The following is a 115343-nucleotide window of genomic DNA, read 5'->3' on the forward strand; positions in this document are numbered from 1 at the left end:
CGCAGGATCTGGCGCGGCGCGTACTTGTCTTTATTCGGGAAAAGGTTAATCTATGCCCGGAGCCAGAAACGCAAGTGCTTGCCAAGTATTATCGGTCTTATCAATACGCGCTGAAAACGATCGGTCAGAAGGCGCTATTCTGGGTGCGCAAAATGGCACCGGATGATTGGGATATGCAAACATTGCCGCTGCCCAAAATGCTGTATTTTATGTATTATCCGTTGCATCCGTTTCTGCTGCTATATCGTCGTACTCAACGACGTGACGCGGTGCAAAGAGAGGTGGAGCAGCAATGAATGTGATTCGCAATTATGTGAATGAACTGCGTCAGTATGCGGGCAAACGACTATATCTGTATATCGCTTTAATGCTGCTGATCAGCGTGCTGGATATGGTGACACTGTACATGCTGGTGCCATTGCTCAGTCTGATTGGCGTATTCGGTGGTAGTACTGGTTCGTTGCCGATGGCAGGGCTGTTCGATCCGCTCAAGCAGATGCCACTTGTAACTTCACTGGCGATCGTGCTGGGCGTGTATAGCCTGCTGACGGTCATACAAGGATTCATGCAGCGCAAACAGTCGATGATGGGCGCGGAGATTCAGCAGGGCTTTATCAAAACACTGCGGCTGCGCGTCTATCGTCATATTATGCGCTCGAATTGGTCATTTTTCCTGCGTAAGCGCAAGTCCGATCTGAGCCATATGCTGACGACAGAGCTGGCGCGTGTCAGTCAAGGCACCAATCTGGTGCTGATGCTGGCGACGTCGATTTTGTTTACCGTGCTGCAAATTGGATTTGCGATGGTACTGTCGGTAAAAATGACGCTGCTCGTGCTGATCGGCGGCGGACTGCTGGCACTGTATGCCCGCCGGTTTGTGCGTCGCTCCAAAGCGTACGGCGACAAAATGACACAGTTATCTCAAGATTATTTTTCCGGTATTCAGGAAAATCTGAACGGGATCAAAGATATTAAAAGCAATATGCTGGAAGCATCGCATTTTGACTGGTTCCGCAATATGGCGAACAAACTGGAATATAATCTGATCCAGCAAGTACGATTGAATTCGGCGACTCAACTTATGTACAAGCTAGTTTCGGTTGTATTCATTATCGGATTCATCCTATTGTCGGCACAGGTGTTCCAGTTACAACCGGAACGTTCGGTGCTGATCATCCTGATCTTCGCCCGCCTGTGGCCTCGCTTTAGCGGCATTCAGTCGTATCTGGAATACATCAGCGCGCTCGTACCTGCCTTCCATGCTCTGTCCAAGTTACAGGAGGAATGCAAACAGTCCGAAGAAAGCTATAGCCCGGTTGCGCATGGCGAAGGGCCTGTGCAAAGTATGCAGGACGGTATCCGCTGTGAAGAGGTATCGTTCCGTTATACGACCGAGCATGAAGATGCCCTCAAGCAGGTCAATCTGTATATCCCAGCAGGCAAGATGACGGCGATTGCCGGACGGTCTGGTGCCGGGAAAAGTACGTTGATCGATCTGTTGATGGGTCTGATGGAGCCGCAGCAGGGCACAGTGAAGATGGATGGTGCTTCGCTAACTGGTGAACGCCTGCTATCATGGCGCAATTCGATCGGATACGTCTCGCAGGAGCCGTTTCTATTCCATACGAGCATCCGTGACAATCTGCTGCTGGTGAAGCCGGAAGCGACTGAGGATGAATTGTGGGAAGCATTGGCATTTGCCGCGTGTGACGAATTTATCCGCAAGCTGCCGCAAGGACTCGATACGATTATCGGTGACCGCGGGGTGCGACTGTCTGGTGGAGAGCGTCAGCGTGTCGTGCTGGCACGAGCTATTTTGCGTAAACCGGAAGTGCTTATTCTGGATGAAGCAACCAGCTCACTGGACACGGAGAATGAAGCCAAAGTGCAGGCTGCGCTGGAGAAGCTGAAAGGCAAAATTACACTCATCGTCATCGCTCACCGCTTGTCCACGATCCGCAATGCCGATCAGGTGGTCGTGGTAGACGAGGGTCGTATCGTGCAGCAGGGAGAATTCAGCCAGTTGTCACGCGAAACAAAAGGCACATTCCATCAACTGCTCGGCTATCAGAACGCCGCGCAGTGAAGAAGCTGCAATCATGGATGTTGCAAGCCGATTGGTTACTTATTGAGCATATATGATGCGGTATCAAGATCGAAGCTTGCTGCGAATCAACGCCAAGCTTCGGTTTTTTATTATGATAAATGAGATGATTGTTGTGTCTAGAAAGCTGGATTTGCTTTCACTTACTTATGTATCGCTGGAACCGTCTTGTAGCTCTTGTTGCTGCTCAAGGGCTTTCAGGGCTATTAATGTTTCTACTGCCTCGTACAGATTCAGAGTTTGAATTAGCTGCAAATCGACTTGCAACATTGTATCTGGATCCATTTCTCCTTTATACGAATCAAGCCATTCACGATTAAGAGTTACAACTTGCCCAGTACTCACATAGGAATCATGATCCAAAAATGGATGCTTCTCTTGTGTAATTCTTACTAGCGAACCCATAACACTACGATTTTCTTTCTGCGCTCGATTGGCTTCTGCTTTTGCCGTTGTAATCGGTACGACCAATACTGATCTGGAATCAACATCTTCAAAATCATGATCGTGCAGTACAATTGCAAAATGCAATCCCTTCATAATAAAGCTTGGCTTTGGTGTATCGATAGACTCTTTTGTTTCTGGAAAATGAGCTTTTATTACCCAGCCCCGTTGAAAATTGTTTGCCCCTTCTAGTGGCACGTATGTTCCCCCTAATGAACAAAATAAAATCCACCGTGTAACAGTGGATTTATTAATTATGTTTTGATGCGTAAAACAGCGTCTCTTTTTGCAGCGCACGATCAATTTTCTTTTGAACTTCAGGTGTACGATTGTGGCTGTAATACTCAGCCGCACTTACACCAAAGCGTTCTTTGGTCATTGCATCGATGCGTTTGGCACGCTCAATAGCAGATGGTTCTTTGTGTGTAGATGAAAATGGAATGATATCCATTACAATTACCTCCTAATTTGAGGTTGGTATTGAGGAAAAGTAACGTTACTTTTCTTCAATTGTATCACCAACAGAAGCTCTTCACAAACACTTCCTTAGCTTGTAAATAGAGAGCACCCGGATCATCTTTCCTTGCTCATCCGGGTGCTTGTTACGTTTTCTTCGACTAATAAAATATATAGGTTCTTCGTTTGGCTCATTCGGGCGCCTAAACTTTGAGCAGACACAACACGACTTAATCCTGACGCAAATCGAGCCATTCCACTTCGTCACGGGTCAATACAATGCCAGCACCTTCATCACAAGACAGCAATTCCTCACGATTTTGTGCACCAATCAATGCGCATGTCGGAAACGGTTGATTCAGCACATATGCCAGCGCGATCTGAATCGTGGTGGTGTCTTTTTGTTGCGCCAATTCTCCAGCGCGGCGCAGGCGTTCCCAGTTGCCATCACTATAAAATACGCGTACCAGATCAGCGTTGTCGCGCACTTCGGGTGTAAAGCGTCCGGTGAAAAAGCCGCGTGCTTGCGACGACCATGACAGCAGCGGTAGCCGGGTTTGTTCATGCCAATCCAGCGTCTGCTGATCGGCGGATACACAGCCTGCCCAGAACGGCTCGTTTGCTTTGGCAAGACTGAGGTTGGGGCTACTAAACGTAAAGCCGACCAGTCCATGAGCAGCTGCATAATCATTCGCTTCTTGCAGACGTTGCCATGTCCAGTTGGACGCTCCAAGCGCACCGATCTGACCTGCTTCCCGATGTTCGTTAAGCGCTTCCAGAATGACGCCGACAGGTACGGATTCATCATCCCGATGCAGAGCATACAATTCGACAAAATCGGTTTGCAACCGTTCCAGACTAGTCAGCAGATCGCTGCGAATATCCTGTGCATTCACACGCGGACCGTTCTGGTCATGATGCGCACCTTTGGTCAGAATAACGATGGAGTCGCGATTGTTATGCTCCTGCATATATTGACCGAGCACCACTTCACTTTCGCCACCACAGTAAATGTGAGCAGTATCGACGGTAGTACCACCGATTTCGAGAAATGCGTTCAGATTAGCAGATGCCTTCTCATATGTGTCATGTTTAAAATAATCTGTGCCTTTGATCAGTCGTGAAACGGGTTTACCTGCACCTTCAATATGGATATAGTCCATTTCGATTCAATCCTTTCCTATGGGTAATCGACTTCGGTAATTGATGTTCAAAACTAATTTTCATAAATGATTTCGATAGCTCATTTCGGTAGCTGATTTCTGATTTCCGTAAAGGCATATCGTATTACAATCCAATGCGCTGTTGTTCATCTGCCGAGCGCAGACAGGCTTCCAGCACTCTCATATTTTGCACAGCATCCTCTGCTCCGTAGCGTGGCGCTATACCATCCAGCACCGTACGGGCAAAGTCATCTGCTTGCGCCGCATACTGATTGATCACAGGCACTTCCACTTCGCGCCGCTCATCACCGACAGTGACGAAGAAGTTGGAGCGATTGTCCTCGTGACTCACAAAGGCGGACGGCACTTCGATGATACCTTTTGTCCCTAGCACTTCCAACGTATTGCGAAACGCCGCCCACATGCCGCTGTCGAACGTGACGCCGATCCGGTCACCAAATTCCAACAAACCACTTGCCATCATATCCACGTTATCATGCTCTGGTGAAAAGAAGCCTTTGACTGTCGCCGCAGATGGTTCCGCACGCAGCAACATACGCGCCGCACTGATCGAATAACAGCCGATATCGTACAATGCACCGCCACCCCAATCACGCCGAAAGCGTACATTGCCGTCGGCACTGCTGTTGTTAAATGTAAACGTACTATGAATGCCGCGAATGTCACCAATCTCACCGCTGTCGATTATGTTGGCAATCTGCTCATAGCGTGGATGATGACGATACATAAATGCTTCTGCCAGATGCACCCCGGCAGTCTGTGCTGCATCTGCCATTTGCTGTGCTTGATCGGCGTTCAGCGCAAGCGGCTTTTCACATAAAATATGCTTGCCCGCCTGTGCTGCACGGATCGCCCATTCGCAGTGCAAATGGTTAGGTAGCGGAATGTACACCGCGTCGATCTGCTCGTCTGCCAGCAGTTCCTCATAGCTGCCATACGCGGTAGGGATGCCGAGCTGCTGCGCTGTTTCGCTCGCCTTGTCGAGATTGCGACTGGCGATGGCGGTCACTTCATTTCGCTGTGATTGTTGAATACCGGGGATTACAGAGCGAATAGCAATACTGGCGCTACCGAGAATACCCCAGCGCAATTTGATGTTGGTGGTCATCTTGTATTTCCTCCTATGGACAGGTTAACTTTGTTCTATGTTGTGATTATAATGAATAATAAAGACCTTGAAAATGATAATATATTGAATTGAATTAACACAAAATTGTGGTTAGGAGAATGGATTATGATCAGGCAGAGTATGTTGCTGACATTGCAGGAACAGCCTTATTTTTGCCTGCCGGAATCGGTAGGATTGTACAGTGAGCATCCGAATCATTCGGTGCTGCGAGAAGAAGGAGCGCTGAACAATTTTAATATTCACTATGTCGCTTCTGGGAAAGGATATGTGGAGGTGGACGGGACGGTGCATGAAGTGCGCGGCGGGCAGGCGGTGTTATATTTTCCATTGCAGCGACAGCGGTATTACAGTAGTCAGGATGATCCATGGGATATTCGGTGGGTACACTTTTATGGAGAGCGGCTGCACGATTATATGATTGAGCGCGGATTTCATCGGCATCCGCTATGGACGCTGCGACAACGGGAATCGTGGGAGCAGGCGCATCTGCATCTGCTGGAAGAGGCAGAGCATAATCGCATGCTGCATCCGTCCCGATTGTCGACGCTGACGTATGCAGTACTGGCGGAATTTGTACATCAGGCGGTGCCACTCAAGAAGACGCGGGCAGGCAAGGCGGAGAATCGCATTTTGGCACTACTGCCACAGATGCAGCAGGAAGCATGCGAGCCATTTCTGTTGCAGGATTGGGCGGAACGGGCAGGCGTGAGTGAGTATTATTTTTGCAAGCTGTTCAAAACGCTGACCGAGATGACACCACTGGAATTTATCACCCGCTCGCGCTTGCAAATGGCAAAGCAATGGCTATTGGAGCGCCCGGATCGCAATATCGGTCAGATTGCAGCAGATGCCGGGTATCCGAGTGTGAGTTATTTTAATCGTCAATTTATGGCGCGCGAGAGCATGACGCCGAGTGAGTATCGTAAATTGTACTGGTGAGGGATGGATCGTAACCAGATAGCTGCTGCTAGCATTCCATCCGGTTACAACATAATCGGGATGTTACAAAAATGGAAAAAGAAACCGATTCTCTATATAGATCGTATGAGGTACAAGAATAAGCGATAATTGTATAGAGAAAAAGGGGATATGAATGTCATGAACAAATGGATCACAATAGGTACACTGACTGTAATGATGCTTGTAGCTACAGGCTGCAACTCGTCCGGCAATACGCAGATTGCTTCGGACACAAACACTTCTACCGCAAGTGCGGAAGCGAACAATCAAACTACACATAGCGACACTAGCATTGCCAAGGATCATGTCACTGCATCAGACTCAAAAGAGCTGTCGGATCATGATTACAATCTTATGGGCGAATATATGGATAAAACCGATAAGCTGATGCAACGATGGGATACGGAATTGTTTGCTATGCAGGCGACCATTGATGCACTGACGAACTATGAACTAGGAGAAGTAGAGGCGGAAGCCAAATTTAGACAGCATCAACAAGCATTTCACGGGTTGAACAGCGAACTAAAACTGATTTCCGCTCCTGATATGGAATCGGGATATTGGGGAAGTGTATTCAATAACTTTCATACTAATTTTATTGGGGCGCCTGCCGCTGCTGAGGATGCTGCGCAGTACTTTGTCGAAGCATTCGAATATCAGGACGAGTCCAAAGTAAAGCGGGGGAGTGAGTCGTGGGAACGGGCATGGGCGTATTATGATCAAACGAATGATAGTTTGGATGAGATGACAAAGCAAATGCGTCTACTCAAAGCCCAACAATAACAGATCGCAAAAGAATCGCCCTGCCGCATTGTCCAGTCATGACGAACAATGCAGCAGGGCGAGCACAATGAATAGTTATAGTGCATTTGATGTTGTACATATAAACGTCTAAAAGTAGGAAAGTCTAAAAGTATCCAACCGAGCGCGCCCAATCATCATTCTGATGGCAATCATTCATCGCAAATACGCAATCAAAGCAACGTTGCCTCTTCTGGTGCAGCACCTAATTCTAACGTTTCAACCATAAGCATCACAGCTTCCTGCACAGATAAAATCTCTGTATTGATTACTAGCTCTGGCGATTGTGGCTGTTCATACGGTGCATCTACACCTGTAAAGTGTGCAATTTCACCAGCACGTGCGCGTGCGTACATGCCTTTTGGATCGCGCAGCTCACACACTTCCAGTGGACACGCTACATGAATCTCGGCAAAATCTTCCGCTGCGAACAGCTCGCGTACACGATCTCGATCCTGCGCATACGGCGATACAAACGCGGCAATCACGATATGCCCGGCATCCAGAAACAGTTTGCAGACTTCGCCAATTCGCCGCAAATTCTCGCGTCGATCCTGCTGGGAAAAGCCCAGATCGGCATTCAAGCCATGCCGAATATTATCGCCATCTAGCACATAACACATCCGTCCCTGACGGAACAATTCCTGCTCCAGAGCAAACGCCAGCGTTGTCTTACCCGCAGCAGGCAGACCGGTCAGCCATAATACGCGCCCTCGCTGTGCATACCGTTGTTCTCGCTGCTGACGGCTTACCGTCGAAGTCTGCCATACGACCTCATTGGTCGATTTCATCATTCACTCGCTCCTTTGACAATATGTATGTGCTTATCATATCAGGTTGGGAACGCGTGATGCCAATCCTGGCGTGAAATTTGCACAAAAGCGAAAGCAAAACATACTACGTCGAAGAAGGATACAACAGACATACACAAGAGAAGGGCGGAATATACTATGGCAAAATGGTTCAAAGCGGTTTGGATCATGGTGGTGATTGCTCATGTGTTATGTATCATCAACTGGTTTGTGATGACAACCCATGTTTTCCAGCAGCGATTACATCCGTTGGACATCGTATATTTCATACTTGCAGGCTTTTTCTCTTTTCCATTATTAGCGATGTCCATTGCGGCAATCTGGTTTCCGCGCACGAGAGCAAACCCGATATTGAATTATGTAATCGGTACACTGATTATGATCTGTTTGGTCTACGTTATGCGTTGGTACTTGGAATACAATGGATATTCTCATCCTAAGTCGTAAAGTAGGATGTCAGCACAGTGATTAGTATGATCAAAAAAAACCGGGTATGCAGCGGAATTGTGCATACCCGGTTTCTATCAATAGCTGCTATTTCAGCCTACTTGAATGCTAGCTCATTTTCAAAATGGGATTCGTTATTCCATACGTCATTCGTTGCTTCATTCTCACCGTAGATCATCGTTCCAGTGCTTGTCCCTATTCTCCGACCGAGATTAGATTCAAAGATGACCAACCTCAGGTGAAATGACAACTGTCTGGCGCTTGCGAGTGCGTGCCTTTCTGTTGCCCAGTGCGATCCCGATCAGAATGATCAGCACACCTGTCCATTGCAGCACGCTCACCTGCTCGTGCAGGGCAAAGTAGGACATCGTTACCGCCATCGGCAATTCCGAAGCGGTCATGATCGTCCCCAGACCAGCCCCCAGATGTGGCAATCCGATCGAGAACAGCAGCGGCGGCAATACTACACCGAAGATACCAAGCACCAATCCGTATGGCAGAATGCCCATCAACATATCGCTGTGGAAAATAAACGTAGGCGGATAAATGAACAATACGAGCAAAAATGCGCCGGTAGACATCAGCGAGCTTTTTAGCATCGGTTGTGTACCTTTGCCGACAAAGCTACCGAGGAAAATGAACAGCGCGAACGACACGGCTGCCAGCAGCCCCCAGAAGATGCCGACCCATGAGAGCGAAGCGCTTTGCTGGGACAATACATTTGCCGCCAAAAATGAGCCAATCAGCAAGATGACGATTGCGAATAGTTTCTCGCGTGTCGGTTTCCTTTTCTGGAACAGCCATTCATACAGCGTGCCGATCCAGACGAATTGGAACAATAAAATAATCGCAAATGAAGCGTTCAGTGATTGCAGCGACTGGTAGTAGAACAATCCCGCCAATCCGAATGGCAAGCCAGCCAACACAATTTTGAGCGCGGTTGTGGTTTGTATTTTCTGTTTTTTGGTACATAGATACACAATCCATGTAAAGATCACACCGAAAAAGTATTGCGCTGCGGTTACTTGTCCGCTAGTGAATCCGGCTACATATGCCGTTTTCACAAACGTGGACAGAATACCATAGCTGCATCCTCCCAAAAATACAATCAGTGCGTACTGCCATAACTTCATAATTCCATTCTCCTTTATGCGTAACTAAGATGAAATAATGTTCAAATCTCCAAAACAACCAAATAAAAAAGCCACACACGATGTCGGAATGACATCGTGTGTGGCGAAAATAGAGTATGCCTCTACAAAAATCCACAATCATGAACAGAATGCACATTGGTTCATGGTATTTGAACATTATTTCAAATTAGTATAAAATGAAAATCTTTTTCTGTCAACGATGTGACATGATTCTCTTGTGTATCTACAGCATATACGTTCGATATTAACGTTCGTCGTTCCAGAAGTTCACTGGTTTGATCGACTTATCAAGCGTTTTGAACGTGTAGCCTTCTGCCTTCAGTTCCTTCATTAGGATCGGTAGTACTTTTAGCGTTCCCGGTTGATCATGCATCAGCACGACTGGAGTTTGACCACGGCGCTCTACGGAATGAATCTGACTCATGATGTTGTTGTAGACGCGCTGATGATCTTTTTTGTACTTCCAATCTAGTGAATCGACATTCCAATCCCACAGATGGAACCCGCCGACTGGCAGCAGCACATCGCGGAAGTTCTTTTTCAGATATGGTTTGCTGCCATAAGGCGTACGTACAAGGCTGGTGTATTTGCCAGTTACTTTGTACAGACTCTTGTTGGCGCCAACCATCTCGTTGTAGGCACTATACGGTGAAGCGTAGAATTTGCCCGGTACATGGGTCACGCCATGCAGTCCGAGTCCGTTGCCTTCTGCCACGATGCGTTTGGTCGCTGACGCGTAACGCTCCATATGTGGACCGAGCATGAAGAAGGTCGCTTTGGCATCATATTGCTTCAGAATGTCCAGCAGCTGCATCGTATGTGCAGTTGGACCGTCATCGAAGGTGAGGTAGATGGTTTTGCCAGCGGTCGCCTGATTCTGTTTGTCTGTCGTTCCGGACGATTTGGCGGCGGCAAAGACGGATTGCGGAATAAGTAATGCCATGATGAGTGTAACGATTATCCATTTTTTCTTGTGCAGCATACGATTGAACGCTCCTTACTTGATTGATTTCGTTTTCCATGATTCCCGTCATTCATCATAACAGGATTGGAGAAACGTAATCTTGCGTCAAACAATACTATTGCATAACATTTTTGTCATTTAACGGCGTCGAAATAAACAAAAAGTTTAAATTGTGAAGATTGAAATTTTCATATGTAGGCACATAGTCATCAACCAGGAAAAAGGAAACCATTTTGGAGCGAGTGCTCCAATGCTCTGTTAGCAGGAATAGGATGTGACATAACAGAAGCGCATACCGGTGTCGCTCTGGTATGCGCTTGCTGATCGTACCTGTAACCAAGTTATACATGGCTTGCCCAAATCAATCCGTACCTTGTTGCACCTTCGCCGACCAGCCAGCATAATCGTGTACAGCAATGCCAGCAAACGAAGAATAGACCGAAGCGGTCACAGTGACTTGAGCCAATTGCTGGTTCATGTAAGCTGCGCTCTCTTCGTAAAAGCTAATGTTGTTGCCTTCTTCACTTTGATTCGTTTCTACACCGATATACACACGGGCGCCGTTGTCGGAGCCTTCCGTCAATTCAGCGTAGGAAACATCCAAAATGGAATCCGCATGATCGCGATACGCCATAATCGTTACGGAATCATACTGTTTCATCATCCAGCTACTGAGTGTGGAACCGTCCGCAGTATTCAGTGTGTACAGCCAGAACGGAATATCGGCGGACGCTTCCACTCCGAGTTGACGTGCAGTTTGAGCTACGTCCAATACGCTTTGCTGCCATCCAGCGATGACGGAGGCTTGGTCGGTGTTCCATTCCGGCAACAGATACGGTTCAATGTCGATATGAATACCGCTGAAGCGTTGTTCTGCCGAGGCGCCGGTCTGATACGAGGAGATCCAATCGAGGGAGGATTGAAGTTGTGGACGCTGGGAATCCAGCGCCCAGGAAGGCGCACCATCCAATGCTTCCACGGCAATGCCTTGTGCGGAAGCGGCGGCGATAAAGCTGTGGTATACGCTGGCATCTAGGTCGGCGTTGATCTGCAGGTAGATCAGATTGACCTGTTGCGATGCAGCGAATTGCAAGACTTCGTCAGGCGAGCTGGCGATCAGCTGCGTGTTCCACAGCCAGGTGGCTTTCTGAGCCGATTGTGCATGAGCGGGTTTCATCGGGAAACCTCCCAGCAGGATCAGGATTGCAAGAAAAGTGATACCTGTCGTTTTGACTATCTGTTGTTTCATACTCATGTTGAATCGGACTCCTTCGATTCATACCGCATCAGGTATTCCTCGGCAACCGGCTGTCATAGCGAAACCCTGCATGTTCCACGTTAGACCCTTGGCTTTGCGTCTTCATCTTTCGATGAATTTGCCCTGACTAAATATGATATGCTATTTAGTTCGGCAGAGTATGCTCCGCCGAGTACAATCTAAGGAAAGATTGTACACAATATATATCGTCTTAGTTGCTAAGTTTATAAAGGGCTTTTCGCCAAATTTCGTCAAAATTTTATACTTGGTTGTGAAATGTGTAGTGATAAGGAAGATAACAAGCGGCAGACAACGAAATTTCTCCAAAATAAAAATACACCAATCCATAACAACAGCCCCGATCCTATTGATGATTAACTATCAATAGGATCGGGGCTGATTCAATAAGGTGAATACAATCCTCGTTCGGTATGAAAAACAGTATCACGATACGAACTGAACTGTACGAGAAGTTGATATACGGACGATATGTGTGATTTACATAGCGACTGTATGAACGCTATAAGAGATCAGTTGCTTTTTTCCGGTTCGGGATACGTTACGCCTTTGGTATCGACGGTGACTTTTTTCATAACTGGTGGTGTGTTTGGTTTATCCTGATCACCGCGTGGCAGATTAACGATAGTATCGACTTCGTCCATGCCGCTGATGACTTTACCAAATGGTGCATATTCGCCATCTAATTGAGCTGCGTCTGCGACCATGATGAAAAATTGGGAGCCGCCGCTGTTCGGATCGGTAGCGCGTGCCATCGAGATAATGCCGCGAGTATGCTTGAGGTCATTTTGCACATTGTTGGACTGGAATTCGCCCTTAATGCTATAGCCCGGTCCGCCGCTGCCGTTACCGTTCGGGTCGCCACCTTGAATCATAAAGCCAGGGATAACGCGATGGAAGGTTAGACCGTCATAGAAGCCTTTGTTCACGAGTGAGATAAAGTTGTTGACGGTGTTGGGTGCTGCTTTTGGATACAGCTCGATTTCGATGGTTTTGCCATTGTCCATTTCAATTGTGACGATTGGATCGTTGTCTTGCTTGAAACTGGCGGAATTATCGGACGCCGATGGTGTATCGGTCGTTTCGCCTGTTGTACCGCTCTGGCTGCCGGAATCACTGCCGGTGGAACCGGAATTGGTACTTTCCGAGCTGGAATTGCTGCCGGTCTGTCCGGTGGTGGGTGCGCTGTTGCCGCAACCTGCCAGAATCAGAAAAACGGCGGTGAATAGAAGAATGAGTACAGCATGTTTACGCGGTTGGCGTAGCATAGGAATGTTCACTCCTTTGGATGATGGAATCCGTCCGGCAATGGACGAATGGCACGACAGACTCCCCGCATGCTGTCATGCACGGACTGTCAGAGCATCTTTCAGTATAAAATGTCGGGCGACTGAACACAAGTTTATGGATATTTGCATCGCTTCTCGGATCAGGCAACATAGCTGGACAATGCAATCACAATCGTAATTGTAAACACATTGACCGTAGTCGATAATAGCACAGTCTGAGCGGCAAAATCCGGTTCATTGCGGTATTCTTCCGCCAGAATCGAGGTGTTCACACCGGTTGGCATCGCCGAAGCAATCAGCAGTGCCTGTGCGGGAATGCCGTGCAAGCCGAGCAACTCGATCAGCAGCAGCCCGATCAGCGGACCACCGAACAACCGTAGCACCATACTGAGATAAATGTCTGAGCGGTACAACCGCAGCGGGTACTTCACAATCTGTGCGCCAAGGGTGATGAGCGCGATAGCGACCATAGACTGCTGCGCATATGTCAGCGGCTGCGACAATACCGCAGGCAGCGGTACAGCCATCACATGCAGCACCAGACCGAGCACGAGCGCATAGGGCACTGGCATTTTCAAAAAGCCGATAATGACGCTGCGATAATTCCCTTGCAGACGCGAGCCTTGAATCGAAATGACGCCGTACGTGAACGTCAGCAGACTTTGCAGCGACATGATCAGCGCCTGCATGGAGGCTGCCAGCGGTTCCCCGCTGAATACGAGCTGATTGACTGGCAGACCGTAGTTGCCGGAGTTGTCGAGCATGATGCTGTTGTTGAACGCAGCCTTCTTCCCGCCTTTGTAGCCCATGACTAGAGAAGTCAGTGAACCGGCGATATAGAGCAGGAGGACGTACAGGCTGTAAAATAGCACCACATTGCCGAGTAGCTCCGGGTTCATATTGGAATGGTACATACTCATAAACACCGTTGCTGGCGTAATGCAGTAAAAGTTAATTTTGGACAGTGTATACAGATCAAGCTGAAACACCCGTTCCAGAACGGAACCGGCGATAATCAGTACAATGATCGGCAACACGACACTGAATAAAATGACAAAAAACAAATGCTCCACTTCTTTCTATAGTCTGAATAAGTATCCCAGCTGTGCATAGGTGGAAGATGAAGATGCGGCATTCTAACATGCCTGCATCATAGGTCGTACTAGAGAGAATCCGTTAAAAGTATACCATAGTCTCTCTCGGCAAAAGACCTCTGCGTGCAGGTATGGGCAAATCCGGTTATATAACTGTATATATATCAATAGATAGATACGAAATGGAAAGTGTCTATTCGCCAACACTGCACAACAGTCCGACTTCGGTAGTGATTCATTGTGTTCATTTTCGCCAGACGGTAAAATACAGGAAAGACGTACAGTTTGCGGTCGGTGCATCCTACTGCATCGTTTGGTACGTCGATCTGTATACTATGTGTCGCTATGGTCATGAATACAATCCTGTGTTGCTGATCAATCACAGGATATTTTCCGATAAGGATGTGTAGCTTTGAATAAATGGCTCAAATTGATTCTGCTGCTAGTCGGTTCAGCAGTGCTGACAAGGCTGATTCCGTTCTCGTCATTATTTCGCAATCTGGATACGATGATCCATGAATTCAGCCATGCGATGATCACACTGTTGACATCGGGCAGGGTCAACCGGATTGAATTGAATGCGGATCACAGCGGTGTCACCTATTCGATGATTACGTCAGCCTGGAGTGGTCTGCCAATCGGGCTGGCTGGATATATGGGTTCATCGCTCTTTGTTGTGTGGATGTTCTATCTGTATCACAAACGGCAGCAGCGCGTCGGTATTATCGTTACTGCCATCATTGCGCTAATTATGCTGGTATTGTATGTGCATCAGGGCTTTGGTGTAGTGTGGCTGATCGGGTTTGTCATTGTCAGCATTCTGATGCTAATTAGCCCGGAATGGCTGCGCAATGGGTATTTTCTGTTGATTATGTTTTTGACGTTGGAGGAGTCGGTTGTATCGGCGCTGACGATTTTGTTATTGTCGGTCACAAGCCCGTCGTCGGCAGGCGATGCGGCAGGGCTGGCACAGCAATTCTGGCTGCCTGCTGTCGTGTGGGGCGTCTGGTTCACTGTCTTCTCGCTGTGGTGTGCCAAATTGTCCGCCCAGCTGTTTGTTCGTAAACGCAAACCGCCGGTATCTACCGGTTCATCTTATGCACGGGGAGGACGTTCCCGATGAATTCATCGCCGCATCCCGGCCGCCCGTGGGCGCTGCGCGGAGCCAGTATTCAGATTGATCCTTTATTTCCGTATTATGCGGATCGTTCGCCAGACAGCATTGCCGATGAATTGGTGCTTGCTGGTTATCGGAATGTGCACTATTTTATCGTCAATGAGCAGCGGGTGGATGCTCGTCTGGTCGAAGCATTGCAAAAGCGTGAAATCGCCGTCTGGGCACTTGTGCTCGGTAATGGCACATTCAGTGTAGAACATGCGCCACCGGAATGGGCGTCGTGGCGAATGGAGCTATTGCGTCCGATCAATGATGGATTTGAACGGTTTTCCCATTTTTCAAAAGATTATATTGCTTGGAAAAAAGAAGTGCTGTCTGTCGTGTTGGACCATGTGCCGTTTGACGGGATTGAGATAGCAGAGCCATATTTTCCAGAATGGAACGGCTTGGAGCGCGGTGTGTATGGCGATATTGGTCCGCTGGCGGCGCAGTCGTTTCGCGAGCGATATGGCGAAGACATGCCAGAGTTCAGAGATGCTGATTCGGCGCGTTATTATACCAAAGTACCGAAGCTATACGAGGCGTGGGTTGATCTGCGCGTAGATGCAGTCAATCATCTGGTGCATGAACTGATCAACGGCGAGCAGGGTGCGCGTGCGATACGACCGGATATTAAAGTGGCAACTTGGTCACTGGCAGTACGCGATGAACTGGCGGCACAGCGATTGCGTGAATGGCAGGGGCTAGACCCGATATCGATGATCGGACTGGTACAGCCGGATCTGCACATGCTGCAAACGCATTGGCCGGACTGGATGAAGCGTGGCTTGCCTGCTGATTATATTCGGGATTACGAGCCACTCGCGGCGCCGATTCGCGAGCAATACCCGGATTTGCCGCTTGGTATTCAGGCGGATATCGGTTCTCGTGCGAGCATGATCAAGGGGCGGCGCTGGCTGGATGAATTTGCCCATCAGGCGAATACGCTGGGCTACCGCACATGGACGGCGTACGAATATCATATTGGCGGGTATATGTATGCTGAGCCGCCACTGCCATCGTCCGGGTTGCGATTGAGCGATCATGAGGTGATGATCACTTACAACAAGCGCGTCGATCCTGAATCGGTAGGTGGGGTGCTGCTCTATCATCTGACTGGCTTGAGCAAGCCGCAGGAGTGGAAAGTGGCGCAATCTGCGGTGGATGGCAATCGATTATTCCTGCGATTCAACAAAGCGTTACCACAAACTCCATTTCAATTGGAAATTCGCGATATTCGCGATACGCCCAATCTATGGCTGCTCAAAGGACGCAAAGCGAACAAAACGCCGCGCAAAACAAGAGTATCGATTATCCGCCCAGCACAATCATGACAGTATAATCATGACGTGCATTTGCATAATGCGCATTTTAGAAAAGAGGAACCTATATGATCATCTCCACTATCGAATGGCTTATTCTTGCGCTGCTTGCTATTGCGATCATCGTCTTTGTCATCAAGCGTCCATCGCGTGTGGAGCGTTTCGATCAATCGCCGCTATATAAATGGAGTCGTATCAATCTGAGCGGACAGGCGATGTCCGGCGACGGCTCGGACTATTATTTGCTCACCCGGCGCGGTCGCAGCAACAATCTAGTTGTGTATTTTTCGGGCGGCGGGATTAGCTGGAATCGGCATACGGCGACGAAGCCGTTCGGTTTGCGTACGCTGCTACACAACCGCGAGCTGGGCTATTATTTTGCCAATATTCCGTTTTATAAGCCGGATCTGCTGCGTGGAATGCTGGAAAATCAGCGCAAGGATAATCCTTTTTACGATTGGAATATCGTGTATATTCCGTATGCGACTGGGGATTTCCATATCGGGGATAACGAGGTGAAATATCGCGGACGAGGCAAGCTACCTTTTACCGCGCATTATAGTGGACGCGCGAATACACTGCGTGGGCTAGACTGGATGTTTGAGCATCTGCCGCAGCCGGACAAGCTGTTCATCGCTGGTGCAAGTGCGGGTGGATTCGGTTCGGCATTTTGGGCGCCGCATATTGCCAACCAGTATCCACAGGCGAAAGTGTACCATTATGCCGACGGTGCGTATCTGCACAGTCAGCAGTGGCCGGACATTATCGAAAAGGTATGGAAAGCCGACTTCCGCAATCGGTACGGGTATGCGATCGAACCTGATCTGATTGGCGCCGCCTTTCGCGCGAATGCGCAATTGTTACCGCCAAACACGGTGATGCTACAATCGAATACGGTATATGATAAGGTGCTTCCTTCGTACGAAGCCGTGCTAAATGGACGCACCAAGGGGCTGGTGAGCGACGATCTGGAAATTACCAATGATTGGTCGCTCGGTATGCTGTCGTCGGCTCGCCAGCTGCAACAGGAGCTGCCAGACTATCACTTTTTCATTACGGATTACGGTGTTGGCAATCGCAAAAAGCGTCGTGGTACTCCGCACACGCTGTCGCCATACAAGGTCTTTTATACGGCGCAGGAGAGTGGTGTGAAGCTGAGCCGCTGGCTGGACGATATCGTCAACAAGGACAAAACGTATTCGGTCGGCAAGGAGTTTATGGAATTTCCAGAACGTTGAGCATTCCAATCGACGATTTTGAAATAGTAACACCAGCAACATCATCAAGGGAGGAATAGGCATGCTGCATTCATTGTCCGCCATTCATCAGTACCGTCAGGCTGAGGTGCCGTATACGGTATCTCAGCGCTGGCTGAATATTCTCGTCTCCGCCGAGGAACGAATCGTCAATCTGGAACGAGTTCAGACGCTTCAGGAGTTGAACGATGCCAATCCGGTACTGGATTATGTCGAACGCACACTGCGTATTTTGGATCAGTTGCGTGTATCGTTCTGGTTGCGCGATATTGTGGAAGAGACGCTCTGCTGGGCAGAAACTGCCAAGGGCGGTAGCACACGCGAGCGCATGAGATGGCAGCAGCAGGGGATCAATTTGTTTGTACATAACGAAGGGTCAGCGCTGTTGTATGAGCGCGATGCCGCCGAACCGGATGATCCGCGTACGATTCTGGTAACGACCTTGATCCGTACACACGGGTTACTGGGACAATTTCTACGTGGGGAAGTGCCGTTTCGCGACAATTTGCCATTGGCAGAGATTGTGGCGCAGGGCATCCTGTCACCGGAAGAGTTGAAAAGTACATTACTCGTGCTGAACCGCTGTATTATTGAAGCGGTATCGCCAGAGCTGTGGCAGCGAGTACGAGATGAGATGTCTACGCTCATTCATGCGGTTACGTATGGCGAGCAGCCACAAGGGATGGGCATCGAAGACCGGATTATGCGACTGCGTACTGGCAGTGAGGCGCGCGGCGAGAATACGCTCGAACTTCTGCAACAGCTGCGTCAGCCTGCACGCTTGGATCAGGTGTTCATGATGCTGGACAATCGCACCTTCTGGTATGTGGAGGCGGCGTTGCAGGACTTTTCCCTAGAGGAATTTTGCAAAATATTCGGACTGCTGGCGGCGGCCGTACCAGAGCAGGTGCGCCATATTAGCTTTGAGCGGCTAATGAACGATCTGTATTACGATTATCGGGGTATTAAAAAGATCAATCTGTACAAAAAGCGGATTATCGAAAAGTATCTATCCGAGTGGAGCTGGGATGATGTACACGCTGGACAGCGCCAGCAGCGCAATCCGCATCTTGAATACGGACTGCTGATCGATGGGCAGCTGCAAGATACCGCCTTCTTCACGTTCCAATTCTCACCAGCAGCGGAGAAGCTGATCGACTTTTGCGTAGAGGCAGAGAAATCACCGCTGTATGAAAAGGCAGTGCTGATGCTGTTTGACCTGTTCGATCTGCGCCGGGATGCGTATGACCGTTTTCATAATGAAGACAGCTATTTGCAGACGATGAACGAAACAGTCGATTACAAACGCTTGCTGCTGCGTTATGTGACCGGACAGACCGTGCTGGATATCGGTCCCGGTGGCGGCGTGATGCTGGATTTGTTAGAGCAGGAGATGCCGGATAAACGGGCGATCGGTATTGATATTTCTGAAAATGTGATCGAAGCGTTACGTCGCAAAAAGCGGCTAGAGCATCATAGCTGGGAAGTGATGAAGGGGGATGCGCTGGCGCTCAAGGAGATTATGGAGCCGGGTAGCGTGGACAGCATTCTCTTTTCCTCGATCTTGCATGAGTTGTATTCGTACATTCCGTTGAATGGGCAAAAGTTCAATCTGGATACGGTTGCCGCAGCGCTGACCAGCGCCTACGACGTACTCGCACCGGGCGGACGTATTATTATCCGCGACGGAATTATGACGGAGCCGACAGTACAGCAGCGCAAAATCACCTTTTTGGAAGAGGGTGGACTGGCGGCGCTCGAACGATATGCTCGCGATTTCCGTGGACGGGAGATTGCGTATGAGGTGCTGGACGAGCAGACCGTGCTATTGCCTGTCAACGATGCGATGGAGTTTCTATACACGTACACATGGGGCGAAGAAGCATATGTGCATGAGGTGCAGGAGCAGTTTGGCTATATGACGCCGAGTAGGTACAAGGAGTTTATTGTCCAGACGCTAGGCGATGGCATAGAGATTGAGCATGTGGAGTCCTTTTTGCAGCAGGGGTATACCGAAGCATTGCAGCCGCGCGTGAAGATCACGGATGAGTGGGATACACCAGTGCCGCTGCCGGATAGTACGTGTATTATTGTGATTCGCAAGAAGGGGTAATGTAAACAAATGAAGCGTTCCAAGTAAATCCAAATAATTATTGTGAAAATCCCCTACTGATCACAGTGGTGCACTCGTCATACAGTGCAGCTCCATTACCAATCAGCAGGGGATTTTTATTTTAAACTATTCCTTGTCCTCATCGCGTAACTTATTGTCGCGTGGCAGTTCATTATCGATCACGCGCTTTTGTACCTCGTCTTCGCCGGAATCGGGAAACGAATCTTCGCGGAACAGACCGAATTGCTCGTCGTTGTCGCGTTCGGTGACCAGATTGTCTTGCTCGTCAGGATGTTTGTCATCTTGATTACTATGGTCTTCATGTGGACTCATCATCATAACCTCCTATACCAAATAATTGCCGTGAACGACAGTTCCCTATCCTATTTCTAACAAAATGATTGTGTTCAAAGGAAGCTGTCGATCCACCTAAAAGGAGTCCGCTGATCAGCGGCGGTCACGTTCCGGTACATCGGGATCATCATGACCTACCGAGCCGTTACGCAGATCCGTGCCGTGGGCATCCTGATCAAATGATGAAGGCACCGATGGATCTTCCGGTGTTTCTCCGTTCAGTTCGTCTGCATCGGGAATATCGGGCAGTGGAGCGTCTTCGAGCGAATCATCCACTACCGGATCGCCAGTCACTTCGTTATCGACATATTCGCCGCCTAGTGGATGATTCACGGGATCTAGCGGTTGCCCTGTTGCATTCACACCAGTATCCAGATCAATCGTATGGCGATCACCTGACAGGCGTTCTTCACGGCTTAGCTCGTTTACCGATTGCTCTTCGCTAACGACAGGTTGAATGCCTTCGTCGTCGCGCACAGTTGGTTCTACAATATCCAGATCGGATTCGGGAATGCTAGACAGTTCTTTTTCATCACGAGCAGTTACCGAATCCAGTGTTTGGTAACGGTTATATTCCTGTGCAGCGGCATCACGATTATTATCAAATGGTTTATTCATGCTGATCATCTCCTTGAGTATGCTTCATGTATGGTCATTCAGTTGTAAATAGTTTTAAGAAAATGAATACCTCGCGCTGAAACGCTTACTTGTTCTTACCCCAATCTTCGATAATTGACATCTTAATTTTAAAGTGACGATATCCATACGCTCTACACCTAGCACATACAACCATTCCAAGCCGCTCCTTCCCGTCATGGTGGTGCAGATAAATGTCGCGACAATAATATGAATAGAAATGAAGTCAATACTAGAGATAGCGGAAATACGTGTGGAACGATTTGGAATTTGTGATCGTCAGGAGTAGAATGGACGATAACGAAAGGATGTGTTGGAACCGGATGGAATTTTCTTGGAAGCGAAATCTTGTCGTCATCTGGCTTGGAGTGTTTTTTTGTAGTATGGCGTATTCAATCTCGATTCCGTTTTTGCCGATCTTTTTGGAAACGGAACTGGGTGTGCATAACCATCTCGCCGTATGGTCTGGTGTGTCATTTGGTATTACGTTTCTAGCGAGCGCGCTCATCTCGCCATTCTGGGGTTCGCTGGCAGATAAATACGGTCGCAAGCCGATGCTGATCCGCTCCGGTTTCAGTTTGGCGGCGCTGTATTTGCTCAGTTATTTTGTAACCGATCCCTACATATTTCTAGTTGTGCGGCTGTTTCAGGGCTTATTGGCAGGCTTCGTACCTGCCTCGATTGCGCTGGTCGGTACGAATACGCCAGAGGATAAAACGGGCTATGCCCTCGGTGTGATGGCAACATCTGGTGCAACGGGTACTATCATCGGTCCGCTAATTGGCGGGGTGGTCAGCTACTACGTTGGTAATCGCAATGCCTTTCTCTTTTCCGCATTGATCGTGCTGATCGCGGCGTTGATTGCGACGATCTGGGCGAAGGAGCATAACTTCAACCGCTCTGCCAAGCGCTCGCGTGTGCGCGATGATATTCGGCAGGCAGCAGGCAATCCGATATTCATTTCGCTGCTCATTTTGACAGCGGTGGCGAACTTCTCGGTTATGATTCTGGAGCCGCTCATTACGATTTATGTCAAAAGCATGGGCGTGGAAGCGGGCAGCGCTTCACTCAGTGCGGGGATCGTATTCTCGGCAGTCGGCGTAGCGACGCTAATTATGGCACCGCGCTGGGGACGCATTGGCAGCAAGGTTGGATTTGGCAAGGTGCTGTTGATCGGTCTGATCGGCAGTGGCATTGGCAATATGCTGCAATTCTTCTTTACGAACATCTGGGGCTTTGGTACGCTGCGATTTGGATATGGCTTGTTCTTTGCAGCGGTACTGCCGTCGATCAACGCAATGATCGTACGGGTTACGCCGCCGGAATTTCGCGGACGTGCATTCGGCTTGAATCAGTCAGCATCTCAGATTGCGACGATGGCAGGACCGATTATCGGCGGTCTGCTCGGTTCGTTTCTCGATATCCGGTTTGTGTTCATTATCAACGGCTTGCTGTTGTTACTGTGCGCGTTCATGGTGGCGCGTCGCCGCTGGGATATCCCACCTCAGCCGTCAGGTGAACCGGTTGCCAAAGTACGCACCAACCATTCATAATGAGGACAGAGTACAGTAAGGAAAGGAAGTATCATGGCAAAATCGAAATTTTATGTCGTATGGGAAGGGCATCGTCCGGGCATCTACAGCTCGTGGCCAGAATGCCAGCAGCAGACGAACGGATACAAGCAAGCCAAATACAAAGCGTATGAATCACGCGCCGAAGCGGAGCGTGCATATACCGAAGGCTGGAAAAAGCATTGGGGACAAGCCGCAGGCAGTTCATCCGCCAAATCGTCATCCAGCGGTGGCAAATCATCCGTTTACGGAAAACGCCAAACCTCGGCATCTGATATTCCGATGGATCAGATTGATTATGACAGTATTTCCGTCGATGTCGGTACACGCGGCAACCCGGGACCGGTAGAATACCGCGGAGTAGATACACGCACTGGGCAGGATATTTTTAGCAAAGGTCCTATTGCCAAAGGAACGAACAATATGGGCGAGTTTCTGGCGATTGTCCATGCGCTCGCGTATTTGAACAAGCAGGGCAGCAACAAAACCGTATACAGCGACTCGGCAACCGCCATCAAATGGGTCAAGCAGAAGCAGGCAGCGTCCACACTTGTGCGCGACGCATCGACCGCCGAGATCTGGGATCTGGTCGACCGTGCCGAGCATTGGTTGCGCACGAACAGCTACAGCAACAAGCTATTAAAATGGGAAACCCGCAGCTGGGGCGAAGTGAAAGCCGATTACGGACGGAAGTAACAGCGTATCCAAATGACAAAAAAAGCCGGAAGTCAGGGAATGTTCTCCTGCTTCCGGCTTATTTAATCATTCTGATCTTCATCTTCATGTCGTGCTAGCGAAGTATCTGAATCTTGGTCTTCCGGGTCTGCCTGTGGATGCGGACCGGAATCCTCTTCGTCCGCTACGTCTTGATGCAGCGGCTGATCCAGCCGTTCGGGATGAATGACGGCTAGCTCCGCATCACGCGGCAGTTCGGGTTCCAATTCTTCAGACACCGACTGGGCATCCTCATCATCCAGAAGCGTGCCCTTCGTTTTCCAGAACACATCGTCATAATGCTGTTTGTCTGCCATGCTGCTCAGCTCCTTACCTGCAATTTGGGAAATGGATATCGTTCCCCTTACAGGAGGTTACCCTTGACGGCTGCCTGCCAAACACCATATATAGCTGCTCATGCGCTGACGGGATGTGAACAGCAGTGTGTGATTGGTACAGCTGCTGCGTTTGGCGAAAAAGGTAAATTACCAGAGACAGGAATTTAATGGTGTTACTGCAAGGTAGGAAGAAGTATAATAGAATTTGTGGATTCAGCATGAATTTCCCAATTATGTAGTACATATGTGTCACTATCAATTGAGGTGCTCTATGAAGATTATGCCCAAAGCTTTCGTTATATTCCTGCTCTTTGTCATCGTCGTATTGTTGGCATTCTCCTTATCTGCCAATATGCGTGAAGACAAGCGTTTCCAGCAGATCGATTACTGGCAAGTACGCTGGCAGGCGCAAAATACATTTACATCCAAGCCGTGGAACGATGATCAGAACAGCTACTGGACCTCATCGCAATTAATGAAGGATGGCAAGCCAGTCAATAGCTCGTCCGCTTGGATTCGGATTCCGCTGCCGGAGCTGAACTGGAATACGTCCGGTCTGCTCATTCGCGAATTGCAAGGCAAGCATGTGATCGTCTACTTGGATGACAACAAAATCTACGAATCCCGGCGCGGCTATGCTTATGAGCAGAACCAATTGCTGCTGCCGCTTACCCGCGATGATTCGTTCAAAATGGTCTATATCTGGGTCGAGTCGGCGCGTGAGAAGATCGGTCTGACCAATGGCATTCTAATTGGCGATTATCAGGACATCCTGACCACCTACGTTAGCTCCGATCTGATGGATGTGGTAATTGGGTTCTCATTTGTACTAGTAGCGCTCATTATGGCGTTCTGCTCCTTTTTCCTAGAAGGGCAAGCACGGCGGATGTGGCTTAGTCTCTGTATCGTGATTCTAGCGCTCGGTGTGCTCGTAGTGACGTATTCGCCGTTTCTGTTTACCTTTTATCCACTGGGTGACCGAGTGTATGCGCTTCTGTTCGATATTAGTCTGTTTGTGCTCGTGCCGGCATTTTATGAGTTTTTTGAAAATGTATTTGGCAAAGGGTACAACAATCTCATTCATCGTATGAAAAAGGTGCAGTACATCTATTCGATTCTCTGTCTGCTGGCGCTGATTGGCAATGCGCTTACCCATGATCGGTATTTTAAAGTGTATTATGTAATGACCGTGCTGATCTTTGGCGTGTTTATTCTGGTCGGACTCATTACATTCCTGATTATGACGTTGCGATATGCGCGGCAGCAAAATCGGGCGGCGCAGATTTTTGCGGCAGGTTTCTCGACGTTTGCGCTTATTACCGGGTTTGAGCTGATCTGGTACTATGTGCAGGATGGTGATTACAAGCTCGTATTGTGGAAATGGGGCGTGATCTTCTTTGTCATTTCGCTCATTGCCATTATGGGACGTGTCTTCGCTGAAAATCGGCGGCAGGCGATTGAATATTCACGCCAGCTGGAGCTGTTCAACAATGAATTGCAGCGCTCGGAGAAGATGGACATCATTAGCGAACTGGCGGCTTCGGTCGCCCATGAAGTGCGTAATCCGCTTCAGGTGACGCGCGGATTCCTGCAATTGACGCAGATGAATACCGACGATAAGGGACGCGAGCATCTGAAGATGGCACTGGATGAGCTGGATCGTGCGGCTGGCATCATTACCGACTTCCTCACCTTTGCCAAGCCGCAATTTGATCAGGAGGATATGCTGGATCTGAGGCAGGAGTTCTCGAATATTGAGAATATTATGCAGCCGCTCGCCAGCTTGCAAGGGGGAACCTTACTGATCGACGTGCCAGAGCAGCTATACATTCGCGGTAACTCGTCCAAATTCAAGCAAGCGTGTATTAATATTATTAAGAACGGGATTGAGGCGCTGCGCAAGGATGGCAATGTGACGATTCAAGCGCGGCGTTGGGACGATAGCATCTGTATCTATATTCGCGATAACGGCTCCGGGATGGATGAACAGGAGCTGGCGCGACTAGGAGAGCCGTACTTTTCCAACAAAACAAAGGGCACCGGGCTAGGTCTGATGGTAACGTTCCGTATCATTGAAGCGATGGGTGGTGAACTGGAATTTCATAGCAAAAAAGGGGAAGGAACAGAAGCTGTGCTTACTTTTCCGCTAGTCACGCCCATGTAAAACGGGTGGCTAGCGGCGGGGGAGCGCGGCTTTTTTATATGCGATTCAACAATAACGTACAAATATAGCAGAATCGTAAAAGGGAATAGCAGAATAGTGAAATACCAATCATTTAGAAAACGCTTACAATAAAAGGGTAAAGGTTACGTTGCCCGCCGGACGATATGTAGACCGATTCCGGCACCCGTATCAACGAAGCACAAAGGAGGAATGTTCATTGGATACCGCCAAGTCGATCCCTGCTGTACGTGTCAAAAGCTCTCGGCGCAAAACGTTTAAAAATAGCCGCGTACTCCTAATCATGTGCTTGCCGGCCATTGTGTTTTTCTGCATTTTTGCGTATTTGCCAATGCCCGGTCTGTATCTGGCGTTCGTCAAGTACAACTACACCGACGGTATTTTCGGAAGTCCGTTTGTCGGCTGGGACAATTTCAAATTTCTAGTTATGACCGGCGATCTGTGGAGACTAACGTTTAATACGGTGGCGTATAACATCGCCTTTATTCTGATCGGCAATGTGGCACAGATTACCGTTGCCATCCTGCTGAATGAAATCCGCAAAAAGTGGTTTAAAAAAGTCACGCAGACGCTCATGTTTCTGCCGTACTTTATCTCGGCAGTACTGGTCGGTCTGCTTGCTTACAACATTTTGAGCTATGATTACGGTCTGCTCAATCATGTGCTGGCAGGACTCGGATTGAATCCGGTCAAAGCGTATTCCGAACCGGGACTGTGGCCGTTTATTATCGTCATTACGTATTTGTGGCAGACGACGGGCTACGGCTCGATTGTATATTTTGCCGCCATTATGGGATTGGACAGCGAAATCGTGGAAGCGTCGGAGATCGATGGTGCCAATGCGTTTCAGCGCATTATCCATATTGTGATTCCGTGGCTGAAACCGACATTTATTATTTTGCTGCTGTTCTCACTCGGCGGCATTCTCAAAGGAAACTTTGGCTTATTTTATAACTTGGTCGGTGCGAATAACACGGCGTTGTACGCCAGCACTGATATTATCGAAACGTATGTATTCCGCTCGCTGATGACGAATTTTAACTTCTCGATGGGTAGTGCGGTCAGCCTGTATCAATCCATCTTCGGCTTTGTCGTTGTATTAACAGCCAACTGGGTGATCAAGAAAGTCTCGCCTGAAAATTCACTGTTCTAGGAGGTCGCCGATATGGACATCAATCCCAAAGTTAACGTTATTGGAGGCAATGCTCCACGTCCGGCGCGTATCCGCCGGGACATGAGTGAGACGATTGTCAGCTGGGTCGGTTATGTTGTCATTGCGCTGTTCGCGGTTGCCTGTTTGCTGCCATTTCTGCTCATTCTAGGCACTTCGTTTACGAGTGAAGCGGCGGTCAAGCAATATGGCTTCAACATCTGGCCGCATGAATTTAGCACGTTTGCGTACCGAATCGTATTCGAGAATCCGAAGCTGATTATCGGCTCGTATCTGGTCACGATGGGCATTACGATTGTCGGTACGGCAGTCGGTCTGTTTATCGTAGCGATGACGGGATATGCGTTACAGCGCCCGGATTTTCAGTATCGGAATAAGATTTCGTTCTTTATCTACTTTACGACGCTGTTCTCCGGTGGGTTGGTGCCATTTTATCTGCTGATTACACAGTATTTGGAGCTGAAGGATAACTATCTGGCGGTGCTGCTGCCGGGTCTACTCAGTCCCTTTTTGATCATTATGATGAAAAGCTTCGTTCGCTCCATTCCGCATGCGATTACCGAGTCTGCCAAGATTGACGGTGCAGGTGACTTTACGATTTTCCTGCGTCTGATTTTGCCGATGTCGACACCGGCGCTGGCGACGATTGGATTGTTTATCGCTCTCGGGTATTGGAATGAATGGTACAATGCGATGCTGTTCCTGTCGCCGGATATGGATTATCGTCCGCTCCAGTTATTTTTGTACAACGTGGTAACGAGTGCCGACTTTATCCGCAACTCGGCGGCATCATCCAATGTATCGATGAGCGATGTGCCACTCGAAACGATGAAGATGGCGACCGCTGTTGTAGCGACCGGACCGGTCATTCTGTTCTACCCATTCGTGCAGCGTTATTTTATTAAAGGAATCACGGTTGGTGCGGTCAAAGGCTGAAGCTGATTACGGCAGGCTCCGACAGATTCATAGGGTGCTATCTATCTCAAAAGGGGGAACGTATATGTGGAAATTCCGTAAGCTAATCTCGGCAGTATTGATCACGGTGATCGTATTATCGCTTGCTGCCTGTGGTGGCGGCAGCAAATCAGGCGCAGGAGACGACAAATCGCAGTTTGTAACCGTCACCTTCGTAGCGCTGGGCGACAAGCCAAAGAACGGACAATTTGAGAAGGTAATGGAAAAAGTTAATACAATCATGAAACAGAAGATCAATGCCGAAGTGAAATGGAAATGGGTCGAATGGGCAGACTGGCAAACAAAATACAATCTGCTGCTGGCATCTGGCGAACCAGTCGATCTGATCACAATCGGTACGGACTGGCTGGATACATGGTCTAATGCGCAGCGTGGCGCCTTTATGCCGCTGGATGATCTGCTGCCAAAATACGCACCAGAAACGTGGAAATCAATCCCGGCGGAAGATTGGGATCAAAGTAAATATAACGGTAAAATTGTTCTGATTCCTGAAAACGATTACACACAATGGATCAACCACGGATTCTTCTATCGTGGCGACTGGGCAAAACAAGCAGGCATCACTGAGCCGATCAAAGATTGGGATACGATCGGCAAATATCTGCAATGGATCAAAGACAACAAACCTGGCGTCATTCCGTGGGATGCGCAGTCCAGCACTAGTACATTTGGCGGCTGGGTTCAATCGCATACCAGCTATCTGGAATTGCCGATCTCGACCGGATATCTGCCGGTATTCAATACCAAATCGTACGATGACCGTTACACTGTGGTCAGTCCGGTATTCGAAGATACATTCCTTGATTTTGCCAAAACGATGAAAGACTGGGCAGATAAAGGCTACTGGCGTGAAGATGTATTGAACAACAAAAACGATACTCGCATTGCACTGCAAGCTGGACAAACTGGTATGGATCAGCATCATACCCAAACGTTCTCCGGTCTGCGTGTACAGATGGATGAGAAACAACCTGGCTCTGAGCTGCAAATGTTCCCATTCTCCCGTACAAGCAATAACCTGCTAGAAATGCCAATCTCACATGGCGGCGTATCGATCGGCGCACATAGTAAAAACCCGGAACGTGCCCTGATGGCGTACGATCTGATGCGCAACGACAAAGAAATTTATCAGCTGATTAACTATGGTATGGAAGGTACACAATACGAGATCAAAGATGGAAAACGCACACTGCCTGCGGGCTACAATGAAACGAATGATGCATTCTATTCCGACTTCTGGGCAGGTCGTGTCGACAAAAACGAAATTCCAAGCGATACAACATGGGACAAAATCGATACCCTGTACAGCGAATACGACAAAATCAAAAAGCCGTATCCATATGGACAATTCGTATTTGACAAAACAGCTGTCGAATCCGAGCTGACCGCTATTTCACAAGTAACGGCAGAGATGGGACCAGCGATCACCTACGGTAAAGCCGGTGATCCGACACAAGCAGTACAGGACTTCCGCGACAAATTGAAAGTAGCGGGCTACGATAAAGTGATGGCTGAATTACAACGCCAACTGGATGCGTACAAAACCCAGCAAGATCAAGCTGCGGCTGCCAAGTAAAATCCCCCAATAGACAGTCGAAAAGTGTAAGTCGTGTATGAAGTACTGTGAATAAATTACAACGATTTTATTCTAGATTATCAATAGCTAGACTTTGATTTTTAGAAATGACTCTTTGGATGACTGCAATACAAAAGCGCCACGATGAAAATCGCGGCGCTTTTGATATGCTATTCGGCTAAATTTCTATATTTGTTCCATAGTAATGACCGATTTCTTCTTACCAAGAATCCCCATGAAGCCACCAATTACTAATAATATACCTGGTAGCAAATATAAGATAAGTACACTGAAAAATCCGCCTATACCGCTTACAAGCATCAGCCATCCTGCTAGTCTTGGTTTTGCTTTGCACATTGCAGCACTTACAATTGCTAATATACTAAATATTAAACCCATCAAACCAGCCGTCCACACCCCACTCGTACCATCAGGTGAAAGAACAACTGCAAATACTCCAGTAATCAATGCAACAACCGAACAAACAATTCCAAAAATGCCACCAGTCAGACCCATAGCAAACATTCAACCACCCCTAATTTATGTATTAAATACAGTATATAGGATAAATGGCATGCTGACTATAAAAAAATGGGGATAAAGACTCATAAAAAGTATTTAAGATAAAAAAATATTTTGGAGTACTATAGTATGCAACTGGTATAATAGCGAAACAAATAACTTTTGATATGATAGATGTATCTGTATAAATTTGGAGGAGATTGCATGGATATTCAAACTTTATTCGCTTTTCTGGGGGCAGCGATTGTACTTACAATCATGCCTGGACCTGACAACATGTTCACATTAACTCAAAGTATAATCAATGGCAAACATGCAGGTATATTTACTACGTTAGGACTTTGCACGGGATTATTAGTCCACATTTTGGCAGCTACTTTTGGTCTTGCTGCAATTATTTATCAATCGTCTTTAGCGTTTTCAGTAATTAAATATGCTGGGGCAGCGTATCTATTATACTTAGCGTACAAGTCGTTTAAAGCAAAAAATGCTAGTTTCGAGATTACAAATGAAGAGACTTTCAATCGCAAGTCATTGTATAAAAAAGGTGTGATTATGAATATTTTAAATCCTAAACTATCACTGTTCTTCTTAGCATTTCTTCCACAGTTTGTAGATCAAAAGAACAATATATCTATTCAAATGCTTACCTTAGGAATAGTATTTTTAATTCAAACTTTAATCATTTTTATGTTAATTAGTATTTTCTCAGATAAAATTGGTGTGTTATTTCGGAAAAGTCCTACTTTTTCAAAAAAGATGAATTACATCCAAGGTTCAATATTTACCGTACTCGGATTGAAAATTGCATTCACACAAAAATAAAAGAAACAAAGAGACTAGCTAATTAGCTAGTCTCTTTGTTTCTTTTCAAACATAGTTAAAGATACTATACCCAAAGGTGTCTCTAAATAGATTCAAGTGTTTTCTTTGTAAACTATTTTATTAGATCATAATATCAATCATTTGACTGTAAGAGCATAATAGTACTACCGAGATTGTAAAGTTCTTCTAATAATATGGGCAAATTGATCAAAGTGCTGATTAATATCAAAGTTCTTATCAATAGCTATACGCATAGTTAATCCATTAATCATAGCCTGTAGCCATAGAGCTAAGCTTTCTACTTGATAACTAGGGTCAAGAGAGTCCGAAACGACAGCCTCAGCAAGAAGATGCTGGAATGATTGCTGCACAAGAAGATTATTCTTGCGGAGTATATTTTGTATTTCATCATTTCTAGAAGCTTCGGATAGGATTTCTAGCCAAAGTTTCTGATCCATCGAATACACAGGCATATATATATAATCATGCAAAAGCTGAATAATACCTTCGATAGAATTATCAGTATTAAGATTTTTTTGAGCATGTTTTATCATAGAATATTGCTGTTCCTCAACAAGTGCAATGATAAAATCCTGCTTGCCTGAAAAATGACGATACAGATTCCCGGCACTCATACCGGCTTCTTTCGCAATTTGTGCAATCCCTGTATTATGAAATCCGTTAGAAGAAAAACATGTAACCGCGGCGTTCATCAACAAACGTCTACTATTTTCTTTTTGAAGCGTACGTTTCGATGAATGCTTGGTTGTTTCATTCATCATACTGATATACAGAAGGTATAGTTCATCTTCCTTTCCCCCTTATTATCAAGAAATAACATACTGAAATATCTTATGTTGTACGATATCATATTGAATTATCATTTTAAATAGTTACAAAGGTAGGACGTTGATTGTCATCAATGTCGCCGAGCAAAGGTAAACGAGACAACATATTTTGTAAAAAGTATGCATCCCAAGGGAAGTGCTCGGTAATACCCAATCCAACAATATCATATTGCTTAGCGACATCTTGTAATAGTTGAATAATAGTTTCCATGCTAACGCCACGTGGGAATTTGTCTTTGTATTCGTCATACGTCTTATAATAGGCAACTAACAAAGAGCGGAACTGAGTCATATCCAATACATCCAGATCAAAATGGATCATTACTTTAGAAGGCTTACGCTCATGTAACCATTCCAACACGTTAGAACTATCTTGTATTTCGTCTGGACCGAGTCGATCCAATGGTAACGACTGAATAGGTTTTGATTGAAGGGCATCTAACATATCGTTTAAACCAACAAAAAGAATCTGTTCCGGTTTGAAAACACGAGGCACTTCTGCGACAAATTCAGGATCACCTACGCCTAGCAAATTAGCAAGAACTTGTGCATGATGATTATGAAAATCTTCTGGAATGGATACATCTGGATGCGAGTCGACCCACAACAAGACAGTGTCTCCATCGTATTTATCATTCAAATACGCAAATGGAGCAAGATCTACGCTGCAATCACCGCCGAGAATGACAAGACGGTCAGGAGCATGTTTGCGAATGATTTGTTGGGCGGCACGGGCTTGGTTTAGAACAGTCTGTCGGGCAAGAATTCCATCTTGTATCGTAGGATCTAGTTCTAGGCTAACAGGTACTTCTTCAAATGGTCCTTCATGCTGTGGAGCCAGCCAATTTAGAAGCCGTGCCCCAAGAATATAAGGAGCATTATTCGCCCCCCCTTGCCATTGTGGGAAAAGGAGACGAAGTGTATGTTCAGAAGACGGTTTTGTCATAAATAAGCTCCTTTGTTTAGTATTGAGTGAACGTTCATTCACTGTTATCATATAAGATAATTGATTCTTTATTCAAGTTCGAATAGCGATTATTATACAATTTGACGAGGAATCACAGGGATGATGAGTTGGTCTTGAGTATCAATAAATGTCAGAGTATCTTCATCTAATCGTTGCCCTTCAGGTGAAATCCAAGCAGCTTCAGCAGCAGCAGCATTCTCAAAAATAAAAATAGATACTGCATCGTAAGGCAATTCGGAAGGTAAATAGGGACCATCTCCTTGACCAGGAGGACGTGTAGGATGCTGACGGTAAGAAAGTAGCCCTGGCAATTGAGAAGCCAGTGGCGCGTGAATATGTTCATAATGTGCATGGAATTCTTCCAATGTTATACCAGATTTTCTGCGGATCACCGCCACAAGCGTATGTCCATGCTCAGGATAGACGGAAATATTCTTCATTATATACAACTCCTTTATTAAAATTACGTGTCATTATACAGATGCAAAACCGAATATAAAAGAGTCTAAACATAGAAAATCAGGGTGTAAACCAAGAGTGGATTTGCTAAAAAAATGTCATTTATTCTCATTGACGCTCAATTTAATATGGTGGTAGAATCACCTTCAATTCAGTAGGTAAAGTAAAGCCCCCATAGCAAGGATATATAAGGAGGGATAAGAAAGTATGATAATTTCTAGAGTTATTAATAATAATGTCATTACGGCATTAGATAGTCAGAAAAAGGAACTTGTCATTATGGGGTTAGGTATCGCCTTTCAAAAGAGAAAAGGGGATGCGGTGGATGAATCCAAAATTGAGAAGGTGTTCAGTTTAGATAACCGAGAACTACATGATCATTTGAAGACACTACTAAACAGGATTCCTCTGGATATCATGTCTTTGACAGAAGAAATTATCAGCATGGTTGAACAAAGTACAAAGCGTAAGCTTAACGAAAGTATTCATATCTCACTTCCAGATCATATTCATTTTGCCATTGAACGACAAAACAAAGGACTGGATATTCAAAATGCTCTCTTATGGGAAATCAAACGGTTTTATCGCTTAGAATTTGATATGGGGCTACAAGCGCTAACGATCATCAAAGAACATACGGGTGTGGAATTTCCAGAAGATGAAGCTGGCTTTATTGCTATGCATATTGTAAATGCTCAAATGAATGAGTCTGTGCACGGAGTAACGAATATTACTAAACTAATCAAAGAAATATTGAATATTGTGCAATATAATTTCAAAATGGATTTGGATGAAGAATCACTCAATTATTTTCGGTTTGTTTCGCATCTACGTTTTTTCGGACAAAGGATGTTTAATCAAACTGCAACCGAAAGTAAAGATCAAAAACTATTCAAACTTGTAAAGGAAAATTATGAACATGCCTTCAATTGTGCAGAAAAGATTGGTAGCTATGTTAAACAAAATTACGATTATCAGCCGAGTGACGATGAACTACTGTACCTAACGATTCATATTGAAAGAGTAGTAAATAGAAATTAGTTCTTACACCACATGTAAGCGTTGACAATGAATTCGAATCGTGATAGTTTGTAACCACAACATATTTATACAACTGGAATAAGTAGGATTGTAACTGTTTCGAACAGGCAAGACCTAAATTCTATCGAACTTGTGAAAAGTCGCGAGTTGGTTGAATTTGGGTCTTTTTTTGTTCTTTATAAATCGTTGTGTGCATTGATTTTACAAATTTCTGCAACAAGGAGGAATGAAATGAGTATTCTGCTTGTACAGATGGATGATCATAAACTTGAAGAAGTAAGACAATGGATTCATGCAAATTATACGAAAGCTCAAGTAAAGACAATATCTCATCAAGATGAAGTGGATTGGCATCAATCCGAATTAATTATTGACGCTCATGAGATTGAAGAGGTAACTGCTCCTGAAGACATATTGCAACAAATCAAAGAATACATTCAGCAGCATTGTAGTCAATCTTTGACATTGACTCAGGTGGCTGAACAAATTCATTTTACCCCGGTGTACTTTGGTCAATGGTTTAAGCAGAAAACAGGCATCGGCTTCAAAGAATATATTTTGCAGATCAGGCTACAGCAAATGAAGTACTGGTTATTGAATAGTTCGTATACGATTGATTGGATTGCTGCGCATGTAGGCTATCAAGATGCAACGTATATCTCCAAAACGTTTGCGAGAGTATATGGATTATCGCCAGGAGCGTATCGAAAACAGTATCGGCTAATTTAAAACCTCATAACTATCAGATAGCAGGATTGTAACTGTTTCGAGCAGGCAAGACCTGAATTCAAACGAGCTTACAGCAACCGCGGGTTGTAAGTTGGTTGAATTTGGGTCTTTTTTTTATAAAAATGAATGACTTGGGGGAGACGATACGTATGAATAAAAATGAAAAAATCGCTGACGAATTATTGCCTTTGTTAGGCGGAAAAGACAATATAAATGACTATACTCACTGTGTCACTCGGTTACGACTTTCGCTCAAAGAAAATAGTAAAGCGGATAAGGCAGCGATTGAGTCTGTACCTGGCGTTATGGGAGCCACAGTAGTTGGTGAGCAATTCCAAGTCATACTCGGTGATAAAGTAGAGGACGTGTATCGAGCTTTTTCGAAGCTAGTGGGTGAAAAGGAAGGAGAGAAAACTACTGAAGGATCTAATCGTCCAAAAGGATTAAAACATGTATTTAGTGCTTTTTTAGATACGATTTCTGGTATTTTTGTACCGATCATCCCGGCAATCATTGGAGCCGGTCTGCTAAAAGGGATTATTATCTTTTTGATGTTTTATAAGTTGGTATCGACAGAGAGTACAGCGTATCAATTGCTGAATATCTTTTCGGACGGAGCATTTTACTTCTTACCTATACTAGTTGCATTCAGTTCTGCTAGAAAGTTTAACGCTAACCAATATGTAGCTGCTTCTATCGCAGGTATTCTTGTTCATCCAAGTTTGGCAACTCTATTGAGTGGAGAACAGGGTGTCACGATATTTGGAATTCCAGTTACAGCCGTTGGATATTCGTCAACAGTTATTCCTATCATTTTAGGTGTTTGGTTTATGTCTTATGTTGAAAAAGGACTTAGACGTATCTTACCTAAAATCTTACACACTATTTTCTTACCAGTATTTACAGTTTTGATTGTTGCTCCTGTTATTTTGATCGCATTTGGTCCGCTGGGCGTATTGATTGGAAATGGGATTGGAGCAGGATTTGTTTCCTTGTATATGAGTTACGGTTGGTTAGCTGGATTACTCCTGGGTGGATTATATCCGTTGCTGATTCTTACAGGGATGCACGTTGGTTTGTTACCTGTGATGGTGCAGTCACTCTCCCGATATGGTTTGGATTATATTATGGGAATTGGCGTAGCTTCTAACTCAGGACAGGCTGGAGCGACCTTTGCTGTTTATTTGAAAACTAAAAATAAAGCATTTAAAGCTGTTGCGGGAACCGCTGCATTGAATGCTTTTATTGGTATTACGGAACCGGCAGTGTATGGTGTTACAGCTAGACTGAAAAAGCCACTGATTGCAGCAGCTATTGCAGGTGCACTGGGCGGGGCTGTGATGGGATGGTTTAAAGTAGGCGCAACAGGAATTGGAACCGGTCCAATTGCGGGTATTCCTTTATTTTTTGGTGCAACATTTATTTATTATTTGATTGGCTGTGCTGTGAGTTTTGCAGCAGGGTTCATTTTAACCATTATCATCGGTTTTGAAGATATTCCTGAGCGTAAAGAAACATCTGTTGAGCCGGTTATACCTACAGATCAGGAAATCCAGCCTGAAAACAAGTTATTCGATAATCCAGATCGTATCCAAACAGTACTAAGTCCGATTCAAGGCGAAGTCGTAGAATTATCGCAGGTGGGTGATCCTGCTTTTGCTGCCGGAATGATGGGGAAAGGAATCGCGATTCGTCCGACATCTGGGCGTGCCGTATCTCCAGTCGCTGGTACAGTCGCTACTGTATTTAAAAAGAAGCATGCCATTGTGATTGTATCAGATGAAGGAGCAGAAATTCTTATTCATATTGGGATCGATACAGTAAAGCTGAACGGAGACCCCTTTACGACGCATGTTGAAGTAGGACAACGGGTAGAACCGGGAACGTTACTGGTTGAGTTTGATATTCCGATGATTCAGCAAGCAGGCTACGATATTATCACGCCAATTATTATTGCTAACAGTGCCGAGTTTCTCGATGTTCATCCGCAGCTTTCCGAGCATACGAATGAGTTGCATCTATTATTAAAAATCGTCGGATAATTCAGATAATTGCAGGAAGGAATCTACATGTTAACTTCAAAACAAAAAATACTCACTTTTGCTCTAGCCTTAATTACATTTACGGTGGGGACGAGTGAGTTGGTTATTGTAGGATTATTAACGCAAATCGCATCGGATCTACGTGTTAGTTTGGCTTCTGCTGGCATTTTAATTACTGGCTTTGCGATTTCGTATGCACTTGTCACCCCGTTTGTAACGGGATATATGAGCAAGTTTCCTAAGCGTCCTGTGGTACTCACTCTCATTCTTATCTTTATTTTGAGTAATATTGCAGGAGCATTAACCTCTTCCTTTATTTTCTTACTATGCACACGCGTGATTACGGCAGTAGTCAGCGGGGTACTAACGGCACTCTCGATGACGATTGCCAGCGATTTTATTCCAGCGGATAAACGGTCCTCAGTTGTTTCGATTATTTTCGCGGGCTTCACAACGGCTCATGTACTTGGTGTCCCGCTAGGTACCTTTATAGGGCAAATTAGTTCCTGGCATTATACGTTTTGGGCTACTGCTGGATTAGGCACCATGGCGTTGATATTAAGCTGGTTTGTGATTCCACCTATGCAGGCAGGACAACCCGCATCCGTACTCAAGCATTTTGTTATTTTTAAAAATCTCCCAATTGTAATCGGGTTTTTGATTCCAGCAGTAAGCTTGACTGGTTCGTATACTCTATACACTTATATTAGTCCCATTATTGAAGAGCAAATGAAGATTCCCTCTCAGTATACAGGTGCGATCTTACTTGCTTATGGGATATTCTCTATCTTCAGTAACTATGTAAGTGGCTATATTGCCAGTCGAAATGGATTAAGCAAGCTGAGAATTGGATTTATCTTGCAAGCAGCTGTATTAGCCTCTTTTTACTTCACCATGCACACTACGATTACAGGTATCATCAGCATCATGCTCATGGGGGTATTCATTTATATCATGAATGCAACGATTCAATTGTTTCTGATGGATCAGGGAGCACAGTACTCGGCAGCTACGCGAGATTTTGCGGCTTCATTAACTGCTGTCTCTGGTAATGTAGGAATTACACTGGGATCATTGTTTGGCTCCATCGTAGTGGCTTATGGACAAATGCAGTATCTTGCTATTACTGGAGCTGTGTGTGCTTTGATTGCTTCATTATTAGCTACTATTGGCTATCGTCTGCAACATACTAGTCATTCTGTACAGAAATAAATACTGCAAATATCTTGCTCCAACTTATAATAGAGTAAAGTCCATATTGTTATCGTTACAAGAGGAGATACTCATGATTATATATCAGCTGGAGAGAATGGAACATTTCACTTCACAAGAACAAGAAATCGCAAAGTTTGTTCTAGCCTATCCTATAGCGATCAGAGATATGTCAACGGATCAACTAGCCAAAGCTACATTTACTAGTCCCGCTACAGTTGTACGGCTATGCAAAAAGCTAGAAACAGAAGGTTATCATGATTTTAAACTAAAGTTCTCGTTAGAATATGTAGAACGTGCACAAGTCGAAGTCAAGTTGCAGGATTCTTCGTTGTCTTCTAAAAGCACGTATGCCGAACACAACGCTATCATTACCAATCTATACCAAAGTGCTCTTGCTTCTACCGATTTAATGATAAGTCCTCAACAAATACAGCGGATCGCTAACCGGTTACAACGAGCGCGGAAGATCGACATTTATGGTTATGGTATCGGGTATACTCTTGCGAATCAGGCTGCATTTAAACTGTTGTCTATCGGTGTTGACTGTATGGCACACGATGGAATTAATGAACATTATATTGCAGCCAGCAAAAAACCTTCAGATATGGTAGCAATCCTGATTTCATTTACTGGAAAAAATGCTTCGATGCTTCGAGTCGCCAAGTATTTGAAGGAAAAAGGAATCTATGTTATCAGTCTCACTGGACCAGAAAAAACAGAATTGACGCAACAATGCAATGAAAATATTCATGTAGACACAGATAAGACGATAGCAGGCATGGAAGCGATAACTTCGATTGTGTCCATCCAATATGTACTTGATATTCTGTTTTCTTTACTAAAGACATACCACCAAGAAGAATAAACGTATACAAGAGCGACATGCTTCCATTTGGAAAGCATGTCGCTTTTTTGTACCCAGTACACTAAGTGAAGTATTTAATGAAATTTCGTTTCACTTTACCACGCATTCAAAACACACATTTTGTAATTTGAAATCAATCAATTAAAAACACGCTGTATAAGTACAGGCACTACGTTACGATGTCAGGGATAGCCATCACACTTAGTCGGAAAGGAAGAGAAGAATGTCAGAACAGCAACCAACCGATCATACATTACTACGTTTGATCATGCCACAATGGCAGGGTGGAAATAATCCACCATACTTCTTAGGTTCGAAGCTGCTGAATTGGCTTGCTCCCAATGCTGAAGGAATAGAAGAGGAAGTTCCTGTTTCGTTACAAGAAGAAGGCTTGAAAGTAGAACAAGGTATTTTTGCACGTACTGATGTACTCAAGCAATTTCACGCTGCGCAAGATATTCTGCATAAAAATCAACCTACCCAAGTGGTCGTATTTGGTGGTGACTGTAGTGTAGAGTTGGCACCGATTGCCTATCTGAACGAAAAGTATGATGGGGATATGGCTATACTTTGGATTGATTCGCACCCAGATGTAAATGTGCCAGGGCATAATGAAGGACACAATTCGCAAGTACTTGCGAATTTACTTGGAGTTGGTGATGAAGAATTCGTGGCAGGAGTGCCCAAAAAAGTGGAACGTCATCAAGTCCTGTATGTTGGATTAAATGAATGGCAGCCCAAAGAACAAGAAATCATGGATACATTTGATTTAAAAGCGATTTCTCCAGAACAGATTTTGGATGATAGCTCTGCTGTATTGGACTGGTTGAACGATCATAAACCTTCGCGAGTGTTTATTCATTTTGATCTAGATGTCCTTGATCTAAGAGAAATTCGAGCTATTTTGCCAGCAAATCCATTTTATTACGAGAAAATGAAGACTCAGCTGCCACGAGCTTCCAGTTTGGAAACTATTATTCGAGTGATTCAAGATGTCGCTAATCAATACGAGGTTGTAGGATTAGGCATCACAGAGCATGTACCTTGGGATGCTTACTTTTTACAAAACATGCTGGAACGTCTTCCGCTGATTGGTGATGCACGGAAAAAAGATCAGCCACACTACAATTGGATCTGGTCTTGAGCTTATAAAGCAAAGAACGATCCAGCAATTCATTATACGAATATGGAGCGATGAAATATGTCAGTCGATAAATTATGGGGAAGAAAAGATGCACAACGTTTATTTCCAGAAGATTTTCTGTGGGGTGGAGCCGTAGCAGCTAATCAATTGGAAGGTGCTTATTTAGAAGATGGTAAAGGATTGTCTGTAGCTGATGTATTACCAGATGGTGTTTTTGGGCGAATCGCAGATCCACCAGAGGGGGAGTATTTGAAGCACCAAGCTATTGATTTCTATCACCGATATGAAGAGGATATTGCCTTATTTGCAGAGATGGGATTTCGTACTCTTCGTACATCCATCGCATGGTCACGTATTTTCCCAAATGGCGATGAAACTGTTCCTAATGAAGCAGGGCTTGCCTTTTACGATCGTGTATTTGATGAGCTACTGAAGCACAATATCCAGCCGCTTATCACACTGTCTCATTACGAAATGCCTCTTGGCTTGGTTCGTGAGCATGGAGGATGGTCTAACCGAGAAACAATTGCTCATTTCGAACGTTTTGCCAGAGTAGTATTTGAACGTTATGCAGATAAAGTGAAGTACTGGCTGACATTTAACGAGATTAATATCATTTTGCATGCTCCCTTTATTGGTGGCGGGATTTATCCAGAAAAAGCTACAGAGCAAGTATTGTATCAGGCAATTCACCATCAGTTTGTAGCGAGCGCACTGGCTGTCAAAGCCTGTCATGAACTGATTCCTGATAGCAAGATCGGCTGCATGATTGCAGGCGGACCATTGTATCCATTGACACCTAAGCCCGAAGACGTACTGGAAGCTATGAGAAAGGAACGAGAAAACTTCTTTTTCTCGGATGTACAAGTAAGAGGAGCATATCCAAGATACAAATTACGATACTTTGAAAAAGCGAATATCCAGTTGGATATTGCAGAAGACGATTTGGAAATATTGAAGCATACCGTTGACTTTGTATCATTTAGTTATTACATGAGTTATTGTGCCACTGTTGATACGGAACTGATCGAGCAATCTAGAGGAAATATTATGAGTGAAGTCAAAAATCCATTTTTGCCAGTATCAGAATGGAATTGGACGATTGATCCGCAAGGTTTACGTTATATCTTAAATCAGCTATATGACCGATATGGTGTACCTTTATTTATTGTTGAAAATGGATTAGGGGCTTTAGATCAGCCGGATGAACATGGTTACGTGAATGATGATTATCGTATTGATTACATGAAAGATCATCTTCTAGAAGCAGCCAAAGCTATTGATGAAGGTGTAGAGCTTTTAGGTTATACAAGTTGGGGATGTATCGATATTGTAAGTAATTCAAGCGGTGAAATTCGTAAGCGTTATGGGTTCATTTATGTAGATCGTCATGATGATTTAACTGGGGATTTCAAACGAACTAAGAAGAAGAGTTTTGATTGGTATAAGCAAGTCATTGCGACCAATGGAGATTATTTACAAACATAAATGTTACAAGATACTTGTATGTTTTGATGATCAACAAGCTTTTGCCTGCATGTTTAGAGGTGAAAGCTTGTTTATTTAGTAGCAATCGTACGTATTGACCCTATAGCTACTATAGGGATTATTGTGAATAATGTACCAAGCAAAGGAGGAAGCAAATATGGATGCGGCATTGTTCTCACCTTTCACCATCAAGGGGATTACTTTTAAAAATCGTGTAGTTATGGCACCTATGGGAACAAATTCTAGCTTTTCACTTGATGGTAAAGTTTCAGATTGGCAATTTGTTCATTATACGAGCCGAGCAGTCGGTCAGGTGGGCTTAATTATCATGGAGTCCATTTCTGTTTCTCCAGAAGGTCATGCCTATAATAGCGAACTTGGTATCTGGAGTGATGATCATATTGATGGACTGAAACGAGTCGTTAAATCTGTACATGACAATGGCTCAAAGATCGGTATTCAGTTGGGACATACAGGTGGGAAATCTTATTTTCGAGATACAGCTATCGCGCCTTCAAGCATCTCTTATGGAGAGGATCGTCAGCCCAAAGAGATGACCCGTGAAGATATTGTACAAATTATTCAGCGTTATCAGGATGCTGCTATTCGTGTACAAAAAGCAGGGTTTGATGTGATTGAAATTCATGCAGCTCATGGGTATCTTCTGAATCAATTTCTGTCGCCGCTTACTAATCACCGAACAGATGAATATGGTGGCACTGCCGACAATCGATACCGGATATTGGGAGACGTTATTGAAGCCATCAATCAGGTGTGGGATAAGCCTTTATTTGTACGAGTATCAGCTAGCGAATATCATCCAGAAGGAAATACAATAGACACTCATGTGGCGTATGCCAAGAACATGAAGAAGCAGGGGGTAGACCTGATTGATTGTAGCTCTGGTGGTGTCGTCACCGTACCGATTGACATCTATCCTGGTTATCAAGTGCCATTTGCCGAGCAAATTCGTCGAGAAGTTAAGATAGCGACAGGAGCGGTTGGACGAATTACTACAGGCATACAAGCAGAAGAAATTTTAAAAAATGAACGTGCAGATCTAATTTTTATTGGACGCGAGTTGCTTCGCAATCCGTACTGGGCACGAAATGCTGCGCTTGACTTAAATACAATTATTGATGCACCTGAACAGTATCAAGGAGTGTATGGTGCTGCTTGGTTTCCAAATCATGCGATCAACAAGTAAAGCCGAAAGGAATGAACGAATGAACGAATATTTCTCAGTTGGCGAAACCGCGCGACTGAATAATATTTCAATCCAAACCCTGCGTTACTATGACAAAATTGGGGTTTTTCAACCTCAATATATCGATCCTGCCAATAACTATCGGTATTATCATATACGACAATTTTTTTATCTCGATATTATTAAATATCTAAAGTATGTCAAAACACCACTTGATGAAATTCGTTCCATTGTTTCACGAACTCCGGATAAGATGCTTCATTTTTTAGAAGATCAGGAAATGGTCATTCATCATGAAATGCTAAAACTCGAGAAATCGCGAAAGCTTTTACAAAAAAGAAAAAAGCAACTGCACGAGCAGCTTGAGATATGCGAAAGAAAGGGTAGTGGATTGGTCTATTCGCGATATGTAGAAAAACAAACCATATTAAAAATATGCACACCTCCACTGAATCCGCATGAACAACCAGATATGTATTATCGCAAATTAGTAGACATTGTCGAAGAAAAAGGAGATCTCGCAGACAATTATTATGGGTATATCTATGATTTTAAATCGTATGAAGTATCTGGTGAAATTGAATGCAGCAGTATTTATACTACCGTTTGTGAGACAGATGATATTCATATTCAAGATACACGTATTCAAATAGACGACATCTCAGCTGGTGAATATTTATGTATATCTTTTGATTGGTCTACGCAAAATTATCTCTCTTATTACCAAATATTTCGCGAACATATCCTAAATGAAAATATTCAGACTGAAGGCAAAATTTATCAGCTGTCTCTACCGATTAATTACAGCTCTTTTCGCGAAGAACAGTTTTTAACCGAAATTAGAGTGAAAATCAAGAGGTAGTGTTGCCTCTAGCGTTGTTATATAGCTTATCAAGCAAAGTGCTGAACAACAATGAAACAAAGACGAATAAGTAAAGGAGTCTAACATGACAAATGAAAATAGAATCACGTCTATATTAGGTATTCAGTATCCGATCGTACAAGCAGCAATGAGCTGGATTACTGATGCTGCTATGGTAGCAGCAGTATCCAATGCAGGCGGAATGGGTGTACTGGGGCCCAATGCAGGAGCCAAATTTGATGGAGAACAGCGGATTAGCTCAGAAGAAAGACTTCGTCGCGAAATTCGTAAAATAAAAACGATAACCGATAAGCCTTTTGCAATGAACGTACTCTTCCCAGAAGAAGGAGACGAGACTTCAGAGCAATATGCTTTGCATACGTTGAATGTGGCTTTGGAAGAAGGAGTTAGACACTTTTTGGCTGTAGGTACAGTGAATACAAAGCTGTTCAAGAAAGTGAAACATCATCAAGCGATTCTTATTTTCCGTGAGCTAACGCCAACACCAAAAGGTGCACAAGCGGCTGAAGTAGCGGGGGCAGATATCTTGATTGCTACCGGTTATGATGAAGGCGGCTGGATTCCGCAAAACCAGATAGGTACCTTTTCGATTATACCGACTATTGCGGATGCAGTTGACATTCCAGTAATGGCAACTGGTGGGATTAACGATATTCGTGGCGTTAGAGCAGCTTTTGCTTTGGGCGCTGAAGGAGTCTATATTGGTACACGATTTATCGTCTCCAAGGAGTGTCCAGCAGCTGACATTGTGAAGCAGGATATTGTGAGTTCCACAGCTAATAATCTCGTGTTTGTATCTCCGCTTCAGCGCTCAATTGCACATAAATTGTCTCTTGAACTAGCAAGTATGCATGAGAATGGTACGGCACCTGCCGAAGAAATGAGCTTAAAGCCGGGAATGTTGGAAGGAAAGCTGGATGAAGGAATTATCTCGGTTAATACGGCTATTGATGTAATTAAAGAAATCAAAACCTGTGGCGAAATTGTCCAAGAACTAATGGCTGATTTCATCCAACACCCCCAACCAATGAACATATCTTTGTGATGGGTGGAGCATAGAATACGCTCCATTTTTGAAGTTAGGAGCTATTAGAAATAAAGATAAATATAGATAAAGAATACAATGCAAAAAGAGATGCTCATAGGCATCTCTTTTTGATTATTCGATTTTATTTTACGTAAGTTACTCTGTTATAGATATTATTCATACTTAAACTTATCTTGCGTAGATCATGCAGACTACTTATGAAGACGAAGATAGTCCTGCCGACTGGTTCAGTGCCGGAGCGGAGTCGCGAATACGTACATTCGTCTGCACATGAGCGGTGTAATATGGCTGCTGGGGATGACGGATGCGGGAGAGCAGCATGTCTGCTGCACGCACACCCATATCACTACTGAAAATATGCACGGTCGTCAGGTGTGGCTCTACGATCCGTGATTCGGTCGCATCATCAAATCCGGTCACACCAACATCTTGCGGCAGCGACAAGCCGCGCGCCTTGAGCGCCTTCATCAGTCGTACAGCGATAAAGTCATTGGCGCATACAAACGCCTGCGGCCATTGCTTCAGCTGCTCCAGTCGATGTTCCATCCAATCTGTTTCAAAAATAAAAAATTGATCATCATCCATAATGCACAGCCCCGGATCGAAGGAAATGTCCTGCTCCAGCAAAGCGCGGCGATACCCGAGCCAGCGCTCGTGGAAGCTTTTGCAATGCTGTCTGTCGCCGACAAAGCCAATTCGTTCGTAGCCACTATCCAGCAATTGTTTGGTCAAACGGTAGATGCTATGTTCATTTTCCATCAGCAGCACGTCTGCTTGAAAGCTGGAATAATCCGTCTCTGCTGCGCAATCGATGAAGATCGCCGGAATACCCAATCGAGTGATCATATCGCTGTAAGCGGCATCAAAAAGCTCAATACAGACGATACCATCCACCGCAGTACTGTCAAAGTTGTTCGGCAGCTTGCCAGCGTCGCGCTCATCGCTGCGCACAATATGAATCGATAGATTATAGCCTTCGGCGCTAATTTTTTTCTCCAGACCGCTGATTAGAGCAGAGCCAAAGTGTGACGTGTTGGGCATATTCGTCGTCAGCAGGGCGATATTGCCATTTTTGCGCGGCAGCAGATTGTCGGTTTCCATATAGGCGAATTGTTTGTATTTTAGCTCAATTGCTTTTTGAATGACCTTTTGCCGGGTTACGGCGGGAATGGCGGCATTATCGTTGAGTGCTTTGGATGCGGTATTGCGCGAAATGCCCAGCGCATCGGCAATATGCTGAATCGTTATCTTTTCTCGGGTCATGGTCCGTATCCACCTTTGTATGATTGGGTTGGAAAATCCGCTCATGAGATTACATAGTTTGAATATAAATCAGTTTGAGAGCAAAAGCAATTCTTGATGTACAAATGTAAACTATAATTGTGCAAATGTTTAGTTTAAGGTGATATTTTTGTCGCTTTATTTTTACATTTTATATTGACATATGAACAATCAATTTGATAAATTGTAAATGAAAAAAGCGACAAATGGATGAAGTACGATCGCATATGTAAACACGAATACGAATTAGCAGTGCGGAACGGAAGGGAGCGGAACATGTATCTGGCGGGAAACAGCCATCGTAACCGCACAAAAATGTAAGCGATTACTTATAGAGCTGATTCTGGGGTTAGAACGTAACTGTAATACTATCACCGATATGAAACGGGGGAACAAGCATGGAAAGCTCCGCCAAAGCAAGCAAACGGCATACCGGGCAAACGTTACTGCACAAGCGTCGGACGAGCGAAGGCATCTGGACGCAGCTCAAGAAAAATCGGTTTCTATATGTGCTGCTCACACCTGCACTGCTGCTAACGCTCATATTCAAGTACGGCCCGATGTACGGCGCGATCATCGCTTTCAAAGATTTCAGCCCGATTCGTGGCATCTGGAACAGCGAATGGGTTGGACTCAAGCATTTTGAGAAATTTCTGACCTCGCCGAATTTTGAAACGATTTTTATGAATACGCTTAAATTAAGCGTCTACGGACTGATCTGTGGCTTTCCGATTCCGATTTTGCTAGCGCTGATGCTTAATCAGATTCGCCGCCGTGGGATTAAGAAAAATATTCAGCTTTTTCTGTACGCACCGAATTTTGTATCGGTAATCGTAATCGCGGGCATGCTGTTTATTTTTCTGTCACCAACCGGACCGATCAATCAGCTGATCAGCTTCATTACAGGCACGCCATTGATGTTCATGACTGATCCCGAGTATTTCCGCTGGGTGTACATTTTGTCGGATATTTGGGCAACAGCGGGCTGGGCATCGATCATCTATGTGGCAGCGCTCGCCAATGTTGATCCCGAGCTGCACAATGCTGCCAGTCTGGACGGAGCGAGCTTACTGCGGCGCATCTGGCATATTGATCTGCCAACGATCAAGCCGATTATGGCGATTGTGTTCATTTTGGCAGCGGGCGGCATTATGTCCATCGGCTTTGAAAAGGCGTATCTGCTGCAAACGTCGATGAATCTGCCATCCTCTGAGATTATTGCAACCTACGTGTATAAGATCGGTCTGCAATCAGGCGATTACGCATATTCTGCTGCGGTTGGACTGTTCAACTCCTTGATTAATGTCGTGCTGCTGGTCGGCGTGAATCTGATTGTGAAGAAGCTGAACGATAATGAAGGGCTGTATTAAACGCTAATCGTAACTAAGATTCACGAAAGGATGAAGCTCATATGCTAATTCAAAATTCGCCATTTGACCGGTTCATGCTGGTGTGCATGAAGCTGTTTCTCATACTGGCGGTGTTGGTGGTCGTCATTCCATTTGGCTATATTATCATCGCTTCGTTTATGGACCCGACCGTGCTGCTCAATCGCGGACTGTCCTTTCATCCGGGCGACTGGAGTCTGGAAGGCTATCGCAAAATTCTGAGCAATGAAGCGATGATTCGCGGATTTTTCAATTCGGTCTGGTATGCGGCGGCATTCTCGATCCTTACGGTGCTAGTGTCGATTGGCGCTGGGTATGCGCTAGCTGACGATTCGCTAGTTGGGCGCAAGACGGTGATGACGCTGCTCATTATTACGCTCTTTTTCGGCGGTGGATTGATTCCGACCTATCTGTTGATTCGCGAGCTCGGCATGCTCAATACACCGTGGGCGCTGCTCATTCCGGGCGCGGTCAATGTGTGGAATATCATCTTGGCACGTACCTTTTTCAAAGGCATCTCGCGTGAGCTGAAAGAAGCGGCAAATGTAGACGGCGCGTCTGACCGAATTATTTTCACCAAAATTGTACTGCCGCTGTCCAAGCCGATTATGTTCGTACTGGCGCTATATGCGTTTGTCGGGCAATGGAACTCGTACTTTGACGCGATGATCTATCTGGAAGATTCCAAGCTGTTTCCGTTACAGCTCGTGCTGCGCTCTATTCTGATCCAGAATCAGGCGGCACCCGGCATGATCGGCGATCAGCAGGCGATGGCAGAGCTGAAGCGATTGTCCGAGATGATCAAATATTCGTCGATTGTCATCTCCAGTTTGCCGCTGCTGGTCATGTACCCGTTCTTTCAGAAGTATTTTGAAAAAGGCGTTATGGTCGGCTCGCTGAAATAAGCGCAAGCCCATCACAATATAGGCACATCATAATAATCCGGTACAACCGGAGGAGGTTGCGATCTATGAAAACAGTCAAGCCCGGCAAGAACATCTATGCTGCTATCGGTATTCCTGCACTCGTACTGGCACTGCTGGTCACCGGTTGTGGTGGTGAATCGGCTCAACCGCAGAAGACCGCAGACGGCAAGCCGATTCTGCGCATTCTCACTTCCAGTTCGCCGCTTGCGCCCGCCGATCCGAATGACAAGCTAATCCTGCAACGCTTGGAAAAGAAAACCGGTGTACATGTGGAATGGACAAGTTATACAAGTGATGTATTCGCTGAAAAGCGCAATCTGATGATTGCTAGCGGTGATCTGCCCGATGCGATCTTCGCAGCGGAATATAGCGATTACGATCTGCTCAAGCTGGCAAAGGACGGTGCGATTGTGCCGCTGGAAGACCTGATCGACCAGTATATGCCTAATTTGAAAAAGGTGCTGACGGAGCGACCGGAATATCGCACGATGATCACCGCACCGGACGGGCATATCTATTCGTTTCCATGGATCGAGGAGCTGGGACAGGATAAGGAACGCATTCAGTCCGTAGACGATATGCCGTGGATCAATCAGCAGTGGCTGGACAAGCTACAGCTGAAGATGCCAACGACGACGGATGAATTGAAGCAAGTTCTGACTGCCTTCAAAACGCAAGACCCGAACGGCAACGGGCAGGCGGACGAGATTCCGCTTTCCTTTATCGACAAGCCGGGCGGCGAGAATCTGACATTCCTGTTCGCCTCGTTCGGACTGGGCGACAATCCTGATCATACAGTTGTGACCAATGATGGCAATGTCCTGTTTACCGGTAATCAGGATGGCTACCGGGAAGCGGTCAATTATATCCACGATCTGTACAGCAATGGGCTGATCGATATCGAGGCGTTCCAGCAGGATTGGAATACGTATCTTGCCAAAGGCAAAGATGATCGGTACGGATTGTATTTTACATGGGACAAAGCGAATATTACTGGCATGAATGAGACATACGATCTGATGCCGCCAGTCGCCGGACCGGATGGCAAGGTGAATGTAACGCGCAACAATGCCATCGGCTTTTTCCGTGGCAGCATGGTTGTGACGAGCAGCAATCAGCAGCTAGAGCAAACTGCCAAATGGGTTGATCAGCTGTATGAGCCGCTGCAATCGGTACAGGATAACTGGGGCACGTACGGCGATACTACCCAGCAGAATATTTTCAAACTGGATGAGCAAAAGCAAATGCTCAAGCATCTGCCGCTCGAAGGCTCTGCACCGGTAGAAGTTCGTCAGAAGACGAGCATTGGCGGTCCGCTGGCGATCTTGAGCGATTATTTTGGCAAATATACGACGATGCCGGATGATGCCAAATGGCGGATGGATCTGATGAAAAAAGTACTGGTGCCGCATATGCAGGCAGATCATACGTATCCGAATGTCTTTTTCAGTATTGACGAGCTGGATCGTCTATCTACGATTGAAGCCGATCTATTCCCCTACATGCTACGCAAGCGAACCGAATGGTATCAAAATGGCAAAGCAGATCAGGAGTGGAATGAGTATATACAAGAGCTGGATCGACTTGGACTACAAGAATGGCTGAAAATCAGGCAGGACGGCTACAACCGCAGCCTGCAACAGACGGGAGAGTGATTGCATGTCTTTGCAAATACAACATGATTATCGTGGAGCGTACCATTTCTCGCCTGCACGCGGCTGGATGAACGATCCGAACGGTATGGTATATCTGGATGGAGAATATCATCTCTTTTTTCAATATCATCCGTTTGGCGAGACATGGGGACCGATGCACTGGGGACATGCGGTATCGGATAATCTGGTGCACTGGAGGGAGCTTCCAATTGCACTGGAGCCGGATGAACTGGGTACGATCTTCTCCGGCAGTGCGGTGGTCGATTGGCACAATACGACTGGCTTTTTCCCGGAGCAGCCGGGCTTGGTGGCAATCTTCACCCATCATGACGAGCAGCCTGGGCAAATGGTACGGCAAAGCCAGAGTCTTGCTTACAGTCATGATCGTGGACGAACATGGCAAAAGTATGCTGGCAATCCAGTGTTGACCTGTGAGACACGACCAGATTTTCGCGATCCCAAAGTATTTCGATATGAGCCGGACAATAGCTGGATTATGATCGTTACGTGCGGGCAGACGGTGGCACTGTATCGGTCATCCAATTTGCTGCAATGGAGTGAATTGAGTGTGTTTGGCGAAGGCATTGGTAGTCACGATGGCGTATGGGAATGCCCGGATCTATTTCCACTGCCGGTGCACAATGGAGAGCCGGATGAGCAGCGCTGGATTATGCTGGTCAGTATCGGTGATGCAGGCACCAGCGCGGAAGGATCGCGAACCCAGTATTTTATCGGACAGTTTGACGGGATGCACTTCATACCAGATGAAGCTTCACAGCAGGTGCGCTGGCTAGATCATGGACGAGATAATTATGCGGGTGTGAGCTGGTCAGACATTCCGGCAGCAGATGGACGGCGGCTGTATATTGGCTGGATGAGCAATTGGCGGTATGCGAATACGACACCGACTGGCAGCTGGCGCGGAGCGATGACGATTGCACGCGAATTGCTTTTGGAAAAAGGGGTGGACGGTTCCTTGCAGTTGCTTCAGATTCCGGTGAGCGAATTAGAGCAATGTCGCCATTCACTACTGCAACTGGAACAGGCGACACCAGAGCAAGTGAGGACAGCGCTAGCTCCGTTGCGACTGCGCAGTTATGAACTGCATGTTGTTCTGCCGACGACGGCATCGGTGGAATGGGAAGTGCTATCCGATGGACAGCATCGTACCGTGATCGGAGTCGATGCGGTGGCTGGCACATTGTATATTGATCGTACTGTATCCGGTGATGTAGTATTTCATGATCATTTTGCCGGACGGCATGAAGCTGTGTTATCGGCAAATGAGGCTGCGCTGTCAGCGCATGTACAGGTGCGGGAGCTGCGTATTTTCGTAGATCGCGGATCGGTGGAGGTGTTTGCCGACGGTGGTCTTGTTGTGATGACCGATCTGGTCTTTCCGACAGCGGGTGCAGAGCGATTAGGCTTGAGGAGCTGTTCTGATGAACAGAATGAGAAGCCAAGGATATCAGTAGCTGTTTATGATGTATCCACTAGTCGGCAAGCGTTACAGCATCTCTTGATACAAGACACGGGAGATGCAGGTATGTACGATGACAAGAATGTACAGACCAATACATGACGCTTCAAGGAGGCGGGAATTTGAATAGCGAACAGGTCGTCACATCCCAGTGCAACATGAGCGACGGAAGCCCGAATGCAGGCAACAATAGCGGTATACAACACAATCATTCGATGCGCAAGCAGCACAGGAACGTTCGTAATCATCACTATCCAATCGTGCTGCGTAGATGGGGTGCATTGTTGCTTGTTGTCTGTCTGTACAGTTGGCTAAGTGCCACGGCGCAGGCGGCAGATACATCGCAGTCAGGAGAGGGAACAACCATGACCACCCATCCATCGGTACTGGCGGCAGCGATTGCCGCCGAAGGCGAAACAGCAACATGGAATCAGAATTTGACCAATGAATATACAGTAGGCGATGCAGTGTGGGCGCTGGATCAGCGCGGAATGAGGGGAACAGTATCAGCAGGAGAACAGGGCGGTATGAAACTATACGCCCAGCCAACAGGCAAAGACATGGTACTGATGACCGATCTAATGCCAGTGGACGATCAGTCAGAGACGCAGCAACAAACACTGTCACCGATGCAGGCAGGGCTTGTATTTCGCACCGATGAACAAGGACAGCAGGGATATGAAGTGATGGTTGTTCGTAATGGCAATCGCATTACTGCCCGCTTGCAGCAGTCTGATGGCACTATCATTCAGCAATCGCAGCACAGTTATCCTAGCGAATCCGGCGTGAAGCATCGGCTGGAGCTGCATGTGCAGGATCATCATATGCAGCTGTATGTAGATGGCTATGCACAACCAGCACTTGATACCGAGCAGCTGACCGATGGCGCGGACGCAGATATGGCGGGCATTATCGTACAAAGCGGTGCGGCTTCATTTCAGGATACGTATCGGATGACCGGGCAGCAATTTTACGGCGAGGATTATCGTCCGGCGTATCATTATTCCGCGCTACGCGGCTGGGCGAGCGATCCGAATGGATTGGTGTATTATGATGGCGAATATCATGTATTTCATCAGGACGGTGGACGCTGGGCGCATGCGGTTAGTACCGATCTGCTACATTGGAAAAATCTGCCCTTTGCGCTGGAATGGAATCAGCTCGGACATATCTGGTCAGGCTCTATTATCGCTGATGAGCACAATGTCTCTGGTTTGTTTGACGGAACGACAGAAGGTGGCGGCTTGATCGCGTATTATACGTCCTATACACCAACACAACATAATGGCAATCAGAAAATTGGAATCGCTTACAGTTCAGATCACGGGCGTACGTGGCGGTATCCGACCGACCGTCCAGTTGTGATTGATAATCCGGGTAAAAGTGCGACAGAACCGGGTGGATGGGATTTTCGCGATCCGAAGATTGTGCGTGATGATGCGAACAATCGATGGGTGATGGTCGTATCCGGCGGTGATCATGTGCGCTTGTTTGTATCGAATAATCTGCTCGATTGGACATTAACGGACAATTTTGGATATGGCAATTATATTCGTGGCGGTGTGTGGGAATGCCCGGATCTGTTTCCGTTGCAGGCGGCAGATGGCACGGTCAAATGGGTGCTGATGATCAGCACCGGTGCCAATCCCAATACAGAAGGCTCGGACGCGGAATATTTTGTCGGTCAACTGCGTGCGGACGGTAAATTTATTAATGACAATCCTGTCGGTACGGTGCTGAAGACAGATTGGGGCAAGGAATTTTACGCTTCCATGTCATTTGCCGGATTGCCACAGCAGCAGCGCATCGTTATGGCATGGATGACCAATTGGGATTACGCATTTGACCAGCCGACCGGCGATTGGAAAGGCGTACTGACGATTCCACGTCAATTGTCGCTAGTATCGACACCAAGCGGATATCGTCTATCCCAGCAGCCAGTGCAGCAATTGAACACACTGCGCACCCCATTATGGCAAACGCAAGCGACAGAGCTGACCCCGGACAGCCCCAATCTGTTAGCTGGTCTATCCTCTGCTAGTTACGAGATTGAGGCAGAGGTACGCTTGTCACAACAGCAACCGGCATCATCGTTTGGCTTCCGTTTGTTGGCAAATGGTGACGGTACACAATTTACCGAGGCCGGCTATACGGCAGCAGATCAGCAGCTATTCATCGACCGTTCGCAATCTGGCATTACGAACTTCTCACCGTTATTCCGTACCCGTCAGCAAGCGACACTGCCATCAACCGATGGCGTGATTCGATTGCGTATATTGGTGGATCGCTCGACTGTAGAAATATTTGCCAATAACGGACAAACGGTGTTCAGCAGTATCGTATTCCCAGATGCCGCCAGTCGCCAGATGAGCTTGTATACAACCGGCGGTAATGTACAAATTGTATCATTAAAAGTGAATCGATTGAGCAATGTATGGGATATTCAGCGACCATAACACGAGCATGGACGTGCTGCTTATTTTCACAAATAATAAGCAGGCTCCTCCTCCGCAGACCGCGCGAAAAAGCTGCTGCGATACAGCGACGGGCTAATGCCGAAGTGACGGGTGAATTTGCATGTAAAATACGTCTGCGAATTGAAGCCAACTTCATAAGCAATCTCCCCAATATAGCGGGAAGTACTGCACAATAGCTGTTGTGCCTGTTCCAGTCTTAGCCGAAGTACCGTATCCATAATCGTCTCACCTATATGTTGCTTGTATAGATGGGATAAGCGCGAAGGCGATAGACAGACGAGCTGGGCAAGCTGCTCGACGCGAATATCCTCTGTATAATGGCGCTGCAAATACTGCTGCACCTCTTCAATGCGAGGATCGGAATGCTGATGATCCGTTCCAGCGTGCATGGCAAGCAGCAGCAACACTTCACTAAGCAGATGGAATGTCAGCTGACGATAACCCGGATGATCGGCGCGATCACCGTATTCCATCAATCGCTCCAGCACATATTGCAGTTCCTGACACAATCGACCGTCCTGAATTAATAGCGGTCGTTCCGCATGCGGGGTTTGCAATTGATGCAGCCAGCTGATCCATTGCGGACAGGCTTGGAACTGACAGCATACCCCAGCTGCTCTGCCAGAGAGCGGTTGTACCCAATGCACATCCTGCCCCGGCGGAATCAAATATATTCGTGATCCACCTGTCGCTACCGATGTACTAACAGCGGAAGGTAAATAGATCAACGTCCAGCGATGCGTCCCGGTTGCGGTATCCAGCGGGGATAATATGGGAAGATGATGATACTCCATTACAAAATCGGTATTCATCCAAACGACCTCCTTCTCCATCAATCAGGCAGACTCAACACCTTCATATGTGAAATGTAAGCGTTTTTATAAATAGGATAATCAAATTGCAAATGCCGCACAAGGGAGAAAAGACGCACTGTCATATAAAAAAAGCGCAATCCGTAACGACTACGGGTTGCGCTTTTTTGCATATGCAATGGTGCGTTATGGATGGAATTCATCAAACGTTATGATTCATGCGATGTTAGGAGAACAGAATCCAAAATAGGATTACCAGGCAGCTTCCGGTTTCAAGCGCGCGGAAGGAACCACTTCGGAAGGTTTCGGTGGAATGATCAGGTACAGCTCACTTGGTGTTTCTTCAATGGTCGTCAGCTTGATATGCTCTGGAAACGAAATGCCCATCACTTCCTGCAATGCCTGTTTGGGATTGGTTTTCAAAAGCTCCAAAAATCCCGGGTCTTCCCATGCTTTTTGAATCACCTGATTGTGAAAAATGGCTTGGCTGGACATACCCATCATTCCCTTCTTCAAATGGTTATATTTTCCTATTACTATAACATGCAATAATCCTAAAATCCATATCTTTTGTCATATTTTTCTTGTTATTTTAAGGAGATATGCGAGCATGGTACCATAGACTGCCTTGTTGCATTAGCAAATTGCGGTGCTGATCGACTTGCTCCGTCATTCGATTCAATTGGCGAATCAAATACGCGTGAAAATGGTTCAAGTATGGAATGGAAGAAGAAGGGGAGACAGCCAGATAACCGTCGGCAGCGATGGCGGCATAGCGCCGAAGAATATGATGATCGTAGATAGCCTGATGCACTCGTTGTTCCGTCAGAACTGGCACGGCTATCGACATGGGAACATCTGTAGAGGAAGTGGATTTGATTGACAATTCCTGCCGAATCAACGACAGCAAACAATTGTAATTACCGTCCGCCAGATCTTCCGGCCAGTCTGCGGCATCATCGTTCATTTGTAGAGCGATCAGCACTTCATCCAGTTGTTGCATCAGCACAGGCAATTGATCTGGCAATCGTGCTTCCAGCAGTAATAGTGCTGCTGACAGCTTGAGCGGACTGGCTTTTCCAGCAATTTTCTGCCGATCCTGTGCAAAATAATCGCTTTCCTGCTCCAGACTCACCGCACTCGCCCATTCGCTAACAAACCGGTGATAATATTCCCACAACCGCGCCTGATCATGAGTCGTCTGTGATAAAATCAGCAGAAACTCGCTGTGTAGCATCTGACTGAGCGGCACGAGCTGCTGGCGATCGATGCCATCAGATTGCCGATCCTGACGATCCATCAGATCATCCTGAATGAAAAAGTGCAGCATGCCCATTACATTGCCCAGCGCTGCTAGCTTGGCTACTGGAAGCAGCGATGTCGGTGACAGATGATGCAGTCGCATCGTTAGTGTGCGTTCCAACCAGAACGGTAATAGATAACAGATATAATTTTTGATGCTGTTCTGTTTGCGAATATCAAACCCGGACAGGTAATGAAGTCCCAGAACATTCAGCGGTGCCGGGAAGCGGTGAATCCGCTGCTCTGCTTCAGCAAACAATTCATAGATTTGCGGCCTGAAATCCTCCAGCCAGTCCATTGGCTCACCCCTTTCTGTATCTATTTATTATAACTTGCCAATTATTGGATTCCAAAGAGGAATAAAGGGGGTATTTTGGCTTTTATTGAGGAAATTTGTCGGCTGGAATCTAAGCCCATCATAACCCTATTTTTTACTTTTTACATAGGGCGCAAGGCATGGAAATGAGGTCTGGCATATAATTTTTTTTGAATGAGTGATACAAACATTTGAACCTGCCCGTCTTTCTTATAGCTGCAGCGGAAAGGAGCATTCCAATCGATGAACAACCCGGAACCGGAACAGTTCAAACAAATCTTTTACGATCATTATCCGACTGTAAAACGCAAACTATACGCGATGGTACGTGATGATGCCGCGGCGGACGATCTGGCGCAGGAGGTCTTTTTGCGGCTCTACCGCAATCCGCCCGACAATCCCGACGTGATCGGCGCCTGGCTGCACCGGGTGCTGACCCGCATCGCTTATGACTATATGGACAAAAAAGCGCGTGAGCGCCGATTGCAGGACAAGCAGGAGCAATACTACGATCTGAATCAGCCGTCTCCATCCAATGGCGAGGATGTGATGATCCGTCAACTCGAACATGAGGAAGTGCACCAGCTGCTAGATCAGCTGCCCGAGCGTGACCGACAGGCACTGTTGATGAAGTATTCCGGCTACAGCTATTCCGAGATCGCGGAACAACTTCAACTAAGACCGCCAATCGTAGGCACCCTGCTGCATCGCGCCACGAACAAGCTACGCAAGAAAATGCTGAACTCCACCTGAGGAGACAGAGACAAAGGAGGAATTTGCAGGTGACTAGACATCCTGTGCAAGGCAACAATGACCATGCCGATCGCCATGAGCATCCGCAGCGCCCCATTGATACTACCACGCCAAACTCGGCTGCCGATCAGACAGAAACCGACGCGGCATGGATGAAAATGCAAACCCTGCTTGCCGCCGAAACGCCTCATCCCAGCTGGCAGGCATGGGCAGAACGTGATCACGCTGTATCCGCATCCGCAACATCCGTACCGGAAACAGCCACTACATCGACCCCGAAAGGATTGAATATGATGAATCATCCATCACCCGCTGCACCAGAGCAGCATAATCGTACCAAGTCCCGTCGCTTCAGCAGCAAAGCCCGCAAATGGACAACCGGCATCGCCGCGTGTGTCGTAGCTGGTGCCGTGCTGGCAACACCATTTGGTAATAATGCGCTGGCATCGCTGCTGAATCAATTCCGTATGCAGGAGCTGACCGCTGTGAACGACGAAGGCATTTCCGACATGCTCACGCAGTATCAGCAAAAAGGTGTGACTTCCGAAGACATCAACCGTTTTGGCGTCTTTTCCTCATCGAATGGTTCGTATGAAGGTGAGCATACGGCTGACGAAGCAACGAGCAAGCTCGGCTACAGCTCCATTCCAAAATCGGCTCTATCTCCAGAACAAAATCGCGTCTATGTGAATCCGTCCCACACCGAAACGTACAAGCTGAATACCGAAGCGGTGAATAGTGCGATTACCCGTCTCGGCGGTACGATGCTGTTGCCAGAAGAAATGAACGGCAAACTCATCACCCTGACTATGCCGGCAACGATCTCCTATACATTGGAGCAGAATGATGATGTGTGGATGAACCTCGATCAGATGGATGTACCGAATGTGACCTTTGATGAAGGGGTAGATGCAGCGCGTGTATTCGAGACGATTTCCAACCTGCCGTTAATGCCGCAAGATGTCAAAGACATGCTGCAAAAAGAGAAAATTCTCAAAGGCGAACTGCCACTGCCGATTCTGTCCAATGCGCCAAGTGAACGTGTACAGGTGAACAATATTCCGGTCGTGATTCAAACACAGCAATACGGCGATGTGGACATGAATACAGCGCAAACCGAATATAGCGCATACTGGATCAAGGATGGCGAGCTGTTCACCTTGCGTGGCAATGACAAAGCATTTACCGGTTCAAGCGATGTAGCTGCCAAAGTGAAGGAATTGACTGCCTCATGACGCAACCCGCTATTCATATCAACAATCTGACCAAACAATATGACAACGGACGCGGCTGTCGCAATGTACAGATTACCGTTGGACAGGGGGAAGCCTTTGGCTTCCTCGGTCCCAATGGTGCTGGCAAAAGTACACTGGTGAAAATGCTAGTCGGTCTGATCGCACCGACAGGCGGATCGGCTACTCTGTTCGGTGATGCAATCGGCACTGTTGCTGCCAAGCGGCATATCGGCTATGTGCCGGAGCTGTATCGATATCAGGAATGGTTGACCGGCAGAGAGGTCGTTCAGCTTCACGCTCGTTTGTGCGGATTGGACAAACCAACGACACAGCGCCGTACATCCGAACTGCTGGATCGTGTAGGGATTGGCAATCGTGGCAAGGACAGAGTGAAGCAATATTCCAAAGGCATGCAGCAACGTCTCGGACTCGCCTGCGCGCTCATCGCTGATCCACCGATTTTGTTTCTGGATGAGCCGTCATCTGCGCTGGATCCGGTCGGTCGACTGGATGTACGTAACCTGCTGCGGGAAATGAAGCAGGAAGGCAAGACCATTTTCCTGAACTCGCATCTGCTGGAGGAAGTGGAGAATATTTGTGATCGGATTGCGCTGCTGAACAACGGCGAGATTTTGCGCCACGGAACAGTACAGGAAGTGCTGTATACGCAGACGCGCTGGCTATTCAAAATCGGGGGCTATACTCCCGATATTTTGCCGTGGTTAACCGAAACGAGCGGTGTACCGATCAACCCGGCACAATCGCTTCCATCCGGTGAACGTAACGGTGGCAGTATGGGCGACGAAATCTGGCTGGAAGCGGCGATTGATAATGAGCAGCAGGTCGGTCTGATCACGACGCTGATCGTCAATCAGGGCATGACGCTGTATCATGTATATCCGGTACGGGAACGGCTGGAAGAATGGTTTATGGAAGCCGTATCTGGACTCAGTCACCGGGGGGAACAGTAATGAATATTATTATCGGAATGACATGGAAAGAACTGATGCGCAAAAAGGTACTGCTGATGACGATGGTCATGACTGTACTATTTCTCATTCTATTCTGGTTTATTGCTCGCACATTGACTGGCGACAATGTGGCATCAAACACAGGAGCGGTCGATCTGGTAGCGCAATATGCGCAAGGTTCGATGCTGCTCACACTTGGCTTTTTCTTCGGTAGCTTTATTTTGGCGTTTCTCGTTATATTCAGTTCCTTTTCGGTGATTTCTGGTGAAGCGGAGATCGGTATTATGCAGGCGACATTGACTCGCCCGGTTCCTCGCTGGAAATGGTATGCAGGTCGCTGGCTCGGTTATGTATCGTTTGGTGTCCTGTATGCGCTCGTATTGTACGTATCGATTGTTATCGTGACTGCTACGCATACGATTGTACCCGGCAACTGGCTAATTCATCTGCAATCCTTTTTGTTATATGCGCTGACCGTACCGATTCTGATTACGCTCAGTTTACTCGGCTCAACTGCCTTCTCCGCGCTCGGTAACGGCGTATTCATGACGATGCTATATGGTGCAGGCTGGCTAGGCGGCATGGTGGAAAAAGTAACTTCTATGATGGGATTGAAACCGGATGTACAACAGACATTAAGCAATATTACCGGTCTTATCTCGCTGCTGATGCCTGTCGATGCACTACAGCGCAAAATGCTGGCAGTCATGCTCGGACTGAAAGATCTCGCTGGGCTGGTGGATGTCGGCGCCTCGCTATCTTCGACTATGGGGCTGGGGCAGGTCGTGTCGACGAGCTTTGTCGTCTATGCCATCTTGTATGCGCTAGTGTTGCTAGTATGGGGCATGCGCCGCTTTCAGCGCAAAGAATTGTAAAGCCAAACACTGCTTCCCGATACAACTGCGGGTATGCGGTGTTTTTGCTTTGTTCTACTCTTCTATATACTGCACATCCTGCGATGGAGTATGGTACACTAATGCCTGTACGAACAGACAGGAGATGACCTCATCATGATTCACGAATTTATACTGGATGCCGACTGGAAAGGCGGACGCAATAGCGAAGGCACCATTTCCACCGGTAATCTGAATACAGTAATCTCGATCCCGCAGCCGATGGGCGGACCGGGTACAGGAACCAATCCTGACGAGATGCTACTTGGCGCAGCAGCCACCTGTTATATCATTACACTGGCAGCGATGCTAGAGCGCTCGAATATTGCAGTGGAACAACTAACGATGCAATCGCAGGGCAATGTTGATGTGACGAACAATATTTTCACATATAAAGAAATTATCCATCGTCCGCATATCGTACTGCCTGCCAGCGCGACGGCGCAGGACTTGGACAAAGCCGAGCTACTGGCACATAAAGCCGAGCAATCTTGCATGATCTCGCGTGCCTTGTCAGGTAATGTACAGTTGTCCACCGAGCCGAATATTCATACAACTACAGAATAACTATACATCTATGACACACCCCTATACTCCATGAAAGAAGGTCTATGTATGAAAACTCAATTACCTGTATCCCCACTCGTTGCTGCACTTGGTCTGACTCCGCATGAAGAAGGCGGCTGGTATCGTGAAATGTGGAAAGCGTCGTTCGAGATTCCACAACAAATTCTGCCACCGCAGTATTCAGGTCCACGCTTCTCCGCAACGTCGATCTATTTCCTGCTGCATGCTGATGAGATTTCCGACTGGCATGTTGTGCATTCAGATGAGCTGTGGCTGATCCATTCCGGCAGCCCGTTGGAATTAACACTTGGCGGCAAAGGCGACAGCCCGGAAGAAGGAGAGAAATTCATCCTCGGTCTGGATATCGAAGCAGGGCAATTGCCACAGGTGCTCATCCCAGCCGGTGTATGGCAAATGGCACGTCCGCTCGGTGATGAGCCGGTATTCGTATCCTGTGTAGTAGCCCCCGGCTTCCACTATGACGATTTCAAACTGATCGAGCGCTAATTAGTATGACCTGGTACACGCTAGGTCAGCTATTGTCGGCAATCCGTATCGGGCAGAAGGCACGAACGATGGATGGTATGCGTGTCGTTCTACGTAGTGATGCCGGCTTGGTCTGGGCAGAAGGACGTACAGCCGGTCAATCGGTTGGATTGCAGGAGCATCTGTTCAGCGATCTGTGGACGATTTTTGAGGATGAAGAGACGCAGCGATGGCTGCCAGAGCGCGATGTATACGAACGGCGTTTGCATGAGATGCTGGAAAATCAGTATTTGGAATGGCGCGCCGATCGTCTGGAAAGTTAACCCGTTATATTCAGCTTCAGGATGCTACAATAGTAAGAATGCAAGATTATTGTATAAACGTGATTGGAATCGACCCTGGACGGCATATTCATATGCGTGCGGGGTCTTTCTATATGGATTTATTTAGTGAGCTACGGTACAATAAATATTAGTCATCTTTTCCAGAAATTAATAGAAATTTTCAGCGATATCATATTATTTTTTTGGAAATCAGATGTAGGCTGGCACAGTTCATGGTATGATCGAAGAATAGAATCGAACTTTGTCGACAAAATGGCTAATGTACTTATCTATCTATGCATAAATATGAATGCTCATAGGCAAGTACTGATATAAATGGGGGTAAAACTGCAATATGAAACAGCGCAAGAGCCTGTTGCCCAAACCGATCCCGGTCACTGTATATATTCTCATTGCTATGACCGTCGTATTGCTCATTGTGAATACGATTTATTACTTAACGTCACGCAGTGCCCTGATCTCTGTACAGGAACAGAATATGCGCGTCATCTCCGAACAGATCCGTTCATCGATCAAGCTGTCTCAGAACGGAGAAGAGTTTGTGGAGAATCTGAACGGTGAGAATCTCAGAATGGCAGCGCAGGCAGTCCAATCTACACTTGGCAATCAACTTGATAACATTACCGACGACGAATTAAAGGCGCTAAGCAAACAGATTGGTGTAGATCGGATTACATTATTCCAGCAACAAGGGGATAATGTGGTACCGGTTCGCTCTTCCGATGAAACCGATCTGTCCCGGTGGAGCACCTGGCGTTCTGATTGGCTGAAAGCAGTCAAGCAGCTCATACGTGGGCAGGAGCCGGATGTTGAACTTGGACAGAAGCTGCCCAATTTCTGGGCGGCACCGCTTATATCCAGTGAAGATGCGGATGTAACGAGTAGTGAGAAAATGGGCTTTTACTATGATGGTTCTGCCGATTACGTGATTAATGTCTATACGGATGATGAATCGGTTCGCGAATACCGCAAGGATACCGGTGTAGAAGCGATTATCCGCGAAATTCTAAATGGCGAAACGAATCGCCAGACGCTGGGGATTTCTATTTTCAATCCACCGATCTTTTTGGATCAGTCGAATCAGTACAATTCGCATGGTGTGATCTGGTATGACGAGAACAATACGATCAATAATGATTACTCGTACAAAAGCGCAACTGACCGCGATAATATCCGGCAGGTGAATCGTACCGGACAATTGATCTCGGTTACCGAAACCTACAATGGTCAGCAGGTACTGAAAACCTTTATCCCGGTAGAGCTAACCTATCCGGCAATCATTATGGTAGTCTCTGATTTGACCGATCTACAGGGAAGATTAAGCGAGCAGCTGTTGTTGATCTCGTTGTCCATCATCCTGTGTACGTTTATCATTATTGCGATTGTGCTCGCCGTTATCGCTATGCTGAATCGCCGCACCGAAGCAGTGGCGCAAAGCGTACAGAACGTATATCTGGAAAATATCGATGCCCTGTTCAACTCGATCAAGGAGCAACGACATGACTTCAATAATCACGTCAATACGATTCAATTATTGGTCAAAATGAAAAAGTATGACGATCTATCCGCCTACACCGCCGAGCTGGTCGGTGAGTCGATCGCGATGAACCAGATTATCAACATCAATCTGCCAGCGATGTCCGCATTGATTCAAGCGAAAATGACGCAAGCGTATGACCGCAAAATTCGATTTGAATACGAGATTGCCAATCTGAAATCAGTGCAGTTCGGTACAGTCAAATCGACCGAACTGGTCAAGATCGTCAGCAATCTGATCGACAATGCCTTTGATGCTGTAACCGAAACCGAGAATGCTGACAAATTGGTCAAAGTAACGGGGAGTATCCGTGGTGAACAATTAACGTTTACTGTCGGCAACAATGGCAACCCGATTCCCGAAAAGCTAAGACAGCAAATCTTCGAAGCCGGATTCAGCACCAAACCATTGAACCGCAAAAACTCCGGTCTCGGTCTGGCGATCGTGTCTAAGATCCTGAAAAAGCACCGTGGGGTCATTATGGTAGATAGCGACGAGGAATGGACTGAATTTTCAGTGCGTTTGCCACTGTAAACGGACTGTCGTATGCTTGGTATCATTTGAGATGTTGTGCTGGGCATATCTCGTAATGTTCACACGGATACGATTCAACATAATAGCGATGGCAACATGATAATCATCGGTATACCAAACACCCCATGCACGGGAATGTTCTCCTGTGTATGGGGTGTTCTTTTTATAAATAAGGATGATGCAAGCTTGCTGATGATTGCGATCTAAGTAGCTAGATAGCCAGTCATGCAAATGTGCCGCTATTTGGCGTTCTGCGGAATATGTTTGGATGTGCTTGTAGAAGTTGCAGATGATTTACGCTTTTTGCCAGCCGATCCAGTTAACCAGTGACCGCCGGGCAGCTTGGATAACAGACTGGTCAGAATAATCGCTGACGGCGCCACAATCGCAAAGCTAAGCAATGTCCAAGGTAGATGATATCCCGTCAAATCTAGCTTACGAGTGAAGCTTGCTACACCTGCCAGAATTAGTGCATGTGACAAGTATCCGCCAAATGAATACCGTCCACACCATTTCAGAAATCGTACCATGACATTGTGTTGCCGCGATAATAATAATGCCAGTCCATACATGAGCAGCATATGTGATACGACAATAATGAACGTTGTTGGCTTTAGATATGTCGATACATTGAGATTAATCGCATCAGTGGAATGCTTGAGCAGATCATAGCCGAGCCAGATATACATGATCAGGAACACAAGCGTACTCCACGGCAGCAGCTTCAGCACGATTTCGCGCCACGTCTGAATGGCCGATCCACATACCGCACCGAGAATAAAATAGAAAAAGTAAAACGGAAACTCATTCACCCGATGTTCCAGCAATGTCTGTCCGATTCCGGTCAGCGTCCATTGTGGGAACACATAATAGCATAGATACATCAACCAGCCATACAGGACTGCTAGTACCGCCAATACCGTAATTACGCGCTTACGCTGCTGCTCCGGGGTACGCTGAACTAGCGCCTTTTCCCGAAATTGCATTACCAACCAGCGAAACGCCGGGAACAGTAAATAAAACTGAAAGATCATAATGACGAACCAGAGATGATATCCGTTCGTCGGCGCAAATAGCTGCTCAATCAGGAGCCGCCAGCTTCCTGTTTGCCAGATTGGCTGATGATCTGCCAGTTGAACAGTTACCCAGTAAATCAGCGTCCAGATTACAAACGGCACATAAATATCGCCAATCCGCTTGAGCAGTACTGGTCGATACGGTCGTCCCTGCCCATATTGGTAAAATAAAATCGCACCCGCCAGAAAAACAAATGTCAGCGTGCCAAAGCGAGTGAAATGATACAGCATGCCAAGCATAATGGAGTCCGCAGGTACAATATCACTACGGTAAATATATTCGCCGATGCTATGCTGCATTACAACTGCAAGAAAACACATCCCGCGCAGTAATGCCCATTCATCGATCCGATCTTTAGTCATAGGGTCACCTCTGTTATCAATAACGAAAAAGTTGTACTAGTGAAACATTGTAACACTCAAATATGAATGGGGGGTGAAAAAGGTGGACTTTTTTTGAGTGTGTTGGACGGGGGGCGCTACGGAAAGGGATAAGGGGAAACGGCTTGGGTGGAGTCCAGGAATCTACGAAATGGGAGGGGCGGTAGATTCCTGGACTCCAAAGGCGCCGTTATCCCCTTATTCCCTTTCCTTCGCTCCGTGCAAGGAGGGAAAAAGTCCACCTTTTTCGGGAGAGGAGGGAAGCAAGTAGGGATACGAGTTTATGTGGCGGTTGAGAACTTGGAAGTGAGAAGTGAGAAGTGAAGAGGGAAGAGGGAAAAGGGAAAAGAGAGAAGGGGCGAGGGTATGGGATTGAAAATGTGTGTGTGAGAATGATGAGCTTTTTTGCGTGGGGGTGGATGTAATAATATCGATGGGGGGTGTGATAATGAAAACAAACGTCCTTGTCTGTTTTAGACGAAGGACGTTTGTTGGGGTTAGTGATGGGGTTTGGTTGGGATGATACGTTGGTTGGTTTAGTTGGTATGTTACATAGATGGAGTACGGATCGTTTTCGTTATTGTACGTTGACGCTCCATTTGGAGATGTTGATTTGGCCGTCGCCGCCGAAGACTTCGGTGCCGAATTCGACGCTGCTGACGTATTTGGTGTTGGCCATCCATTTTTTGTTGTTTACCAAGTAGTCGGTAAAGTTTTTGACGTTCAGGGTAGCATCGGATGTGTTGGAGGTGCGGACGAAGGAGAAGACGTTCCAGCCTTTGCCGCTGCCTGCATCGAGCCAGCCTTTGTTAACTTTCCAGCTGCTGCCGCCGATGTTGACGGTCTCTACGTAGGTGCCCAGTGGACCTGCGTTGGTATTGTTGAGCCAGATCATCACTTCGTCGGTTGGAGTGGAATCCCAGCTTGCTTTGTTGGTGTTATGGAACCAGACATCATAGGCAGCGTTGTATGTGCCGGATGCTTTGATCGAATAACCGACGGTGGCGTTGATGTTTTTGTTATCTGACAGACGGGTTGGGAAGCCGCTGCCTGGTGTGTAGCCTTCCGTCCAGTGCCAGCCGCTTACAATGGATGGGTAGGCTTTCACATCAGAGGTGGTGCTTGGCCAGTGCCATACCCAGCCGAGGTTGGAATCGCTGTTGTGGTAGATGTTTTGCCACCAGCCTTGGACTTTATCCTGACCCCAGACGTTGTTGAATATGTAATATTTGTTGTTCGCAAAGTTTAGCTTGGCGAACGCTGTGGATGAGTCGGCAGCGGATGCGCTGAGTGGAGCGATGGCAGCAGACAACAGAGCGACGGACAACAGGACACGGAGCAGACGTGCTTTTTTGGAAATGGATTTGAACATAGGTTTCTTCCTTTCAAATTGTAATTTTACAGATTTCGGACTATATTTTACCATCTGATAGCAGAAGAAGCTGTATGAATATAATGAACTGAAGATAGGAAAATAAAGCATCAGACAACGTATTGACGCGTGATTTAGAAAATAGACGTTATCGCTGTCGAATCATGGGGTTTGTAGGTCTAAAGACTCTTTTTTATGAAGGATGTTTGACAGTTGGAAAAAATCGCGAGTATGATAAAAGCAACTTTTACACGAGGGGAGGTTGGACAATATGACCTGGGATAATCAAATGAATATTCAGCAACGCATCGATGGCAAATCCTTCGACGTGCAGCACAACAATGATTATGGCTATTTGACAATTGCATATTCCGAGTTTTTATTTTCCAACCTCCTACGGACGACATAATCTTCAGTCTGCGGAGTTATACAAGCGGGCATCTCTATAATGGTATGCCGCAGGGAAATAATCAGGTGCGCTTCGATGCCTGATTATTTTTTATGGAAATGACGTGGTTTGCACATGTCGTGCTTGCAGATGTAGCGCGGCTGTACTTACAAATCCAGATGAATTGGATTGCTATGATAGTGATCGCTCAAGTATGGATTGCCACCTGTCATCATTTGTCTAACTTCTCTCATTGCCGAGCATGACAACTGCATATCCTGTTGGATCAGAGCCGCATTTCCTCAACGGAATTGCTGCCGATCCAACAGACGTAAGCCGCAGCCCGTAACAGGGGTTGCGGCTTTTTGTATAGTTAGCGATCATTGCAGCTAGTCTGGGCATATAAAAGTCAGATACACAAAACGTACAGCCTACAACAATACATGAACAGAGACACGAAAGGAGTGATTGACATGCAAGTAAGTCATGAGATGCAAGTGATAATCCGTGCGGAGATTCAGCGGATTGAACAAGAACAAGATGTCAAAATACTATATGCCTGCGAATCAGGCAGCAGAGCGTGGGGGTTTCCTTCGCTGGATAGCGACTACGATGTACGCTTCGTGTATGTACACAAGCCGGAATGGTATTTGTCTATTTTCCAGCGTCGTGATGTTATCGAATATCCAATCAGCGACCAGTTAGATGTAAACGGCTGGGATCTGATCAAGGCACTGAATCTATTTCGCAAATCAAATCCGCCACTGCTGGAATGGTTAGCTTCGCCAATTGTGTATCATGAAGCCTACTCACTGGCAGAGCAGATCAGGCAATTATCGCCGCTTGGCTTCTCACCACGTGCTTGCATGTATCACTACCTGCATATGGCAAAAGGGAATGACCGCGGATATTTGCAGGGCGAGATGGTAAAGAGCAAAAAGTACTTTTACGTGCTGCGCCCTGTGCTTGCCTGCCGCTGGATTGTCGAAAAAGGCACGATACCGCCAATGTCCTTCCATACGCTGGTGGATGAACTGCTGCCAGACGGTCTGTTAAAAAGCGATATTCATAAACTGTTACAACGCAAAATGTCCGGCGAAGAATTGGATCTGGAACCGCGCATCGTATCGATTCACGAGTTTCTTGCAGTAGAGATTCCCCAATTGGAACAGCTGGCAGGAGCACAAGTCGCTCCTGCTGAGTCAATGGATGACAGATTAGATCAATTGTTCCGCGATACGCTGTCTGAAGTGTGGAATACAAGCTCAACAATAGAAAGAGGTTTAAACCCATTATGATAACAAATCAACATCCTTTAATGGATAGCAGCCATCCCGGCGCAAATCCATATATTCACGAAGTGAAGCTTCCTGCTGGGGATCTTCACGTGTATGCTAACCCCGAATTATTCGCCGGGTTGGACTATAAAGTATTCGCCATGGCGAACAACAATCTACAAATTCCGGGCATTCGCTATATGGGCTATACTCCGGATGTGCATGTAGGCGTCGGAACCTGCATTGGCACAACTGCGGTCTGGGGCGGTGAAGACGGATGTGTATCGCCTTCCATCGTCGGTAGCGATATCGGCTGCGGTATGCGGGTGCATCTGACCAATCTGCACCGCGATGATCTCAAGGAGGTCAAGCTGCGCCGTAAGCTGGTCAAAGCGATTGAGAAATATTTACCGATGGATTCACAACAACGCGGGCACTTTAGCGATCTGCGTCTGGAGCATGTCGTGAACAAAGGGCTGCACGCCCTGCCCGGTAAATACGTACCCGACAGCTATACTCCCAAAAAATCAACGTCCCTTACGCATGTTGAAGAAAGCCGCTTCAAATTTGACGAAAATGTACTGAATCAAGTGAGCGATCGTGCGTGGCATCGGGGGCATCGTCAACTCGGTACACTTGGCGGTGGGAATCATTTTGCCGAGATACAAGCGCTGGAGATTGATGAGGAAAACCGTCATATCGCTGAGGCATGGGGCATGTACGATGGACAAATTGCCATTATGGTTCATTCCGGCTCACGTTCATGGGGCGGCGGTATTAGTCAGGATAGCAATCCAGCCATGATCGCCGCTATGCATCGGCTTGGACTGGGCACAGCTGATTCGCGGCTGGCATTTCTACCATTGTCACATCCAGAAGCACAGCATTATGTGAATCTGATGTATTCGGCGCTGAATTATGCAACCGTGAATCGCCATCTGATCGCATTTGCCATTCGTGAAGCATTCCGCGATGTGTTTGGCAATCAGTGTGAGATGCGTACATTGTACGATCTGATGCACAATTACGCGTGGTCAGAATATCGCGGCGACGAATCGGTATTTGTTCACCGGAAAGGTGCGACTCGCGCCTTGCCAGCTGGACATCCCGGCAATCCCAAACCGTACTTGGAAACTGGGCATCCAGCGCTCATTCCCGGCTCAATGGGCACATCCTCATACATTATGGTCGGCGCGCCGGGTGGCGAAGACAATTATTATTCAATCTGCCACGGCGCCGGACGGGCACGTTCCCGCTCCGCGACGAAGCGTTTGGTAAAAGTGGACGAATTCGCCAGTTCCATGAAAGTGGGCACGGATGACGAAATTGTCGTCAATCAGCGCTCGCTGGCGAGTATACTGGATGAATCCCCGCAGGCGTACAAAGACGTCGATCAGATTATCGAAAGTGTAACTGGTGCTGGACTGGCTTCCGTTGTAGCCAAATGCAAACCGCTGGCAGCGATCAAAGGCACCAACTAATCGGAGCATCGACTTCGACTCATTACAACTTTGCGGAGCAAAGGCGTATAATCCAAGATAGACCATGAATGTTGGATCAGACATACTTCATTTGATACAGGTATTTCATTGTATAGTACGACATCATGGAATTTGTATAACATGAGTTTATATTTTGTATCAGATGAAGCTTATCCATCTTGAGCAGTATGTCTGTACCTTTGATCAATAGCATGACCTGATGTATCTCGATAATGAACGATTGTATGAAATACGATAGAACAAATTTTATAAAATGAACCTACAAAGGAGGGTGACGGATTGGATTCTACCTACCGCACCAGTAACGAACCTACGCGTGCCGCCGAACCAACAACAGCGGACGCAATTATTGTATATGACCAACAGGACCCTCATCTGTCCACACGTTATGCTGATTATGCCCGTATTATCGCGGGAATCGAGAAGAAGCTGTGGGAACAATATGGGGTGGAATATAAGCTGTATGCCAGCGAAGACCCGAATGTGGAATACTGGGCATTGCTAGAGGATGATGTGCGCGCAGGCGTAGACAAGCTGGAGCATGTTGTCCGCATTTATGACCGGCTGGAAGAATGGACATTTTTATATGATGGTGACAAGCCGGAGCCAGACTTTGATGTGCACCGCTCGCTGAAAAATAACGTGTTTGCTTATACGGAGGCTGGCGTTGCATTAGCAAGAATGCCGGTGTTCCGCGAACATGGCATTTCGAATGACGATCTCGTGTTTGCAGTTAGCGATGAGGCACTGCTGAAGTTTCTGGCAGATGTACGTGTGCGTCAGCGGCAGCAAAGTCTAAAACGGGTAACAGTGTTCACCGATGGTCGACATGGTATTAACCGTCAGCTGGAACCGGTCAGTCGTGCCGTATCGCGTGATGATGTCATTATGCCGCCGGAGATTAAGCAGGATATTTACCGCTCGCTGGATCGCTTTTTTGAAGAGGATCGCAGCTTTTACGAGAAATACGATATTCCGTATAAACGCGGGATTCTGCTGTATGGTCATCCCGGCAACGGGAAGACGACGCTCGTTAAATCGATTGCAGGCAGTGTCCCAGGACCAGTCGCTTACTGGCAAATTACCGAATATACAAGCAGCGAATCGATTGAAGAAGTGTTTGAAGCAGCAGGGCGGATGATGCCGATGGTGCTGGTGATCGAGGATATCGACTCCATGCCGACGGAGGCGCGCTCCTTTTTCCTGAATACGCTGGATGGCGCGACGTCGAAGGAAGGGATTTTCCTGATTGGCACAACCAACTATCCAGAAAAGATCGACCCCGGTCTGATGAATCGTGCCGGACGCTTTGACCGTGCATACGAGATCACGCTGCCGGATGAAGCGCTGCGTTTGGAATATTTCCGTCGCAAAAAGCTGCATGAATTTGCTGGCGACGAAACGGTGGTCGAAGCGGCGCGCATTACCGAGGGCTTTACATTTGCCCAGCTGGGTGAGCTGTATGTATCGGCAGCACTGCACTGGCACGAAGAAGGCAAGCTGGATCTGCATGAAGTCATTCAAGGGCTACGCGGCGAGCTGGACAAGAGCCGTAAAGGCGTCTGGCTACGCAATGGCGAAGGTCGAATGGGCTTTCATTTCTAAGAGATAGATGGAGATAGATCACATCATTTACTTACAACCAATACGATAAAGATAAATACGACAGAGGCAAAATCAAGCAGCGAGTGCGTGCACTGGCTGCTTTTTGCTGTGATGTGAAGATGGCAGGTATGGAATATGTGCAATGTCTTTATTTTTATATGGTCCATGTTGGATAGGAATCATAAAACGGAAGCTTGCATAATACGGGTGGAAAATAGAGAAATATAGCAAGCGAATGGAGAAGAAGGCAGGAGAGGAAGGAATCGGTTTTGCAAAAGGGATGAATAGAATATGCTGACTAGCTTGTTGTAGAGCCGTATAAGATTACGGTTTCCGTATTTTATATAAATGAATATACATAAGGAATATCGCTCGTTTTATATGGAATAAAAATACATATAATTCTATAATTGGTTTAGAAGATGGATGTAACCAAACGATTTGGATAAAAGGAATAAAGACTTGTTATTTCCAATCCGTGATTGTGATCTTCCCGGTTACACCGTTGTTCTGTACATAATGACAGCTGCTTATGAATAAGTCTGCTATGCCATCTTTACTGTGTTGATTGTTGCTTTATATTTTACTCGATCGGGAGGTATTTTCATTGAAAACGAGATTGTCTTTGCAACACAAAACTTCTTCTAAAATAAAATTGTCGCTACTTAGTACCGCGTTACTGGCAGCGGTTGTACTACCATGGACGGGCGGCGAGCACGCGTATGCCGCATCTACAGGTGGTTATGCTACAACGAATGGTTCCAATGAAGCAGCAGTAACGGTAACGAATCTGACCGAACTGCAAAATGCGTTTGACGCGAACAAGCATCATATTGTGATCAAAGGCAATATTTACGGCGGCACCAAACCGAAAACGTTTACATTTGACAGCACCAAATGGAACAACACGACCATCGAAGGCGCAGCTGGCGGCGGAGCCGTATTACAAAATATCCAACTGAAATTCAGCGGCGAATTGCTAGCATCCGGCACCAATATCGAAAACGTAGTTATCAAAAATATCACTTTCTACGGCAATATCAAAGACCTGCAAAACCTGAGCGGCGCGGACACTCAGCCCGGCGGCATCGGCACAAACTATCTGGGCGCTTCCTTCCGTCGTACGAGCAACATCTGGGTTGATCATGTAACGATGTACAACATTAGCGACGATCTGTTCGTCATCTCCCAAGGTTCGGACTATGCGACCGTATCGAATAGCCATTTCTATTTTACCGATACATGGCTGAACATGAACCCGAACCCACTGTGGAACTGGGTCGGCACGAATCAAGATCTGGCTTCCGAGCGTCTGGCGATGATTATCGGCTCCAACAAAAATGACTCCTACGAATACGGCGGCAAAAAACTGCATGTTACGCTGCATCACAACTGGTTCGGTCCCAATATGAAAGGACGCCCACTGCTGCGTGGTTATGTACACATGTACAACAACTACTTCGATAACAGCACCCAGCCGTCCGGCAACAACTCCAAAGGCTTCAACCAGCAACAATACAACGCCGCCCAAATCGGCAGCGGCGGTAACATCTTCTCCGAAGGCAACTATTTCTACAAAACGAATAACAGCCACCAAGTCGGATTGGACAGTAGCGGCGACAGCTACAAATTCTACGAGCGCAACAACGTCTACAACGCAACAACCGGAACGAACGCACAAGCATCAACCTACCCAAGCGTAACGTTCCCATACAGCTTCACCGTAGACAACGCCGCCAACGTCCCCAACAGCGTCCAAGCCAACGCAGGTCCAAAATAAGGTAAAATAAAACACACAAACAGCCAGCCCCAACCATCTCCACCCCCAATCACAACCCCCAAGCCCTTGTTCCTTTCCCACCGGAACAAGGGCTTTTTTTGCATTCTATTCCCACCACACCAATCCCCATACCCAATCCACCAAAATTCACAATAATCTATAGAAGACTTTAATCAACATCCAACCAACGCCCCTTATCCTACCCTAAAAAAATAACTTGAAATCAAGCAGACCAAAAAACAAAATCACCTTAAACGAACAAACGAACAAACGAACAAACGAACAAACGAACAAACGAACAAACGAACAAACGAACAAACGAACAAACGAACAAACGAACAAACGAACAAACGAACAAACGAACAAACGAACAAACGAACGAACCAATTAAAGTAAAAGACTAAAAATAAACGAATCCTTACACTATGCGATACAATTTACATACTGCACCCCCGCACTCCAAAACTACCCACCCACCAAACAGGTTTGGTCACATTAAGCTCGGAACGGAGGAAAGGAAATAAGGGAAAAGGACGACTTTGGAGGGGCGGGAATCTTCAAGTACTGCCCATTCCAAAAGATTCCCGCGGCTCCACCGGAGTCCGTTCCCTTATTCCTTTCCGGAGTGGACGAACCAATAATGTGCCAAACCTCCCCCTATAAGACATATAGCAAAAAACTATTTGACAAAAGGCGACAAATTCCATTAGCATTATTAAAAATAAAAAAGACAAATTTGAAACAAAAGGGGAATAAAAACCAATGTCGAAACGTTTTTCGTTCGTCATTGTTCTGATGTTACTCGTCGCAATGCTGTCTGCATGTGCCTCGGGTAGTTCTACTTCCGAACAATCGGCTTCAGGCAGTGAAAGCGGCACCGCGAAGAAGAAAATTGCACTCGTCCTTCCGGAAGAAATCGGCGTGAACCAGTTTTTCGTACAGATGGATGAAGGGTTCCAAAAAGCCGGCAAAGAATTTGGCGTGGAAACAAAAACGATCCAATCGTCCGATCCAACCGCTTTTGAACAAAATATGCGTGCTACCGTCGCAGAGGATTATGATCTGATCATCACCGCTACATTCCAAGCGGAAGATGTACTGAAACAGGTCGCACAGGAAAACCCGGACAAATCGTTTGCTATCATTGATACTACGGTCGATCTTCCGAACGTGCGCAGCGTCGGTTTCCGTGAATACGAAGCATCGTATCTGCTCGGCGCGGCTGCTGGACTCGCAACCAAGACCAACGTGGTCGGTATGGTTGCAGCACAGGACGTACCGCTGCTGAAAAAATACAGCGAAGGCTTCAAGCAGGGACTGGAATCGGTCAATCCGAAAGCCAAATTCCTGATCGGTTATGTCGGCAGCTTTAACGACCCGGCAAAAGCAAAAGAACTCGCACTGGTACAATACGGTCAAGGTGCAGACTTTGTTGCTGGCGCATCCGCAACAAGCGATCTCGGCGTATTCGAAGCCGCGAAGGAGAAAAATCTCTACACCTCTGGTCAGGATACCGACCGTACCGTTGAAGACCCTGATCATATCGTACTGTCCCAGCTGAAAGGCACGGATGCAGTCGCATATGAAACGGTCAAAGACTTTGCTAATGGTAGCTTCCAATTTGGTTCCGCCAACTACGGCTTGAAGGAAGAGGGCGTTGGTCTGACCTTCGTAACCAAAGACAGCGAATCCAAGCTAAGCCCATTCATCGGCGAAGACAATATCACCAAGCTAAAACAGATCAAGGACGACATTATTTCCGGCAAGATTACTGTGAAAAATCCGCTGGAGCAATAAGGATTTATCCTGATCGCTGATCATACACAATCATACGAGCACGGCAAGTTGACGAAACCGGCTGCTTCACCGAGCAGCCGGTTTTATTGTGTTTCTTATGAATCTTGTATCGCTTACGTGAAGCGTATATGGCTCACGCATACTCAATGAAAGGGATGCAGATATCTTGTACAGAGGGGGAATGAACAGATGACGGTTTTGCTGGAAATGCAGGGCATTACGAAAAAGTATGGTGAATTTACCGCCAATCGCGATATTCATTTTGATGTGCGAAAGGGTGAGATTCATGCGCTTGTCGGCGAGAATGGCGCAGGCAAAACGACGCTGATGCGTATGCTGTACGGCATGGAGCAGCCTACGTCTGGGCGCATTCTGGTGAATGGCAAAGACGTTCATTTTCATGACCCGTCTCAGGCGATTCGGCAAGGCATTGGGATGGTGCATCAGCATTTTATGTTATTTCCAAGCTTCACACTGGCGGAAAATATCGTCATTGGCGGTGAACCGAAAAAAGGTGCTTTTTTTGACCGACAGGCGGCTGCGGATAAGGTCAAGCAGCTAGGCGAGCAGTACGGCATGCCAGTCGATCCATGGAAAAAGGCGGGCGATTGTCCGCTTGGGGTACAGCAGCGAACCGAGATTCTGAAGGTGCTGTATCAGGGTGCGGATGTGATCATTTTGGATGAACCGACTGGTGTGCTTACGCCGGGTGAGGTCAAGGAGCTGCTCCGTTCGATCAAGCGATTGGCAGCACAGGGCAAAAGCTTCATTCTGATCACGCATAAGCTGCATGAAGTGATGGAAGCAGCGGATCGTATTACTGTATTGCGCGATGGCGTGATTACCGGACAGATGGATGCCAGTTCGACGGACGAGGAGCAGATTTCGCGTCTGATGGTTGGGCGTGAGCTGGTACAGATGAGTCGAGCCGGACGACAGCCGGGTGAAGTCGTACTGCATGCACAACAATTGCAGCTATCTGGTGGCAAAGGCAGCAAGCCGCTGCTGGATAACGTATCACTTACAGTACACCGGGGTGAGATTGTTGGTATTGCTGGCATTTCCGGTAATGGGCAATCGGAATTGTTGCAGGTGATCGCCGGATTGCAGCAGCCGGATAGCGGTACAGTTGAGCTGAACGGCAGCGATGTAACCGGTGCGCCAGTACGCCGCATTCGGGAACAGGGGTTAGCGCATATTCCCGAAGATCGGTATCTATGGGGGGCTTCGCGTGAAGCGACCGTACTCGACAACGGCTTAATGGGGCATCAGCATCAATATCGTAAAAAAGGGCTGATCGACCGCAAATCGTTACGACAGGTGATGGACGGTTGGGTGAAGCGATTTGCTATTAAAACGGGCTCGCTGGATACGCAGGCACAATTTCTATCCGGTGGTAATTTGCAAAAGCTGATTGCGGCGCGCGAATTTGCGCAGAACAAACCGTTTCTAATTGCCGCTGAGCCGACACGCGGTGTCGATGTTGGTGCGATGGAGCTGATTCATGGCGAATTGCTGGCACGTTGTCAGGCGGGCGATGGCATTTTGCTAGTATCCTCTGAATTGACCGAAATCTTGAAGCTATCCGATCGCATTCTAGTTATGTACGAAGGCAAAATCGCTGGTGAGCTGGCGGCAGAGGACGCAACCGAGGAGCAGATCAGTCTGCTCATGGCGGGAGGGAAAAGGCAATCATGAATACACTAAAACGTACACTGCTAGGACTGCTTCAGCCAGTCATCGCGGTCGTGATCGGCTTGCTGGCAGGCGCGGTTGCCATTATGCTGATCGGCGATTCAGTCATTGATACGTACCGAGAAATGTGGAACGGCGCATTTGGCAGTTTTTATTTTCTGACGAATACGCTGACGCGTGCAACACCGATTATTTTGACCGGATTGGGTGTGGCGCTGGCGTTTCGAGCGGGATTTTTCAATATGGGAGCGACTGGGCAGATGGTGCTGGGCGGACTAGCGGCAGCGATTACCGGTCTGTATATGCCGGGACCAGGCTGGCTGGTGATGATCGTATCGCTGCTGGTTGGTATGGTAGTCGGCGGATTGTGGTCGCTGTTTGCGGGGTATATGGATGCACGCTTTGGTGTGAATCTGCTCATCTCGACGCTATTACTGAACTATATCGCTTCACTGTTCGCAGGGTATATGGTGTCGTTTCCACTCAAGGATCGCACCGGCTCAGCGGCAATGTCGCAGACGCCGATGTTGCCTGCGGATGTGTGGTTGCCGAAGCTATTTTCCGGGATGAGTCTACATGCGGGCTTCATTCTAGCTGTGCTGGCAGCGGTCGCGATCTATATATTCATTCATCATTCCGTGTCCGGGTATGAGATTCGGATGCTCGGTAACAACCCATTTTTCGCAGCATATGGTGGGGTCAAGCGTGGCAAAATGATGGTTGTAGCCATGCTGGCAAGCGGCGCACTCGCCGGACTGGCGGGCGCGGGCGAAGTGCTTGGTACACAGCACCGCTATCTGGACGGGGCGCTCACTTCGGCAGATTACGGGTGGAGTGGCATTATGGCGACATTGCTTGCTTCCTCACATCCGATTGGTACGGCGGTAGCAGGCATTCTGCTGGCGGCGCTGCAAACTGGGGCGATGGGCGTGGAGCGTAATACGAATGTACCGCTAGAAGTAGCGAGCGTCATTCAAGCGACATTGACGTTGTTCGTGTCGGCTCGCTTCGGCTACCTGTTCCTCAAGCGCAGAAAGGAGCGTAAAAACAATGGATCAGCTGTTTGATATTTCGCTTTTTAACTCTACACTGCGCATCCTGACGCCTATTCTGCTAGCAGCACTTGGCGGCGCGATCTGTGCGCGTGTCGGACTGTTCAATGTCGGGTTGGAAGGGCTGGTGCTGGTTGGTGCCTTTTCCGCGATTCTGGGCAATCATTTGTTAGGAAATGTGTGGTTGGCGGTCGTATTTGCGGTCATCTGTGTGATGCTGTTTTCATTGTTGTTTGCGTATATTAGCATCAACTTGAGGGCGAATGTGATCGTAGTCGGCATCTCGCTGAACTTTCTGGCGGCGGGGCTGACAACCTTTTGCCTGCGAGCGATCTTCGATGTGAAAGGCGCGTATTACGATAAAAATATGCAGGGATTGCCGAAATGGGACATTCCGCTGATCAAGGACATTCCGGTAATCGGCGGGATCTTTTCCGGGCATTCACCGCTTGTGTATGCAGCATTCGTGGCGGCGATTGTGATGTGGGTCTATCTGTTCAAAACGGTCAGCGGCTTCCGTCTACGTGCCGCTGGTGAGAATCCGGTTGCCGCGCAAAGTCTGGGCATTCCGGTACGCCGCATTCAGTATGGCGCAGTGCTAGTATCCGGTATGTTATGCGGACTGGCGGGCGCGCAGCTGTCGCTCGGTCAGGTGACGATGTTCACCGAAGGCATGACGGCGGGACGCGGCTTTATCGCGCTGGTGGCGACGATGCTTGGACAATCGAACCCGCTTGGCGTGGTCGCATCTAGTCTGCTGTTCGGGCTGATGGACGCATTTAGCATTCGTTTGCAGGGGTTTGCATTGCCAGCGCAGTTCACGCAGATGCTCCCGTATATCGTGACACTAGTAGCGATGTTCTTTTTCAAAGATCGCAGTTATCTCAAGGATGCGCAGCGTGCTAACGGAAGTTCGCGCTGATTACGCCCATTTGACAGCTGGATGAACGTACATTGGGAAGCATGTGTACTGTACAAATGAAAGACAAACAAGGCACAATAAGGAGGAACGGAGATGACACGCACTAAGGCAGAACGCATCAAATCATCCAAGACACCGTTATCCCGCAATATAACAGAGGAACAGGCGAAGAGATTGCCACCGGGGCAGTTTCTGACCGAAACCTTTCCTATTCTGCATGAAGGCGATGTACCGGAGATTGATCTGGCAACATGGCGGCTACGCATCTTCGGTGCAGTGAATCGGGAGCAGGAATTTTCGTTTGAGCAATTGTCTGCACTACCCACAGTGCAAATGACCGACGATATTCACTGTGTTACTCGCTGGTCGAAATTCGATACCGTGTGGGAAGGTGTACGTTTTCGCGATCTGTTGGAGCAATTGGATGTGCAGCCAGAAGCAAAGTATGTGATGGTGCATGGCGGCAACGATTACGAGACGAATGTTCCACTGGGGGAATTGCTGCACGATCATGTGCTGCTGGCATATCATTATGACGGTAAGCCGCTCACGCCGAAGCATGGGTGGCCTATGCGTCTGGTCGTGCCACAGCTGTATTTTTGGAAAAGTGCGAAATGGATCAGTGGTCTGGAATTTATGATAGAAGACCGTCCCGGCTTTTGGGAGCAAAATGGGTTCCATAACGAAGCCGATCCGTTTCGCGAAGAACGTTTCTCCGGCGAGGCATTGCCGATCCCGGAAGATGAATGGACGAAGAAGGAGTATGATTGAAGCATGTTGATGCCCATTTTGCAGGTGAACAGTGAAGATATTCCAGAATACGCCATCGTCTGTGGCGATCCGAAGCGTGCTGCCGTTATCGCAGCACAGCTGGACAATCCGCGCGAGTTGGCGTTCAGCCGCGAATACCGCAGTTTCGTCGGAACACGCGACGGTGTAGAAATCGCCGTTGTCAGCCATGGTGTTGGTTGTCCGGGAGCAGCGGTTTGTTTTGAAGAACTGATCCGCGCTGGAGCCAAAACGCTCATCCGCGTCGGCACAGCCGGTTCCTATTCCGCCGATCATCCCGCAGGAAGCCTGATCGTGAGTACTGCGGCGGTGCGTACCGACGGATTGACCCGCCAGCTCGTACCGGATGGTTTCCCCGCTGTAGCAGATAGCGATGTAACCGAAGCCCTGTACCGCGCTGCACGCGCAAGCGAAGGCGTCGTACAAAAAGGCATCACCGTCACACTGGATGTCTTCTTCAACGGCGTCGAAGAATTTCCACACAAAAAGTTCAAACAAGCCGGAGCCCTTGCCGTCGAAATGGAAATCTCTGCTCTCTACGTGATCGCCACCTTGCGCGGCGCACGCGCCGGAGCCATCGTCGCCCTAGACGGCTACGCTGATGCCGATCTGGCAGAGGAATACGATCCGAATACGAACACCGTAGCCAATGCGATCCAACGCGAAATCGAAGCCGCCATTCAGGCGACGGTGCAATTGGCGAAGCAGGCTGAATAGATCCGATTTACAAACAAAACGTCCATCCAACTCTATTGGGTGGACGTTTTGTTGTTTTTTAAGATTCTCATTCTGCCTGTCATTCCAAAGGAACGAGATGGTTGAAGGTAGCATCGAGCTATCTCCGCACCCCTTTCCGAAGCGGAGCCTACCAACAGCGTCTCTTCCCACTCCTACACTATTTATTGAAATTAAAGCGTTTTCTAAATCCCCAATATACGCTATATTAGATGTTGTTCCATCTACACTCATCGAATACAAGCAAAACAACCATCAATCAACGTCAGTTTATCTATCCATCCATGATGTATGATCACAATTATCATGATCCGAAGGGAAGAACAGTGATGCGCAAAATGCTATGGGTATATGCCTTGCTGGTCATTGCCCTGATCATTTATATCGTACAATACCAGGCACAGGATTCGTCCTCCACCTGGAATGAGCAGGGCATGAAGGGGGATATTAACGAAAAGTACGTTATGATCACCTTCCAGTCCGGTATCGAATACTGGAAAAGTGGACTCAAAGGGTTTGAAGATGCTGCCGAGGCGCTGGATGTATCGGTAGAGTATCAAGGTTCCATGCGTTACGATGCACGAGAGCAGGCAATGATCGTCGAGCAAGCAATTGCCAAAAAGCCTGCTGGCATTGCCATTTCTGCCATCGATTCGCCGTTACTTGTACAAGCTGTGAACAAGGCAGTCGATCAAGGCATTCCAGTCGTGATGTTTGATGCCGAGGCACCGGGCAGCAAATCGTATTCCTTTCTCGCTACTGACAATCGCAATGCTGGTATTCTTGCCGCCGACCAGATGGCAGATCGGACTGGTGGCAGTGGACAGATTGCGATTATTACACTCGGCAATCAGCAGAATCACAAAGACCGAACAGCTGGTTTTGAACAACAGATCAAGCAGCGTCATCCGAATATGAAGATTGTCGCTGTGGAAAATGACGAGGGCGACGCCATTCTGGCACAGCAGCAGATGACTCGTTTATTCAACCAATATCCGCAGCTGAACGGCGTATTTATAACCGAAGCAACAGGTGCTAGCGGTGTCGGCGCGGCGGTAGAGCAATGGGTGCAAGCTCCCGGTCATACGTCCAAGGACAAGCCGGTCATTATTAGCTTTGATACGAATAAAGAAACGCTGGATATGGTGCGCTCCGGTACGATTGATGCGACCATCGCGCAAGGAACATGGAATATGGGCTACTGGTCGCTGCAATATTTGTTTCATTTGCATCATGGGCTGACGGTTCCAGCACCATCCCTCAGCGGTATCGTGTCGCCGGTTCCGGTGCGTGTCGATACCGGTGTATCGGTCGTTACGAAGGATAATGTCGGGGATTATTATGCCAAATAAATCTACAGACGAAAATCGCTTCTTGCGCTGGTTGCGACAGGACTGGCGCAAGTACCATCCTGAGAATCTGCCGCTGCACACTCAGCTCATTACCTTATTCCTACTGATCGGCATATTGCCTGCGATTTTGCTAGGTGTGATGGTGAACTATACATCCGACCGGATTATAGAGCGGCAGGTGACCGATAATACGCTGCAATTGATCGACAAAGTCAACCAGACGCTGGACACCTATATGGAGCATATGCAGAGCATCACGTATCTGATCAGCTTTGACTCCGGTGTCGTGAATTTTATGAATGCGGCATTAAGCAATGTGGCAACTCCTGATCTCAATGACGATGAACATGCGGATTCTTCGTTATCTGGTACATCCGTATATCAGCTGCGCCAGTTTTTGCAGGGCTTTACTACGGTGTATCCAGAAATTGCCGGGATTCTGATCGTCAATCGCAATGGTGAGTATATTAGCAACGAACTGTACGCCCGTAATCCGCAGCAACGTTTGACGCGGGAAACGTGGTATCGTGAAGCAGTCGCCAACAAAGGGCTATTCACCATCGTCGGTCATCCGTCCGGTCGCAATGTGACGAGTCATACGAATTATCTGGATAGTGAAGTCATCTCGGTCGCGCGAGCGCTGTACGATCCGCATACCGGCAATATGCGCGGAGTGGTGCTGATCGATCTCAAATTGCGAGTAATCGCTCAAGCCGCCAAAGATGTAAGATTAGGCAAAACAGGCTACCTAATGGTGACCGATGCCAAGGGGCAGCCGATCTATTCGCCGAAAGGACCATTTGAACAATCCGTTCCCGCCCGTCTGGCTTCCTCATTAACATCTGCTCAGCAGGATGTGTTTACGAGTGAAATGCAAGGACAGCAGCTCCAATTCGTATATACTACCTCTGACTATACCGGTTGGAAAACGGTCGGCGTATTCCGGCTCAGCGAGTCGGTGGCGGAGTCGCGGACGATTCGCTTTTACGTAGTCATCTTTCTGTTTATCGTTTGCTTTGCCGGGTTGACGGCTTCGTACGGATTGGCGCGTTCAATCTCGCAGCCGATTCATCGCTTATCTGCTCTGATGCAAAAGGCGGAAGCCGGGGATATGACTGCTCGTTATATGAGCAGTCGCCGTGATGAAGTCGGTATGTTAGGGCGCAGCTTTAACCGGATGATTATCGAGATTCGCAATCTGCTACGGCTCAATCGTCGGCAGGAACGGCAAAAGCGTGAAGCTGAGCTGCGCAGTCTACAGGCGCATATTCGACCGCATTTTCTGTACAATACGCTGGATACGATTCAATGGATGGCGCGGAAAAAGGGTGCCGAAGACATCTCGCAGCTAGTCGATTCGTTATCCAAGCTGTTTCGCATCGGTCTGAGCGGGGGCAGTGATATTATTACACTGCATGAAGAGGAGCAGCATATTCGCAGTTATTTACAAATTCAGCAGACCCGGTATCGCGACCGATTGCATTATACGCTGGACATTCCTGCACATTTGCAGGGAGTATATGTGATCAAGCTGCTACTACAACCGCTGGTCGAAAATGCGATCTATCATGGAATTCGCGCCCGTCGTGGACCGGGCATGATTACGGTGCGAGCAGAGCAGCAGGAGGAGATGCTGATCTATACCGTAACCGATGATGGAGCCGGGATTACTGAAGAACGGCTTGCCGAATTGCAGCAACAACTGGAGCATCCGCTCGATACGCTAGGTAGTCGTGGACCGGAGCCGAGTGGCAGTTATGGACTACTAAATATTCAGGCGCGCATTCATCTGGCATATGGAACACGGTATGGATTGACGTTGCAGCGCGGCGAACAGGGTGGAGCAATCGTTACGGTGACTCAGCCGCTGCTGCGCCAATTTCCACCGCATACGATTCGTCAGGAGGAGGATGACAATGAGTGAACGATTGCAGGTCATGATTGCTGATGATGAATATATTATCCGCGAGGGTATTCGCGAGTCGGTAGACTGGAAGGCGCTCGGCATGGTCGTCATCGCCGAGGCGGAAGACGGAGAAGAAGCGCTGGAACTTGCTTTGGAGAACGACATTCATATTTTGCTTGTCGATATGAATATGCCGTTTATGGACGGGATTACTGTCATTCGGCGAATCCGTGAGCATCAGCCAGACTGTCGGTTTGTGATCATTACGGGGCATGACGAATTCAGCTATGCACAGGAAGCGATCCGGCTTGGGGTCAAAGATTATATTCTCAAGCCTGTCGATCCGGTACATCTGCGCAGTGTGCTGGAGCAGATTGCGACTGAGCTGAATGGGGATTGGCAGCAGGAGCAATATTTGAAGCAGGCGACCGATCAGATTCGGCGCAATATTCCACTGCTACGCGAGCAATTTTGTCTGGATTGGCTGCATGGACGACTGCTGGATGCGGAGGTGCAGCATCAGCTGCAATTTCTGGATTTGCCAACACAATTGCCTGCCGCCTTGCTGCTGATACGCTGGTCTGGTCATGCGGAAGGGCGACCGCCACTTCAAGAGTATGACCGTCAGCTGCTGCTATTTGCAATTGGCAATATCGCCGCTGAATTATTAAACGATATTCCGCTTGTAGCCTGCCGCGATGCTTCCGGTATCATCGTGCTCTGTCTGTGGCAGTTGCCGCAGCACAACATTGGTGAACGTATCATAACAGCGGTTCGCGATTATATCGGGCTGCATATCCAGCTGCATATCCAGCCAGTCGGTCATGTGGATGAATCCAATTTGCCGCTGAATGCACTATCACCTGCCTACCGCTTTGCGAGACAGATGATGGACGGGCAGCTTCAGCTATCACCATTAGTGCGGCGAGCGCGAAGTTATATTGCCGAGCATTACGCCGAGCCGCAGCTTACGCTGGAGGTGCTGGCAGAACAGCTACAAGTATCATCAGCATATCTGAGTCGGACGATGAAGCGCGAACTAGGATATTCATTTATCCATCTGCTGGTGCAGGTACGGATGCAGCGTGCGGCGCATCTACTGGCTGAGAGTGAGTGGACGATTTTGGAAGTGGCGGAGCAGGTAGGGTATGAATCGCAGCACTATTTCAGCACTGCTTTTAAAAAAGTGACGGGTGTATCGCCCAACCGCTATCGCCGCGAGAAGGTTCCGCATTAATGTAGGCGAAGCTCGCGATGGTAACAAGAAGACCAGCCAGTCGTCAACAGCCAGATGAACCAGTCATGAACAATTAGATGAATCAGTCGTGAATAATCAGATCATCAGACCTCAACAATCAGATCAACGTATGGTCTTTGGCAGTCTTTCTAGCATAGAATTAATGGACATCATAGTGTGAAGTAGCTTGCCGTCAAGGAACAGCTATAGTATAGTGGAGCAGTATCTTTGCATGATATGTACTGCTACCAAGATACAAGCAGACACAAATGTGTAAAAAAGAAATACCACTCTCCCAGCAAGCATCATACGCATTCCCATTTCCATGCTTACAATATCCTGTATTTTCCAACCATGATCATACAGACAGTATGTATGTATAACAATGGGAATATCCCATATAACTTCATAGACGTAACAACCGGAGGAGCCTGTCAACGCAGGCTTCTTTTTGTCTTTTTTGGGGAGTTTCAGATTGGAGATCAATAGCTGACTGGCTAATTCGATATAGGGGGGTTATGGGTACTATATAGTAGCAGGGCTTATTTTTGCACTGTTTTGCTTGAAATGATGTGGTATAGGATCGGCTTTGCTGCCGATTTGATATAAATCTATCCATACACAAAATAGAAAATTCGGGGGTGTGTCCAAGGGTGTATGTGTTGCATGCTGCTATTCTGGCTCCATTTGTACTGGCTGTGCTGGTGCCGCTGATTCGCAAATATATAAAATCCGTACATACCGGCTGGTTTGTGCTCATGTTGCCGGTGCTGCTCTTTACGCTGTTTCTTACTTACTTGCCGGTGATCCGCTCAGGGGATACCGGTGTGATGACCTTGCCGTGGATGCCGTCGCTGGGCATTGATTTTGCGGTCTATGTAGATGGGCTAGGTTTGCTATTTGCCTTGCTGATTACCGGAATCGGTGCGCTGGTTGTGCTGTACTCCATTTATTATCTCGATCCAGAGCAGGAAGCGATTCACCGCTTCTATCTGTATCTGCTTATGTTTATGGGTGCGATGCTAGGCATTGTGCTGTCGGATAATATGATTGTGTTGTATACATTTTGGGAGTTGACCAGTATCTCGTCGTTCCTGCTCATTGCGTTCTGGTATGAACGGGATCGCTCGCGGTATGGGGCGCTGAAGTCGATGCTCATCACCGTGTTTGGCGGATTTGCTATGTTGGCAGGATTCGTGCTGCTACATGGCATGACTGACACATGGAGCATTCGCGAGACGATTGCTGCCCTATCGCAGATTCAGGATCATCCGCAGTTCATGTTGGCGATGATTCTGGTGCTGCTCGGCGCATTTACCAAATCGGCACAATTTCCTTTCCATATCTGGCTACCTGATGCGATGGAAGCGCCGACGCCAGTCAGTGCGTATCTGCACTCAGCGACGATGGTCAAGGCGGGCATCTATCTGGTCGCACGTTTCAGCCCGATATTCGCGGGGGAAGCAGAATGGTTCTGGATCGTGTCGCTGGGCGGGATCATTACGATGTGTTATGGCTCGATGATGGCAGTACGCCAGAACGATCTCAAAGCACTGCTTGCCTATTCGACCATCTCACAGCTTGGCTTGATTATGTCGCTGTTCGGTGCAGGATCAGTGGCTGTGCATCTCGGATACGGCGAAGAATCGCTGTTGTATGCGGGCGCAACGACAGCTGCCATTTTCCATCTGATTAACCATGCTACCTTCAAGGGCGCTTTGTTTATGGTTGCCGGGATTGTCGATCATGAAACAGGCACTCGCGATATGCGCAAGCTCGGCGGGCTGATGAATCTGCTGCCGATTACGTTTACGATCTCCTGTATCGGCGCATTCTCGATGGCGGGTTTGCCGCCGTTTAATGGATTTTTGAGTAAAGAAATGTTTCTGGAAGCGATGGTGGAGCTGACGCATGCTGATCTATTCAGCCTGAGCACATGGGGCATAGTGTTCCCGATTCTGGCATTTGTCGGCAGTGTGTTTACGTTTGTATATTGTATGGTTCTGGTCTTCAAGACGTTCCGTGGACCGTATGATCCAGAGCAATACGATACGAAGCCGCATGAACCGTCGTGGGGGATGCTATTGCCACCAGCCATTCTAGCGCTACTCGTATTGGTATTCGGGTTCGTGCCGAATCTGTTGTCATACAGTCTGATTGAGCCAGCGATGCGTTCGGTGCTGCCGGGTCTCGTACCGGAAAGTGGACATTATGAGGTGCATATCTCATTCTGGCACGGATTCACACCAGCATTGTGGATGACGGTGGGCATTATTCTACTCGGTACGCTTCTGTATGTGCTGTTGCCGCGCTGGGAGCATGTATACCGATGGTATCCTGCGAAATTCACACTGACCCGATTGTATGACGGCTTGCTGCATTATGGAGAGCGTCTGTCACGCGGTATCACGCTGCGTTATATGAACGGTTCGGTGCATCATTATCTGGTATATATATTCGGTTTTATTATCGTGCTGATTGCGGTGGGGTTGTTCCGCGCGGACGGCATCTCGTTATCACTGGATAACGCTGCACCGACTAGCATCTATGAGATCATATTGATCATTCTGCTAGTTGGCTCAGCAGTTGCCGTGCCATTTGCTCGTCAGCGGTTAACGGCGGTAATTATGACCGGAGCGGTCGGTTATCTGGTGACGCTGTTCTTCGTTTTCTTCCGCGCACCGGATCTGGCGCTGACACAGATGATTGTAGAGACGGTGTCGGTCGTGCTGTTCTTGCTCTGCTTTTACCATATGCCAGAGCTGCGGCGTGAGGTGACAACAAAGGTATCGCGCTGGCTGAATACGATTATCGCGATTGGGGTCGGGGTGATTATGACGCTGGTGTCGCTCGCGGCAAGTGGAAGCAGTAGCTTTGACAGTATTGCCAGTTATTTTGTAGAAAATAGTCATGATCTAGGCGGCGGCGACAATGTGGTCAACGTCATTCTGGTCGACTTCCGTGGCTTTGATACATTTCTGGAAATTACCGTGCTGAGTATTGCTGCACTGGGAATCTTCTCTATGATCCAGCTGCAAATGAAAGTGCGCGACACCGGCGCACGCATCTTATATGTAAAGCCGAAGATCGAGCTGGCACCTAGTGTGCCGATTGGTCGGACGCGCAAGGAAACACGCACCATCTCGGAAAATATGAATCTGTTCAAAAGTAATGACGTGATTCTCGCGACGGGTACGAAGGTGATCGTATTCATCATTCTGACGTTCGCGCTGTATCTGTTCTTCGCCGGGCATAACAATCCGGGTGGCGGCTTTATCGGGGGTCTGATGGCAGCGTCGGCACTCATTCTGCTGGCGCTGGCGTTCAATGTAGAGCTGGCGCGCCGAGTGGTGCCGATTGATTATCGCGATCTGATCGCAACGGGACTCGGTATTGCCTATCTGACCGGAATAGGTTCCTTCTTATTCGGTATGCCGTTCCTCAGTCATACGTTTGCGTATGTAGAGCTGCCATTCCTCGGCAAGACCGAGCTGGCGACGGCGATGATCTTCGATCTGGGCGTGTTCCTAACCGTCATCGGCGTGACGATGATCATTATTTTACAAATAGGGGAGGACCGCTGATATGGAAATATGGATGTCGCTTGCTGTCGGCATACTGTTCGCTGTTGCCGTCTATCTCATTCTGTCGCGCAGTCTGCTGCGCATCATTCTCGGTGCTTCGATCTTGACGCACGGGGTGCATCTGCTGCTGCTAACCATGTCGCGGCTAAAAACAGGTGCCCCGCCACTACTCGGTGAGGAATCCGGTTCGTATGTTGATCCGCTGCCACAGGCGCTGATTCTAACCTCGATTGTGATTAACTTTGGCGTGACCGCCTTCTTCTTCGTACTGGCGTACCGCTCGTACATCCGTCTGAAAACGGACGATATGGAGGAGGTGAAGCGCAAAGGTGGCCAATAATCTGCTTGTATTTCCACTATTGATTCCGCTCGTAACGGCGGTATTGCAAATATTCGGACGCAACAATATCCACTTTCAAAAGATTGCCGGTATCTTCGCGGTACTGCTCAACATCGGGATTGCCTGCTGGATCATCGCTGATGTGCAGCAAAATGGCATTCAGGTGCTGCCAATGGGGAATTGGGCAGCGCCGTATGGCATCGTGCTCGTTGCCGATATGTTTGCAGCGCTGCTCGTGCTGACTACGTCGATTCTGGGCGCGGTATGTCTCTTTTATGCGTTTGCCAGTATCGGGGAAGAACGGGAAAAGCATCACTTTTATCCGTTTTTTCAATTTTTGCTGGCAGGGGTGTATGGGTCGTTTCTGACTGGGGATTTGTTTAATTTATTTGTTTGTTTTGAGGTGATGCTGATCTCGTCGTATGCGCTGATCGTACTAGGTGGAACCAAGCGGCAATTGCGCGAGACGCTAAAATACATTTTGATCAATATTGTCTCATCGTCGCTGTTCGTTGCATCGCTTGCGTATTTGTACGCGGCGACCGGCACGCTCAATATGGCGCATCTGTCACAGCGGATTGCCGAAGTCGGACAGACAGGCATCATTAGTGTCATCGCGTTATTGCTGTTGACAGTATTCAGTCTGAAAGCAGGGCTGTTCCTGTTCTACTGGTTGCCGGGTCCGTATTCGTCACCGCCGACGGTAGTCTCCGCGATCTTCGCTGGATTGCTGACCAAGGTAGGATTGTATGCGATTATGCGCACATTTACGCTGATCTTTTATCATGATACAGGATTTGTATATGATCTGATCGGCTGGCTGGGTATTGCCTCGATGGTGTTAGGCGTCATCGGAGCGGTTGCTTATCGCGAAATTAATCGCATTTTGGCGTATAACGTGATCGCTGGTGTCGGTCTGATCGCCTTCGGTCTGGCAACGGCTACTATGGCAGGGATGCAAGGCGCGATCTTCTATATGCTGAACGATATGATTATCAAGGCGCTACTATTCATGCTCGCCGGGGTGATGATCGGTGCAGCGGGAACGGCGCGTTTGCAGCAGATGAGCGGTCTGATCCGGCGTATTCCGCTGACAGGTTGGATGTTCTTCGTTACTGCGCTCGCATTGGCTGGCGTACCGCCACTCAGCGGATTCGCGGGCAAACTGTTAATTGTGCAGGGAGCGATGGAGCGCGGCTGGTATAGTATGACGTTGATCAGTCTGGCTGCTAGTCTGGTGATGCTCTACTCCGTCATGCGCATCTTCATGCTCGGTTTCTGGGGGAAAGAACGACCGCTGGCGGATGAGCAGGATCATGTGCCGGAAGATGTATACCGTGACTGGATTGCCGAAGCGGGGAATCCGAATCTGCTGCCTGATGCACAGGAGAATGTGCTGGAGCATCGCTGGGGCATGTTCAAGCCAGTCGTACTCATGCGCTCGGCATCTGTATTGTTTGTACTCGTCATCGTGATCGGATTGGGTGCAGGCTATATTCAGACCTATATCGCTGAAGCAGCGGGTGTACTGATGGAACCGACACTGTATATTCAGGCTGTACTGGGAGGCGGGTGAGAGATGGGATTCCAAATTGTACTGAATCTGCTAATTGCCTTCGTCTGGATGTCGCTGCATACTTCATGGGATACGCCCAGTTTCGTCATCGGTTATCTGATCGGCTTGCTGCTGATCTTTGCATTGCATCGCTTTTTCCCGCAGCCGTTTTATGGACGTAAATTGTGGGCAGTGGTGAAGCTGATTGTGCTGTTCTTTTCCGAGCTGGTCAAATCAAGCTTTGTCGTATTGAAGCATATTGTCAGCCCGAAGCTGGATATCAATCCCGGCATTCTGACGTATGAGACGGACCTGACATCCGACTGGGAACTGACGCTATTATCGACGCTTGTCTCGCTCACACCGGGTACAGTACTGATCGAAGTGTCCAAGGAGCAGCATCTGGCATATATTCATGCGATTGATATTCGGGATGAACAGAAGTTGTCGAACGATATTCGCAATACATTTGAAAAAGCGATCAAGGAGGTGACCCGGTAATGCCAATGTTGCAAACTGCACTGCTGATTACGCTGATTCTGCTATCGCTGGCGATTGCCGGGTGCATGTATCGGGTGCTCAAAGGACCGTCGATGACCGACCGCATTACCGCACTTGATACAATTGGGGTAAACCTGATCGCCATGATCGCGGTACTGTCGATGATGCTGGATACACAGGCGTATCTCGAAGTCATGCTGTTGGTCGGCATTCTGGCGTTTATCGGAACAGTTGCTTTTGCCAAATACATTGAACGTGGGGTGGTGATTGAACATGAATACGAAGATACAGACGAGCAGCCTGATACAGACGATCGGTGAGCCGGTCATTGCGATTCTGATTGTTCTTGGTGCGGTACTGAGTGTGCTGAGTGCATTTGGCATTATTCGGTTTCCAGACGTATATTTACGTGCACATGCCGCGACCAAGAGTGCAACGCTGGGGGTGCTGTTCGTGCTGACGGGAGCATTTCTGTTTTTCTGGGTGTATGACGGCTATCCGAGTATGCGGATTCTGCTGGCGATCGTATTCGTGTTTATCACTGCGCCGATTGCTGGTCATCTGAACGCCCGTGCTGCTTATCGGACGGGTGTGCCGCTATGGAAGCTGGCAAAGGACGAACTGAAACCAGCGCTCAAGGAAAAAGGCATCGACCGCGAGCGAGCGGAGCGTGAACCGTTAAATTAGATGGGCAAGATGGATCCATAGATGCGTCAAACCTGCTTAACCAAGCGCCATATTGAAGATATAGGAAGTGCACGATTGTGATCTAGCACTTGTCTCATGCAACCTTCTACCCTGATAAACCTTCTCGAAAGAAAGAAGGATATGACATTTCTATCATGCAAGTGGGTATATAATGTTGTATCATGTCTGTTACGAGAAATCGAATAGGAGTTGATGTTGATGAGTAGCATTCGAGCAAGCCGATCAAGTCGCATTACCTTATCCGCCATCCTTTGGAAAAGCATCTGGTACGGATTCATCGCCGGTATGATCTCTGGTATGGTGAAGATTGGTTGGGAGAAAATCCTGCCGCCACGCACGATGGCACGGGATGCCACCAACCCGCCGCAGCAACTGTTGCAGCAGCTTGGATTGTCACAGGATACGACGCATGCGTTTGTGTATTATTCGACCGATCAGAAGGTATTTTATGTGGCGCTTATTATTCACTTTGCCTTTGCGATTGTGTTCGCGGCGCTGTATATTTTGCTGGCGCAATACTGGCACAAGATTACATTGTGGCAAGGTGCAGTATACGGGATTGTGATCTGGATTCTGTTCCATCTGTTGTTAATGCCTGCCATGGGTACAGTGCCAGCAGCGTGGAACCAGCCGTTTGACGAGCATTTCTCGGAATTTTTCGGTCATATTATCTGGGCATGGAGTATTCATGCGACTGCCTTCTTCCTGATCGCTCAGGATCGTAAGCAGACATTGCGGCAGTTGTAATATGGTTGCCGCTGCGTTAATAGTGAAAGATCTTCGTTGTTTGGATGATGGCGAAGACGAGTGAAGGATTACGCTCAATAAGCAATTACGCTTGATGAGTGATTAAACGTAATGTGCAATGAGACGTAATGAGTGATATTTACGAATAACATGTGTCTGGTAAAAAGCTCCTTTGTGCAAATGGACTATGCTTCTGAACGTTGGAAACGTAGAGCCGTTGCAGCAAGGAGCTTTTTTGAGTTGATAATAGTAACGAAGTGGGATGAGAGACATGCAGACGTGGAAATCAATGAAGTGGAACTAACAGAAAATAAAAGAAACTAACAGCAACCATGAGGTAATAATCAACAACAGACAAGACAATGATTGCATGAAATGCGGATAGAGGCTATTTTGTCATGGGAAGAAATCTATGCTAGAATCATGTTGGATGAATTGTTAACCTTAAATTTATTTATTGGTTAACAATTAAAAATTACCTATCCCAAAGGAGATATTCGATCCATGATTTCATCTACTGTTTCCCCTACATATTGGAACGATCTTGCACAGCAAGTGCTAGACGGCAAGCTGTTATCGCATGAGCAGGCGCTATCGATTTTGCAATCTCAGGATGATGAATTGCTGCCAATCATGCAGGCTGCGTATGTGATCCGTCGCCACTTTTATGGCAAAAAGGTCAAGCTTAATATGATCATCAATGCCAAAAGTGGACTCTGCCCAGAGGATTGCGGCTACTGCTCGCAATCGATCATCTCCACTGCACCCGTGCAAAAATACAGCTTGCTGGATCGCGATACGCTGCTGGCAGGTGCGCGTGAAGCGCTAAACCGTCAGGCAGGGACGTACTGTATCGTTGCTTCTGGTAGACGACCGAGCGGACGCGAATTGGAGCAGGTGGTAGAAGCGGTCAGAGAAATCCGCGCTACGCTGCCGCTCAAAATCTGTGCCTGTCTCGGCTTGCTCAATGAACAGCAAGCACAGCAGCTCGCCGAAGCGGGCGTGCATCGATATAACCACAATCTGAATACCAGTCGCGACCATTATCCGTCAATTACCACTACGCACAGCTACGATCAGCGCTGTGAAACGGTAGAGCAAGTGAAGCGTAGCGGCATGTCCCCCTGCTCAGGCTTTATCGCCGGCATGGGTGAGAGCGATGATCAGCTTGTTGAGCTGGCGATGGCATTGCGTGAGCTGGGTGCCGACTCGATCCCGGTTAATTTTCTGAATCCGATTGCCGGAACACCGCTCGCACATCGTCCGCATACACCAGCGATGCGAGGATTGCGCATTCTGGCGATGCTGCGCTTCATCTGTCCGTCTACAGAAATTCGTGTTGCTGGGGGACGTGAATTGAATCTGCGCACCTTGCAGCCGATGGCGCTATATGCCGCCAATTCGATCTTTGTCGGCGACTATCTTACAACGCCCGGGCAGGAAGCAACGCTGGATTATCAGATGATCGAAGATCTGGGCTTTGAGATTGAGCACAATGCGCTTGGGGATCATGTAGTGTAGAGATAGTAGCAAGCGTAAATGAGGAAGCTAGCATAAGCACGCATGTAGTTTATCATGTTATAACAATCATTACTGCTGTGCAGCCACATAATCCAGCAGCATATCGATCACTGGCTGTACGACCACATCGCCTTCATGTCGGTCTTGCAGCTCCGGCGTAGACGTCATACTGACGCGTTGCAGCACACCCATCACCGTCTGGAAAATAAGAACCCCGGCATGGGATACATCCAACTGCGGCTTCAGCGAACCGTCACGCACACCCTGTTCCAGCGCATTCTGCAAAAAGTCACGTCCGGTTCCGTGCTGCACAAATTGTTCATAGCGCTGGCGCAGCTCGTCATCCACCTGCATCTGCTCATAATACAGATCAAATAGCGCGACAAAGCGCAGCTCTTTTCCATGAGTGCAGGCATAGTCGACCCATGCCTGCAAAATGCCCGCCAGCCGCTGCCGCCCATTTGTCTGCGGTAGATCGCTGGCGGTTAATCGTTCGGTCATATCACGCAGAATGTGTATTTGCACATCCAATACCAGCTCATTTATATCGCGAAAATGCTTATAAAACGTCACCCGACTGATACCAGCCTGATCGCACACATCCTTGACCGTAATATCTGGAAAGTTCCGCTGTAAAAACAATGTTGCACCTGCCTGTACTAATTCCTCCCGATGATGATTGCGCAATTGCTGATGCCATGTTTGCTGTTGTTTCATCATTTATTCCTCCATATGAGCGCTCTTCGCAAGCGTCGTTTGATTGCGCGTAAGCATCAATGCCGCCAGTAATACAACTGCCCCGATCATATAGGGTAGTCCAATCCGGTAATCAAATAACGTACCCGCCACAATCGGTCCAGCAATATTGCCGATACTACCATACGTTGTATTAAGTCCAGCGACGAATCCCTGTTCGTCATCCCGCGCATGATTCGCCAGCAACGTATTCACCGTTGGACGCAAAAAGGCATTGAATGCAAAAAATAACGCTGATACCGCCAGCAAGTACCACAGATTCACCGGAATGAGCATCAACACTAGCGCTACCGCCGTCATGATCAGCGAGAGACGAATGAGTCGGTATTCTCCAATACGGCGAATGACTGTATCCAGCGCCCAGATTTGCACGACGATCCCGATGACCGCACCTAGCGTAATGATGATCGCAATCTGTGCCGAGGTGAAGTTATATTGCTGCTCCACATAGAGCGAATATACCGTTTCATAATTGACCAGCCCGAATGTCATCACTAGAATGAGCAGCAAATAACGAAAATAAGGAGTCTTGAACGAAGATACCAGCTGCGATATCATCGACGGCGCCGCCTGTTGACCACGAACCTGCTGTGTTCGACGCTCAGGCGGCAAGGTTTCCTTAAGCAGCAAGGTCATCACCGTTGCTACTAGTCCCAGCGCTGCCGCGACCAGATACGGCACACGAATGCCGTATTGCGCAATAATCCCGCCAATCCCCGGACCAAGCACCATGCCCAGATTCATCGCCGCACTGAGATATCCCATGCCTTTTGCCCGCGTCGTACTCGTTGTTACATCTGCAACATACGCAAGCACCGACGGCACCATAATACCAAGCCCGATTCCACCGATAAAGCGCGCCATATATAGCGCAGGCAGATTGTACGATACCGCAAACATATAATCCGAGATCACCGTCAGAAACAGCCCGGCAAGAATCATTTTTTTGCGTCCATAACGATCCGACATTCGTCCACCGATTGGGGAAAAGATAAACTGTGCCGCACCGAATGCCGCAACCATATAACCTGCCGCTGTGCCTGCCGCATCAAACTGCTTCAAATATTCCGGCAAAATCGGGATCACCATCCCCTGACCGAGCAGTGCGATAAACAGATTGAGCATCAAAATGCCAAGCGGAAAGCCACTTCCGGCTTGAAGAGAAGGTGATTTTGTCATCGTATGTAAGCTCCTTTAATGATTTACACAAAGTAACTGTTAACAGTATGTAAATGATTATAAATGATGATTTTTGGAATTGTAAAGGATATTCGGCGACTGAGCACCACAAATGCCGTACAAACGCAAATCTGCCATACTCAACAGCAAATATTGAGTATGGCAGATTGGATATTGCATATCGAATCGGAATCAGTACAATTGCAACGTCTGCGTCTGCGTCTGCGTCTGCGTCTGCGTCTGCGTCTGCGTCTGCGTCTGCGTCTGCGTCTGCGTCTGCGTCTGCGTCTGCGTCTGCGTCTGCGTCTGCGTCTGCGTCTGCTTCGTGCGCCGGATCGTACTGTTTTTACAATGAATTACGCTTGTTGTACCGGCAGCAATCCTCGTTCCTTGAATACTTGTTTTGCAACCGCGATTGCATTCAGTACTTTTGGAAAACCGGTATACGGTGAGCAGTGCATCAGCGCTTCTACGATCTCGGCTGGTGTTAAGCCAACATTGAGCGAAGCGTTGATATGCACATGAAGCTGTGCTTCACAGCCACCTTGTGTGGTGAGCGAGGATATGGTCACCAGTTGTCGCTGCCGCGCATCCAGCGTATCGCGTGAATATATATCGCCAAACGCATATTCAATCACATATCGTCCCAGATCAGGCGCAATTTCTTGCAAGGAAGCAATCACTCGTTCACCTGCCTGACCGTCAATCTCGCGCAATTTGTTCCAGCCGCGCTCATATCGATTGTTCTCGCGGAATGTAGCCGTACCATCGTCAGTTGAAGTTGAAGTTGAAGTTGAAGTTGAAGTTGAAGTTGAAGTTGAAGTTGAAGTTGAAGTTGAAGTTGAAGCGGGTTGAGACATAATTTTGTCGTCGGAAGTATGGGTTGCGGAAATAGGTTTTGTCATTATCATCATCCTCCTGAAAATGAAATAGTATAACGCTGATAACGAATACGCTCTTTGTCAGTCATATGTACATTGAAGCGTATCTGCTCTCTGCACAATTAGCGTATCGCTTAGAGCGCGCTCAAAGGCAAGCATGAATGTTTTAAGCCGTATGTTCGACTGTATCAGGGACGTTTCACCATGTTTTTTTATACGATTTGCAGTGCGACATGGAATCATCTGCATTTATGTACACTCATCCATACATAATTCTTACTATTCCACTTGGAAATACAGCATCCACCCAGCGTCAGTATGATATAGTAGACCATATGGAACCTTCACTGAACATACAAGAAATGGCGGACATTACCGGACTCAGTGCACATACGCTACGTTATTACGAAAGAATCGGGCTGCTGCGTCATGTTGCACGCAATGCACAGGGATATCGTATCTATTCTACGCAGGATGTAGCGTGGGTCGAATTTCTACTGCGTTTGCGTGATACCGGCATGAATATCGCTGGAATGCAGCGCTTTGCAGAGCTGCGCAGTCAGGGCGATGTGACGGCAAGTGAGCGGCGGCAGATGCTGGAGCAGCATGAGACGCAATTGCAGCAGCAACTGGCGTCATTGCAGGATCACTTACACAATATCGGCGACAAAATTCAATACTATCGTCAACTGGAACAGCAGACCACACGGCAATCATAATGTGAATGCAATCGCTGATATGCGAACCGCAAATAAACAGAATCAAAACAGAATCAAAGGAGCCTTAGTCATGACCAGCAAAGTGGTACAACATATTAGCGAACTTGTCGGCGATACGCCGGTATTAAAATTAAACCGTATCACCTCGCCGGAATGGGCGGATGTGTACGTGAAGTTAGAGTATTTTAACCCCAGCGGCAGTGTAAAAGATCGCGCTGCACTAAACCTAATCATCGAAGCGGAAAAGGCAGGAGAGTTGAAGCCCGGCAGTATCATCATCGAACCGACCAGCGGCAATACCGGCATCGGGCTGGCGATGAATGCGGCTGCCCGCGGGTACGGCGCGATCTTGATCATGCCGGATAATATGTCGCAGGAGCGCATCAGCATTTTGAAGGCGTATGGGGCGCAGGTTGTGCTGACACCTGCCGCTGAGAAAATGCCCGGTGCGATTCGCAAAGCAGAGCAGCTGCTCACCGAGATTCCGGACAGCTATATGCCGCGCCAGTTTGACAATCCCGCCAATGCGGATGCCCATCGTCATACGACAGCGCTGGAGATACTGGAGCAGATGGAAGGGCAACTGGATACGTTTGTCGCTTCCGCAGGTACAGGCGGTACGATTACTGGAACCGGGGAAACGCTGCGCGATCATCTTCCATATGTGCGCATTATGGTCGTCGAACCGAAAGGCTCGCCCGTTCTGTCAGGCGGTCAACCCGGTCCGCACAAGCTCGTCGGCACCAGTCCAGGCTTTGTCCCTTCGATTCTGAATACGTCGATCTATGATGAGATTGTACAGGTGGCGGATGAGGATGCACTGTCCATGATGAAGGAGCTGGCGAGAACAGAAGGGCTACTACTTGGTCCGTCTTCAGCAGCGACGGTGTGGACAGCAGTGCAGGAAGCGAAGCGGCTAGGTGCGGGCAAGAAGGTATTATGTATTGCCCCGGATAATGGGGAGCGGTATATGAGTATGGAACTATGGTAAATATGTTATGAACAGTCATAATGAAACCCTCTGCCCGTTGCTGGGATAGAGGGTTTTGTCGTTTAGGAGTTGTTGATTATTGAAATAAAAGGATCAACGTACTAATATCTTTGTGCGGATTCCAGTCCAGAAACGTCATATGCAATGATTTGCCAAGGATGCTGTCATAGTTGATGCTATTCTCAATGAGTTCCAATTCCAATTCTCTTTTGGCGATTCGCAATTGTTTGGAGAATCCTTTGTTCACTAGCTTTTGTTCCAGCTGCATCACGAAGCCTGCTCGGATCACGACGAGTGTCTGTTCATTGACCCAGAAGGACTCGATGAACGAAGGCGGGTTCTCGATTTCGTGCGAGATTTCTGAGATCGCATCGTGGATTTGTTGTTTTCCTGCATAGTCTTTTTGAGGGACAGTCGAGATCCAGTCGCTAAATACAAACGTCATGCAGCCTACATTGATGTCGGATTTCCAATCTATAAATACATAGAAAATGCTTTTACCTGTTGATTTGATAATGGCTTTTTGGAGTAGGGGAGAGATATATTCATGTAGTAGAGTATGTACATAGAGGTATTGTGTGTCAGAACTAGTAGGTAATCTGCTGTCCGTCCAATCAACAAGTTGCTCCAACCAAAAGGAATAGCCAAACTGGTGATCCATAAATTCGATATGTTGAGGATGATTACCAAAATGCGTTTGGCATAGAAGAGTGCATTTCTCAATCAATGTTTTGGTCTGATCCATTTGATTCAACACGAAGCCGCCTCCTATCTCGTATTTGCTATGTATTACTTAAACGGCTTAACAAAATGAAAACGATGACTTGCTGAAATTGGTCTGAATTTGTACTATGTACCCATTGTTTTGTGAAATAAGTCGCGCACCATTAAGTTGCTGAATTGCTTGGCGCATGCGACATTCAACATAGAGGCAACTGTAGTTTTAGCGACAAATTGCACAGAATATAAGTCGAAAGTGCTCACATTTTGTCCCGACTATGCAACGTGATCATACCCTTGAACATGCAGGAAATCCCTCTACGGCATGGATCGTAGAGGGATTTGATTGGCAAACAGCCTATGCTGCTCACAGTGAAAGTGCTTCGTTCGAGCTAATCTAATAGCCACCCGTGATCATGCCACTGTCCATACATCTTATTGTCGCGTGTATGTATGAGCAATGTGTCCAAACGACTGGCAAATAGCTCCGGCTGCCTGGAAAAGAGAACTCAGACCGTTTCCGATTGTTGATACCAGAATAGAATGTAATCGTTCATCACAGAAGAATGCCCAAGCTGGCGCAGCATTGTAGCGATATTCCCGCGGTGATACGTGCCATGATTGACCAGATGCAGCACAATCTCTTCCAGCGACGTTTGCCGAACACCTACGTAGGGATTGTTAAGCTGAATCGTACGTTTCAGATCGGTTTGCTTGATCCATGTATTGTATTGCTGTGCTTGTTGACTGAGTCGTTCGTCGAATTCTTCTAAGCTCCAGTCATTTCCTTGCTCCATCAACGGACGACTTTGTTCCAGCGCTTCCGGCATATCGGTTCCTTGTACGATCAGATACCACATCTGATCGACCGCATAGAGATGCGTCAGCGTGGCGGCAAGAGTAGGGTACGAGCTGGCAGTTTCCTGATGTAACAAAGCGGAAGGCAATTCCCGCAAACGATTCAGAATTGTCTGATTCGCCCAGTGATGGTAACTCAGCATGTTTTCGGCAATATTGTTCATGGTTCAGATCTCCTTTGGTAGGTGGAATGTTGATGTCTGATACTAGTATAAAAAAAGAAGTATGACAACAGACTGTCATACTTCCGTGGAAAGATTAGAATTGGTTATGTTTTATGCTGCGAATAGGAGAGTGGATCATACGGAGAAGTCATTCTTACGTTCATCTTGTTCGTAATAGGACAACATTTGCCGCAATTGCTGACGCAAATGGACGCGTAGCTCCGGTGGATACAGCACCTCCGCCGCACTGCCAAAGCTCAACAATGTGCCGCATAGCCACTTGGATTGCAGTGGATGGCAGATGGTCAGACGAACAGTTATACTGCCATCGTCGTGAAACTGCCGTTTTGTATGCTGGAATTGATCCAGCCCATTCGCAAGCGCTTGTTGGCGAATGTGGATCACTACATCCACCATTTCGTTTGATAGGGAATGAGGAGCGGTCGTTTGAGTATTTGTTGTCGTCTGCGATTCGGGTACCGCTTGATCTGGAATATTCGTCTTCGACTGCTTCTGTATGTATGAACCAGGATCACGCACAACCTGTGGTCGAACCGCAAAATGCTCATCCCGCAGCACCACATCCAGCATCCGCGATAGCCGAAATTCGCGATAATCCTGACGAGAACGACAATACCCGTACACATACCACGCACCATATTTAAAATAAATCCGTACTGCTTCCACATTCCGCGCTGTTCGTTCATTGCTCGCGCTAATATAGTCAAAATGAATCACCTGATGCTCCGCTATCGCTTCACGCAGCAAACGCAGTACATCCGTATCCGTATGATACGATTGGAAATTAATCTCCAGCCGCGGCATTTGCTGGATCGGCTCAATACTTTGCAGCCGTTCAATCGTACCCTGTACCCGCGCATCGTCAAACATCGTCGACAGACTGTGCAGCACCGTCACCAGCGAAGCAACATCATGTGAACCGAGCAGACTTTTATCGAGTTTATAGCCGTCGATCATGCCATATCCACCGTTACTACCCTGATGCGAAATGACCGGAAACCCAGCTGCCCCGATCACATCCATATCACGATAAATCGTCCGCGGCGACACACCAAACTCCTCCGCCAGCACGGTAGCGGATAGTACTTCATGATTGAGCAGCTTATAAATGATGGAGATTAGACGCTCCAGCTTCATGGTGAGTTCCTCCCATCGTCATACTTCTTCCCTTTGCATCCGTGGATACAAGCCACTGTTGTATCGCATACCCATCCTTGATTCCTTGCTCATACATAGTCGATTCAGCAAGTGAACGTAGATCCGTCATCCTATCGCTATATTGAATCAAAGCTGCCGTTAACTCGTCTAGAGATCGAGGATGAAGGGACGGCTCTACGATAGATTGAAAGCAAGCTTCGCACTCCTCATTTATGTGCCGGTATTCTTCATTCTGCAACAGTATCTTCTCATGGATATGCGCCATCTGCAATGACAGCATCTGATAGTAATTTGTTTTTAAGATCATATAGCATCGCCTTCCTTAAGGTAGGTTGATTTCATACGCATCATGACTTTTCTCAGACATCAGCAATATTGTTTTGATTATAAAAGGCGCATATCTCTCAACATAGAATGTAAACGTTATGTTCGACAGATCGAAGGATATCTTCGACTTTACGAATGCGATGTACGACAAAACGAACATATCGTTTCGTTTTTACAAAAGTAAGTCCGATTTTTATAAAAAAGGTCGGATAAACGAAAAGACAGCACTCCATCCTCAGTGCTATCCTATTTCAAGAAAGCGTTACCAAAATATCTCAACGAGCATTACCGGGTGCCTATCAACTACGATACACCCGACAATGCACAACCAACCATTCCAATGTCAAACGTGCTATTTCAGCACTATAACGAAAGGAGCATTCGTGATGAAAAGGGGACTAATCCTGCTGCTGATCGCTGCCATGATGATTACACTCAGCGCCTGCAATCTGGCGGAAAGCAGCGTGGGCAGCAGTGAGAAAGGCTATATCGGCATCGCCATGCCGACCAAATCGTCGGCACGCTGGGTTGCGGACGGATCGAATATGGTCAAGCTGTTCCAGTCCAAAGGCTACAAAACCGATCTTCAGTACGCCGAAGATGTCGTCGAAAACCAGATTTCCCAGATTGAGAATATGATCACCAAGCAAGTTGACGTTATCGTCGTCGCCGCCATCGACGGCAACACATTAACCGACGTCATCGGCAAAGCGCATGCGCAGGGCATTCAGGTCATCTCCTATGACCGCTTGATCATGAACACGCCGTACTTGAGCTACTACGCCACCTTTGACAACTTCAAAGTCGGCGTATTGCAAGCATCCTACATCGAGAAAAAGCTCGGACTCGACAAAGGCAAAGGTCCGTTCAACATCGAATTGTTCGGTGGATCGCCGGATGATAACAACGCCTACTTCTTCTTTAACGGCGCGATGTCTGTCCTGCAACCGTATATCGATTCCGGCAAGCTCGTCGTCCAGAGTAAACAGACTACGATGGCACAGATCGCCACCTTACGCTGGGACGGCTCACTCGCCCAAGCAAGGATGGACAATCTGCTCAGCGCCTACTACGGCAGTCAGAAACTCGACGCCGTATTGTCCCCATATGACGGCATCAGCATCGGGATCATCTCATCCCTCAAAGGCGTAGGCTACGGCTCCGCCGACAAACCGCTGCCAATCATCACCGGACAAGACGCCGAACTCGCATCGATCAAATCCATCGTAGCGGGCGAACAAACCCAGACTATTTTCAAAGACACACGCAAACTCGCCGAAAAAACCGTCGGCATGGTCGATAGCATCCTGCAAGGCAAACAAGCCGAAGTCAACGATACCAAAACCTATAACAACAACGTCATGGTCGTCCCAGCCTACCTGCTCGACCCCGTATCCGTCGACAAAGACAACGTCAAACAAGAAATCATCGGCAGCAACTACTACACCGAACAAGAAGTCTACGGCGACAACGCACCTACCAATTAAATCAAATCTTATAACCAGCCAAAACTTAACCAACATCTCATTTAAAACCGCAACATCCCAAGTACTCAATAACGAAACAATCCAATCATCACCATGCATCAAATCCAACTCACCAACTCACAACTCAATACCTAAGACTATAAAGCTCATTAAATCTTGCGTCTCAAATCTCTCAAATCTTTTAAATCTCTAAACCCTGCCCCCGCGCAGAGAACGGCATGGATGCCTTTGCACAGAGCGGAGGGAAGGGAATTGGGGAAAAGGACGACTTTGGAGGGGCGGGAATCTTCATTTTCACCTAATCCAAAAGATTCCCGCGGCTCCACCGGAGTCCGTTCCCCAATCCCTTCCCGCAGCGGTCTGACACAACAGCACCACGCCACCACCTCAAGCCAACTGAAAGGAGTGCCACTCTATGGACAACATCATCTTAGAAATGAAAGGCATCACCAAAACATTTCCCGGTGTCAAAGCGCTGGAAAACGTCAATCTCCAAGTACGCAAAGGCGAGATTCACGCTCTCTGCGGCGAGAACGGTGCCGGTAAATCGACCCTGATGAAAGTACTCAGCGGCGTATACGGCTACGGCAGCTATGACGGCGATATTATGTTCGAAGGCAAAACCTGTCAATTCAAAACCATCAAGGACAGCGAAGAACTCGGCATCGTCATTATTCACCAAGAGCTGGCGTTAATCCCATACCTGTCGATCGCCGAGAACATTTTCCTCGGCAACGAACGCAAAAAGGGCGCCGTCATCGACTGGAACGAAACGATGCAGCGCACGCAAGAATTGCTCAACAAAGTCGGTTTGAGCGAACCGCCAAGCACACTCGTCACCAACATCGGTGTCGGCAAGCAGCAACTGGTCGAGATCGCCAAAGCCTTTTCCAAAAAGGTCAAGCTGCTCATCTTGGACGAGCCGACTGCCGCATTGAACGAGGACGATAGCGAGAATCTGCTGGAGCTATTGCTCGGCTTCAAAAGTCAGGGTATTTCCTGCATCATCATTTCGCATAAACTGAACGAAATTTCCAAAGTCGCCGATTCTGTCACCATTCTGCGTGACGGCAAAACAATCGAGACGTTAGATATGAAAAAAGATAGCGTTACCGAGGATCGCATCATCAGTGGGATGGTTGGACGCGATCTGACCAACCGCTATCCAGAGCGTCAGCCGAAGATCGGCGACGTGACACTGGAAGTGCGCGACTGGAACGTATTCCATGAGCAGCACGCCGACCGGCAAGTCATCCATAATGCAAACCTGAACCTACGACGTGGCGAGATCGTCGGCATCGCCGGACTGATGGGCTCCGGCCGCACGGAACTGGCGATGAGCATTTTCGGCAAATCGTACGGCAAAAACATATCCGGTACTTTAATCAAAAACGGTCAGGAAATTCGTAACAACGACGTAACACAGGCGATCAAAAACGGCTTTGCCTACGTGACCGAAGACCGCAAAAACTACGGTCTGATCCTGCTCGACGACATCAAACGTAATATCTCCCTAACCGGCTTGGAGAAACTGTCCAAATCCAGCGTCGTCAACGAACACGAAGAAGTCCTCGTCGCCGAAGACATGCGCGATCAAATGAAGATCAAAACGCCGAACATCCTACAAAAAACAAGCAACCTGAGCGGCGGGAACCAACAAAAAGTCGTGCTCGGCAAATGGATCTTCTCCGGTCCCGACATCCTAATCCTCGACGAACCAACCCGAGGCATCGACGTCGGCGCCAAATACGAAATCTACACCATCATCAACCGTCTAGCAGACGAAGGCAAAAGCGTCCTCGTCATCTCATCCGAACTGCCAGAAATCCTAGGCATCTGCGACCGCATTTACGTCATGAACGCCGGCCGCATCACCGGCGAAGTCACCAAATCCGAAGCCACCCAAGAAAAACTAATGATGTACATGACCAAAGAAAAAGCCAAAACCGAAGCCTAACAAACACTAAAGTTCAACATCAAAAGCAACTATAATCCAATCCGTGTTCAAACAGAATACGATTACACAAACCAATCATATGAGCTTTTCATCGAACTCATAATCAACAAAGATGCAATCCCAACACCAAAGCTCACAACCAATCAAACTGCTACCCCCCCGTTTGGAGGGCACTGAGTATTGCAACGCACGGAGCGGAGGGAAGGGAATTGGGGATAAGGACGCCTTTGGAGCCACGGGAATCTTCATTTCCACCTAATCGAAAGATTCCCGTGGCTCCACCGAAGTCCGTTCCCCAATCCCTTCCCGCAGCGTTCTCCCATGCGATGCACAACTCATGCCAACCACCAACAAACATGTCGAAAGGAGCATCACCCATGTCCACATTAAGCAAGCCAGTCAAGCAAAAAGACAAGGAAGGCGGATTGTCCCGTCTCTTCAAAGGAAATATTCGCCAATACGGCATGATCATCGCTCTCATTTTCATTATGCTGCTGTTCCAAGTACTCACCGGAGGATTGCTGCTCAAACCGATCAACATCACCAACCTGATTTTGCAAAATAGCTACATCCTCGTGCTCGCCATCGGGATGGTACTCGTCATCATTACCGGTCATATCGATCTGTCGGTCGGCTCGATTGCCGCCTTTGTCGGCGCGATCTCCGCAATCTTTATGGTCAACTGGCAAATGAACCCCGTGCTGGCGGTCATTCTGTCGATCGTTATCGGTGGTCTGATCGGCGCATGGCAAGGCTTTTGGGTCGCGTATGTGCGGATTCCTGCCTTTATCGTCACCCTTGCCGGAATGCTATTGTTCCGCGGTCTGACCATGATCGTGCTGGAAGGGCAGTCCATCTCGCCATTCCCGAACGGCTTCCAAAAGATCAGTTCTGGCTTCGTACCGGACTTCACCAATGCTGCGACCAATATCGTCGCAATCATCGCAGGTATTGCACTGTCCGTACTGTATATCGTCACCGAGCTGAAAAATCGCTCCGCGCAACGCAAATACAACTTTGATACCGGTTCGCAAGGATTGTTTATTACCAAACTGGTACTCGTGCTCGCTATTATCAACCTGTTCACTTTCGTACTGGCAAGCTATGCTGGTATCCCAACGATTCTAGTACTGCTGTTCTTGCTGATCATCATCTACTCATTCGTGATGAACCGTACCGTCATGGGTCGCCACGTATATGCAATCGGTGGTAATGAGAAAGCAGCCGCACTATCCGGCGTCAAAACGAAAAAAGTAACGTTCTGGGTATTCGTGAATATGGGTGTATTGTCTGCCATTTCCGGTCTGATCTTCGCCGCACGTCTGAATGCAGCTACACCGAGAGCGGGCACTAACTTTGAGTTGGATGCCATTGCAGCCTGCTTTATCGGCGGCGCATCTGCTTCCGGCGGGATCGGAACGGTATTTGGAGCCATCATCGGTGGTCTTGTTATGGGTGTACTGAATAATGGTATGTCCCTCGTCGGTCTCGGCATCGACTGGCAGCAAGGTATCAAAGGTCTTGTACTGCTACTGGCAGTAGCATTCGATATTTACAACAAAAACAAAGGAACAAGCACCAACTGATTACTAGCATCTAAGTAATCGCCAATCGTACAACCGTATAACGGTATAAAGAAGGAGTCCTGCATACAATGAGGACTCCTTTTGCTGTCGTTTGAGAAGTCTTAGTATGTACATGCTAATAAGAAATATAACTGCTGGAAAACTGAACAAAATGTAATTCGAAATATAGACGTAATTAAGATTTTCTTGTTTATTTAAAACATGATGTTTTTACGTTATTATTTTTGTTTTTTTAGAATGAAAAGTTATGTTTTTGCGAAAAGAGTAGTTTACATGTACGTAGGATGAGTTATAATGGCGTTAGGGGGAAGGACATTATGTCCTTCCGATGCTTGTTACTTTTTTCGGGACTTCGAGCGTTGGTAGCGCTTGGAGTCCTTTTTCTTTACTGACGGTCGGCTGGTTATAAGGATATACATATGAATGAGCGCAGCCGAAAATTGGAGCACCGCCGTCAAAAAAGGCAACATGAGCATCACCTCCTAACTGCTCTATCATAACACGTTTATAAGTTATATATGAATATGTTTTTACGTTATTTTATAGATGCGTTTGAAGGCTCTTAGTTTGTGTTTCATTATGTTCGTTCTCATATACAACTATCATTCTGTATCATGCTATATATCTCAGCATATATTGAATCTGGAAATATATGATCTACTTCAGCAATCCTCGATTAGTACCCATTACATATACGCACCCAATACCACCCACCCGAAAAATGAGACACCTCACACGAAATCTGGTACATTCCCGCATCCAACTCCCACAGCTATAATAAAACACATAGATGTAATCGCTTACATAAATAGAAGGGAGAGGAATACATGGAAAGCGATATGAAAAGCAAGTCGGATTCGCGGCAGTCGGTGCGTTCTGCATCTGGTAGTGTGCGGCGCTGGTTTCGGCGGTTGTATACACAGCGACATTTGCAGACGATGGCGCTGCTTGGTGTAATCTGGATGCTGATATTCAACTATATTCCGATGTACGGCATCGTCATTGCCTTCAAAGAATTCAATATCGTCGACAGCATCGCAGCTGCGCCTTGGGTCGGGCTGGAGCATTTTCGCGCCTTCATGGAAGACGAGAATCTGCGAGATGTGATTCGCAATACGCTCGGAATTAGCCTGATCAAGCTGTTTATCGGGTTTCCGCTACCGATTTTGTTTGCGCTATTTCTGAACGAATTACGCTCTGTTCGTTTCAAAAAGTCGGTGCAAACGATCTCGTATCTGCCACATTTTCTGTCGTGGGTCATTTTGGGCGGTATTCTGACAACATGGCTGGCGGATGTCGGTGTGATCAACCAAGTGCTGCTGGCACTGCATCTCATTGATCAACCGATCTCGTATTTGGCGGAGCCGACCTATTTCTGGGCAATCGTTATCATCTCAGACATCTGGAAAGAGCTTGGCTGGTCAGCGATTATCTATCTGGCGGCGATGGCGAGTGTATCACCGGAGATGTACGAAGCGGCAACGATTGACGGTGCCGGACGGTTTCAGAAAATGTGGTATATCACTTTGCCGGGCATTCAGAGCACGATTGCGATTCTGTTCATTCTGGCAGTCAGCGGTGTACTCAACTCCAACTTTGACCAGATTCTCGTGCTACGCAATTCGCTCAACGAGAGCGCCAGCAACGTGATCGACATTTATGTGTACCAGACAGGGTTATTGTCCGGGCGATTCTCGTATTCAACGGCGATTGGACTGATTAAGTCGGTCATTGCACTCATTCTGTTGCTCATTGCCAATCAGGTGACCAAGCGATTAAACAATACTTCATTATTCTGAATATTCAATTGGAAAGGAGTGAGCCTGCCCATGATAACGTCGTCTCGGCGAACGCGTGGAGAAGTGATATTTGATGTGTGCAATACGATCTTTATGCTGCTGATTTGTTTTGTGACGTTATATCCAATCTGGTATGTGCTAGTCAATGCGTTTAATGAAGGCACGGATGCGATGCGCGGTGGCATCTACTGGTGGCCGCGGATGTTCAGTCTGGAGAGCTTTGGCGCGGTATTCCAGAGTGAAGGCATTATGCAGGCGATGTGGATTACGGTTGCCAAGACGGTGATCGGTACGTTTATTCATGTGCTGTTTACGGCGATGGTGGCATATGCGCTATCTAGGCGCGATCTGATTGGCGGCAAGCTGTATATTTGGATCGGTACGATTACGCTCTTTTTTAGCGGGGGATTGATTCCGACCTTTTTGCTGATGAAGGATTTGCAGTTGCTGGACAATTTTATGGTGTATATCATTCCGGCGATGTTCAGCTTTTTCGATCTGATTATCTTTATGACCTTTTTCCGCGAGATTCCAGATGGGCTGGAGGAGGCGGCACGAATCGATGGGGCGAATGATTGGTCGATTTTTTTCCGGGTCGTATTGCCAGTGTCGATGCCGGTGGTGGCGACGATTGGATTGTTTCATGGAGTGTACCAGTGGAATGATTATTTTACCGGGATGATCTATATGAATGATACGTCGCTACAGCCGATTCAGACGTATCTGTACCGCGTTGTGGCGGAATCCAGCTCCAACCAGATGCTGGCGGCGGTGCCGGGTGGTATTAATCGTTCGGTTACATCGCAGTCGATCAAGCTGGCGACGATGGTCGTGACGACGATACCGATTGTGTTCGTGTATCCATTTCTGCAAAAGTACTTTGTCAAAGGCATGATGATCGGTTCAATTAAAGGGTGATGCAATGCGAATCTTATGGATATAACAGCAATGCGATACGAAATAGGATGATCTCACAATCTATACGAATAACCGACAAAACGACATACGAGAGGGGTTATGATGATGGAAAATGGAAAACGGGAATGTATCCATATGGAATCAAAGGTAGCTCGCAGTGAACAGAAACCGATAGATGCTGCACAAAAATCATCCCATGATGCGCAAAAGGTCGTCCATTCTGAACCGAGCGTATCCAGCACCAGACATCATACGATGCAGCGTCAAGCAGGCAGCAAGCGTCCAACCGTTGCATGGCGCAAACCGGCGATTGCTGCCCTAATGGCGGGATTGCTCACGCTCACGACTGCCTGCTCCTACTTTGGCGGTGGCAGTAACAGTGCCAGCGAGAATACAACGCCAGTCAAGCAAGCGTCAGCCGATGAACCAGGCTGGAAAGTCGATACAGCTCCGATTACATTTGACTGGTATATGAATTTCTCGTGGTATACCGGCACCGATTGGGGCAAGGATATTACGAGTCAATATGTGACGAAGAAGACCGGGGTAAGCATTAATTTTATCGTTCCAGCGGGCAATGAGAATGAGAAGCTGAATACGATGATTGCATCTGGCAAGCTGCCTGACTTTATTACGATTGGCTGGGGCGAGGATGCGGTGAAGAAGATGATCGAGGGGAAATTAGTGCTGCCGCTGAACGAGCTGGCGGATCAGTATGATCCCTATTTCCTCAAAGTAACCGATCCGGCGAAATTATCGTGGTATACGCAGCCAGACGGCAATGTGTATGGCTATCCGAATGCGTCGTCATCTCCGGCAGACTTTGCCAAATACGGTGCTGACTATGTATCCAATCAGGTGTTTGTCGTGCGCAAAGATATGTATGAAGCGCTAGGTAAGCCGGATATGCGCACACCGGAAGGCTTTTTGAAAGCACTGGAGATGGCAAAGGAAAAGTATCCGCAGGTGAATGGACAGCCGCTCATTCCGCTCGGATTGCATGAATTTACCGAGAACGGCAATTATTCGCTGGAAGGCTATCTGCAAAATTTCCTCAACATCCCGATGGAGCAAAATGGCAAGCTGTACGATCGTCTGACCGATCCTGAATACTTGCGCTGGCTGAAGACGCTGCGGCAGGCGAATCAGGAAGGGCTGCTGGCAAAAGATATCTTTATCGATAAGCGTGCCCAAATGGAGGAGAAGATTTCGCAAGGACGCTACTTTGCGATGCTGTACCAGCGCAGCGATTTTAGCGCTCAGCAAAATGCACTGTATGCCCATGATCCGAACTCCGTCTATATCGCGGTCGACGGTCCGGCGGATGCCAAGCTGGATGCGCCGGTGCTGAATGGACCGAGTATCTCCGGCTGGACACTCACGCTAATTTCCAAAAATGTCAAAGACAAAGCGCGTGCGATCCGTTTTCTGGAATATATCATTAGCGAAGAAGGACAGCGCGATCTGTATATGGGCGAACCGGGCGTGACCTACGATATGGTCAATGACAAGCCGGTATTCAAACCGGAAGTGCTGAAGCTGCTCAATAGCGACCGCTCCGCCTTTGACGCCAAATACGGAGCTTCGCATAAATACTGGATGGAGATGGATACGAATATTACCGACCAGTGGAAGCCAGAGAGCGTCGAGCCGTTCAAGCAAATGGAAGACTGGACGAAGGGCAAGACGGTCAGTCGTTCTGAATTTGACCAGCTCAATCCGACGGGCAATTCACCGGAAGGGATTATCAATACGAAGATCAGCCAGCTATGGGGCAAAACGTTGCCACAATTACTACTGGCATCCTCGGACAGTCAGTTTGACCAGTTGTTCCAAGATTATTTGAGCAAACGCGACCAATACGGACTCGCCAAAGTGCAGGCGTATCAGCAAGCAGAATACGAGAAAAACAAAGAAAAGCTGAATATCCAATAATGAGTCGGAACGAGAACAACGAGAACATGGTGATGTGTCAGGGCTGTTGCTGATGGATATATTGAGATTAGGGAGTCATCCAATCTATTGAAGAAGTTCCAACAAACGCATCAACGCAAAAGAAAACCGCGCGGCATCATGTTACAGAAACATGATACTGCGCGGTTTTTATTATAGAAAGCAGAGCGATGGACAGCTGCTCCAGCATATTCACTGTCATCACATGGATACCTCGCCGACATTGCCTGAATATTCAACGGTTAGGGTCATTAAGCCTATACATTGCGATTGCAGTGCACCGATGGAATCTTCATCACACTATCGTACTTGGTAGCCCATATTATCTCTGCCTAATATCATCTTCAAGCTGATACTATATTCAAGAAATATGATCAGTCATACTAGGACAATATCCACTTTGGCTGCATACAGCGTACTTTGGTATAGCACTCTCTGTATGTTGCATCATTACCGCGTGCTGTACACGTTGACCAGCTGCTCGAATGGTTTGATGTTAGTATCAAAATCCGGTACACTGCCTGTCGCTTCGGCGGCTTGCACTAACTGTACGACGAGATCGTTAAATGGGGTCGCGATACCTTTGCCCTTTGCCAATTCCGGTACAACGCCGTTGATGTATCCGATCTCCGTTTTGCGCTGCTTTTCCAGATCTTGCAGCATGCTTGCTTTTAGCAGCCGGGATGGTGCCATCACTTGGCGCAACGTCATGATGCGTGCAGGCAGATCGCTGTCCTGCTGCAACTCCAGCGAAGCGATATCGAACCCGCCCATGGTGGCAAACTGGACACCGTTCGCATGTCCAACCTTGATCGTCTCATCAGCGATATGAGCGGCACTGGCGATGCCAATTTCGTTATCCAGAATATTACCGTATTCGCCGTTTAGCGCTGCTGATAATCCGCTGAATGCGTTATTGATCAGCAGTTTCGACCATTTGGTTCCGACCAGATTGTCGGAAATATGCGTACCGCCGACCAGCTCCAGCACCGATTGAATCTCACGAATCCGTGAGGTCATTTCCCCATTCAATTCGCCAATTTGAAAAGCATACGCTTTGAACTGTGTATATTCGGTAGTGAGTCGAGAGATACCCGGCTTCATAAACGTAGCGCCAAATTCAACGGAACCGGCAATGACGCGCTGCGCACCGACCAGTTCAGCTACATGCTGCTCCGGTATGCCATTTTGCAGTGAACAGACGACGCTGGTATCATTCAGAAATGGCAGCAGATCGCGCAGCACAGCATCGTTATATAGTTGCTTGGTCAGCAGCAGCACCAGATCGTAGATACCGGACTTTTGCTGTGGGGTGATCGCTTTGACGCTGGATACAAATTCCGTTGTACCAGTCACGGTTGCTCCTTGTTCATTGAGGGCATGTACATGATCTTCATACGTATCGATTAACTCGACATTCATGCCGCCAGCGCTAAGATATGCGCCAACAATCGTTCCGAGTGAGCCTGCGCCCAGAATAGCAATTCTCATCGTTACTTCCTCCTTGATTCTTGTTCCTTCGCTTAAGATTGCTCCAAATAGTTATATACCGGATGCGCCGCATTCAGCGTTAGATCTGTCAAAATATGCGAAGCCGAGACGATCTCACGTACCGGCAGATCAGCGAGTGGTGCGAGTGCATGTTCAAACAGTTGCAGTCGCGCGGGACCTGACCATGCCCATTTCACATCAATATCCGTAATCTGTGTGCGTACCAGATCGCAGATGCGCAATTGACCGGTATAATCGGTTGCCAGTTTGACCATAAAGGTTGGACGGCAGATGTCTTGTTTGGCTTGTTCGACGTCCATCGGTACATGCTTGTAGCCCATCGTTGCGGTAGCTACGCGCAGACTGCCGTAATCTAACGTGCCAACGAGTGTATCGGAATCGACATACAGCTTCGGTGCGCCGAGCTTTTTCGGATAGGCAGTCAGCTCGCGTCCACTGGCAATCGCGGGAAAGTTGTCTACGTACATAGAATGCACATAATCGCCTGCTTCGCCGTTGAATTGCACAGGAATGACCTGCCCGGCTTCGGTATAAGCGCCCAACCCCGACACGTCCGGCATCCACATTACTTCAAATTTGACGAGTGGATCGGTAATTTCCAGCGGCTCCGGCACCGCAGCACGCAATGCGTCTATATCTGTGCGATATACGATATTGAGATATTCGCGATTTACGAATTTGTAAGGCGGAAATGGATAAGCAGGTGCAGTCAGCGGGGTGTTGAAGTTTTTGGCAATCTGATTCACATCGATATTCATAGGACATCTCTTCCTTTCGACGAAATATAATATAGGTATATTTTACGTCTTTATTTACATATGTTCTAATACATAATAAAGTATAAATACATTGATCACAGTAAATGAATGGGGTGGAATTACAGATGGAATTGCTGCAACTGCAATACTTTCAGACGGTTGCTTATACGGAGCATATGTCGCGAGCGGCACAGCAGCTGCATATCACTCAGCCGTCGCTCAGTCTGACGATCAAACGGCTAGAGGATGAGCTAGGTACGAATCTATTTATACGCAAAGGACGCAATATCCAATTGAGCGAATCCGGTACAATTTTGCTCAAGCATGTCAATCGGATGTTTATGGAGCTGGACAACGCCCGGCTGGAAATTCAGTCCCAACATGAACGTGCATCTCATACGATCAATATCTCGATTTCCAACCCGCGTTTCTTGTCTCGCATCATCACTGGGTATATGCACAATGATCCGAATGCCAAAGTGCATCAGGGCATCCGCATGAAGGATGAGATCATCTCATGTCTCAAAAAGGGTGATATTGATCTGGGCATCGCTGGTCATGTCACCGCAGATGAGGAGATTGAGAGCTATCTGCTAGTCGACGAGGATATTGTGCTGGTGTTACCGCTCAATCATCGGTATGCGCAGCGAACAGAGCTTCCGCTAGTAGAAGTAGCGCAGGAGCCGTTTATTTCGCTGGCGGATAATCGGGAATACAGTGAATTTATTAGGGAGCTGTGCGCCCAGTCTGGCTTTGTGCCGAATAACATGTTTGAGGTGGATTCGTATTTGCTGACCGAGATTATTCAGATGAATCAGGGGATATCGCTGTTGCCAGTATCCGTCTGCAAGCAATTGAATCTGCATTACATCCGTATTGCTGGGGGATCGCCTACGTATTCGGTCCATCTGTTCTGGATGAAAGAGAAAGTATTGCCGCCCGTAGTTACTGATTTTCGCGATTACATTATGGAGTACTATCACAACAATCAACAACTATTTACTCTTTCTTAAAAAATAATTACAATATTAGGTTACAATGGGAGTAATAATGTAAGCGCTTATATTTAAAAGGGGGAAGCGATGCATTTGAAAGCATTGCGGGAGAGAGTACAGATGTTGTTCACACGTCTGAATGGTGTATCGCTGCAAAGTCGACTCATTGTTGCGTACATCGTCGTGATTTTGCTGCCGACTGCTGCCATTTCCTATTATTCGTATCAGCAGATTAATACGACGTATATTCAGGATACCCGGCTCAAAAGTATGGATACTCTACAAAATGAAAAGCAGACCATTCTTACACAGATCGAAACGATGGAACGTGCCGCACAGCTGGCGTTGTCGGACAAAGCGGTTGTTCCCTATTTGACCGAGGATCAGGATACACCGACGGCAGAACTGCTGGAATTCAATACGAATTCATATGCGCGGCTTGCCCAGATTCAGATTAACAATCCGTCGATTCTGCATTTGCGATTGTATAGCGACAGTCCGAATACGTATGAAATTTGGCCGATTATTCTACATGAACAGCGTACAGCGGAGGCGCCATGGTATAGCATGGTGAGAGGTTTAGGAGATCGGGAAGCATGGTATATGCAGCGTAGTGATCTGTCACTGGATGAGGTGGATACGCGCCGTGCGCTGGAACCTGATCCGCCCAAGCTGTCACTGCTACGCGAATTGGAATTGCCGCGTGGTCATCATGCGGGCATCATTCAGGTCGATATGCGTCTGTCCGATCTGGCACCGCTCACCTTTGGCAAAAGTCAGGAGGATAGCACGCGGATGCTGTTACTCGATGCTGGTGGTGGACATGTGTCGGCGGATGAGCAAGATACACTGTATACGCGGCTGGCACATCGTTTGCTGAACGATCCAGCAGGTGATGCTGTTGAGACAACAGGCTGGTCATTGTCAGACCAGAAAGACAGTGATGATTTATCATCAGAGCAGGCAGCGTACAACGATGACAAGGAACGTTCCTTATTATCAGGGCAATCATCATCGCCATATACAGGTGATAATGCTCAGTCCTTGCTGCCAACATCAGCGCA

The 115343-nt window shown here is 47.5% G+C and carries 104 protein-coding genes and 1 riboswitch (2 of these 105 running past the window's edge); of the genes, 72 read left to right on the forward strand and 32 right to left on the reverse strand.

Going from position 1 to position 115343, the window contains the following annotated elements; genetic code table 11:
* Together ACE3MZ_RS04865 and ACE3MZ_RS04870 are read left to right on the forward strand one after the other, a co-directional pair.
* Window positions 1–296, forward strand: partial view of a nucleotidyltransferase family protein gene (locus ACE3MZ_RS04865; protein ID WP_411345356.1) — the final stretch only. The gene continues 904 nt to the left of window position 1, outside the view; the window shows 296 of its 1200 coding nt (coding positions 905–1200); its start codon lies beyond the left edge, outside the window; its stop codon occupies window positions 294–296.
* Complete coding sequence (locus ACE3MZ_RS04870; protein WP_411345357.1) at window positions 293–2086, forward strand: ABC transporter ATP-binding protein; 1794 nt, start codon at window positions 293–295, stop codon at window positions 2084–2086. Before ACE3MZ_RS04865 ends, ACE3MZ_RS04870 begins: the two co-directional genes overlap by 4 nt.
* Window positions 2087–2251: 165 nt before the next feature.
* On the opposite strand, the gene ACE3MZ_RS04875 is transcribed toward ACE3MZ_RS04870, so the two are convergent.
* From ACE3MZ_RS04875 to ACE3MZ_RS04890, 4 genes are all read right to left on the reverse strand, one after another.
* Entirely contained in the window at window positions 2252–2746 is a 495-nt protein-coding gene (locus tag ACE3MZ_RS04875) for a type II toxin-antitoxin system PemK/MazF family toxin (protein WP_411345358.1), read from the reverse strand.
* A 52-nt stretch (window positions 2747–2798) separates the two neighbouring features.
* Entirely contained in the window at window positions 2799–2999 is a 201-nt protein-coding gene (locus ACE3MZ_RS04880) for a hypothetical protein (protein ID WP_411345359.1), read from the reverse strand.
* Window positions 3000–3234: 235 nt separating this feature from the next.
* Window positions 3235–4167 carry an aldo/keto reductase gene (locus tag ACE3MZ_RS04885; protein WP_411345360.1) on the reverse strand — a complete coding sequence of 311 codons (933 nt, stop codon included), beginning with the start codon at window positions 4165–4167 and terminating at the stop codon, window positions 3235–3237.
* Between the two features lie 124 nt (window positions 4168–4291).
* Window positions 4292–5296, reverse strand: coding sequence for a Gfo/Idh/MocA family protein (locus ACE3MZ_RS04890; protein WP_411345361.1), 1005 nt, complete (start codon window positions 5294–5296; stop codon window positions 4292–4294).
* A 126-nt stretch (window positions 5297–5422) separates the two neighbouring features.
* Between ACE3MZ_RS04890 and ACE3MZ_RS04895 the strand changes: the two genes are divergently transcribed.
* Window positions 5423–6256 carry an AraC family transcriptional regulator gene (locus tag ACE3MZ_RS04895; protein ID WP_411345362.1) on the forward strand — a complete coding sequence of 278 codons (834 nt, stop codon included), beginning with the start codon at window positions 5423–5425 and terminating at the stop codon, window positions 6254–6256.
* Window positions 6257–6415: 159 nt separating this feature from the next.
* Window positions 6416–7060 carry a hypothetical protein gene (locus ACE3MZ_RS04900; RefSeq protein WP_411345363.1) on the forward strand — a complete coding sequence of 215 codons (645 nt, stop codon included), beginning with the start codon at window positions 6416–6418 and terminating at the stop codon, window positions 7058–7060.
* A gap of 191 nt (window positions 7061–7251) precedes the next feature.
* Here the strand turns inward: ACE3MZ_RS04900 and cysC are convergent, their stop codons facing one another.
* On the reverse strand, window positions 7252–7872 hold the full coding sequence (cysC, locus tag ACE3MZ_RS04905; protein ID WP_411345364.1) for an adenylyl-sulfate kinase: 621 nt from the start codon (window positions 7870–7872) through the stop codon (window positions 7252–7254).
* Between the two features lie 156 nt (window positions 7873–8028).
* Here cysC and ACE3MZ_RS04910 point away from each other — a divergent pair, with 156 nt between their 5' ends.
* Complete coding sequence (locus ACE3MZ_RS04910; protein WP_411345365.1) at window positions 8029–8337, forward strand: hypothetical protein; 309 nt, start codon at window positions 8029–8031, stop codon at window positions 8335–8337.
* 218 nt (window positions 8338–8555) lie between these two features.
* On the opposite strand, the gene ACE3MZ_RS04915 is transcribed toward ACE3MZ_RS04910, so the two are convergent.
* The 5 genes from ACE3MZ_RS04915 to ACE3MZ_RS04935 all read right to left on the reverse strand — a co-directional run bounded on the left by ACE3MZ_RS04915 (window position 8556) and on the right by ACE3MZ_RS04935 (window position 14084).
* Window positions 8556–9470 (reverse strand): EamA family transporter, encoded by a 915-nt coding sequence (locus tag ACE3MZ_RS04915; protein ID WP_411345366.1) that lies wholly within the window; start codon window positions 9468–9470, stop codon window positions 8556–8558.
* Window positions 9471–9735: 265 nt separating this feature from the next.
* Entirely contained in the window at window positions 9736–10473 is a 738-nt protein-coding gene (locus tag ACE3MZ_RS04920; RefSeq protein ID WP_411345367.1) for a polysaccharide deacetylase family protein, read from the reverse strand.
* Window positions 10474–10816: 343 nt separating this feature from the next.
* Complete coding sequence (locus tag ACE3MZ_RS04925) at window positions 10817–11710, reverse strand: hypothetical protein (protein ID WP_411345368.1); 894 nt, start codon at window positions 11708–11710, stop codon at window positions 10817–10819.
* Window positions 11711–11751: 41 nt separating this feature from the next.
* Window positions 11752–11846, reverse strand: a riboswitch (cyclic di-GMP riboswitch).
* 397 nt (window positions 11847–12243) lie between these two features.
* Complete coding sequence (locus tag ACE3MZ_RS04930) at window positions 12244–12999, reverse strand: peptidylprolyl isomerase (RefSeq protein ID WP_411345369.1); 756 nt, start codon at window positions 12997–12999, stop codon at window positions 12244–12246.
* Between the two features lie 161 nt (window positions 13000–13160).
* The gene (locus ACE3MZ_RS04935; protein ID WP_411345370.1) at window positions 13161–14084 is read right to left on the reverse strand and encodes an AEC family transporter; all 924 of its coding nucleotides are present in this window, start codon (window positions 14082–14084) and stop codon (window positions 13161–13163) included.
* A 442-nt stretch (window positions 14085–14526) separates the two neighbouring features.
* On the opposite strand from ACE3MZ_RS04935, the gene ACE3MZ_RS04940 reads away from it, so the two are divergent.
* From ACE3MZ_RS04940 to ACE3MZ_RS04955, 4 genes are all read left to right on the forward strand, one after another.
* Window positions 14527–15237, forward strand: coding sequence for a M50 family metallopeptidase (locus ACE3MZ_RS04940; protein ID WP_411345371.1), 711 nt, complete (start codon window positions 14527–14529; stop codon window positions 15235–15237).
* A complete protein-coding gene (locus ACE3MZ_RS04945; RefSeq protein WP_411345372.1) occupies window positions 15234–16604 on the forward strand; it encodes an N-acyl-D-glucosamine 2-epimerase in 1371 nt (456 codons plus the stop codon). Before ACE3MZ_RS04940 ends, ACE3MZ_RS04945 begins: the two co-directional genes overlap by 4 nt.
* 56 nt (window positions 16605–16660) lie before the next feature.
* A complete protein-coding gene (locus tag ACE3MZ_RS04950; protein WP_411345373.1) occupies window positions 16661–17830 on the forward strand; it encodes a pectin acetylesterase-family hydrolase in 1170 nt (389 codons plus the stop codon).
* 61 nt (window positions 17831–17891) lie between these two features.
* Entirely contained in the window at window positions 17892–19961 is a 2070-nt protein-coding gene (locus ACE3MZ_RS04955; protein WP_411345374.1) for a class I SAM-dependent methyltransferase, read from the forward strand.
* 126 nt (window positions 19962–20087) lie between these two features.
* On the opposite strand, the gene ACE3MZ_RS04960 is transcribed toward ACE3MZ_RS04955, so the two are convergent.
* Window positions 20088–20294 (reverse strand): hypothetical protein, encoded by a 207-nt coding sequence (locus tag ACE3MZ_RS04960; protein ID WP_411345375.1) that lies wholly within the window; start codon window positions 20292–20294, stop codon window positions 20088–20090.
* A gap of 114 nt (window positions 20295–20408) precedes the next feature.
* Window positions 20409–20933 (reverse strand): hypothetical protein, encoded by a 525-nt coding sequence (locus ACE3MZ_RS04965; protein ID WP_411345376.1) that lies wholly within the window; start codon window positions 20931–20933, stop codon window positions 20409–20411.
* A gap of 341 nt (window positions 20934–21274) precedes the next feature.
* Between ACE3MZ_RS04965 and ACE3MZ_RS04970 the strand changes: the two genes are divergently transcribed.
* Together ACE3MZ_RS04970 and rnhA are read left to right on the forward strand one after the other, a co-directional pair.
* Complete coding sequence (locus tag ACE3MZ_RS04970; protein ID WP_411345377.1) at window positions 21275–22504, forward strand: MFS transporter; 1230 nt, start codon at window positions 21275–21277, stop codon at window positions 22502–22504.
* Window positions 22505–22537: 33 nt separating this feature from the next.
* Window positions 22538–23218, forward strand: a complete 681-nt coding sequence (rnhA, locus tag ACE3MZ_RS04975; protein WP_411345378.1) for a ribonuclease H — start codon at window positions 22538–22540, stop codon at window positions 23216–23218.
* 62 nt (window positions 23219–23280) lie between these two features.
* Here the strand turns inward: rnhA and ACE3MZ_RS04980 are convergent, their stop codons facing one another.
* Complete coding sequence (locus ACE3MZ_RS04980; protein WP_411345379.1) at window positions 23281–23553, reverse strand: hypothetical protein; 273 nt, start codon at window positions 23551–23553, stop codon at window positions 23281–23283.
* Between the two features lie 63 nt (window positions 23554–23616).
* Here ACE3MZ_RS04980 and ACE3MZ_RS04985 point away from each other — a divergent pair, with 63 nt between their 5' ends.
* From ACE3MZ_RS04985 to ACE3MZ_RS05005, 5 genes are all read left to right on the forward strand, one after another.
* Window positions 23617–23742: a hypothetical protein gene (locus ACE3MZ_RS04985; protein WP_411345380.1), complete on the forward strand. Its 126-nt coding sequence runs from the start codon at window positions 23617–23619 to the stop codon at window positions 23740–23742.
* A gap of 112 nt (window positions 23743–23854) precedes the next feature.
* Window positions 23855–25738, forward strand: a complete 1884-nt coding sequence (locus ACE3MZ_RS04990) for an ATP-binding protein (RefSeq protein WP_411345381.1) — start codon at window positions 23855–23857, stop codon at window positions 25736–25738.
* 301 nt (window positions 25739–26039) lie between these two features.
* The gene (locus ACE3MZ_RS04995; protein ID WP_411346699.1) at window positions 26040–26909 is read left to right on the forward strand and encodes an ABC transporter permease; all 870 of its coding nucleotides are present in this window, start codon (window positions 26040–26042) and stop codon (window positions 26907–26909) included.
* An 81-nt stretch (window positions 26910–26990) separates the two neighbouring features.
* Entirely contained in the window at window positions 26991–27863 is an 873-nt protein-coding gene (locus ACE3MZ_RS05000; protein ID WP_411346700.1) for a carbohydrate ABC transporter permease, read from the forward strand.
* A gap of 64 nt (window positions 27864–27927) precedes the next feature.
* Complete coding sequence (locus tag ACE3MZ_RS05005; protein ID WP_411345382.1) at window positions 27928–29478, forward strand: ABC transporter substrate-binding protein; 1551 nt, start codon at window positions 27928–27930, stop codon at window positions 29476–29478.
* A 186-nt stretch (window positions 29479–29664) separates the two neighbouring features.
* Here the strand turns inward: ACE3MZ_RS05005 and ACE3MZ_RS05010 are convergent, their stop codons facing one another.
* A complete protein-coding gene (locus ACE3MZ_RS05010; RefSeq protein ID WP_411345383.1) occupies window positions 29665–30003 on the reverse strand; it encodes a hypothetical protein in 339 nt (112 codons plus the stop codon).
* Window positions 30004–30204: 201 nt separating this feature from the next.
* Here ACE3MZ_RS05010 and ACE3MZ_RS05015 point away from each other — a divergent pair, with 201 nt between their 5' ends.
* On the forward strand, window positions 30205–30825 hold the full coding sequence (locus tag ACE3MZ_RS05015) for a LysE family translocator (RefSeq protein WP_411345384.1): 621 nt from the start codon (window positions 30205–30207) through the stop codon (window positions 30823–30825).
* 164 nt (window positions 30826–30989) lie between these two features.
* Here ACE3MZ_RS05015 and ACE3MZ_RS05020 read toward each other — a convergent pair whose 3' ends face one another.
* The 3 genes from ACE3MZ_RS05020 to ACE3MZ_RS05030 all read right to left on the reverse strand — a co-directional run bounded on the left by ACE3MZ_RS05020 (window position 30990) and on the right by ACE3MZ_RS05030 (window position 33080).
* On the reverse strand, window positions 30990–31607 hold the full coding sequence (locus tag ACE3MZ_RS05020; RefSeq protein ID WP_411345385.1) for a TetR/AcrR family transcriptional regulator: 618 nt from the start codon (window positions 31605–31607) through the stop codon (window positions 30990–30992).
* Window positions 31608–31710: 103 nt separating this feature from the next.
* Complete coding sequence (locus ACE3MZ_RS05025) at window positions 31711–32619, reverse strand: arginase family protein (RefSeq protein ID WP_411345386.1); 909 nt, start codon at window positions 32617–32619, stop codon at window positions 31711–31713.
* A gap of 92 nt (window positions 32620–32711) precedes the next feature.
* The gene (locus ACE3MZ_RS05030; protein WP_411345387.1) at window positions 32712–33080 is read right to left on the reverse strand and encodes an EthD domain-containing protein; all 369 of its coding nucleotides are present in this window, start codon (window positions 33078–33080) and stop codon (window positions 32712–32714) included.
* Window positions 33081–33306: 226 nt separating this feature from the next.
* On the opposite strand from ACE3MZ_RS05030, the gene licT reads away from it, so the two are divergent.
* From licT to ACE3MZ_RS05080, 10 genes are all read left to right on the forward strand, one after another.
* Entirely contained in the window at window positions 33307–34140 is an 834-nt protein-coding gene (gene licT / locus ACE3MZ_RS05035) for a BglG family transcription antiterminator LicT (protein ID WP_411345388.1), read from the forward strand.
* A 231-nt stretch (window positions 34141–34371) separates the two neighbouring features.
* Complete coding sequence (locus ACE3MZ_RS05040) at window positions 34372–34869, forward strand: helix-turn-helix transcriptional regulator (RefSeq protein WP_411345389.1); 498 nt, start codon at window positions 34372–34374, stop codon at window positions 34867–34869.
* A 149-nt stretch (window positions 34870–35018) separates the two neighbouring features.
* The gene (locus ACE3MZ_RS05045) at window positions 35019–36911 is read left to right on the forward strand and encodes a beta-glucoside-specific PTS transporter subunit IIABC (RefSeq protein WP_411345390.1); all 1893 of its coding nucleotides are present in this window, start codon (window positions 35019–35021) and stop codon (window positions 36909–36911) included.
* A 27-nt stretch (window positions 36912–36938) separates the two neighbouring features.
* Window positions 36939–38123: an MFS transporter gene (locus ACE3MZ_RS05050; protein ID WP_411345391.1), complete on the forward strand. Its 1185-nt coding sequence runs from the start codon at window positions 36939–36941 to the stop codon at window positions 38121–38123.
* Window positions 38124–38196: 73 nt separating this feature from the next.
* Window positions 38197–38991 carry a MurR/RpiR family transcriptional regulator gene (locus tag ACE3MZ_RS05055; RefSeq protein ID WP_411345392.1) on the forward strand — a complete coding sequence of 265 codons (795 nt, stop codon included), beginning with the start codon at window positions 38197–38199 and terminating at the stop codon, window positions 38989–38991.
* Window positions 38992–39214: 223 nt separating this feature from the next.
* Window positions 39215–40135, forward strand: coding sequence for an arginase family protein (locus tag ACE3MZ_RS05060; RefSeq protein ID WP_411345393.1), 921 nt, complete (start codon window positions 39215–39217; stop codon window positions 40133–40135).
* Window positions 40136–40192: 57 nt separating this feature from the next.
* Complete coding sequence (locus ACE3MZ_RS05065; RefSeq protein WP_411345394.1) at window positions 40193–41623, forward strand: glycoside hydrolase family 1 protein; 1431 nt, start codon at window positions 40193–40195, stop codon at window positions 41621–41623.
* A 157-nt stretch (window positions 41624–41780) separates the two neighbouring features.
* A complete protein-coding gene (gene namA, locus ACE3MZ_RS05070) occupies window positions 41781–42830 on the forward strand; it encodes an NADPH dehydrogenase NamA (protein WP_411345395.1) in 1050 nt (349 codons plus the stop codon).
* Between the two features lie 19 nt (window positions 42831–42849).
* Entirely contained in the window at window positions 42850–43692 is an 843-nt protein-coding gene (locus ACE3MZ_RS05075) for a MerR family transcriptional regulator (RefSeq protein ID WP_411345396.1), read from the forward strand.
* An 85-nt stretch (window positions 43693–43777) separates the two neighbouring features.
* Window positions 43778–44758, forward strand: a complete 981-nt coding sequence (locus ACE3MZ_RS05080) for an NAD(P)H-dependent flavin oxidoreductase (protein ID WP_411345397.1) — start codon at window positions 43778–43780, stop codon at window positions 44756–44758.
* A gap of 198 nt (window positions 44759–44956) precedes the next feature.
* On the opposite strand, the gene ACE3MZ_RS05085 is transcribed toward ACE3MZ_RS05080, so the two are convergent.
* The gene (locus tag ACE3MZ_RS05085; RefSeq protein ID WP_411345398.1) at window positions 44957–46024 is read right to left on the reverse strand and encodes a LacI family DNA-binding transcriptional regulator; all 1068 of its coding nucleotides are present in this window, start codon (window positions 46022–46024) and stop codon (window positions 44957–44959) included.
* Between the two features lie 416 nt (window positions 46025–46440).
* Between ACE3MZ_RS05085 and ACE3MZ_RS05090 the strand changes: the two genes are divergently transcribed.
* The 5 genes from ACE3MZ_RS05090 (at window position 46441) to ACE3MZ_RS05110 (ending at window position 53947) form a co-directional block, all read left to right on the forward strand.
* On the forward strand, window positions 46441–47412 hold the full coding sequence (locus tag ACE3MZ_RS05090) for an ABC transporter permease (protein WP_411345399.1): 972 nt from the start codon (window positions 46441–46443) through the stop codon (window positions 47410–47412).
* Window positions 47413–47453: 41 nt separating this feature from the next.
* Window positions 47454–48335, forward strand: a complete 882-nt coding sequence (locus ACE3MZ_RS05095; protein ID WP_411345400.1) for a carbohydrate ABC transporter permease — start codon at window positions 47454–47456, stop codon at window positions 48333–48335.
* Between the two features lie 65 nt (window positions 48336–48400).
* A complete protein-coding gene (locus ACE3MZ_RS05100; RefSeq protein ID WP_411345401.1) occupies window positions 48401–50011 on the forward strand; it encodes an ABC transporter substrate-binding protein in 1611 nt (536 codons plus the stop codon).
* Between the two features lie 4 nt (window positions 50012–50015).
* Entirely contained in the window at window positions 50016–51593 is a 1578-nt protein-coding gene (locus tag ACE3MZ_RS05105; RefSeq protein ID WP_411345402.1) for a glycoside hydrolase family 32 protein, read from the forward strand.
* A gap of 20 nt (window positions 51594–51613) precedes the next feature.
* Window positions 51614–53947 (forward strand): glycoside hydrolase family 32 protein, encoded by a 2334-nt coding sequence (locus tag ACE3MZ_RS05110; RefSeq protein WP_411345403.1) that lies wholly within the window; start codon window positions 51614–51616, stop codon window positions 53945–53947.
* A gap of 26 nt (window positions 53948–53973) precedes the next feature.
* Here ACE3MZ_RS05110 and ACE3MZ_RS05115 read toward each other — a convergent pair whose 3' ends face one another.
* The 3 genes from ACE3MZ_RS05115 to ACE3MZ_RS05125 all read right to left on the reverse strand — a co-directional run bounded on the left by ACE3MZ_RS05115 (window position 53974) and on the right by ACE3MZ_RS05125 (window position 56380).
* Window positions 53974–54780: a helix-turn-helix domain-containing protein gene (locus ACE3MZ_RS05115; protein WP_411345404.1), complete on the reverse strand. Its 807-nt coding sequence runs from the start codon at window positions 54778–54780 to the stop codon at window positions 53974–53976.
* A gap of 252 nt (window positions 54781–55032) precedes the next feature.
* Window positions 55033–55275: an NHLP leader peptide family RiPP precursor gene (locus tag ACE3MZ_RS05120; RefSeq protein ID WP_411345405.1), complete on the reverse strand. Its 243-nt coding sequence runs from the start codon at window positions 55273–55275 to the stop codon at window positions 55033–55035.
* Window positions 55276–55372: 97 nt separating this feature from the next.
* Window positions 55373–56380 carry a hypothetical protein gene (locus tag ACE3MZ_RS05125; protein ID WP_411345406.1) on the reverse strand — a complete coding sequence of 336 codons (1008 nt, stop codon included), beginning with the start codon at window positions 56378–56380 and terminating at the stop codon, window positions 55373–55375.
* Window positions 56381–56641: 261 nt separating this feature from the next.
* On the opposite strand from ACE3MZ_RS05125, the gene ACE3MZ_RS05130 reads away from it, so the two are divergent.
* From ACE3MZ_RS05130 to ACE3MZ_RS05165, 8 genes are all read left to right on the forward strand, one after another.
* Window positions 56642–57151, forward strand: a complete 510-nt coding sequence (locus ACE3MZ_RS05130) for a sigma-70 family RNA polymerase sigma factor (RefSeq protein WP_411345407.1) — start codon at window positions 56642–56644, stop codon at window positions 57149–57151.
* Window positions 57152–57180: 29 nt separating this feature from the next.
* Window positions 57181–58386 carry a hypothetical protein gene (locus ACE3MZ_RS05135; RefSeq protein WP_411345408.1) on the forward strand — a complete coding sequence of 402 codons (1206 nt, stop codon included), beginning with the start codon at window positions 57181–57183 and terminating at the stop codon, window positions 58384–58386.
* Complete coding sequence (locus ACE3MZ_RS05140) at window positions 58383–59357, forward strand: ABC transporter ATP-binding protein (RefSeq protein ID WP_411345409.1); 975 nt, start codon at window positions 58383–58385, stop codon at window positions 59355–59357. The genes ACE3MZ_RS05135 and ACE3MZ_RS05140 overlap by 4 nt, the downstream gene beginning before the upstream one ends.
* Window positions 59357–60232 (forward strand): ABC transporter permease, encoded by an 876-nt coding sequence (locus tag ACE3MZ_RS05145; RefSeq protein ID WP_411345410.1) that lies wholly within the window; start codon window positions 59357–59359, stop codon window positions 60230–60232. Before ACE3MZ_RS05140 ends, ACE3MZ_RS05145 begins: the two co-directional genes overlap by 1 nt.
* A 135-nt stretch (window positions 60233–60367) precedes the next feature.
* The gene (locus tag ACE3MZ_RS05150) at window positions 60368–60817 is read left to right on the forward strand and encodes an OsmC family protein (RefSeq protein WP_411345411.1); all 450 of its coding nucleotides are present in this window, start codon (window positions 60368–60370) and stop codon (window positions 60815–60817) included.
* Between the two features lie 48 nt (window positions 60818–60865).
* A complete protein-coding gene (locus tag ACE3MZ_RS05155; RefSeq protein ID WP_367054157.1) occupies window positions 60866–61324 on the forward strand; it encodes a cupin domain-containing protein in 459 nt (152 codons plus the stop codon).
* Between the two features lie 5 nt (window positions 61325–61329).
* Window positions 61330–61626, forward strand: coding sequence for a hypothetical protein (locus ACE3MZ_RS05160; protein ID WP_411345412.1), 297 nt, complete (start codon window positions 61330–61332; stop codon window positions 61624–61626).
* A 355-nt stretch (window positions 61627–61981) separates the two neighbouring features.
* Complete coding sequence (locus tag ACE3MZ_RS05165) at window positions 61982–63718, forward strand: sensor histidine kinase (protein WP_411345413.1); 1737 nt, start codon at window positions 61982–61984, stop codon at window positions 63716–63718.
* Window positions 63719–63957: 239 nt separating this feature from the next.
* Here ACE3MZ_RS05165 and ACE3MZ_RS05170 read toward each other — a convergent pair whose 3' ends face one another.
* A complete protein-coding gene (locus tag ACE3MZ_RS05170) occupies window positions 63958–65157 on the reverse strand; it encodes an acyltransferase (protein WP_411345414.1) in 1200 nt (399 codons plus the stop codon).
* 595 nt (window positions 65158–65752) lie between these two features.
* Window positions 65753–66547 (reverse strand): GH12 family glycosyl hydrolase domain-containing protein, encoded by a 795-nt coding sequence (locus tag ACE3MZ_RS05175; RefSeq protein WP_411345415.1) that lies wholly within the window; start codon window positions 66545–66547, stop codon window positions 65753–65755.
* A 271-nt stretch (window positions 66548–66818) separates the two neighbouring features.
* Here ACE3MZ_RS05175 and ACE3MZ_RS05180 point away from each other — a divergent pair, with 271 nt between their 5' ends.
* From ACE3MZ_RS05180 to bioB, 22 genes are all read left to right on the forward strand, one after another.
* Complete coding sequence (locus ACE3MZ_RS05180; protein WP_411345416.1) at window positions 66819–66956, forward strand: hypothetical protein; 138 nt, start codon at window positions 66819–66821, stop codon at window positions 66954–66956.
* Between the two features lie 452 nt (window positions 66957–67408).
* On the forward strand, window positions 67409–68233 hold the full coding sequence (locus tag ACE3MZ_RS05185) for a nucleotidyltransferase domain-containing protein (RefSeq protein ID WP_411345417.1): 825 nt from the start codon (window positions 67409–67411) through the stop codon (window positions 68231–68233).
* A gap of 20 nt (window positions 68234–68253) precedes the next feature.
* Entirely contained in the window at window positions 68254–69693 is a 1440-nt protein-coding gene (locus ACE3MZ_RS05190) for an RtcB family protein (RefSeq protein ID WP_411346701.1), read from the forward strand.
* Window positions 69694–70059: 366 nt separating this feature from the next.
* Window positions 70060–71319 carry an AAA family ATPase gene (locus tag ACE3MZ_RS05195; RefSeq protein ID WP_411346702.1) on the forward strand — a complete coding sequence of 420 codons (1260 nt, stop codon included), beginning with the start codon at window positions 70060–70062 and terminating at the stop codon, window positions 71317–71319.
* A 607-nt stretch (window positions 71320–71926) separates the two neighbouring features.
* A complete protein-coding gene (locus tag ACE3MZ_RS05200) occupies window positions 71927–73099 on the forward strand; it encodes a polysaccharide lyase family 1 protein (protein ID WP_411345418.1) in 1173 nt (390 codons plus the stop codon).
* Window positions 73100–73861: 762 nt separating this feature from the next.
* Window positions 73862–74896 (forward strand): BMP family lipoprotein, encoded by a 1035-nt coding sequence (locus ACE3MZ_RS05205; protein ID WP_411345419.1) that lies wholly within the window; start codon window positions 73862–73864, stop codon window positions 74894–74896.
* 189 nt (window positions 74897–75085) lie between these two features.
* Complete coding sequence (locus tag ACE3MZ_RS05210; RefSeq protein ID WP_411345420.1) at window positions 75086–76594, forward strand: ABC transporter ATP-binding protein; 1509 nt, start codon at window positions 75086–75088, stop codon at window positions 76592–76594.
* Entirely contained in the window at window positions 76591–77658 is a 1068-nt protein-coding gene (locus ACE3MZ_RS05215; protein WP_411345421.1) for an ABC transporter permease, read from the forward strand. The genes ACE3MZ_RS05210 and ACE3MZ_RS05215 overlap by 4 nt, the downstream gene beginning before the upstream one ends.
* Window positions 77642–78565: an ABC transporter permease gene (locus tag ACE3MZ_RS05220; RefSeq protein WP_411345422.1), complete on the forward strand. Its 924-nt coding sequence runs from the start codon at window positions 77642–77644 to the stop codon at window positions 78563–78565. The genes ACE3MZ_RS05215 and ACE3MZ_RS05220 overlap by 17 nt, the downstream gene beginning before the upstream one ends.
* Window positions 78566–78658: 93 nt before the next feature.
* Window positions 78659–79336 (forward strand): sulfite oxidase-like oxidoreductase, encoded by a 678-nt coding sequence (locus ACE3MZ_RS05225; protein ID WP_411345423.1) that lies wholly within the window; start codon window positions 78659–78661, stop codon window positions 79334–79336.
* 3 nt (window positions 79337–79339) lie between these two features.
* Complete coding sequence (locus ACE3MZ_RS05230; protein WP_411345424.1) at window positions 79340–80071, forward strand: nucleoside phosphorylase; 732 nt, start codon at window positions 79340–79342, stop codon at window positions 80069–80071.
* Between the two features lie 347 nt (window positions 80072–80418).
* On the forward strand, window positions 80419–81441 hold the full coding sequence (locus tag ACE3MZ_RS05235) for a substrate-binding domain-containing protein (RefSeq protein WP_411345425.1): 1023 nt from the start codon (window positions 80419–80421) through the stop codon (window positions 81439–81441).
* Window positions 81431–83365, forward strand: coding sequence for a sensor histidine kinase (locus ACE3MZ_RS05240; protein ID WP_411345426.1), 1935 nt, complete (start codon window positions 81431–81433; stop codon window positions 83363–83365). The genes ACE3MZ_RS05235 and ACE3MZ_RS05240 overlap by 11 nt, the downstream gene beginning before the upstream one ends.
* Window positions 83358–84584, forward strand: coding sequence for a response regulator (locus tag ACE3MZ_RS05245; protein ID WP_411345427.1), 1227 nt, complete (start codon window positions 83358–83360; stop codon window positions 84582–84584). Before ACE3MZ_RS05240 ends, ACE3MZ_RS05245 begins: the two co-directional genes overlap by 8 nt.
* A 653-nt stretch (window positions 84585–85237) precedes the next feature.
* Window positions 85238–88168, forward strand: a complete 2931-nt coding sequence (locus ACE3MZ_RS05250; RefSeq protein ID WP_411345428.1) for a Na+/H+ antiporter subunit A — start codon at window positions 85238–85240, stop codon at window positions 88166–88168.
* 1 nt (window position 88169) lies between these two features.
* A complete protein-coding gene (locus ACE3MZ_RS05255) occupies window positions 88170–88508 on the forward strand; it encodes a Na(+)/H(+) antiporter subunit C (RefSeq protein WP_367054206.1) in 339 nt (112 codons plus the stop codon).
* Entirely contained in the window at window positions 88498–90084 is a 1587-nt protein-coding gene (locus ACE3MZ_RS05260) for a Na+/H+ antiporter subunit D (protein ID WP_411345429.1), read from the forward strand. The genes ACE3MZ_RS05255 and ACE3MZ_RS05260 overlap by 11 nt, the downstream gene beginning before the upstream one ends.
* Window positions 90085–90087: 3 nt before the next feature.
* The gene (locus tag ACE3MZ_RS05265; protein ID WP_411345430.1) at window positions 90088–90564 is read left to right on the forward strand and encodes a Na+/H+ antiporter subunit E; all 477 of its coding nucleotides are present in this window, start codon (window positions 90088–90090) and stop codon (window positions 90562–90564) included.
* A 5-nt stretch (window positions 90565–90569) separates the two neighbouring features.
* Window positions 90570–90884, forward strand: coding sequence for a Na(+)/H(+) antiporter subunit F1 (locus ACE3MZ_RS05270; protein WP_411346703.1), 315 nt, complete (start codon window positions 90570–90572; stop codon window positions 90882–90884).
* Window positions 90838–91251, forward strand: coding sequence for a monovalent cation/H(+) antiporter subunit G (gene mnhG / locus ACE3MZ_RS05275; RefSeq protein ID WP_411345431.1), 414 nt, complete (start codon window positions 90838–90840; stop codon window positions 91249–91251). The genes ACE3MZ_RS05270 and mnhG overlap by 47 nt, the downstream gene beginning before the upstream one ends.
* 306 nt (window positions 91252–91557) lie before the next feature.
* Entirely contained in the window at window positions 91558–92019 is a 462-nt protein-coding gene (locus ACE3MZ_RS05280) for a DUF1440 domain-containing protein (protein ID WP_411346704.1), read from the forward strand.
* Window positions 92020–92523: 504 nt separating this feature from the next.
* Window positions 92524–93540, forward strand: a complete 1017-nt coding sequence (gene bioB / locus ACE3MZ_RS05285) for a biotin synthase BioB (protein ID WP_411345432.1) — start codon at window positions 92524–92526, stop codon at window positions 93538–93540.
* A 69-nt stretch (window positions 93541–93609) separates the two neighbouring features.
* On the opposite strand, the gene ACE3MZ_RS05290 is transcribed toward bioB, so the two are convergent.
* From ACE3MZ_RS05290 to ACE3MZ_RS05300, 3 genes are all read right to left on the reverse strand, one after another.
* Complete coding sequence (locus ACE3MZ_RS05290) at window positions 93610–94260, reverse strand: TetR/AcrR family transcriptional regulator (protein ID WP_411345433.1); 651 nt, start codon at window positions 94258–94260, stop codon at window positions 93610–93612.
* Window positions 94261–95475: an MFS transporter gene (locus tag ACE3MZ_RS05295; protein ID WP_411345434.1), complete on the reverse strand. Its 1215-nt coding sequence runs from the start codon at window positions 95473–95475 to the stop codon at window positions 94261–94263. It lies immediately after the preceding gene.
* Window positions 95476–95831: 356 nt separating this feature from the next.
* Entirely contained in the window at window positions 95832–96191 is a 360-nt protein-coding gene (locus ACE3MZ_RS05300) for a carboxymuconolactone decarboxylase family protein (RefSeq protein WP_411346705.1), read from the reverse strand.
* A 500-nt stretch (window positions 96192–96691) separates the two neighbouring features.
* Here ACE3MZ_RS05300 and ACE3MZ_RS05305 point away from each other — a divergent pair, with 500 nt between their 5' ends.
* Both ACE3MZ_RS05305 and cysK read left to right on the forward strand, forming a co-directional pair.
* Entirely contained in the window at window positions 96692–97075 is a 384-nt protein-coding gene (locus ACE3MZ_RS05305; protein ID WP_411345435.1) for a MerR family transcriptional regulator, read from the forward strand.
* 70 nt (window positions 97076–97145) lie between these two features.
* Window positions 97146–98066 carry a cysteine synthase A gene (cysK, locus tag ACE3MZ_RS05310; RefSeq protein ID WP_411345436.1) on the forward strand — a complete coding sequence of 307 codons (921 nt, stop codon included), beginning with the start codon at window positions 97146–97148 and terminating at the stop codon, window positions 98064–98066.
* A 76-nt stretch (window positions 98067–98142) separates the two neighbouring features.
* On the opposite strand, the gene ACE3MZ_RS05315 is transcribed toward cysK, so the two are convergent.
* The 4 genes from ACE3MZ_RS05315 to ACE3MZ_RS05330 all read right to left on the reverse strand — a co-directional run bounded on the left by ACE3MZ_RS05315 (window position 98143) and on the right by ACE3MZ_RS05330 (window position 101294).
* On the reverse strand, window positions 98143–98823 hold the full coding sequence (locus ACE3MZ_RS05315) for a hypothetical protein (RefSeq protein WP_411345437.1): 681 nt from the start codon (window positions 98821–98823) through the stop codon (window positions 98143–98145).
* A gap of 472 nt (window positions 98824–99295) precedes the next feature.
* Complete coding sequence (locus ACE3MZ_RS05320; RefSeq protein ID WP_411345438.1) at window positions 99296–99808, reverse strand: DinB family protein; 513 nt, start codon at window positions 99806–99808, stop codon at window positions 99296–99298.
* A 135-nt stretch (window positions 99809–99943) separates the two neighbouring features.
* The gene (locus ACE3MZ_RS05325) at window positions 99944–100966 is read right to left on the reverse strand and encodes a helix-turn-helix transcriptional regulator (protein ID WP_411345439.1); all 1023 of its coding nucleotides are present in this window, start codon (window positions 100964–100966) and stop codon (window positions 99944–99946) included.
* Window positions 100932–101294 carry a hypothetical protein gene (locus tag ACE3MZ_RS05330; protein WP_411345440.1) on the reverse strand — a complete coding sequence of 121 codons (363 nt, stop codon included), beginning with the start codon at window positions 101292–101294 and terminating at the stop codon, window positions 100932–100934. The genes ACE3MZ_RS05325 and ACE3MZ_RS05330 overlap by 35 nt, the downstream gene beginning before the upstream one ends.
* Window positions 101295–101700: 406 nt before the next feature.
* Here ACE3MZ_RS05330 and chvE point away from each other — a divergent pair, with 406 nt between their 5' ends.
* The 6 genes from chvE to ACE3MZ_RS05360 all read left to right on the forward strand — a co-directional run bounded on the left by chvE (window position 101701) and on the right by ACE3MZ_RS05360 (window position 110996).
* On the forward strand, window positions 101701–102801 hold the full coding sequence (chvE, locus tag ACE3MZ_RS05335; RefSeq protein WP_411345441.1) for a multiple monosaccharide ABC transporter substrate-binding protein: 1101 nt from the start codon (window positions 101701–101703) through the stop codon (window positions 102799–102801).
* A 415-nt stretch (window positions 102802–103216) separates the two neighbouring features.
* Window positions 103217–104758: a multiple monosaccharide ABC transporter ATP-binding protein gene (gene mmsA, locus ACE3MZ_RS05340; RefSeq protein WP_411345442.1), complete on the forward strand. Its 1542-nt coding sequence runs from the start codon at window positions 103217–103219 to the stop codon at window positions 104756–104758.
* A 377-nt stretch (window positions 104759–105135) separates the two neighbouring features.
* On the forward strand, window positions 105136–106344 hold the full coding sequence (gene mmsB, locus ACE3MZ_RS05345) for a multiple monosaccharide ABC transporter permease (protein WP_411345443.1): 1209 nt from the start codon (window positions 105136–105138) through the stop codon (window positions 106342–106344).
* An 839-nt stretch (window positions 106345–107183) separates the two neighbouring features.
* A complete protein-coding gene (locus ACE3MZ_RS05350) occupies window positions 107184–108143 on the forward strand; it encodes an ABC transporter permease (RefSeq protein ID WP_411346706.1) in 960 nt (319 codons plus the stop codon).
* 30 nt (window positions 108144–108173) lie between these two features.
* The gene (locus tag ACE3MZ_RS05355) at window positions 108174–109061 is read left to right on the forward strand and encodes a carbohydrate ABC transporter permease (RefSeq protein WP_411345444.1); all 888 of its coding nucleotides are present in this window, start codon (window positions 108174–108176) and stop codon (window positions 109059–109061) included.
* Window positions 109062–109316: 255 nt separating this feature from the next.
* Window positions 109317–110996 (forward strand): ABC transporter substrate-binding protein, encoded by a 1680-nt coding sequence (locus ACE3MZ_RS05360; RefSeq protein WP_411346707.1) that lies wholly within the window; start codon window positions 109317–109319, stop codon window positions 110994–110996.
* Window positions 110997–111464: 468 nt separating this feature from the next.
* Here ACE3MZ_RS05360 and ACE3MZ_RS05365 read toward each other — a convergent pair whose 3' ends face one another.
* Together ACE3MZ_RS05365 and ACE3MZ_RS05370 are read right to left on the reverse strand one after the other, a co-directional pair.
* Complete coding sequence (locus ACE3MZ_RS05365; protein WP_411345445.1) at window positions 111465–112505, reverse strand: ketopantoate reductase family protein; 1041 nt, start codon at window positions 112503–112505, stop codon at window positions 111465–111467.
* Between the two features lie 32 nt (window positions 112506–112537).
* Entirely contained in the window at window positions 112538–113284 is a 747-nt protein-coding gene (locus ACE3MZ_RS05370; protein WP_411345446.1) for an acetoacetate decarboxylase, read from the reverse strand.
* Window positions 113285–113409: 125 nt separating this feature from the next.
* On the opposite strand from ACE3MZ_RS05370, the gene ACE3MZ_RS05375 reads away from it, so the two are divergent.
* Window positions 113410–114297 carry a LysR family transcriptional regulator gene (locus ACE3MZ_RS05375; protein WP_411345447.1) on the forward strand — a complete coding sequence of 296 codons (888 nt, stop codon included), beginning with the start codon at window positions 113410–113412 and terminating at the stop codon, window positions 114295–114297.
* Between the two features lie 69 nt (window positions 114298–114366).
* Window positions 114367–115343, forward strand: partial view of a sensor histidine kinase gene (locus ACE3MZ_RS05380; RefSeq protein WP_411345448.1) — the 5' end (the start) only. 1177 nt of this gene lie beyond the right edge of the window; the window shows 977 of its 2154 coding nt (coding positions 1–977); its start codon is at window positions 114367–114369; its stop codon lies off the right edge, out of view.

The organism is Paenibacillus sp. WLX1005, from assembly GCF_046603685.1.
Lineage (GTDB): Bacteria > Bacillota > Bacilli > Paenibacillales > Paenibacillaceae > Saccharibacillus.

Bases quoted from the DNA above. Each gene is read 5' to 3' on its own strand.
- ACE3MZ_RS05065 (WP_411345394.1), top strand. From the start codon at position 40,193: ATGTCAGTCGATAAATTATGGGGAAGAAAAGATGCACAACGTTTATTT.
- ACE3MZ_RS04880 (WP_411345359.1), bottom strand. From the start codon at position 2,999: ATGGATATCATTCCATTTTCATCTACACACAAAGAACCATCTGCTATT.
- ACE3MZ_RS05125 (WP_411345406.1), bottom strand. From the start codon at position 56,380: ATGGACTGGCTGGAGGATTTCAGGCCGCAAATCTATGAATTGTTTGCT.
- ACE3MZ_RS04890 (WP_411345361.1), bottom strand. From the start codon at position 5,296: ATGACCACCAACATCAAATTGCGCTGGGGTATTCTCGGTAGCGCCAGT.
- licT (WP_411345388.1), top strand. From the start codon at position 33,307: ATGATAATTTCTAGAGTTATTAATAATAATGTCATTACGGCATTAGAT.
- ACE3MZ_RS05005 (WP_411345382.1), top strand. From the start codon at position 27,928: ATGTGGAAATTCCGTAAGCTAATCTCGGCAGTATTGATCACGGTGATC.
- ACE3MZ_RS04895 (WP_411345362.1), top strand. From the start codon at position 5,423: ATGATCAGGCAGAGTATGTTGCTGACATTGCAGGAACAGCCTTATTTT.
- ACE3MZ_RS04970 (WP_411345377.1), top strand. From the start codon at position 21,275: ATGGAATTTTCTTGGAAGCGAAATCTTGTCGTCATCTGGCTTGGAGTG.
- ACE3MZ_RS05240 (WP_411345426.1), top strand. From the start codon at position 81,431: ATGCCAAATAAATCTACAGACGAAAATCGCTTCTTGCGCTGGTTGCGA.
- ACE3MZ_RS05030 (WP_411345387.1), bottom strand. From the start codon at position 33,080: ATGAAGAATATTTCCGTCTATCCTGAGCATGGACATACGCTTGTGGCG.
- ACE3MZ_RS05225 (WP_411345423.1), top strand. From the start codon at position 78,659: ATGACACGCACTAAGGCAGAACGCATCAAATCATCCAAGACACCGTTA.
- cysK (WP_411345436.1), top strand. From the start codon at position 97,146: ATGACCAGCAAAGTGGTACAACATATTAGCGAACTTGTCGGCGATACG.
- ACE3MZ_RS05170 (WP_411345414.1), bottom strand. From the start codon at position 65,157: ATGACTAAAGATCGGATCGATGAATGGGCATTACTGCGCGGGATGTGT.
- ACE3MZ_RS04995 (WP_411346699.1), top strand. From the start codon at position 26,040: ATGTGCTTGCCGGCCATTGTGTTTTTCTGCATTTTTGCGTATTTGCCA.
- ACE3MZ_RS05245 (WP_411345427.1), top strand. From the start codon at position 83,358: ATGAGTGAACGATTGCAGGTCATGATTGCTGATGATGAATATATTATC.
- ACE3MZ_RS05165 (WP_411345413.1), top strand. From the start codon at position 61,982: ATGAAACAGCGCAAGAGCCTGTTGCCCAAACCGATCCCGGTCACTGTA.
- ACE3MZ_RS04960 (WP_411345375.1), bottom strand. From the start codon at position 20,294: ATGAGTCCACATGAAGACCATAGTAATCAAGATGACAAACATCCTGAC.
- ACE3MZ_RS05130 (WP_411345407.1), top strand. From the start codon at position 56,642: ATGAACAACCCGGAACCGGAACAGTTCAAACAAATCTTTTACGATCAT.
- ACE3MZ_RS05155 (WP_367054157.1), top strand. From the start codon at position 60,866: ATGAAAACTCAATTACCTGTATCCCCACTCGTTGCTGCACTTGGTCTG.
- ACE3MZ_RS05060 (WP_411345393.1), top strand. From the start codon at position 39,215: ATGTCAGAACAGCAACCAACCGATCATACATTACTACGTTTGATCATG.
- ACE3MZ_RS05025 (WP_411345386.1), bottom strand. From the start codon at position 32,619: ATGACAAAACCGTCTTCTGAACATACACTTCGTCTCCTTTTCCCACAA.
- ACE3MZ_RS05360 (WP_411346707.1), top strand. From the start codon at position 109,317: ATGCAGCGTCAAGCAGGCAGCAAGCGTCCAACCGTTGCATGGCGCAAA.
- ACE3MZ_RS05220 (WP_411345422.1), top strand. From the start codon at position 77,642: ATGGATCAGCTGTTTGATATTTCGCTTTTTAACTCTACACTGCGCATC.
- chvE (WP_411345441.1), top strand. From the start codon at position 101,701: ATGAAAAGGGGACTAATCCTGCTGCTGATCGCTGCCATGATGATTACA.
- bioB (WP_411345432.1), top strand. From the start codon at position 92,524: ATGATTTCATCTACTGTTTCCCCTACATATTGGAACGATCTTGCACAG.
- ACE3MZ_RS05375 (WP_411345447.1), top strand. From the start codon at position 113,410: ATGGAATTGCTGCAACTGCAATACTTTCAGACGGTTGCTTATACGGAG.
- ACE3MZ_RS04965 (WP_411345376.1), bottom strand. From the start codon at position 20,933: ATGAATAAACCATTTGATAATAATCGTGATGCCGCTGCACAGGAATAT.
- ACE3MZ_RS04955 (WP_411345374.1), top strand. From the start codon at position 17,892: ATGCTGCATTCATTGTCCGCCATTCATCAGTACCGTCAGGCTGAGGTG.
- ACE3MZ_RS05265 (WP_411345430.1), top strand. From the start codon at position 90,088: ATGGGATTCCAAATTGTACTGAATCTGCTAATTGCCTTCGTCTGGATG.
- ACE3MZ_RS05370 (WP_411345446.1), bottom strand. From the start codon at position 113,284: ATGAATATCGATGTGAATCAGATTGCCAAAAACTTCAACACCCCGCTG.
- ACE3MZ_RS05015 (WP_411345384.1), top strand. From the start codon at position 30,205: ATGGATATTCAAACTTTATTCGCTTTTCTGGGGGCAGCGATTGTACTT.
- ACE3MZ_RS04885 (WP_411345360.1), bottom strand. From the start codon at position 4,167: ATGGACTATATCCATATTGAAGGTGCAGGTAAACCCGTTTCACGACTG.
- ACE3MZ_RS04980 (WP_411345379.1), bottom strand. From the start codon at position 23,553: ATGGCAGACAAACAGCATTATGACGATGTGTTCTGGAAAACGAAGGGC.
- ACE3MZ_RS05080 (WP_411345397.1), top strand. From the start codon at position 43,778: ATGACAAATGAAAATAGAATCACGTCTATATTAGGTATTCAGTATCCG.
- ACE3MZ_RS04990 (WP_411345381.1), top strand. From the start codon at position 23,855: ATGCCCAAAGCTTTCGTTATATTCCTGCTCTTTGTCATCGTCGTATTG.
- ACE3MZ_RS05355 (WP_411345444.1), top strand. From the start codon at position 108,174: ATGATAACGTCGTCTCGGCGAACGCGTGGAGAAGTGATATTTGATGTG.
- ACE3MZ_RS05145 (WP_411345410.1), top strand. From the start codon at position 59,357: ATGAATATTATTATCGGAATGACATGGAAAGAACTGATGCGCAAAAAG.
- ACE3MZ_RS05290 (WP_411345433.1), bottom strand. From the start codon at position 94,260: ATGATGAAACAACAGCAAACATGGCATCAGCAATTGCGCAATCATCAT.
- ACE3MZ_RS05365 (WP_411345445.1), bottom strand. From the start codon at position 112,505: ATGAGAATTGCTATTCTGGGCGCAGGCTCACTCGGAACGATTGTTGGC.
- mnhG (WP_411345431.1), top strand. From the start codon at position 90,838: ATGAATACGAAGATACAGACGAGCAGCCTGATACAGACGATCGGTGAG.
- ACE3MZ_RS05115 (WP_411345404.1), bottom strand. From the start codon at position 54,780: ATGAATACCGATTTTGTAATGGAGTATCATCATCTTCCCATATTATCC.
- ACE3MZ_RS04930 (WP_411345369.1), bottom strand. From the start codon at position 12,999: ATGCTACGCCAACCGCGTAAACATGCTGTACTCATTCTTCTATTCACC.
- ACE3MZ_RS05185 (WP_411345417.1), top strand. From the start codon at position 67,409: ATGCAAGTAAGTCATGAGATGCAAGTGATAATCCGTGCGGAGATTCAG.
- ACE3MZ_RS05280 (WP_411346704.1), top strand. From the start codon at position 91,558: ATGATCTCTGGTATGGTGAAGATTGGTTGGGAGAAAATCCTGCCGCCA.
- ACE3MZ_RS05085 (WP_411345398.1), bottom strand. From the start codon at position 46,024: ATGACCCGAGAAAAGATAACGATTCAGCATATTGCCGATGCGCTGGGC.
- ACE3MZ_RS05120 (WP_411345405.1), bottom strand. From the start codon at position 55,275: ATGTCCAGCCAAGCCATTTTTCACAATCAGGTGATTCAAAAAGCATGG.
- ACE3MZ_RS05295 (WP_411345434.1), bottom strand. From the start codon at position 95,475: ATGACAAAATCACCTTCTCTTCAAGCCGGAAGTGGCTTTCCGCTTGGC.
- ACE3MZ_RS05270 (WP_411346703.1), top strand. From the start codon at position 90,570: ATGTTGCAAACTGCACTGCTGATTACGCTGATTCTGCTATCGCTGGCG.
- ACE3MZ_RS05075 (WP_411345396.1), top strand. From the start codon at position 42,850: ATGAACGAATATTTCTCAGTTGGCGAAACCGCGCGACTGAATAATATT.
- ACE3MZ_RS05045 (WP_411345390.1), top strand. From the start codon at position 35,019: ATGAATAAAAATGAAAAAATCGCTGACGAATTATTGCCTTTGTTAGGC.
- ACE3MZ_RS05160 (WP_411345412.1), top strand. From the start codon at position 61,330: ATGACCTGGTACACGCTAGGTCAGCTATTGTCGGCAATCCGTATCGGG.
- ACE3MZ_RS05020 (WP_411345385.1), bottom strand. From the start codon at position 31,607: ATGATGAATGAAACAACCAAGCATTCATCGAAACGTACGCTTCAAAAA.
- ACE3MZ_RS05205 (WP_411345419.1), top strand. From the start codon at position 73,862: ATGTCGAAACGTTTTTCGTTCGTCATTGTTCTGATGTTACTCGTCGCA.
- ACE3MZ_RS05255 (WP_367054206.1), top strand. From the start codon at position 88,170: ATGGAAATATGGATGTCGCTTGCTGTCGGCATACTGTTCGCTGTTGCC.
- ACE3MZ_RS04915 (WP_411345366.1), bottom strand. From the start codon at position 9,470: ATGAAGTTATGGCAGTACGCACTGATTGTATTTTTGGGAGGATGCAGC.
- ACE3MZ_RS05140 (WP_411345409.1), top strand. From the start codon at position 58,383: ATGACGCAACCCGCTATTCATATCAACAATCTGACCAAACAATATGAC.
- ACE3MZ_RS05040 (WP_411345389.1), top strand. From the start codon at position 34,372: ATGAGTATTCTGCTTGTACAGATGGATGATCATAAACTTGAAGAAGTA.
- ACE3MZ_RS04950 (WP_411345373.1), top strand. From the start codon at position 16,661: ATGATCATCTCCACTATCGAATGGCTTATTCTTGCGCTGCTTGCTATT.
- ACE3MZ_RS04910 (WP_411345365.1), top strand. From the start codon at position 8,029: ATGGCAAAATGGTTCAAAGCGGTTTGGATCATGGTGGTGATTGCTCAT.
- ACE3MZ_RS05055 (WP_411345392.1), top strand. From the start codon at position 38,197: ATGATTATATATCAGCTGGAGAGAATGGAACATTTCACTTCACAAGAA.
- ACE3MZ_RS05325 (WP_411345439.1), bottom strand. From the start codon at position 100,966: ATGAAGCTGGAGCGTCTAATCTCCATCATTTATAAGCTGCTCAATCAT.
- ACE3MZ_RS04900 (WP_411345363.1), top strand. From the start codon at position 6,416: ATGAACAAATGGATCACAATAGGTACACTGACTGTAATGATGCTTGTA.
- namA (WP_411345395.1), top strand. From the start codon at position 41,781: ATGGATGCGGCATTGTTCTCACCTTTCACCATCAAGGGGATTACTTTT.
- ACE3MZ_RS04870 (WP_411345357.1), top strand. From the start codon at position 293: ATGAATGTGATTCGCAATTATGTGAATGAACTGCGTCAGTATGCGGGC.
- ACE3MZ_RS05010 (WP_411345383.1), bottom strand. From the start codon at position 30,003: ATGTTTGCTATGGGTCTGACTGGTGGCATTTTTGGAATTGTTTGTTCG.
- ACE3MZ_RS04925 (WP_411345368.1), bottom strand. From the start codon at position 11,710: ATGAGTATGAAACAACAGATAGTCAAAACGACAGGTATCACTTTTCTT.
- ACE3MZ_RS05210 (WP_411345420.1), top strand. From the start codon at position 75,086: ATGACGGTTTTGCTGGAAATGCAGGGCATTACGAAAAAGTATGGTGAA.
- ACE3MZ_RS05000 (WP_411346700.1), top strand. From the start codon at position 26,991: ATGAGTGAGACGATTGTCAGCTGGGTCGGTTATGTTGTCATTGCGCTG.
- ACE3MZ_RS05235 (WP_411345425.1), top strand. From the start codon at position 80,419: ATGCGCAAAATGCTATGGGTATATGCCTTGCTGGTCATTGCCCTGATC.
- ACE3MZ_RS05190 (WP_411346701.1), top strand. From the start codon at position 68,254: ATGGATAGCAGCCATCCCGGCGCAAATCCATATATTCACGAAGTGAAG.
- ACE3MZ_RS04920 (WP_411345367.1), bottom strand. From the start codon at position 10,473: ATGCTGCACAAGAAAAAATGGATAATCGTTACACTCATCATGGCATTA.
- ACE3MZ_RS05150 (WP_411345411.1), top strand. From the start codon at position 60,368: ATGATTCACGAATTTATACTGGATGCCGACTGGAAAGGCGGACGCAAT.
- ACE3MZ_RS05175 (WP_411345415.1), bottom strand. From the start codon at position 66,547: ATGTTCAAATCCATTTCCAAAAAAGCACGTCTGCTCCGTGTCCTGTTG.
- ACE3MZ_RS05105 (WP_411345402.1), top strand. From the start codon at position 50,016: ATGTCTTTGCAAATACAACATGATTATCGTGGAGCGTACCATTTCTCG.
- mmsB (WP_411345443.1), top strand. From the start codon at position 105,136: ATGTCCACATTAAGCAAGCCAGTCAAGCAAAAAGACAAGGAAGGCGGA.
- ACE3MZ_RS05050 (WP_411345391.1), top strand. From the start codon at position 36,939: ATGTTAACTTCAAAACAAAAAATACTCACTTTTGCTCTAGCCTTAATT.
- ACE3MZ_RS05330 (WP_411345440.1), bottom strand. From the start codon at position 101,294: ATGATCTTAAAAACAAATTACTATCAGATGCTGTCATTGCAGATGGCG.
- ACE3MZ_RS05350 (WP_411346706.1), top strand. From the start codon at position 107,184: ATGAAAAGCAAGTCGGATTCGCGGCAGTCGGTGCGTTCTGCATCTGGT.
- ACE3MZ_RS05305 (WP_411345435.1), top strand. From the start codon at position 96,692: ATGGAACCTTCACTGAACATACAAGAAATGGCGGACATTACCGGACTC.
- mmsA (WP_411345442.1), top strand. From the start codon at position 103,217: ATGGACAACATCATCTTAGAAATGAAAGGCATCACCAAAACATTTCCC.
- ACE3MZ_RS05100 (WP_411345401.1), top strand. From the start codon at position 48,401: ATGAAAACAGTCAAGCCCGGCAAGAACATCTATGCTGCTATCGGTATT.
- ACE3MZ_RS04945 (WP_411345372.1), top strand. From the start codon at position 15,234: ATGAATTCATCGCCGCATCCCGGCCGCCCGTGGGCGCTGCGCGGAGCC.
- ACE3MZ_RS05215 (WP_411345421.1), top strand. From the start codon at position 76,591: ATGAATACACTAAAACGTACACTGCTAGGACTGCTTCAGCCAGTCATC.
- cysC (WP_411345364.1), bottom strand. From the start codon at position 7,872: ATGATGAAATCGACCAATGAGGTCGTATGGCAGACTTCGACGGTAAGC.
- ACE3MZ_RS05090 (WP_411345399.1), top strand. From the start codon at position 46,441: ATGGAAAGCTCCGCCAAAGCAAGCAAACGGCATACCGGGCAAACGTTA.
- ACE3MZ_RS05180 (WP_411345416.1), top strand. From the start codon at position 66,819: ATGACCTGGGATAATCAAATGAATATTCAGCAACGCATCGATGGCAAA.
- rnhA (WP_411345378.1), top strand. From the start codon at position 22,538: ATGGCAAAATCGAAATTTTATGTCGTATGGGAAGGGCATCGTCCGGGC.
- ACE3MZ_RS05230 (WP_411345424.1), top strand. From the start codon at position 79,340: ATGTTGATGCCCATTTTGCAGGTGAACAGTGAAGATATTCCAGAATAC.
- ACE3MZ_RS05320 (WP_411345438.1), bottom strand. From the start codon at position 99,808: ATGAACAATATTGCCGAAAACATGCTGAGTTACCATCACTGGGCGAAT.
- ACE3MZ_RS05095 (WP_411345400.1), top strand. From the start codon at position 47,454: ATGCTAATTCAAAATTCGCCATTTGACCGGTTCATGCTGGTGTGCATG.